Annotated in this window: 114 protein-coding genes and 12 pseudogenes (2 of these 126 cut by a window edge); 31 read left to right on the top strand and 95 right to left on the bottom strand. The window is 34.4% G+C overall.

What is annotated here, in order from left to right; translation table 11 throughout:
* A protein-coding gene (locus MKY90_RS11665) for a hypothetical protein (protein WP_002012747.1) crosses the window boundary here: on the bottom strand, positions 1–169 show its 5' portion. The gene continues 89 nt to the left of window position 1, outside the view; only the first 169 of its 258 coding nucleotides appear in the window; the start codon lies at positions 167–169; the stop codon falls past the left edge of the window.
* A gap of 350 nt (positions 170–519) precedes the next feature.
* On the opposite strand from MKY90_RS11665, the gene MKY90_RS11660 reads away from it, so the two are divergent.
* Positions 520–1,572, top strand: a complete 1,053-nt coding sequence (locus tag MKY90_RS11660; protein ID WP_002065275.1) for an enoyl-CoA hydratase/isomerase family protein — start codon at positions 520–522, stop codon at positions 1,570–1,572.
* A gap of 159 nt (positions 1,573–1,731) precedes the next feature.
* A complete protein-coding gene (locus MKY90_RS11655) occupies positions 1,732–2,364 on the top strand; it encodes a LysE family translocator (RefSeq protein ID WP_085960726.1) in 633 nt (210 codons plus the stop codon).
* A 106-nt stretch (positions 2,365–2,470) separates the two neighbouring features.
* Here the strand turns inward: MKY90_RS11655 and MKY90_RS11650 are convergent, their stop codons facing one another.
* The 8 genes and pseudogenes from MKY90_RS11650 to MKY90_RS11615 all read right to left on the bottom strand — a co-directional run bounded on the left by MKY90_RS11650 (position 2,471) and on the right by MKY90_RS11615 (position 12,174).
* On the bottom strand, positions 2,471–3,931 hold the full coding sequence (locus MKY90_RS11650) for a CoA-acylating methylmalonate-semialdehyde dehydrogenase (protein ID WP_078185943.1): 1,461 nt from the start codon (positions 3,929–3,931) through the stop codon (positions 2,471–2,473).
* 39 nt (positions 3,932–3,970) lie between these two features.
* Entirely contained in the window at positions 3,971–4,861 is an 891-nt protein-coding gene (locus MKY90_RS11645; protein WP_002031851.1) for an NAD(P)-dependent oxidoreductase, read from the bottom strand.
* A gap of 16 nt (positions 4,862–4,877) precedes the next feature.
* Positions 4,878–6,587, bottom strand: coding sequence for an acyl-CoA dehydrogenase family protein (locus tag MKY90_RS11640; RefSeq protein ID WP_098167744.1), 1,710 nt, complete (start codon positions 6,585–6,587; stop codon positions 4,878–4,880).
* A 155-nt stretch (positions 6,588–6,742) separates the two neighbouring features.
* Positions 6,743–7,651, bottom strand: a complete 909-nt coding sequence (prpB, locus tag MKY90_RS11635; protein WP_098167745.1) for a methylisocitrate lyase — start codon at positions 7,649–7,651, stop codon at positions 6,743–6,745.
* Between the two features lie 18 nt (positions 7,652–7,669).
* Positions 7,670–9,106: a 2-methylcitrate dehydratase gene (gene prpD, locus MKY90_RS11630; RefSeq protein ID WP_341091389.1), complete on the bottom strand. Its 1,437-nt coding sequence runs from the start codon at positions 9,104–9,106 to the stop codon at positions 7,670–7,672.
* 98 nt (positions 9,107–9,204) lie between these two features.
* Positions 9,205–10,326, bottom strand: coding sequence for a citrate synthase (gene mmgD, locus MKY90_RS11625; RefSeq protein ID WP_141506918.1), 1,122 nt, complete (start codon positions 10,324–10,326; stop codon positions 9,205–9,207).
* A gap of 415 nt (positions 10,327–10,741) precedes the next feature.
* Positions 10,742–11,013, bottom strand: a pseudogene (locus MKY90_RS11620) (HesB/YadR/YfhF family protein).
* A gap of 15 nt (positions 11,014–11,028) precedes the next feature.
* Positions 11,029–12,174 (bottom strand): MFS transporter, encoded by a 1,146-nt coding sequence (locus MKY90_RS11615; protein WP_078186008.1) that lies wholly within the window; start codon positions 12,172–12,174, stop codon positions 11,029–11,031.
* A gap of 238 nt (positions 12,175–12,412) precedes the next feature.
* Between MKY90_RS11615 and MKY90_RS11610 the strand changes: the two genes are divergently transcribed.
* Positions 12,413–12,691, top strand: a complete 279-nt coding sequence (locus tag MKY90_RS11610; RefSeq protein WP_085310934.1) for a hypothetical protein — start codon at positions 12,413–12,415, stop codon at positions 12,689–12,691.
* 80 nt (positions 12,692–12,771) lie between these two features.
* Here MKY90_RS11610 and MKY90_RS11605 read toward each other — a convergent pair whose 3' ends face one another.
* Entirely contained in the window at positions 12,772–15,315 is a 2,544-nt protein-coding gene (locus tag MKY90_RS11605) for a transglycosylase domain-containing protein (protein WP_215598764.1), read from the bottom strand.
* A 466-nt stretch (positions 15,316–15,781) separates the two neighbouring features.
* Between MKY90_RS11605 and MKY90_RS11600 the strand changes: the two genes are divergently transcribed.
* The gene (locus tag MKY90_RS11600) at positions 15,782–15,991 is read left to right on the top strand and encodes a KTSC domain-containing protein (protein WP_002085762.1); all 210 of its coding nucleotides are present in this window, start codon (positions 15,782–15,784) and stop codon (positions 15,989–15,991) included.
* 67 nt (positions 15,992–16,058) lie between these two features.
* Here the strand turns inward: MKY90_RS11600 and MKY90_RS11595 are convergent, their stop codons facing one another.
* The 4 genes from MKY90_RS11595 to MKY90_RS11580 all read right to left on the bottom strand — a co-directional run bounded on the left by MKY90_RS11595 (position 16,059) and on the right by MKY90_RS11580 (position 18,763).
* Complete coding sequence (locus MKY90_RS11595; protein ID WP_002085763.1) at positions 16,059–16,271, bottom strand: YqaE/Pmp3 family membrane protein; 213 nt, start codon at positions 16,269–16,271, stop codon at positions 16,059–16,061.
* A gap of 300 nt (positions 16,272–16,571) precedes the next feature.
* On the bottom strand, positions 16,572–17,231 hold the full coding sequence (locus MKY90_RS11590; RefSeq protein ID WP_002035373.1) for a DUF6944 family repetitive protein: 660 nt from the start codon (positions 17,229–17,231) through the stop codon (positions 16,572–16,574).
* A 158-nt stretch (positions 17,232–17,389) separates the two neighbouring features.
* The gene (locus MKY90_RS11585) at positions 17,390–18,100 is read right to left on the bottom strand and encodes an SDR family oxidoreductase (protein ID WP_002085764.1); all 711 of its coding nucleotides are present in this window, start codon (positions 18,098–18,100) and stop codon (positions 17,390–17,392) included.
* Positions 18,101–18,424: 324 nt separating this feature from the next.
* A complete protein-coding gene (locus tag MKY90_RS11580; protein ID WP_002012726.1) occupies positions 18,425–18,763 on the bottom strand; it encodes a hypothetical protein in 339 nt (112 codons plus the stop codon).
* Between the two features lie 212 nt (positions 18,764–18,975).
* Between MKY90_RS11580 and gerPF the strand changes: the two genes are divergently transcribed.
* On the top strand, positions 18,976–19,191 hold the full coding sequence (gerPF, locus tag MKY90_RS11575; RefSeq protein ID WP_001141569.1) for a spore germination protein GerPF: 216 nt from the start codon (positions 18,976–18,978) through the stop codon (positions 19,189–19,191).
* Between the two features lie 285 nt (positions 19,192–19,476).
* Here gerPF and MKY90_RS11570 read toward each other — a convergent pair whose 3' ends face one another.
* The 4 genes from MKY90_RS11570 to MKY90_RS11555 all read right to left on the bottom strand — a co-directional run bounded on the left by MKY90_RS11570 (position 19,477) and on the right by MKY90_RS11555 (position 23,265).
* The gene (locus tag MKY90_RS11570; RefSeq protein ID WP_063219583.1) at positions 19,477–19,812 is read right to left on the bottom strand and encodes a YolD-like family protein; all 336 of its coding nucleotides are present in this window, start codon (positions 19,810–19,812) and stop codon (positions 19,477–19,479) included.
* Between the two features lie 707 nt (positions 19,813–20,519).
* Positions 20,520–20,741 (bottom strand): hypothetical protein, encoded by a 222-nt coding sequence (locus MKY90_RS11565; RefSeq protein WP_002012623.1) that lies wholly within the window; start codon positions 20,739–20,741, stop codon positions 20,520–20,522.
* A 532-nt stretch (positions 20,742–21,273) separates the two neighbouring features.
* Positions 21,274–22,125 (bottom strand): peptidylprolyl isomerase PrsA, encoded by an 852-nt coding sequence (locus MKY90_RS11560; RefSeq protein ID WP_002031835.1) that lies wholly within the window; start codon positions 22,123–22,125, stop codon positions 21,274–21,276.
* Positions 22,126–22,269: 144 nt separating this feature from the next.
* On the bottom strand, positions 22,270–23,265 hold the full coding sequence (locus tag MKY90_RS11555; protein ID WP_088292728.1) for a glycoside hydrolase family 25 protein: 996 nt from the start codon (positions 23,263–23,265) through the stop codon (positions 22,270–22,272).
* 578 nt (positions 23,266–23,843) lie between these two features.
* Here MKY90_RS11555 and MKY90_RS11550 point away from each other — a divergent pair.
* Entirely contained in the window at positions 23,844–24,038 is a 195-nt protein-coding gene (locus tag MKY90_RS11550; RefSeq protein WP_002141671.1) for a hypothetical protein, read from the top strand.
* A 352-nt stretch (positions 24,039–24,390) separates the two neighbouring features.
* Here the strand turns inward: MKY90_RS11550 and MKY90_RS11545 are convergent, their stop codons facing one another.
* On the bottom strand, positions 24,391–24,894 hold the full coding sequence (locus MKY90_RS11545; protein ID WP_063219590.1) for a MepB family protein: 504 nt from the start codon (positions 24,892–24,894) through the stop codon (positions 24,391–24,393).
* 220 nt (positions 24,895–25,114) lie between these two features.
* Between MKY90_RS11545 and MKY90_RS11540 the strand changes: the two genes are divergently transcribed.
* Positions 25,115–25,327 (top strand): hypothetical protein, encoded by a 213-nt coding sequence (locus MKY90_RS11540; RefSeq protein WP_063219591.1) that lies wholly within the window; start codon positions 25,115–25,117, stop codon positions 25,325–25,327.
* A 92-nt stretch (positions 25,328–25,419) separates the two neighbouring features.
* On the opposite strand, the gene MKY90_RS11535 is transcribed toward MKY90_RS11540, so the two are convergent.
* The 4 genes and pseudogenes from MKY90_RS11535 to MKY90_RS11520 all read right to left on the bottom strand — a co-directional run bounded on the left by MKY90_RS11535 (position 25,420) and on the right by MKY90_RS11520 (position 28,434).
* Positions 25,420–25,977 (bottom strand): hypothetical protein, encoded by a 558-nt coding sequence (locus MKY90_RS11535; protein WP_002065254.1) that lies wholly within the window; start codon positions 25,975–25,977, stop codon positions 25,420–25,422.
* A 137-nt stretch (positions 25,978–26,114) separates the two neighbouring features.
* Positions 26,115–26,690 (bottom strand): C1q-like domain-containing protein, encoded by a 576-nt coding sequence (locus MKY90_RS11530; protein WP_002012631.1) that lies wholly within the window; start codon positions 26,688–26,690, stop codon positions 26,115–26,117.
* A gap of 820 nt (positions 26,691–27,510) precedes the next feature.
* A pseudogene (locus MKY90_RS11525) lies at positions 27,511–27,696 on the bottom strand (hypothetical protein); the annotation flags it as partial.
* Between the two features lie 516 nt (positions 27,697–28,212).
* Positions 28,213–28,434, bottom strand: a complete 222-nt coding sequence (locus MKY90_RS11520; protein ID WP_040963065.1) for a hypothetical protein — start codon at positions 28,432–28,434, stop codon at positions 28,213–28,215.
* A 76-nt stretch (positions 28,435–28,510) separates the two neighbouring features.
* On the opposite strand from MKY90_RS11520, the gene MKY90_RS11515 reads away from it, so the two are divergent.
* The 5 genes and pseudogenes from MKY90_RS11515 (at position 28,511) to MKY90_RS11500 (ending at position 31,361) form a co-directional block, all read left to right on the top strand.
* Positions 28,511–29,119 (top strand): hypothetical protein, encoded by a 609-nt coding sequence (locus tag MKY90_RS11515; RefSeq protein ID WP_098167750.1) that lies wholly within the window; start codon positions 28,511–28,513, stop codon positions 29,117–29,119.
* Positions 29,120–29,293: 174 nt separating this feature from the next.
* A pseudogene (locus MKY90_RS30415) lies at positions 29,294–29,398 on the top strand (sunset domain-containing protein); the annotation flags it as partial.
* Between the two features lie 134 nt (positions 29,399–29,532).
* Entirely contained in the window at positions 29,533–30,531 is a 999-nt protein-coding gene (locus tag MKY90_RS11510; RefSeq protein WP_341091380.1) for a WXG100 family type VII secretion target, read from the top strand.
* On the top strand, positions 30,531–30,962 hold the full coding sequence (locus MKY90_RS11505) for an SMI1/KNR4 family protein (RefSeq protein WP_033709048.1): 432 nt from the start codon (positions 30,531–30,533) through the stop codon (positions 30,960–30,962). The genes MKY90_RS11510 and MKY90_RS11505 overlap by 1 nt, the downstream gene beginning before the upstream one ends.
* 204 nt (positions 30,963–31,166) lie before the next feature.
* The gene (locus MKY90_RS11500; RefSeq protein ID WP_012260894.1) at positions 31,167–31,361 is read left to right on the top strand and encodes a hypothetical protein; all 195 of its coding nucleotides are present in this window, start codon (positions 31,167–31,169) and stop codon (positions 31,359–31,361) included.
* A gap of 39 nt (positions 31,362–31,400) precedes the next feature.
* Here the strand turns inward: MKY90_RS11500 and MKY90_RS11495 are convergent.
* Together MKY90_RS11495 and MKY90_RS11490 are read right to left on the bottom strand one after the other, a co-directional pair.
* Positions 31,401–32,006 (bottom strand): annotated as a pseudogene (locus MKY90_RS11495) (N-acetylmuramoyl-L-alanine amidase); the annotation flags it as partial.
* 5 nt (positions 32,007–32,011) lie between these two features.
* Positions 32,012–32,107 (bottom strand): annotated as a pseudogene (locus MKY90_RS11490) (DNA (cytosine-5-)-methyltransferase); the annotation flags it as partial.
* 131 nt (positions 32,108–32,238) lie between these two features.
* Here MKY90_RS11490 and MKY90_RS30410 point away from each other — a divergent pair.
* Positions 32,239–32,295 (top strand): annotated as a pseudogene (locus MKY90_RS30410) (exosporium leader peptide-containing protein); the annotation flags it as partial.
* Positions 32,296–32,427: 132 nt separating this feature from the next.
* On the opposite strand, the gene MKY90_RS11485 reads toward MKY90_RS30410, so the two are convergent.
* Entirely contained in the window at positions 32,428–32,865 is a 438-nt protein-coding gene (locus tag MKY90_RS11485; protein WP_235711965.1) for a hypothetical protein, read from the bottom strand.
* Positions 32,866–33,591: 726 nt separating this feature from the next.
* On the opposite strand from MKY90_RS11485, the pseudogene MKY90_RS11480 reads away from it, so the two are divergent.
* From MKY90_RS11480 to MKY90_RS11470, 3 genes and pseudogenes are all read left to right on the top strand, one after another.
* A pseudogene (locus MKY90_RS11480) lies at positions 33,592–33,914 on the top strand (site-specific integrase).
* 43 nt (positions 33,915–33,957) lie between these two features.
* Positions 33,958–34,272, top strand: coding sequence for a thioredoxin family protein (locus tag MKY90_RS11475; RefSeq protein WP_000658777.1), 315 nt, complete (start codon positions 33,958–33,960; stop codon positions 34,270–34,272).
* A gap of 576 nt (positions 34,273–34,848) precedes the next feature.
* On the top strand, positions 34,849–35,730 hold the full coding sequence (locus tag MKY90_RS11470; RefSeq protein ID WP_002085782.1) for a cation diffusion facilitator family transporter: 882 nt from the start codon (positions 34,849–34,851) through the stop codon (positions 35,728–35,730).
* Here the strand turns inward: MKY90_RS11470 and MKY90_RS11465 are convergent.
* From MKY90_RS11465 to MKY90_RS11445, 5 genes are all read right to left on the bottom strand, one after another.
* On the bottom strand, positions 35,720–36,355 hold the full coding sequence (locus tag MKY90_RS11465) for a phosphatase PAP2 family protein (RefSeq protein ID WP_002127255.1): 636 nt from the start codon (positions 36,353–36,355) through the stop codon (positions 35,720–35,722). The two genes, MKY90_RS11470 and MKY90_RS11465, sit on opposite strands and share 11 nt — an antisense overlap.
* A gap of 77 nt (positions 36,356–36,432) precedes the next feature.
* Positions 36,433–37,188, bottom strand: a complete 756-nt coding sequence (locus tag MKY90_RS11460; RefSeq protein ID WP_002202111.1) for a sporulation protein — start codon at positions 37,186–37,188, stop codon at positions 36,433–36,435.
* Entirely contained in the window at positions 37,170–37,991 is an 822-nt protein-coding gene (locus MKY90_RS11455; protein WP_098167753.1) for a serine/threonine protein kinase, read from the bottom strand. The genes MKY90_RS11460 and MKY90_RS11455 overlap by 19 nt, the downstream gene beginning before the upstream one ends.
* Entirely contained in the window at positions 37,991–38,173 is a 183-nt protein-coding gene (locus tag MKY90_RS11450) for a hypothetical protein (RefSeq protein ID WP_063219597.1), read from the bottom strand. The genes MKY90_RS11455 and MKY90_RS11450 overlap by 1 nt, the downstream gene beginning before the upstream one ends.
* Before the next feature lie 110 nt (positions 38,174–38,283).
* Positions 38,284–38,463 carry a YozD family protein gene (locus tag MKY90_RS11445; protein ID WP_002012644.1) on the bottom strand — a complete coding sequence of 60 codons (180 nt, stop codon included), beginning with the start codon at positions 38,461–38,463 and terminating at the stop codon, positions 38,284–38,286.
* A gap of 148 nt (positions 38,464–38,611) precedes the next feature.
* Here MKY90_RS11445 and MKY90_RS11440 point away from each other — a divergent pair, with 148 nt between their 5' ends.
* The gene (locus tag MKY90_RS11440) at positions 38,612–38,779 is read left to right on the top strand and encodes a DUF3930 family protein (protein WP_000456534.1); all 168 of its coding nucleotides are present in this window, start codon (positions 38,612–38,614) and stop codon (positions 38,777–38,779) included.
* Positions 38,780–38,783: 4 nt separating this feature from the next.
* Here the strand turns inward: MKY90_RS11440 and MKY90_RS11435 are convergent, their stop codons facing one another.
* The 10 genes from MKY90_RS11435 to MKY90_RS11390 all read right to left on the bottom strand — a co-directional run bounded on the left by MKY90_RS11435 (position 38,784) and on the right by MKY90_RS11390 (position 48,302).
* On the bottom strand, positions 38,784–39,446 hold the full coding sequence (locus MKY90_RS11435) for a hypothetical protein (RefSeq protein WP_002012647.1): 663 nt from the start codon (positions 39,444–39,446) through the stop codon (positions 38,784–38,786).
* Positions 39,447–39,719: 273 nt separating this feature from the next.
* The gene (locus MKY90_RS11430) at positions 39,720–39,935 is read right to left on the bottom strand and encodes a YozE family protein (RefSeq protein ID WP_002085796.1); all 216 of its coding nucleotides are present in this window, start codon (positions 39,933–39,935) and stop codon (positions 39,720–39,722) included.
* Between the two features lie 72 nt (positions 39,936–40,007).
* The gene (locus MKY90_RS11425) at positions 40,008–40,280 is read right to left on the bottom strand and encodes a YokU family protein (RefSeq protein ID WP_002085797.1); all 273 of its coding nucleotides are present in this window, start codon (positions 40,278–40,280) and stop codon (positions 40,008–40,010) included.
* Positions 40,277–41,695, bottom strand: a complete 1,419-nt coding sequence (gene ablA, locus MKY90_RS11420) for a lysine 2,3-aminomutase (RefSeq protein WP_002012651.1) — start codon at positions 41,693–41,695, stop codon at positions 40,277–40,279. Before ablA ends, MKY90_RS11425 begins: the two co-directional genes overlap by 4 nt.
* Before the next feature lie 210 nt (positions 41,696–41,905).
* Positions 41,906–43,291 (bottom strand): arginine utilization transcriptional regulator RocR, encoded by a 1,386-nt coding sequence (gene rocR, locus MKY90_RS11415; RefSeq protein ID WP_003189045.1) that lies wholly within the window; start codon positions 43,289–43,291, stop codon positions 41,906–41,908.
* Between the two features lie 178 nt (positions 43,292–43,469).
* A complete protein-coding gene (gene ablB / locus MKY90_RS11410; RefSeq protein ID WP_002127248.1) occupies positions 43,470–44,369 on the bottom strand; it encodes a putative beta-lysine N-acetyltransferase in 900 nt (299 codons plus the stop codon).
* Entirely contained in the window at positions 44,366–45,634 is a 1,269-nt protein-coding gene (locus tag MKY90_RS11405) for a peptidase (RefSeq protein WP_341091375.1), read from the bottom strand. The genes ablB and MKY90_RS11405 overlap by 4 nt, the downstream gene beginning before the upstream one ends.
* 15 nt (positions 45,635–45,649) lie before the next feature.
* A complete protein-coding gene (locus tag MKY90_RS11400; protein ID WP_002127246.1) occupies positions 45,650–46,312 on the bottom strand; it encodes a CoA transferase subunit B in 663 nt (220 codons plus the stop codon).
* Positions 46,297–46,995: an acetate CoA-transferase subunit alpha gene (gene atoD, locus MKY90_RS11395; protein ID WP_002085805.1), complete on the bottom strand. Its 699-nt coding sequence runs from the start codon at positions 46,993–46,995 to the stop codon at positions 46,297–46,299. The genes MKY90_RS11400 and atoD overlap by 16 nt, the downstream gene beginning before the upstream one ends.
* Positions 46,992–48,302 (bottom strand): aspartate aminotransferase family protein, encoded by a 1,311-nt coding sequence (locus MKY90_RS11390; protein WP_002185938.1) that lies wholly within the window; start codon positions 48,300–48,302, stop codon positions 46,992–46,994. The genes atoD and MKY90_RS11390 overlap by 4 nt, the downstream gene beginning before the upstream one ends.
* A gap of 801 nt (positions 48,303–49,103) precedes the next feature.
* Between MKY90_RS11390 and MKY90_RS11385 the strand changes: the two genes are divergently transcribed.
* A complete protein-coding gene (locus tag MKY90_RS11385; protein ID WP_002012659.1) occupies positions 49,104–49,853 on the top strand; it encodes a DUF4397 domain-containing protein in 750 nt (249 codons plus the stop codon).
* A 33-nt stretch (positions 49,854–49,886) separates the two neighbouring features.
* Here the strand turns inward: MKY90_RS11385 and MKY90_RS11380 are convergent, their stop codons facing one another.
* Positions 49,887–51,005 (bottom strand): BA2291 family sporulation histidine kinase, encoded by a 1,119-nt coding sequence (locus MKY90_RS11380; RefSeq protein WP_002127244.1) that lies wholly within the window; start codon positions 51,003–51,005, stop codon positions 49,887–49,889.
* A gap of 255 nt (positions 51,006–51,260) precedes the next feature.
* On the opposite strand from MKY90_RS11380, the gene MKY90_RS11375 reads away from it, so the two are divergent.
* A complete protein-coding gene (locus MKY90_RS11375) occupies positions 51,261–51,653 on the top strand; it encodes a YueI family protein (protein ID WP_002085811.1) in 393 nt (130 codons plus the stop codon).
* A 120-nt stretch (positions 51,654–51,773) separates the two neighbouring features.
* Here the strand turns inward: MKY90_RS11375 and MKY90_RS11370 are convergent, their stop codons facing one another.
* Positions 51,774–53,198, bottom strand: a complete 1,425-nt coding sequence (locus tag MKY90_RS11370; protein WP_002085816.1) for an aldehyde dehydrogenase family protein — start codon at positions 53,196–53,198, stop codon at positions 51,774–51,776.
* Positions 53,199–53,341: 143 nt separating this feature from the next.
* On the bottom strand, positions 53,342–54,697 hold the full coding sequence (locus tag MKY90_RS11365; RefSeq protein ID WP_002127238.1) for a hemolysin family protein: 1,356 nt from the start codon (positions 54,695–54,697) through the stop codon (positions 53,342–53,344).
* 363 nt (positions 54,698–55,060) lie between these two features.
* Between MKY90_RS11365 and racA the strand changes: the two genes are divergently transcribed.
* Positions 55,061–55,603 (top strand): chromosome-anchoring protein RacA, encoded by a 543-nt coding sequence (gene racA / locus MKY90_RS11360; RefSeq protein ID WP_002012665.1) that lies wholly within the window; start codon positions 55,061–55,063, stop codon positions 55,601–55,603.
* A 101-nt stretch (positions 55,604–55,704) separates the two neighbouring features.
* Here racA and MKY90_RS11355 read toward each other — a convergent pair whose 3' ends face one another.
* The 13 genes from MKY90_RS11355 to gntK form a co-directional block, all read right to left on the bottom strand.
* On the bottom strand, positions 55,705–56,301 hold the full coding sequence (locus tag MKY90_RS11355; RefSeq protein ID WP_002085820.1) for a hypothetical protein: 597 nt from the start codon (positions 56,299–56,301) through the stop codon (positions 55,705–55,707).
* Between the two features lie 317 nt (positions 56,302–56,618).
* On the bottom strand, positions 56,619–58,469 hold the full coding sequence (locus tag MKY90_RS11350; protein ID WP_078185383.1) for a hypothetical protein: 1,851 nt from the start codon (positions 58,467–58,469) through the stop codon (positions 56,619–56,621).
* Positions 58,459–60,276: an AAA family ATPase gene (locus tag MKY90_RS11345; RefSeq protein ID WP_002012669.1), complete on the bottom strand. Its 1,818-nt coding sequence runs from the start codon at positions 60,274–60,276 to the stop codon at positions 58,459–58,461. The genes MKY90_RS11350 and MKY90_RS11345 overlap by 11 nt, the downstream gene beginning before the upstream one ends.
* Before the next feature lie 107 nt (positions 60,277–60,383).
* On the bottom strand, positions 60,384–60,644 hold the full coding sequence (locus MKY90_RS11340) for a hypothetical protein (RefSeq protein ID WP_002085825.1): 261 nt from the start codon (positions 60,642–60,644) through the stop codon (positions 60,384–60,386).
* Between the two features lie 76 nt (positions 60,645–60,720).
* Positions 60,721–62,148, bottom strand: coding sequence for a basic amino acid/polyamine antiporter (locus MKY90_RS11335; protein WP_002189509.1), 1,428 nt, complete (start codon positions 62,146–62,148; stop codon positions 60,721–60,723).
* A 213-nt stretch (positions 62,149–62,361) separates the two neighbouring features.
* Positions 62,362–63,873, bottom strand: a complete 1,512-nt coding sequence (locus MKY90_RS11330) for an ABC transporter permease/substrate-binding protein (RefSeq protein WP_002085827.1) — start codon at positions 63,871–63,873, stop codon at positions 62,362–62,364.
* 3 nt (positions 63,874–63,876) lie between these two features.
* Positions 63,877–64,824 (bottom strand): ABC transporter ATP-binding protein, encoded by a 948-nt coding sequence (locus MKY90_RS11325; protein ID WP_098167757.1) that lies wholly within the window; start codon positions 64,822–64,824, stop codon positions 63,877–63,879.
* A gap of 102 nt (positions 64,825–64,926) precedes the next feature.
* Positions 64,927–65,484 carry a YdcF family protein gene (locus tag MKY90_RS11320; protein ID WP_098167758.1) on the bottom strand — a complete coding sequence of 186 codons (558 nt, stop codon included), beginning with the start codon at positions 65,482–65,484 and terminating at the stop codon, positions 64,927–64,929.
* Positions 65,485–65,547: 63 nt separating this feature from the next.
* Positions 65,548–66,777, bottom strand: a complete 1,230-nt coding sequence (locus MKY90_RS11315) for an MFS transporter (RefSeq protein WP_215598769.1) — start codon at positions 66,775–66,777, stop codon at positions 65,548–65,550.
* 1 nt (position 66,778) lies between these two features.
* A complete protein-coding gene (locus MKY90_RS11310) occupies positions 66,779–67,315 on the bottom strand; it encodes an NADPH-dependent FMN reductase (RefSeq protein ID WP_002031805.1) in 537 nt (178 codons plus the stop codon).
* A 153-nt stretch (positions 67,316–67,468) separates the two neighbouring features.
* Complete coding sequence (gene gnd, locus MKY90_RS11305) at positions 67,469–68,365, bottom strand: phosphogluconate dehydrogenase (NAD(+)-dependent, decarboxylating) (RefSeq protein WP_098167760.1); 897 nt, start codon at positions 68,363–68,365, stop codon at positions 67,469–67,471.
* A gap of 18 nt (positions 68,366–68,383) precedes the next feature.
* Positions 68,384–69,733 (bottom strand): GntP family permease, encoded by a 1,350-nt coding sequence (locus tag MKY90_RS11300; protein WP_002141651.1) that lies wholly within the window; start codon positions 69,731–69,733, stop codon positions 68,384–68,386.
* 14 nt (positions 69,734–69,747) lie between these two features.
* On the bottom strand, positions 69,748–71,286 hold the full coding sequence (gene gntK, locus MKY90_RS11295) for a gluconokinase (RefSeq protein ID WP_098167761.1): 1,539 nt from the start codon (positions 71,284–71,286) through the stop codon (positions 69,748–69,750).
* Between the two features lie 394 nt (positions 71,287–71,680).
* Between gntK and MKY90_RS11290 the strand changes: the two genes are divergently transcribed.
* Both MKY90_RS11290 and MKY90_RS11285 read left to right on the top strand, forming a co-directional pair.
* Positions 71,681–72,583, top strand: coding sequence for an ABC transporter permease subunit (locus MKY90_RS11290; RefSeq protein WP_002031814.1), 903 nt, complete (start codon positions 71,681–71,683; stop codon positions 72,581–72,583).
* On the top strand, positions 72,580–73,599 hold the full coding sequence (locus MKY90_RS11285; protein ID WP_002141644.1) for an ABC transporter permease: 1,020 nt from the start codon (positions 72,580–72,582) through the stop codon (positions 73,597–73,599). Before MKY90_RS11290 ends, MKY90_RS11285 begins: the two co-directional genes overlap by 4 nt.
* Positions 73,600–73,751: 152 nt before the next feature.
* Here the strand turns inward: MKY90_RS11285 and adhP are convergent, their stop codons facing one another.
* From adhP to MKY90_RS11260, 5 genes are all read right to left on the bottom strand, one after another.
* Positions 73,752–74,789: an alcohol dehydrogenase AdhP gene (gene adhP / locus MKY90_RS11280; RefSeq protein ID WP_088292709.1), complete on the bottom strand. Its 1,038-nt coding sequence runs from the start codon at positions 74,787–74,789 to the stop codon at positions 73,752–73,754.
* A 383-nt stretch (positions 74,790–75,172) separates the two neighbouring features.
* The gene (locus tag MKY90_RS11275; RefSeq protein ID WP_098167762.1) at positions 75,173–76,027 is read right to left on the bottom strand and encodes a MurR/RpiR family transcriptional regulator; all 855 of its coding nucleotides are present in this window, start codon (positions 76,025–76,027) and stop codon (positions 75,173–75,175) included.
* 274 nt (positions 76,028–76,301) lie between these two features.
* Complete coding sequence (locus MKY90_RS11270) at positions 76,302–76,937, bottom strand: response regulator (RefSeq protein ID WP_002031722.1); 636 nt, start codon at positions 76,935–76,937, stop codon at positions 76,302–76,304.
* 14 nt (positions 76,938–76,951) lie between these two features.
* A complete protein-coding gene (locus tag MKY90_RS11265) occupies positions 76,952–78,049 on the bottom strand; it encodes a GAF domain-containing sensor histidine kinase (RefSeq protein WP_220089392.1) in 1,098 nt (365 codons plus the stop codon).
* Between the two features lie 188 nt (positions 78,050–78,237).
* The gene (locus tag MKY90_RS11260) at positions 78,238–79,131 is read right to left on the bottom strand and encodes a mechanosensitive ion channel family protein (protein ID WP_098167763.1); all 894 of its coding nucleotides are present in this window, start codon (positions 79,129–79,131) and stop codon (positions 78,238–78,240) included.
* 352 nt (positions 79,132–79,483) lie between these two features.
* On the opposite strand from MKY90_RS11260, the gene MKY90_RS11255 reads away from it, so the two are divergent.
* On the top strand, positions 79,484–79,933 hold the full coding sequence (locus tag MKY90_RS11255; protein ID WP_098167764.1) for an NUDIX hydrolase: 450 nt from the start codon (positions 79,484–79,486) through the stop codon (positions 79,931–79,933).
* A gap of 31 nt (positions 79,934–79,964) precedes the next feature.
* On the opposite strand, the gene MKY90_RS11250 is transcribed toward MKY90_RS11255, so the two are convergent.
* A complete protein-coding gene (locus MKY90_RS11250) occupies positions 79,965–80,513 on the bottom strand; it encodes a cysteine hydrolase family protein (RefSeq protein ID WP_341091363.1) in 549 nt (182 codons plus the stop codon).
* A 564-nt stretch (positions 80,514–81,077) separates the two neighbouring features.
* Entirely contained in the window at positions 81,078–81,566 is a 489-nt protein-coding gene (locus tag MKY90_RS11240) for a hypothetical protein (protein ID WP_002065200.1), read from the bottom strand.
* A 473-nt stretch (positions 81,567–82,039) separates the two neighbouring features.
* On the opposite strand from MKY90_RS11240, the pseudogene MKY90_RS11235 reads away from it, so the two are divergent.
* Together MKY90_RS11235 and MKY90_RS11230 are read left to right on the top strand one after the other, a co-directional pair.
* A pseudogene (locus tag MKY90_RS11235) lies at positions 82,040–82,177 on the top strand (GNAT family N-acetyltransferase); the annotation flags it as partial.
* Positions 82,178–82,316: 139 nt separating this feature from the next.
* Positions 82,317–82,658, top strand: coding sequence for a hypothetical protein (locus MKY90_RS11230; protein ID WP_215598772.1), 342 nt, complete (start codon positions 82,317–82,319; stop codon positions 82,656–82,658).
* A gap of 58 nt (positions 82,659–82,716) precedes the next feature.
* Here MKY90_RS11230 and MKY90_RS30405 read toward each other — a convergent pair.
* The 9 genes and pseudogenes from MKY90_RS30405 to asnB form a co-directional block, all read right to left on the bottom strand.
* Positions 82,717–82,869 (bottom strand): annotated as a pseudogene (locus MKY90_RS30405) (N-acetylmuramoyl-L-alanine amidase); the annotation flags it as partial.
* Positions 82,858–83,250 (bottom strand): annotated as a pseudogene (locus tag MKY90_RS11225) (N-acetylmuramoyl-L-alanine amidase); the annotation flags it as partial. The pseudogenes MKY90_RS11225 and MKY90_RS30405, both read right to left, overlap by 12 nt.
* Positions 83,251–83,878: 628 nt before the next feature.
* Positions 83,879–84,526 carry a nitroreductase family protein gene (locus MKY90_RS11220; RefSeq protein WP_002012699.1) on the bottom strand — a complete coding sequence of 216 codons (648 nt, stop codon included), beginning with the start codon at positions 84,524–84,526 and terminating at the stop codon, positions 83,879–83,881.
* A gap of 98 nt (positions 84,527–84,624) precedes the next feature.
* On the bottom strand, positions 84,625–85,500 hold the full coding sequence (gene dat, locus MKY90_RS11215; protein WP_002119018.1) for a D-amino-acid transaminase: 876 nt from the start codon (positions 85,498–85,500) through the stop codon (positions 84,625–84,627).
* A gap of 132 nt (positions 85,501–85,632) precedes the next feature.
* On the bottom strand, positions 85,633–86,595 hold the full coding sequence (locus MKY90_RS11210) for an ABC transporter substrate-binding protein (RefSeq protein ID WP_098167768.1): 963 nt from the start codon (positions 86,593–86,595) through the stop codon (positions 85,633–85,635).
* Positions 86,596–86,829: 234 nt separating this feature from the next.
* On the bottom strand, positions 86,830–87,831 hold the full coding sequence (locus tag MKY90_RS11205) for an N-acetylmuramoyl-L-alanine amidase (protein WP_002031713.1): 1,002 nt from the start codon (positions 87,829–87,831) through the stop codon (positions 86,830–86,832).
* Between the two features lie 106 nt (positions 87,832–87,937).
* Positions 87,938–88,273: a hypothetical protein gene (locus MKY90_RS11200; protein WP_341091358.1), complete on the bottom strand. Its 336-nt coding sequence runs from the start codon at positions 88,271–88,273 to the stop codon at positions 87,938–87,940.
* 45 nt (positions 88,274–88,318) lie between these two features.
* Positions 88,319–88,678 carry a GNAT family N-acetyltransferase gene (locus tag MKY90_RS11195; protein WP_063219614.1) on the bottom strand — a complete coding sequence of 120 codons (360 nt, stop codon included), beginning with the start codon at positions 88,676–88,678 and terminating at the stop codon, positions 88,319–88,321.
* Positions 88,679–88,769: 91 nt separating this feature from the next.
* The gene (gene asnB, locus MKY90_RS11190; protein WP_002012706.1) at positions 88,770–90,671 is read right to left on the bottom strand and encodes an asparagine synthase (glutamine-hydrolyzing); all 1,902 of its coding nucleotides are present in this window, start codon (positions 90,669–90,671) and stop codon (positions 88,770–88,772) included.
* A 217-nt stretch (positions 90,672–90,888) separates the two neighbouring features.
* Between asnB and MKY90_RS11185 the strand changes: the two genes are divergently transcribed.
* Positions 90,889–91,356, top strand: a complete 468-nt coding sequence (locus MKY90_RS11185; protein ID WP_002012708.1) for an Hsp20/alpha crystallin family protein — start codon at positions 90,889–90,891, stop codon at positions 91,354–91,356.
* Between the two features lie 36 nt (positions 91,357–91,392).
* Here MKY90_RS11185 and MKY90_RS11180 read toward each other — a convergent pair whose 3' ends face one another.
* Entirely contained in the window at positions 91,393–91,980 is a 588-nt protein-coding gene (locus MKY90_RS11180) for an SCO family protein (RefSeq protein WP_063219615.1), read from the bottom strand.
* Positions 91,981–92,315: 335 nt separating this feature from the next.
* Between MKY90_RS11180 and MKY90_RS11175 the strand changes: the two genes are divergently transcribed.
* Positions 92,316–93,290, top strand: coding sequence for an MBL fold metallo-hydrolase (locus MKY90_RS11175; RefSeq protein WP_063219616.1), 975 nt, complete (start codon positions 92,316–92,318; stop codon positions 93,288–93,290).
* A 188-nt stretch (positions 93,291–93,478) separates the two neighbouring features.
* Here MKY90_RS11175 and MKY90_RS11170 read toward each other — a convergent pair whose 3' ends face one another.
* The 4 genes from MKY90_RS11170 to MKY90_RS11155 all read right to left on the bottom strand — a co-directional run bounded on the left by MKY90_RS11170 (position 93,479) and on the right by MKY90_RS11155 (position 96,031).
* The gene (locus tag MKY90_RS11170) at positions 93,479–94,321 is read right to left on the bottom strand and encodes a DegV family protein (protein ID WP_033707617.1); all 843 of its coding nucleotides are present in this window, start codon (positions 94,319–94,321) and stop codon (positions 93,479–93,481) included.
* 153 nt (positions 94,322–94,474) lie between these two features.
* On the bottom strand, positions 94,475–94,726 hold the full coding sequence (locus tag MKY90_RS11165) for a DUF2535 family protein (protein ID WP_002012715.1): 252 nt from the start codon (positions 94,724–94,726) through the stop codon (positions 94,475–94,477).
* Between the two features lie 328 nt (positions 94,727–95,054).
* Positions 95,055–95,798: a twin-arginine translocase subunit TatC gene (gene tatC / locus MKY90_RS11160; RefSeq protein ID WP_063219617.1), complete on the bottom strand. Its 744-nt coding sequence runs from the start codon at positions 95,796–95,798 to the stop codon at positions 95,055–95,057.
* A gap of 53 nt (positions 95,799–95,851) precedes the next feature.
* Entirely contained in the window at positions 95,852–96,031 is a 180-nt protein-coding gene (locus tag MKY90_RS11155) for a twin-arginine translocase TatA/TatE family subunit (protein WP_002012719.1), read from the bottom strand.
* A 209-nt stretch (positions 96,032–96,240) separates the two neighbouring features.
* Here MKY90_RS11155 and trhA point away from each other — a divergent pair, with 209 nt between their 5' ends.
* On the top strand, positions 96,241–96,897 hold the full coding sequence (gene trhA, locus MKY90_RS11150; RefSeq protein ID WP_002085872.1) for a PAQR family membrane homeostasis protein TrhA: 657 nt from the start codon (positions 96,241–96,243) through the stop codon (positions 96,895–96,897).
* A 37-nt stretch (positions 96,898–96,934) separates the two neighbouring features.
* On the opposite strand, the gene MKY90_RS11145 is transcribed toward trhA, so the two are convergent.
* The 5 genes from MKY90_RS11145 to MKY90_RS11125 form a co-directional block, all read right to left on the bottom strand.
* Positions 96,935–97,654: a lysophospholipid acyltransferase family protein gene (locus tag MKY90_RS11145; RefSeq protein WP_098167771.1), complete on the bottom strand. Its 720-nt coding sequence runs from the start codon at positions 97,652–97,654 to the stop codon at positions 96,935–96,937.
* A gap of 111 nt (positions 97,655–97,765) precedes the next feature.
* Positions 97,766–98,401, bottom strand: a complete 636-nt coding sequence (locus MKY90_RS11140; RefSeq protein WP_002141626.1) for an FMN-dependent NADH-azoreductase — start codon at positions 98,399–98,401, stop codon at positions 97,766–97,768.
* A gap of 241 nt (positions 98,402–98,642) precedes the next feature.
* Positions 98,643–100,628 carry a penicillin-binding protein 3 gene (gene pbpC, locus MKY90_RS11135; RefSeq protein ID WP_063219618.1) on the bottom strand — a complete coding sequence of 662 codons (1,986 nt, stop codon included), beginning with the start codon at positions 100,626–100,628 and terminating at the stop codon, positions 98,643–98,645.
* A gap of 154 nt (positions 100,629–100,782) precedes the next feature.
* Complete coding sequence (locus tag MKY90_RS11130) at positions 100,783–101,271, bottom strand: dihydrofolate reductase (RefSeq protein WP_016102088.1); 489 nt, start codon at positions 101,269–101,271, stop codon at positions 100,783–100,785.
* Positions 101,272–101,290: 19 nt separating this feature from the next.
* Entirely contained in the window at positions 101,291–102,247 is a 957-nt protein-coding gene (locus MKY90_RS11125) for a thymidylate synthase (RefSeq protein ID WP_002031692.1), read from the bottom strand.
* A 198-nt stretch (positions 102,248–102,445) separates the two neighbouring features.
* Between MKY90_RS11125 and MKY90_RS11120 the strand changes: the two genes are divergently transcribed.
* Together MKY90_RS11120 and MKY90_RS11115 are read left to right on the top strand one after the other, a co-directional pair.
* Complete coding sequence (locus MKY90_RS11120; RefSeq protein ID WP_078185391.1) at positions 102,446–103,903, top strand: serine hydrolase; 1,458 nt, start codon at positions 102,446–102,448, stop codon at positions 103,901–103,903.
* Between the two features lie 212 nt (positions 103,904–104,115).
* Positions 104,116–104,337 (top strand): annotated as a pseudogene (locus MKY90_RS11115) (S41 family peptidase); the annotation flags it as partial.
* A gap of 38 nt (positions 104,338–104,375) precedes the next feature.
* Here the strand turns inward: MKY90_RS11115 and MKY90_RS11110 are convergent.
* From MKY90_RS11110 to MKY90_RS11085, 6 genes and pseudogenes are all read right to left on the bottom strand, one after another.
* Entirely contained in the window at positions 104,376–105,308 is a 933-nt protein-coding gene (locus MKY90_RS11110) for an aminoglycoside phosphotransferase family protein (protein WP_063219620.1), read from the bottom strand.
* Between the two features lie 29 nt (positions 105,309–105,337).
* Positions 105,338–105,427 (bottom strand): annotated as a pseudogene (locus MKY90_RS11105) (aminoglycoside phosphotransferase); the annotation flags it as partial.
* A gap of 22 nt (positions 105,428–105,449) precedes the next feature.
* Positions 105,450–106,085, bottom strand: coding sequence for an HAD family hydrolase (locus tag MKY90_RS11100; RefSeq protein ID WP_176127008.1), 636 nt, complete (start codon positions 106,083–106,085; stop codon positions 105,450–105,452).
* Between the two features lie 105 nt (positions 106,086–106,190).
* Entirely contained in the window at positions 106,191–106,778 is a 588-nt protein-coding gene (locus MKY90_RS11095) for a YpjP family protein (RefSeq protein ID WP_002031682.1), read from the bottom strand.
* A 282-nt stretch (positions 106,779–107,060) separates the two neighbouring features.
* The gene (locus tag MKY90_RS11090; protein WP_341091351.1) at positions 107,061–108,260 is read right to left on the bottom strand and encodes an ABC transporter permease; all 1,200 of its coding nucleotides are present in this window, start codon (positions 108,258–108,260) and stop codon (positions 107,061–107,063) included.
* Positions 108,253–108,963 carry an ABC transporter ATP-binding protein gene (locus MKY90_RS11085; protein ID WP_341091349.1) on the bottom strand — a complete coding sequence of 237 codons (711 nt, stop codon included), beginning with the start codon at positions 108,961–108,963 and terminating at the stop codon, positions 108,253–108,255. Before MKY90_RS11085 ends, MKY90_RS11090 begins: the two co-directional genes overlap by 8 nt.
* 172 nt (positions 108,964–109,135) lie before the next feature.
* On the opposite strand from MKY90_RS11085, the gene MKY90_RS11080 reads away from it, so the two are divergent.
* Positions 109,136–109,663: an HAD-IIIA family hydrolase gene (locus MKY90_RS11080; RefSeq protein WP_098167774.1), complete on the top strand. Its 528-nt coding sequence runs from the start codon at positions 109,136–109,138 to the stop codon at positions 109,661–109,663.
* 55 nt (positions 109,664–109,718) lie between these two features.
* Here MKY90_RS11080 and MKY90_RS11075 read toward each other — a convergent pair whose 3' ends face one another.
* From MKY90_RS11075 to MKY90_RS11050, 6 genes are all read right to left on the bottom strand, one after another.
* A complete protein-coding gene (locus tag MKY90_RS11075) occupies positions 109,719–110,159 on the bottom strand; it encodes a GNAT family N-acetyltransferase (RefSeq protein ID WP_002085894.1) in 441 nt (146 codons plus the stop codon).
* A complete protein-coding gene (locus MKY90_RS11070; protein WP_002085895.1) occupies positions 110,156–110,629 on the bottom strand; it encodes an SAM-dependent methyltransferase in 474 nt (157 codons plus the stop codon). The genes MKY90_RS11075 and MKY90_RS11070 overlap by 4 nt, the downstream gene beginning before the upstream one ends.
* An 88-nt stretch (positions 110,630–110,717) precedes the next feature.
* On the bottom strand, positions 110,718–111,416 hold the full coding sequence (locus tag MKY90_RS11065) for an aspartate/glutamate racemase family protein (RefSeq protein WP_002012596.1): 699 nt from the start codon (positions 111,414–111,416) through the stop codon (positions 110,718–110,720).
* Between the two features lie 147 nt (positions 111,417–111,563).
* Complete coding sequence (locus tag MKY90_RS11060; RefSeq protein ID WP_341091347.1) at positions 111,564–112,766, bottom strand: iron-containing alcohol dehydrogenase; 1,203 nt, start codon at positions 112,764–112,766, stop codon at positions 111,564–111,566.
* Between the two features lie 303 nt (positions 112,767–113,069).
* Positions 113,070–114,509 (bottom strand): GntP family permease, encoded by a 1,440-nt coding sequence (locus MKY90_RS11055; protein ID WP_033709030.1) that lies wholly within the window; start codon positions 114,507–114,509, stop codon positions 113,070–113,072.
* A gap of 356 nt (positions 114,510–114,865) precedes the next feature.
* A protein-coding gene (locus MKY90_RS11050) for an HAD family hydrolase (protein WP_098167777.1) crosses the window boundary here: on the bottom strand, positions 114,866–115,343 show its 3' portion. Its footprint extends 200 nt past the window's final position; the window shows 478 of its 678 coding nt (coding positions 201–678); the start codon falls outside the window, past its right edge; its stop codon occupies positions 114,866–114,868.

The raw sequence follows: 115,343 nt of genomic DNA, 5'->3' as shown, positions 1-115,343 counted from the left end.
CATCTTTATTTAATAAAAAGCATATGGAAATAGATATTATAAAAATCGGAAACACGAGACGTACCTTAGCCTTCACTTCTTCTGTCGTATCTGTATGATGAAAATACTGTGTAATTCCTACCATAAGAGATGACAAAATAATAACCGACAATAGTAAAGGTCCTGGCATTCCGATCTCTCCTTTCTCTATTTCTAATTATATACAAACCCCGCGCTCTTTAAAAGTTAGATAATTCAGCCTTTTAACTTTTTCTACATCCACTCTTTAATTTACGCCACGTATACTAACTCAATATAAGTTATACATATAATAGCGCCTTCAACACGACATTTTCAAATAATAGCACTTACAGTAATGTTGTAATATTCCTCTTCATTCTCTGAAATCCTGCAAATATAACTCGTCAAAATATGCGATAAATACTAACACTAAGCACCTAATTTAGACAAAAATTATAGAGGACATTTCAGCATGTATCAAGAAATAAGAATAGAAAGATAAGTAAGGGAGGATTTATAATGACTGAACACGTTTTATTTTCTGTTAGCGAAAACGGCGTTGCATCGATTACTTTAAACCGTCCAAAAGCACTTAATTCTTTATCCTATGACATGTTACAACCAATTGGGCAAAAACTTAAAGAATGGGAGCAAGATGAGCGTATTGAACTCATCGTTTTAAAAGGAGCTGGGACGAAAGGTTTTTGTGCAGGTGGTGATATTAAAACGCTATACGAAGCACGTTCTAACGAAGTTGCATTACAACATGCAGAGCAGTTTTTTGAAGAAGAATATGAAATTGATACATTTATTTATCAATACAAAAAACCAATTATCGCTTGTTTAGATGGAATTGTAATGGGCGGTGGTGTCGGTCTGACAAATGGAGCGACGTATCGAATTGTAACAGAGCGTACGAAGTGGGCAATGCCTGAAATGAACATCGGTTTCTTCCCGGATGTCGGTGCTGCTTATTTCTTAAATAAAGCGCCTGGATATACTGGTCGATATGTTGCTTTAACGGCATCTATTTTAAAAGCTCCTGATGTATTATATATTAACGCTGCTGATTACTTTATGACATCAGATTCATTACCAAATTTCCTTACCGCACTTGAAAATGTAAATTGGAAAAAAGAAGATGTACATACTCATTTAAAAGAAGTTATTCGTACATTTGCAACTGCTCCAAACTTAGATGGCAATCTTTCTTCTTCAGTAGAAGAAATTAATTCGCATTTTGCATTCGATACAATTGAGGGAATCATTCAATCGTTAGAGAAAGATCAAAGTCCATTTGCCCAAACAACGAAAGAAAAGCTATTATCCAAATCCCCTGTTTCATTAAAGGTAACATTAAAACAGTTTATTGATGGCCAAGAAAAGTCAGTTGAAGAATGTTTCGCGACAGATCTTATACTCGCTAAAAACTTCATGCGACATGAAGATTTCTTTGAAGGAGTACGCTCCGTTGTAGTTGATAAAGACCAAAATCCAAATTATAAATATAAACAATTAAGTGATGTTTCAGAAGAAGATGTAAATCGATTCTTTAACTTACTTAACGCTTAAATAAAGAGGCCATATATTGTAGCACACTCTCAGCTACTCTATATGGCCTCTTCTTTTTAGTTAAATAATTTTAAATATAATTTAATTTTATTTAACTAAAATGTATGTTAAACTAACGTTAATCGAATTTTCTAAAAACAAAAAAGGAAGGCGGATAACATTATGGAAAATTTTTTTCTGTTTATTATTATGTCTATATGTCTTATTATTCTACCCGGTCCTGATACAGCAATGGCTACGAAAAACACATTGATTGCCGGCAAAATCGGCGGCGTAAAAACTGTTTTTGGTACTTGTGTTGCGCTTTTAATTCACACTTTAGCTGCTGTAATTGGTCTTTCAGCACTTATTGTAAAGTCTGCACTTTTATTTTCTATTTTTAAATATGTTGGTGCTGTATATTTAGTCTATATTGGTATTAAAGCCCTTTTAGCAGTAAGAAACACAGAAGACTTAAATACAAATGACGTTCCAATAAATAATGACAATAAACATACTTCTTGCTTTCGCCAAGGGTTTCTTACAAATTTACTAAACCCTAAGATTGCAGTCTTCTTTTTAACTTTTTTACCACAGTTTTTAAATCCAAATCATAATACATTTATACAACTTCTCGTTATGGGACTTACTTATCTCATTTTAACCGTCATTTGGTTTGCTTTTTATATATTTTTAATTGATAAAATTAGTGCTTTTATGAAAAAACCGAAGACACAGCGTTATATTCAAGGGATTACAGGAATCGTCTTAATTGGGTTTGGTATTAAATTAGCCTTTGAAAGAAATAGTTAACACAATACAAACGAAAATACACTACTCCATTATGAGTAGTGTATTTTCGTTTGTATTATTTTTATAATGAGTGGGAATGCACCCCACTCATTATCATTTCACTTTATTAAAACCAGCGCTCAGTTACAACTTTTTTACGTGTATAAAATTGAACGCCATCCGTACCATTTGTACCAAGATCTCCAAAGAATGAAGCTTTGTTTCCTGCAAATGCGAAGAATGCCATTGGTGCTGGAACATTAACGTTTACACCAATCATACCAGCATCAATATTGTCTCGGAATGTTTGTGCATGTTTTCCATTTGATGTATAAATAACAGCACCATTCGCAAATTTCGATTGATTTGTCAGCTTAATACCTTCTTCTAAATCTTTTACTCTTACAATACTTAATACCGGAGCGAAAATTTCATCTTGCCAAATTTTCATTTCTTGATTTACACCATCAAAGATCGTTGCACCAACAAAGTAACCTTCTCCAACTTCTTCATTGATTTTACGGCCATCTACTAGTAAAGTTGCTCCATCTGTTACACCACTATTAATATAGCCTAAAACACGTTCTTTATGAGATTCACGGATTAATGGTCCAACATAATTATCTTCGTTGAAACCGTCACCTACTTTTAACTTCTTCGTTTCCGCTACTAATACATCAATGAATTCATCAGCAATTTCATCAACTACTGCTACTACTGAACATGCCATGCAGCGCTCTCCACTACTTGCAAACGCAGATCCAATTACACCTTGTACTGTTTTCTCAAGGTTGCAATCTGGCATTACAATCGCATGGTTTTTCGCACCTGCTAACGCTTGTACACGTTTACCATTTTTTGTACCAGTTTCATATACGTAGCGTGCCACTGGCTCAGAGCCAACAAACGAAACTGCTTGAATATCTTTATTTTCTAAAATACTATTTACAACATCTTTTCCGCCTTGTACTAAATTTAATACCCCTTTTGGAAAACCAGCTTCATAGAATAACTCTACAAGTCGCTCAGCTAAAAGTGGCGTTCTTTCAGATGTTTTTAATACGAATGTATTACCGCAAGCAATTGCAAGTGGGAACATCCATAATGGAATCATCATCGGGAAGTTAAACGGTGTAATACCCGCAACAACTCCGATTGGGTAGCGCCAAATCGATCCATCAATTCCACTAGCAATATTCGGAAGAGCTTGTCCCATCATTAAATTTGGTGCTGATGTTGCAAGTTCTACCGCTTCAATACCACGCTGTACTTCACCAGTTGCATCCGTTAGCGTTTTACCGTTTTCTAGCGTAATGATTTTTGCAAGCTCATCTTTATTTTCTTGTAACAATTGTAGATATTTGTATAGTTGTCTTGAACGATTTGGAACTGGCACTTTAGACCATGTTTTGTATGCCGTTTTTGCCGCTTCAACAGCTTTTTCAACATCTTCTTTTGGAGAAAGTGGAACGTAAGCGATGATTTTTCCAGTTGCCGGATTCGGAACCGCTTCTACTTCCGTACCAGTAGATTCTACCCATTCGCCATTAATATGATTTTTCACTCGTTTAATTTCAGTTGTAATCATTATATTCTCTCCTTTTTTATCATGGTTTTTATAAGTGCACTATTTTTGATTAGAAATTAATTGTTCGCTAACTTTCTTATATAAAGCAGCCATATCGTTTTCACCATATCCTGCCTCACTCGCTTCTTCATATACGTTTAATAGCATCTCACTTACTGGTAAGTGAAGTTCGCTTTCTTTCGCTAAATCTACTGCAAATCCTAAGTCTTTCTTTAATAAATTCACAGTAAAGCCTGGCTCATAATTTTCTGATGCAATGAAACTTTTATAATTACGCTCATAAATTCTACTTTGACCGTAACTTACATTTAAAATATCAAACATTTTATCTAAATCCATATTGTTCTTTTTCGCTAATGTTAAAGCTTCACTCACACCAGCTGTATAAAAACCAATTAATAGATTATTAATTAATTTAACAGTTGTACCACTATCAATCTGCTCACTAACATGGAAAACATTCGCTCCAAGTACTTCCATGACAGATTCAGTTTTCTCATACACTTCTTTCGATCCACCAACCATAAACGTTAATGTACGGTTTTCTGCACCAATTACCCCACCGCTAACAGGTGCTGCTAAAAAGTCTACTTTCTTTTCCTTCGCCGATTCCTCTAATTGTTTGTTTAATTGTGGAGATACTGTACTTGTATCAATTAAAGCTACATTCGAGTGGCTATTTTCAAATAATCCTTCTTCCCCAAAATATACCGCTTCAACAGCACGAGGTGATGGTAAGCTTGTAAAAATCACATCGCATGTCTCTGCTAGTTTTGAGATTGATAGGCCGATAATTCCTCCTTCTTTTTCAAAGGAAGCTTCCGCCTCTTTATTCAAGTCCACTCCATATACTGTGTAGCTAGATTTAACTAAATTTTTAGACATTGGAAGACCCATGTTACCTAAACCGATAAAACCAATCTTTTTCATATCGCTTTCCTCCTATTTACACAATATATTTCCCGCGATTTATAATAACTTTCGCAATATCTCTCTTTTTCGTAAATAAGTTTGAGTATAAAGGCACTAATAATTGACGGATTTCAGCTAATATTTCTTGTTTATTTTGTTCTTCTGTGACAGCTGCTGAAAGAATGGAAATCGCAGCTTCTTCTACTTTACGATATCCTTCTTCACAAATAACACCTGTTATCATTTGCTTCGTACGCTCTTTTTCCTCACCATTTTTATTAACTGCTTTCCTCGTACGTAAAAATGCTGATTCCATGACGTACACGTCCGTCAACATATTTGATAATACGCGTGAATATTCTTGCTCTTGCTCAATTTTTATTCCTGGAGTTTTAGAGAGCGTTTTCAAAGATTGTTTCAACAATTTTTTCGCTAATAAAATGTAACGATGGTTTCTTTCTACATTTGCTACATCAATTTCTACTTCAGCATCTTCTATTTGCTCGATTTGCTTCATTAACATTTTTGCAACTGTTAATCTATTAATTTCATTCGTTCCTTCAAAAATACGACTAATTCTAGCATCACGATATAATCGTTCTACTTCGTATTCTTGCATATAACCGTAACCACCATGGATTTGTACAGCTTCATCTACGATATAAGCAAGTGTTTCAGAAGCGTTTACTTTATTCAGTGCACATTCAATTGCAAATTGGGACATTTTTTTCATAAGATCTTCATCACTCTCATGAATTGCTTTATCAATTACACCCGCTGTACGGTAAGCTGCACTTTCTGCTCCATATGTAGAAATAATCATATTGGCAATTTTCTCTTGAATCATCGTAAAATCTACTAATTCCGTTTGGAACTGTTTTCGCTCTTTTCCATATTGAACTGACAAACCGATTGCTTGTTTTGCTGTTCCAATATTTCCAAAAGCAAGTTTTAGTCTAGCGAAGTTAAGAATATTAAGAGCTACGTGATGCCCTTTCCCAACTTCCCCTAAAATATTTTCAGCGGGGATGACAACATCTTCTAAAATAAGCGTCGCTGTTGAAGATCCTTTAATCCCCATCTTCTTTTCTTCTAATCCTATTGATACACCTTCACATGTTCTTTCGACAATAAACGCTGTCATTCCTTTATTTGTCTTCGCAAAAACAACGTATACATCTGCCATATGAGCATTTGTAATCCACTGCTTCTCACCATTCAACTTCCAAGCAGTACCATCTTCATTCAATACTGCACTCGTTTTTGCACTTAATGCATCAGAACCAGCATTTGGCTCAGTTAAAGCATAAGCCCCAATCCATTCTCCCGATGCGATTTTCGGTAAATATTTTTCTTTCTGTTCTTTCGTTCCATAATATATGTAAGGCAACGTACCTACACCGGCGTGTATATTAAAAGAAACGCTAAATGCACCAGCGTAACCCATTTTCTCTGCTACAAGACCTGAGACAGCCTTTCCTAACTCGAATCCGCCATAATCTTCTGGTACCTCAATGCCTAATAATCCAAGTTCCCCAGCTTTCTCAAATAATTGGCGAGAAACTTTATAGTTATGTTGTTCAATATTCTCAATTTGCGGGACAATTTCTTGTTTAACGAATTGTTCTGTCATTTTTGCAATTAAATCTTCATCCCCTGAAAAATCTTCTGGTGTAAAGAAAGTATTATTCACATCTTTATTGAGTGAAAAAAATTCATCCCATGGTAACTTCGTTTTCTCCATCTGAATCCCCCTATCATTTCGGCCTTCGTTGATCTTTGCATATGCTCGTCTACGATGAGTGGAATATCTTATTATTGAAAACAGAAGGCGATGATTTTTCACATCAAGCAGTTCGTTTTGCCAAAGATGTATTTTCATCGCCTAAATCCTTCTACCTATTGATCTTCAGATAATACTGTTTTTGCAATTCCAGTATCTAACTCTTCAAAGTCATGATATGAAATTGTTTCATATAATTCACTTCTCGTTTGCATATTAGAAAGTGCATCTTTTTGAGAACCTGTTTCCTTAATTAGCGTAAACACATTCTCATATGCTTTTGCAGCAACACGAAGTGAAGTTACAGGATAAATTACCATTTGGAAGCCCATATTCGCAAATTCCTCTGCACTATAATATGGTGTTTTTCCGAACTCAGTCATATTTGCTAGTAAAGGTGCATTCACTTTGCTAGTAAATAAACGAAATTCTTCTTCCGATTGAAGCGCTTCTGGGAATATTGCATCTGCCCCTGCTTTTACATATGCATTCGCTCTTTCAATCGCTGCATCTAATCCTTCCACGCCGCGAGCATCTGTGCGTGCTACAATATATAAACTTGGCGCAACTTCTTTAATCGCTTTAATTTTTTGAACTAATTCTTCTGTAGTAACAAGTTTCTTACCATTTAAATGTCCACATTTCTTTGTTAATTGTTGATCTTCAATCTGAACAGCCGCAACTTTCGCTTCCACCATTTCTACAGCTGTTCTCGCTACGTTTAGTACTCCACCAAATCCTGTATCAATATCAACAAGAACTGGTAAATCTGTAGCTCTAACTAGATCCCTTGCTCTCTCTGCTACTTCAGTAGACGTCACGATTCCTAAATCTGGTAGTCCTTTACTTGCAGTGTAAGCAGCTCCCGATAAATATAGAGCTGAAAAACCTGTATTTTTCGCAACAAGAGCCGCCATTGCATCATGAGCACCTGGAATTTGCAAAATTTCATTTGCTTCTACTAAAGCTCGGAAGCGATTCGTAAGCTCCTCTTGTGTCGACTGTTTATTCACAACCCAAGCCATTCTAAATTCCCCCTATTATTAAATTAAGAATAGATCTACAAATTCGTTTACATTCATATTTTCTAGTTTTTCTTCATTTAGACAAGCTTCATGGATTTTTTCTTGTTGCTTACTAGAATAATGACCTGCCATATTTGCAGTGAATTTTCGAACAACTTTTGGAATTGCTTCGTCTCTACGGAAACGGTGGCCAAGTGGGTATTCACATTCCACATTTTCTGTTACAGTACCATCTTTAAAATGAACTTGAACAGCGTTGGCGATTGAGCGCTTGTTCGGGTCAAGGTAATCTAAACTGTACTGTTTGTTTTCAACAACAACCATCTTATTACGTAATTCATCTACACGTGGATCATTCGCTACTACATCCTCATAATCATCCGCAACGATATCTCCTTTTAATAAACCTATTGCCGTAATGTATTGTAGGCAGTGATCGCGATCAGCTGGGTTATTTAATGGACCTTCTTTATCGATAATACGAATTGCTGACTCATGAGTTGTAATTGTAATACGATCAATTTCATCTAATCTTTCTTTAAGTTCCGGATGTAATTTCACTGCACATTCTGCAGCTGTTTGTGCATGGAATTCTGCTGGGAATGACACTTTGAATAATACATTTTCCATTACATAAGATTCTAGCGGTCTTGCTAATTTTAATTCTTGCTTGTTAAATAACACATCTTGGAATCCCCATCCTGGTGCAGATAATGCCGTTGGGTAACCCATTTCACCTTTTAATGCAGTCATTGCAAGATGAACACCGCGGCTCGTCGCATCACCTGCTGCCCATGATTTACGTGAACCTGTATTTGGAGCATGACGATATGTACGAAGACTAGAATTATCAATCCACGCATGTGATAATGCATTAAAGATTTCCTCACGCGTTCCGCCAAGCATTTTTGCAACTACTGCAGTTGTTGCTACTTTTACGTATAATACGTGATCAAGACCAACACGGTTTAAGCTGTTTTCTAAAGCAAGTACACCTTGGATTTCATGTGCTTTAATCATCATTTCTAGTACTTCACGTACTTTTAATGGTTCTTTTCCTTCTGAAATACGAACGCGGCTAATATAATCTGCAACTGCTAAAATTCCGCCTAAGTTATCAGATGGATGTCCCCACTCTGCTGCAAGCCAAGTATCGTTATAGTCTAACCAACGGATCATACATCCGATATTAAATGCGCCTTTTACTGGATCTAGCACATAAGATGTTCCTGGTACACGTGTACCATTTGGCACGATTGTTCCTGGTACAACTGGTCCTAATAATTTCGTACACTCTGGGTATTGTAGTGCTAAAATTCCACATCCAAGTGTATCAAGTAATACGTAGCGAGCCGTACTGAATGCCTCTGCACTTGTAACCTCTTTATTTAATACATAGTCCGAAATTTCTTCTAATAATGCATCTTTTTGTTTAATTTCATTTGTTTTAATCATGCTATTCTTCCCTTTCTGTCGAAAATTCGTTATTATTAATGATGGGTGTCGGTCAAACACCCATCTGGCGGGCGGCGCTAACAACTCCCCAGTTGTTTTTATTTACTAAATGCATGTCGCTCGCCAATATAATTTACACGTGGACGGAACAAACGGTTGTTCGCATGTTGCTCAATTACGTGTGCACATAGCCCTACTGTTCTAGAACTAAAGAAGATTGGTGTGTAAAGTTGAATTGGAATACCAAGCATCCAATATACTGGAGCAGCATAATAATCAAGATTCGGATAAATTCCTTTTTCCTTCTCCATAATTTTTTCTCCAGCTTCACACATTTCATATAGTGTATAATCGCCTTTCACATCACATAACTGCTTTAATGCTTCCTTCATCATAAGTGCTCTTGGATCCATCTTTTTCATATAAACACGGTGTCCAAAGCCCATAATTTTTTCTTTGTTATATAGTTTCTTCTGTAATAACTCTTCAAATTTCTCAACATTACCAGCTTCTAAAAGCATGTACATAACCGCTTCATTCGCACCGCCATGAAGACTTCCTTTTAAGGATGCAACTGCTCCTGTTAAAGCACCGTATAAGTCGGATTGCGTTGATGCAATAACGCGTGCTGTAAATGTAGAGTTTGGCATTTCATGTTCACTATATAAAACAAGGGAACGATCAAAGATTTTCTCTTCAAGTTCAGTTGGTTTCTTTCCAGTTAACATATAGAAGAAATTCGCACTATATGACAATTCTTGAAGAGGCTGAATTGGTTCCTCATTATTTAAAATATGGTAGCTATTCGCTACAATATTTGGCACTTTACTTAAAAGCTTGTATCCTCGACTTTTATTCACTTCTAACGAGCGGTTTTCGATATCACTATCGTAACCAGCTAATGCGGACACACCTGTACGTAGCCCATCCATAGGATGCGTTTCCTTAGGCAATGCCTTTAGAACATTGAATACACCTTCTGGCACTGCATATTCTTCTTTTAATTTCTTTTCAATTGTTGCTTTCTCATCCTCATTCGGTAAACGTTCTTCTAATAAAAGGTGCACAATGTCTAAATACTCTTTTGTTTTTGAGAGTTCGATTAAATCATACCCTTGAATTACAATTTCACCTTTTACTGTGTCAAGAAACGAAATTTTCGTTTCCGCTGCTACTACACCATCTAATCCCGGGGAAAATTTTTCTTCAGCTTTCATCATTATTTCCTCCAATCCTAATAGATCTTCGTGCACATAACTGTAAGCCTTTACAATAATATGAAACTACATTTCCATTTCAATGTATCAGAGTTTTTAGAAGATTTCAATTTATTTTATAACGATAAGTTCCCTATACTTTTACCGATGTAATAATACAATTTTTCAAAAATAACTTTCATCTTTTATAAAGAAAGGACAGACATCCTTTTACAATTTTTTAAACCGAAATATAACAATTATCCATATAACCCCACTAAATATACCTTTAATCCTTTTTTCTTCAACAAACATAAAAAACCGAGCTGCACTCATGCACAGCTCGGTTTTTTATAATATTTATTTCATATTCCCATAAATATAATTCTTATATAAAATTTATTTATTTTTAATAAAATTATTATTTTACATAATTAAATTAAATTTCTTCCGTTTCTTTACGATAGCTTACAACTAATTCATAGTTTTGAAAGTACGAAAGATCATCAAAATCTATAAAAATAAACTACCGTCTTTCTCAACTGACACTATTTCCCGAACTGATTTCTCAGAAACAATCCCTAAAGAATATCCGGGCTGAATTGAGCTATTTCCTCCGTACCTTACAATACATCAAATAGATTCATCATGCTTTATACGCAATTCTTCCTTAAAGCACCGTCGAGCATCATGTTCAATTGAAATTTTCATCTTCGCTCTTCCTGTTTACGCAAAATCCTTTTTGCCTAATCTTTGTTTTACAAAAATGACAAATATAATTAAAGCTATTAATCCTGAAATTGCACTACCTGTGAATAAAATACGGTAACCAAACATTTGTGAAACAACTCCAAGTAAAATCGCACCTAATCCAATACCTAAATCAAATGCAGTAAAGAATGAAGCGTTAGCAACTCCTCTTTTACTCGGAGCAACAATTGTAAGCATCGCTGCTTGCAAAGCGGGCTGTGCTGAACCGAATCCAACACCATATAATGCCGCTGCAATCATTACACCTATCAAACCATTTGAAATCGTTAGTACAACTATCGCTAAAATAGTAATACATAGTGCCGGAAGTATGATAAAAACTTCTCCATACTTATCTAATAGTTTTCCTGAAATAGGTCGTACAATTGTTAAAGCAATTGCATATACAAGAAAGAATGTCCCAGGATTTACATCAATTGATGACGCAAATAACGGTAAAAATGTTGTTATTCCTCCATATGCAAATGATAAAAAGAAAACAACAACCGTTATTGATAAAACGGATTTTTCAAACAGCTGAATTTTCCCTTTTTCTTTTTGTGGCGTGAATGGCATTTTCGTTATTAACGATAATACGACTGCCATAAAGGATAAAAGAGTTGCTAACAAGAATAGACCATGAAATGAATAATTTTGTACAACCCATAATCCAATCATCGGGCCAATTGCCATCGCGATTGTCATCGCCATGCCATACCAGCCCATCCCTTCACCACGACGTGAATCTGGAATAATATCAGTTATCGCTGTTCCAACTGCTGTTGTAGAAACAGCCCACGTCACTCCGTGAATAACGCGTAAAACAGCTAAAAGGACAATAGTCGATGCTAAATTATACGAATACATCGTTATCCCAAAAAATATGAGTCCGAAAATAATAAAAGATCTTCTACCATATTGATCTAACATACCTCCAATAATCGGTCGTATTACAACTGCCGCTATTGTAAACATTCCCATCATCAGTCCAACTTGCGATTCATTTCCACCAATCTCTTTAATAAAGAGCGGGAGCGTTGGAACAAGTAAATAAAACCCCGTAAATAAAAATAACATCGCGATAGTCATTTGTATAAATGATTTCGTCCATAATCGTTCCATTAAAATCCCTCCATAAACACGTAAAATATTACGATTAACACATCCATTGTATATGTTTCATATTCCTTTTCCCTCCGCTAATAGGCGTATCTTTTCGTAATAAATGGTCCACCATCAATTCACATTGGTCTTACGACTTTGTACGTATGTTTTAACCGAAAATCCTATCTATATGTACCTTTATAAGCATTAAAAGAATATACTACTTTATCATTGAAACTTAGGAGTGATCATTTTCATGTGGGTATCACCAAGAATAACCGCCGTTGTCCCAGCAGCTCCCTCAATACATGTTCCTGCCGTTCATACAGCTAGTTCTGATGTTGGCATCGAACTTCCTGCCACTTGGCAACAATATCAATCGACTGACCAAGTCACCCCTTCATTTTGGCATCATGGTACACACCCGAGTAGTACTACTTTTTATGGCCCTAGTTATCCAATACCACCAACTCAAATTTTTTATCATTTCCCATCAATTTACTTTCAAAATTTCTATGGTACTTTTAACATTTGAAAATAATATTAACCTTTATAATATAAAAAGCACCAAAGGAACCGTTTTATCGGTACCTTTGGTGCTTTTATATACATTACTTATTGTCCATTATTGGCAGGGACTTCTCCTGTGTTCCCGCCAGTAGTTGGTGGCGTTGTTGCTGGTGGCGTTGGAGTTGTATTCCCTTGGCCTCCTCCACCGTTAGTCGGTGGGGTAGTATTTCCTTGATCCCCACCGTTGTTCGGTGGCGTTGTATTCCCTTGACCTCCACCATTGTTTGGTGGTGTTGTATTTCCTTGGCCTCCACCATTGTTCGGTGGTGTTGTATTTCCTTGGCCTCCACCATTGTTCGGTGGTGTTGTATTTCCTTGGCCTCCACCATTGTTCGGTGGTGTTGTATTTCCTTGGCCTCCACCATTATTTTGTTCATTTTGCTTATTTAATTCATCTTGCTTCTTTTGCTCTTCTTGCTTCTTAAGCTCTTCTTGCTTCTTAAGTTCATCTTGTTTCTTTTGCTCTTCTTGTTTCTTAAGTTCTTCCTGTTTCTTTAATTCCTCTTGATTTTTCTCTTCTTCAGTTTTTTGCTGTTGATCTTGTTTTGGTTGTTCCGTTGTATCCGGTACGCTCGTATTTGGAGATGAATCACGTTTTTCACCTTTTATACGCAATTCACTACCTTCTTGAATAACACTACTTGGCATTTTAAAGCGTGATTTATCTGTAGCCATCTCGCTCATCATTTCTTTAAAGATCAACTGTGCAATTTTCGTATTTTTACTACTAATATACTCGTCTTTACCATCTTTCGTATATCCAGTCCATACTGCCATCGTATATTGCGGTGTATATCCTGCAAACCAACTATCACGAGTTGCACTTTCTGGAATTCCATATTGTGCTAGTTGTTTTGAAGAATAGTTAGTTGTACCTGTTTTACCAGCTACATCTAAAGAGGCCACATTTGCCGATGTACCAGTACCTGATGTAACTACAGAACGAAGCATATCAGTAATCATATATGCTGTAGAATCCGCCATAACTGATTTTGGTTTTTGTCCAAAACTTTGTGACTTGCCGTCTGGATAAACTACTTTCTTAACAAAATGCGGCTTCGTATACTTACCGTCATTCCCAAATGCCGCATAAGCACCTGCAATTTCAGTTGGTGACGCTTCATTTGTACCGATCGCTGTTGATTCTGTCGGTGCTACATTAAATGTAATACCTAATTTCTCAGAGAACTCTTTCGATTTACTAATACCTACCTCTTTAGCTGTTTTAACTGCTGGAACGTTACGTGACATTTTTAACGCTTCACGCATAGTAATTGGGCCTAAATGACTTCTGTCCGCATTTCGAAGTTCTTGTCCAGTTGAATATTTAAATGGAGAGTCATCGATTTGATGATACGTAGCCCATTTTAAATATTCAATAGCCGGTGCATAATCAAAGATTGGCTTCATAGTTGAACCAGCTGCACGATCTAATTCAATCGCCATATTATGCCCTTTAAATACTGCTTTATTTTCACCGCGCCCACTACCTATAGCGCGAACTTCTCCAGTTTTCGTATCCATAAATGTGAAAGCACCTTGGAATTTATCATTTGGATAATTTATAATATTTGTATTCAAAATATTATCAGCTAATTTCTGTGCTTTTGGATCCAATGTTGTATAAATTTCTAAACCATCAGATCCAATATTAACATCTGGTATTTCTTTTTCTACTTCTTTAACTACTGCATCCATAAATGCAGTATATGGCATCGCTTGTAGTTCAGCTGCACTCTTAATATTTTTATCCACTGGTACTTTCGATGCTTCTTCCATTTCTGCCTTTGTAATATAACCATGTCTATTCATTAAGTTTAGTACAGTATTTCTTCTTTCTGTTGCCCTTTGAACATTTTCTTTTTTCGTTGGGTCATAGTTATTCGGTGCTTTTGGTAAGCCAGCTAGCATCGCAACTTCTGGTAATGTTAAATCTTTCAATTCTTTACCGTAGTAGTTTTGTGCTGCTGTTGCAATTCCATATGAACGGTTTCCTAAATTAATTTTATTTAAATACATCTCTAATATTTCATGTTTTGAATATTGTTGTTCTAGCTTATACGCTAAATATATTTCCTGAACCTTACGTTTTGACGTTTTTTCCATCGATAAGAAGTAGTTTTTAATAACTTGCTGCGTTATCGTACTACCACCTTGAGAGCCATAATCTCCCTTAAGACTAACTAAAACTGCACGTGCAGTACCCTTAAAGTCTACTCCGCTATGCTCATAAAAACGCGAATCTTCTGTTGCTAAAAATGCATTTTCTACTAATTTTGGGATTTGATCATACGTAACATTCGTCCGCTTTTCTTTCCCATATTCATATACCAAATTCCCGTCTTTATCATAAATTTTTGAGGATAACGGATTAACAAGTTTTGCTTTCTCAAGTTTTGGTGCATCCTTAATCATTACGAAAAAGGTAGCAACCCCTGCCACTAAACCTACAATACCAAGTAGTAAACAACTGATTAAAAATTTACGAAAAAACGATGTTTTACCTTTTGGTTTTGTTTTTTTAGAAGCTGGCTGTTTTTTCTTTTGAACTTGTCGTCGCTCCTCTCGAGAACGATAATTTTCTGACATGTTACTTTCTCCTGCCTTTCAATTCTCCCGTTGATTTACTTGAAAATATTGAGGTCACTTTCCCAAATACATTTAATCAAGAAAGTATATTGACCTGGAGCATTCAATATTTTCCCAATTCACAGATTATACATTTTAGAATACTTCTTATACAAACTATTTTCACTTCTATTTTTTCTAATAATACTGCCCCTTAAAGCATAGAATGTAAGAAGTGAATTTTTAATACCTCGTATAAATAATATACCTTTTTTTCAAATGGTCAATATTTTCTTATTTATAAATCAAAGGTGAAATAAAAATAGCACAACGATATGTACTTCGTGTGAACTTCCTTATAATTACGTATAACAAACATTTAATATATTGCATATAAGTATAATACTCCTTTAATTATTAGGATTTCAACACGACAATCCCCTTCTCTACAAGAAACCATCTAAAATGAAAAATAAGGAGTTGCGTAATGATGAAGCTATCTCCCGTTATTTCAAAAAAATTAGTTGCTGTTGGCTATAATCCTTTTTCTATGATTTTACGTATTCAACTAAAGAATGGTATGTATGATTTCTTTAATGTGCCAGAAAGCATTTACACCGGTTTATTAAACGCACACTCTAAAAGTTATTATCATAATACTTATATTAAAAATTCTTACCGCTATACTAAAATTTAAACTTGATTGGCATACAAAAAAGAAAGGCGAATCAAATCCCCTTTCTTTTTTGTATGTCAATCGCAATTTACCTTCTATTTCTTTTATTAATTTCATCATACGCTTGAACTTGTTTTTTAAGTCGCCTGTCGGCTTTTTTATCATGTACGACAAGAACTGCGTGTATCGCTCCTGGAACCCAAAAAATTAAGGTTAAAATGAAATTAATAATCGCTTGAAACGGCTTTCCGCAAAATAAAACAGCTACCGGCGGAAGTAAAATTGCTAATAAGTACATCATGTCTGAAAAACTCCTTAATGTTTATTTTTCGCTTCTTCCCTATCCATCTCCTACACTATCAAACCTATGAAATCATGTTATTTCTAAAAGCGTATATAAGAACTCATCATTACAAAAATCACATATAATAGTATAACTAAATGAGAAGCCTCTCACTAACGTTAACAAGTTATTTTCACCTGTTCGTTTATATGTATATTCTACGCCTATATGAAAAAGCCTACAAAAACAATTAACACATCCATCTTGTCCTACTTCTAAAATTGAAATACTCCAAACTTCATTGAAATGAGTATTTCATCACCTTTTCTTAGATTCCAATCGTTGTTCCTCTACTATTTCGGTTAATCCAATTGCTGAAATTACAGTACCTATTGCCTGTATCCAAATACCTATTAGCCCTATTATACGTTGATCTTCTTTATCTATATTACTGTCTTCTTTTCCCTTTTCTTCTTTTGGTATATTTTTAATACCTTCATATGCTTGTAATCCCGCACCTAAACTTTGCATTGAATTCCCTAATACGATAATCCACTGTATTCCATTTATCTCATTCAATGCTACTTCTACTCCTAAAAAAGCGCCAATTGATTGCAAACTATTTCCAGTAATTATAAGGAAATCATTTTCTTTCATTTGTTCATTGAGATTAAAATACGTTCCTATTACATTTGAAATATTACCTAAAGCTAATAACTCAATCCCCGTTTTCGCTAGCGCTTTATTTTTATTATCTATAGTTACCTCTTGCTTCTCACATTTATCTTCATCTTTCGCATCATTAGTTGCTATAATTTGTAATATATATCCGAGAGCTTGTAATGAACTCCCTACAATAACGAGATCCGACTCAATCTTTTCTTCCCCTGCAAACCCTCTAGTTGTTCCAATTGCTGCTATAAGATTTCCTCCTACTTGAAACCAGGCACCTGTCAATTCTAAATCGCGTAGGTTCATTTCCCATCACCTATATTTAAATTTTCTAGTACATTCAAAACAAACAAATATCACCTTTAATTCATTATTCTATTTTTCATATGTAATTTTGTGCATCACATAATGCACTAATAATACAAAAGAGCACCTTTCAGGCGCTCTTTTTGACAAGGAGTTTCTCAATGAATGTATGCCGGACATGTCAATGACTCACCGTTTTTATCTATTGATATATTTAATATATAATGAATTGCTTTATGTGACCACATTTCAGGTGTAGGAGATTCTTTTACATATTGAGGTGCACATAAGTGAAGCATTGGAGTGCTAATACTGCCACCTGGATCTAAAGCAACTACTGCCATACCATTTGGTAGTTCCATTGCCATTGACTGCGTGATACCTTCAACAGCAAACTTCGAGGCACAATATGGTGCAAGTTCAGCCTCGCCTTCTCTTCCCCAACTAGAGCTCATGTTAATAATAATTCCTTCTTTCCTAGCTATCATCGCCGGGACGAACGCCCTAATGACATTTACTACCCCGTTCACATTTACACTCATTACACTTTCAAATTCTTGTGCAGTAACTTTCCATAGAGGTGCATTTTGATTAACAATCGATGCATTATTTATTAACATATCGGGAGCCCTATACTTATTAAGAATACGACTTGCCCATTTACTAACTTGGTGATGATTTGAAACATCAATTATTTGAAAATCATGTGAAGCACCGTAATATTTATTAAGCTCTTCAATTTTATTTTTTGAGCGTCCACACCCTGCTATGTTCCACCCCAATTCATGAAACCTATCAACCATTGCACGTCCTAACCCTTGCGTTACTCCAGTAATAATTACAAGTTTCCCAATGTCGTTTCGCTCCAACTTCATCTCCTCCTTTCCATTAATATTACTCTTTTTATTCTTATTCAACTTCTCACTTAAGTATCAATTCATTTCATACTTTAGAAGTATTTTGATATTACATATTACAAACAAAAAGAGTAACCATCATAGTTACTCTTTTTGTTTGTATCGTTATTATTTTTAAATTGTATCTTCTATTCCCTACATTTCTCACATCGATAAATATAGGTTACACCTTAATGAAAGTATATTTATGTTTACGGTTCGATTTATCCAAATACTTTTCAATCCACTTTTTCAACTTAACAGAGCCCACCTCTATCAATAAATTTCCACCTAGTCTTATAACATACTTTTATTTAGATTCTCAATCTCATTTTGCAACTTTTTAAATTGCTCAAAATGCATTGTTATAGATTGAATACTATTCCTTTCAACATTTTGCTTTACTAATAAAACGCCTGTATCGTGAAAAATCGCTTCAAGTTCTTTCCTTATAGATACTTTCGTAATATATGCGGTTTTAATTGCCGATAAAATTGCTATTTCATTAAACTTTAATTTTATTTCATTAGGACAAAATGCTTTTTCGATCAATGTGACATCATTACTATAAATAAAAGCAACAAGTTTACTTGATTCTGCATCTGTTAAATCCACTGTTTTTATAACATTATCCATTACATTTTGCCTCCTTTAATTCCATATATATTAATTATTCAAATTTGTTCTTTTTAAAATTCAGCTCTTCATTAATTTTAACATACTTTTTGCTCGATTGATTAAACAAAGCTTCAAACATTTTTCTATTCCGGAATATTTGTCAAATGAACCAATTAGACTGTACCTTCATATAGTAATGCAAACAATTACTTATAAAGTAGGTGAAAATTATGCCCTCAGTTGTTGGGAATTTAGTTGTACAAAATAGTAACGGATCTTTCAACTTAGGTGATTTCTACAATGTTTCTCCAAAAGAGAATACGAAAGCTTATAACGGCTCTGGCGCATCTAACGTTGGCTTCGTAGTGAACACTTTTAGTGGGGTTAGCGCGACTAATACATTTGATTCTGATCTAGCAGATCAAAACCAAGTTGGTACGGCCTAAACAGCTCTGTAATCATTTTTGTATAACATTTTTAAATTTGTCTATACTATACTTAGGCTGATACACAGCTATCGTCGATTTTTTGAGTACCAATCTTTTTCTCCCTTTCCCTGGGACTAAGCAGCTAGCTTCCATCTAGCTGCTTTTTCATTTAGTTCTTCACCTCTTCAAAAAATTAGGTTTTTACAGGTATCCTGACTCACAGCCGAATTTTGAGGTGTAAATCTAATTGCCCGCAAATAGCTAGATAAATTAAAGAAGCTAAACTTCAAAATTCAGCTTCTTTTAAGTTACATCAATTATGTCCCTTGCAGCAAATATATATGTTTTATAAAATGCATCTGTACATTTTACAATTTGTTGAATTGGATTTATATGAACCACTGTCATATAACTCGTAAGTATGTATCCTTCTTCAAAATAGGTCACTAACATCTCTTTTTCAGACAATAATGAAGTTAATAATTTGTCTGAAATGCTTTCTTTCGCTTCATTCGTTATTAGTGGCCTTTGGACTTTTAATTTCTCTCCAATAATTTTTCTCATACTTAATAATTGTTCCGACATTACTGTAAATGGAACCCACTCTCTTCCTTTTTCCTGTATCTTTACATAATTCATTTTCTTTACTCCTCAATTTTCTATATCTATCCATTCTTGAACTACCCCACTTTCACTTCGTTTAGAAGTGGGGGATTCCTAAGTAAAGAGTTCTATCGAACTCTAATTTATTAGGCTATCTCCGCAGCCCTTGCGGTTAGAAGCCTTATCGCTTCATTCTTTATCCATCTCTTATTTATACGTAGCGTAGCTTTCCAATTCAAAACTATTTATGAATTTGTAGACATCTCCACTTCGAAAGAACATTCGTTCTAATTATACACGAACTAACGTTCTTACGGAAGTGCAACATGTAAATTTTTCAAACAAAATGCAACTTTAATATATGAAGTTTATTCATACTCATTTATTACTCCCTTTTATTAATCAAATTTCTTTGCACTTCCTATCGCATCATAGAATACGTGTAGCAACAATAAAAGCGACTCCACCTAATGTGAAGTCACTTTTATTGAACTAATTATATTTCTAATTTTACTTTTCTATCCTAACTAACGTTCTTTCTGTAATACAAATTTCAGCTACATCTCATTAACCATCCTTCAACAAAAGCATACACTTTTATTATGAACGAACTCACAAAGCTTTAGAAACTTATGATGTAAAACAATTCATTCCTCATAAGTTTCATACATATCGACAATTACTACCATTTATCCTGCTATTTGCAGGCAGTAAGATTCACACTCATCAATTTTTCACTTTCTTTATTGAATATGCTTGGGTTGCATTATAATATGTAATTCTCTCTCTGTTTCTGTTTTTTTCGGATTCCGATAATATTCCAGTTTATATTCTAATACTTCATACTCAACCATCCCAATCTTTATCCCTTTTGTTTCTTTTAATACAGCTAATAGAACGCTTATATTTTCATTAGATGATTCAAAAATTTTCCCTCCGCCTTCTCTCTTAAAAATCACTTTCATATATTCTCCCCCAAATTAATTTAATAATCTAGTAAATATAAAAATATTCATCCTATTTTAATAAAGTGAAGGCTAATAATCAGTGGGGGTTTTACGAGCAGTAAGACTCCCACAAATAGCGGGATAAATAATTCTTATCATCATTAAGAACATCTTTTTGTACTAAATGTTCAACATGTCACTTCCTATAAAGTTAATTTATACTCCAATAAATATGATATGTACCATTCTTTAAATTATGTCCTCAATTCACTCTCCAAGAAAATATATTTAGTTTATATTTAACAAAATTAATTAACTAAAACATTATCATTTCAACATTTTGCGAATTTAATTGCTTATTCCTTTTATCTACATCCAAATTTTCCTATTGTAATTCTTAATATTTAAATGTAATATTGTATTGTCTTACTATCTATTTATAACTCACACACTAACGCGAAAAGGGAACTCTATATGAGTTCCCTTTTCTATTGAAAACAAAAAAACAGAAATATAGCATTATGCTAAATCTCTGTTTTTCTTCTAAACCTTATTTCTCATCTAAGAATTTAAATGTATCTTTAAATTCTTTATCTGTTACTTTAATATCTGCTTCTTTCAATAGATCATTGATTACTTGTTGTTTCCATTTACCTGTCGCATCTTGCAGTCTTTGTTGTTCTAAATCTTTTCGAATCGTATCTTTTACTTCATCAAATGGTTTCAATTCTTTTTTATCCGTCACTTTTATTATATGATAACCATAAGATGTTTTTATTGGCTCACTTACTTGTCCTGCATCTAATTTATACGCAGCTTCCTCAAACTCTTTCACAGTTTGACCAGGAGCAAAACCAGCTATTTCTCCGCCCTGTTCCTTTGAACCAGTATCTTCCGAATACTGTTTCGCTAAAGCAGTAAAATCTTCACCATTATTTATTTTCTCTTTTACTTCTTTCGCAGTTTTTTCATCTTTCACTAAAATGTGACTTACCTTCATTTCAGGTTTATGGTTATCTTTCACATCTTTATCTGTGACAGTCGCTCTAATCGCTTTCTCAAGTGCAATTTCTGGCTTCATTCTCTCTTTTAATTCATCTTCATTCTTTAATCCTACTTGCTCTAAAGCCACTTTAAACTTGTCACCCATTTGTTCCTTCGCTGCTTCTACTTGTTTTTTAGCTTCTTCATCTGAAACTTTATATTTATCTAGCAATGCCTTATTTAACATCATTTGAGATAAAGTACTTTTTCCATATGTTTGCCTTAATTCTTTACTTAACTCTTTCTCTGTCACGTTTCCTACTTTTGATGTTGCAACATTTTCTGAGGAACCACACGCAGACAATGTTAGCGCCACACATGCAATAATAGTTCCCATAAATAGCTTTTTCTTTTTCAATTCTAATACCTCACTTTGATAAATGTATATTAGGAACTATACAGCGCTATTGTGAAATCAATGTGTTTTCTGCAAGTATTTCTCTTCATGCCAGAGACAAGCTTTATTAAATAAAAAATCCGGCATAAAGCCGACTTTTTAACATCATTTAATCTGCACATGTTCTTCTTTGATCCATTTGTTCCCACCTATATCTATATATCCATCTTGACGATTCCAAATACGATAAGGGACCTTCCCATCGACCGCACCTGTATCATTCCCGTTTGGCCCATCGTACGTTCTAATTTCATATCCAGGTGTGTACTTTGAATATGCATAAAACCATTGTACATTAAAATGTTCTAACTTAGCCCACTGTTGTTCACCACCTAAACAAATCATATCTTTTTCGCCACCTCCCCAATAACCTTTGTAGATTAAATATGGGATTTTTTTCGTAAGTCTTCCTATAAATTGCGGATTCGCAGGATTTTCATATAAATTAATTCCGTATCCATCATCATATTTTGAAACTGCAATACCAATTCCATTTGGTCGCTTACTGTCTCCAATACTAGATTGATTTGTTTGATTTGAACCTATAAACCAAGAAAGATTTTTATTCCCAATCAATTGATTCAAATCACATTTTCCAATACCAGGAACATTTCCTGAATCAGTATATTGCCAAATATCACAAGGATATGCTGGTTTATTCCCTCCATAACGAGGAATCCAAATAAAATCAGCATCAATATTGCGAGCTCCAAATGATACATACGTGTGATGTCCTACATATAAACCAATTTTTTTTGCACCTAATCGGCGTAATTCATCAATAAATGCTTGAGTCCCGCCTTGCATATCTACCATTGTTTGAACTTCTACATCTGCCACCCAAAATTTAGCGTTTTTATCGCCACGATTCCAAAAATCTTGCGCTTCTTTTTTTGCATCTGAAATAGATATAAAACGGCAAAATGCATAATTCCCAAATGGGATACTACGTTTCTTCATTTCTTTCACATAACCTTGATACATAAAATCGACCGTATTCGAACCATCTTGAACTCTAGCAATAACTAAATCTAGCTGAGACGCTGCAATATCCCAATTAATATTTCCATTCCATTTCGAAATATCTACAATATAACCCATTACTAATCAACTCCTTTTTATTATCTTATTCAAAGCTTGTTTTATTGCTAGACCCATACGCCTAATAGCAAGCTTCTATAAGACAAATAAATATATTTTCATCATTTTTTAAAACTAAATAATTTCTTTTTATCCATAATAAATAAGTCCTTCTTTTTTTGCATTTGTAAACGATAAACTTGCGTTTATTTCATACTAAATATTGGAATAAAACTATAAATAATGTACATACTACATATAAGCAATTTTTGCTTATACTCATGAATGACCTCCAAGATTTTTCAATCTCCCTGTAAAAAGGCAGCTAAAAAAAGCTGCCTTTTTACAATTTATTATATAGAGACAAGTTAATTAACGCTTATCCCCTCATATTAGTCTGTTTTTAAGCTGTTTTTAAGCTTTTTATAAACATGATATATATTTTTTCACAACACTATTTTGATACGTAATAGAAATTACATCAACTCATACAGTATATGTAATAATCAACTACAATAAAAATTACATATTATATTAATATGTCTTCCTAATTAAAAGGAAATAAACATATAACCTCTGTTATGTAAGGAGTTTATTTAATGAAAAAAATCCCTATCGTATTCAAAGTTCCCCCGAATTCAAAGCTAAAAGTTACATTCTATGGCCCTTGTAACGAAGTAATTACAAATGTATCTTTAATTAATCAACTACTCACCACTACCTGCCAAACTGTATCTCAATATCCAGACTTCAAGAAATATATAACTGAAGTCCAATCATTATCAAATTGTTAATCGTATAATTTTATGATTTATCATTTCGAACAGTACGATAACAAAATAATAAAAAGAGCCGCATCTTTCAAAAGAAACGGCTCTTTTTCATTTCACAAAACATGACTTCATTAAAAAACTAAAATAACTCATTAATTGATATTCTGTTGATATTTTATTGATATTTTACACATATTAATGAAATGCGCATATATTATCGTATGGAGATTCTCCACTCATAAAACCTATCTTTTTTTGAGCATACTTTATTTGTATGCTCCTTTTTTATTCTTTACTTAACGGCTTACCCTGTTAATATTTCCAAATATCATTTGAACGAACATTGAATATTTCAATTTTTTCTTATTATGTGCTATGAATATAAGTTTAATAATTTATCTGTAGCTACATTTTCAGTATCACTTAAATCGACAAAATAATGAAGTTGCCACAATTGACTCTTCTTAGCTTGATTACTAATAGGTTTATCCCAAATAGGGTAAACCCTCATAGCCATTTTCCCTTTTTGATTTTGAGTTTTTAATATTTTTTCTTTTAGAAGAATCTCTTTTGGAAAAATAAATTGTCCTAGGTTATTATCCGCTATACAAGTGATAACTAAAAGGTTAGGAGCTGAATCATAAGAAAATGCCTGATTGCTCATGGAGGCATTCTTCTCCCAAAAAGAAACAAATTGTCCAATCTTATTAGGCGTAATTTTTGATACCCTAAATCGGATGCTTCTATTATTTAGCTGGAATACCCCTCCTGCATATTCTGAATTTTGCTTTTCTTCTTTTCGTTTAGTAATTAATAGATTATTAGGTTTGTAAATCATTTCATCTAGTTTTTCAATTATATTACTAAAATGTGTCATGTAAACGCACCTTTTTTATTTTCCAGTATACCAAGAACGTTCGTTCTTGTATATTAAACTTAAACAAATGTTGGCTTTGAATAGTCTTTCAAAGATTATTTTATCTACTCCATCCATAACTTCAAATTTACTTTTATAGTATTTATTACATTACTCTTCCAATTCCTTATATTCTTCATTATTTCATTAATATATTAATAAAAAACGAGGTACATATTACATGAATCCATCCAAAATTGAATTCGGCTCCATAGAGCAACCTTTATTCCTATTAATTTTATATCTTATCGCAATTCTTTTAACACTCGGCATTACATTTAGTATATGTCATTCCCTTTTACTAAATTTAAATGCACCTAGATGGGTAGCAAAACTGTTAGCTATCATATTAACTCTAGGTGTTGCTTATCAAGTGTTTATGAACTTATTTTAATATATTACCAATTTAACACCTTTAACTAAAAGGCCCTACCATAAGGTAGGGCCTTTTTTAAAAAAATAGTCCATAAATCACAAACATGTCTTTTATTTTATTGGAGATGGGAATCTTGCAGCTTCAAAATGCGTACTAATAAATCCTGGATCATTTTGTATAATCAGTCCATCTACATCACTCTCAGCAAAAATTTCAACTACATCTCCTGCATGTAATTGAAGTATTGTTGAAACAGCTACGACATTTGCAAAATTGGGTGGACCAAAAAAGTCATTATCTATCGCTATAGCTGGATTATCATTTACCCGAATTTCTACACGCGCTCTATAATTCGTATTACTATCATTAGGTGCAAAGCTGATTGTACCAATAATAGAATAAACCCCTCTAGTCTTCGGAATAAAATCTGATGTTACTGGATTATATTCATTCGCTAAATCAAACTGTTCATTTTGGAATAATACTTTAACAAAAGTATTTGCAGTGACATTTTGATCTACTGTACTAACCGCTCTAAAAGCAGATGCCCTTACAAGTTTATCTTTCTCATTATCACAACACTTATCGTAATAATCTGTACTCTTCTTACAACAAGTATGCTTTGTCTTTTTATAGCCATTGCAATGCTTACAATAATAATAAGACATATTTATATCCCCTTTCTAAATCTATTGTTGTATACTATGCAAAATAAATTTAAAAAGTTTGGACGAGCTATTGCTATTATGAAATTAAAAAACTCCACCGAAAAGCAGAGTTAATAAATTTTTTTCCTTTTTAATATTTATACAATTGGAGATGGGAATCTTGCAGCCTCAAAATGAGAACCGTCTTCTGTACTACTAATAACCCCATCTATACTACTTTGTGCAAAAATCTCGACAATATCACCTGCATGTAATTGAAGTATTGTTGAAACACTTACGACATTACCGAAATTTATCGGCCCAAAAAAGTCGTTATCTATAGCAATTGCCGCATTTCCATTCACTCGAACTTCTACACGCGCTCTATAATTTAAATTTGTATCGTTCGGAAAGAAACCAATCGTCCCAATTACGGAATAAACTCCTCTAGTCTTCGGAGTAAAATCTGATGTTGCTGGGTTATATTCGTTCGCTAAATCAAATTGTTCATTTTGAAATAATACTTTAACAAAAGTATTAGCTGGAAGGTTTTGATTAACTGTATTTACAGCTCTAAAAGCAGATGCTCTTACAAGGTTATTCTCCTTATGATCGCAAGAACAGTCATCACATCTTTTACCGCACTTATTATAATAATCACTTCTTTTTTTACAGCAATCATGATTTTTCTTTTGGTAACTCTCACAATTCTTACAGTAGTAATAACAAGACATATATAGTGCTCCTTTCTAATCTACTACTGCATAATATGTATGCTAGACTTGAAAAGTTTGGACAGGTTATTGCGATTACAAAAATAAAAATGCTCCACCATAAGGCAGAGCGAAGAGAAAGTATAACTTTTAAAAACAAAGCACTCATGTAATATTCTGGTTAAATCAGTAATACAAATTATCTAGTTTCATCAACTCGGATTTTCAGAAAAAACTCATCTGTACGATTTTATTATTATTGAATAGATTATATTGTTAAGTGAGATATGCAATATTTCGTATTTTATTATTTCAATATTCCTTTATTATCGTTGAGTTGTAAACATTCTCTTTAAAACACTTTAAAATCAACACTTAATCTATAACAAATACTTTTCCATCCTTTATAATTACCTATAAGCATTATATTCAAATATTATTATTGTAAATTATTGACCCGTACAAACGTATAATTTTTGTGTATTCTATGGACAAGGAGTAAGGTAAGAGTTACTCTTTTCCATTTTAGGAAAGGCCCTGTTGGAGACAACAGGGCCTTTTTTCATAAACTAAATCGGTAAGATCCCCTAACTAGTAAGCTTTCTTTACCTAAACATCATGCATTTCTTTTTGCATACACCGCTACTCTTCTTCGACTGTTTCGTTTACAAACATCAGACACTATTTAACAGTACATAGTTCATTTATCCAGCACTTTCAAAACAGCTTGTACACCGTTAAAATACTTCATGCACTACAAATAAATTATCCGTTCTTGTTCAGGATGAGTATAAATTTTGGAATGTCCTGATATTAAATTACTTACAAGGTTTCATACCACTTATACTTTTGGAGACGGGAATCTTGCAGCTTCAAAATGCGTACTATCTTCTACATTACTAATAACTCCAGCTACGCTACTTTGTGCAAAAATCTCGACTAAATCCCCTGCACTCAATTGAATTATGGATGAAACAGCTACAACATTAGCAAAGTTTATTGGACCAAAAAAATCATTATCTATTTCATAGACACCATTTATCAAACACTCCATGTTTCTTCACCTCTTGAATATTTTTTAAATAAAAATACATACTATTTTCAAGTCGTCGTATCCACGGCTAGTACTTCTTTCTTTTGTTACAGTAGTAAGCAGGCAGGTTCTTCACCTATCTGCTTTCTCTGTATATTTTTTTAGATATCGAAAACACTACCTACAAGCTGTTTGAACTAGCAGCTTCACTCTTCTTGTAATGGGAAAGCAATTTATCACAATTAGCTAACTCATTCAACTCACAGGCAGACAACCAAAATTGTTGTCTGCTTTTTGTATGGAATTTTTCATTTTGCATATACTACTTTTGAGCCTGTTTACCAACGCAAGCCATTTTGGTGTTTTGAATTCCGACTAAGCTTTTATGTTGCACAGATTATTACATCTTTGACAACACTGGTTAAAAGCGCGTTTTCTGGTTATTCGTAGTTCTAGTCCAGAATAATTTTCCTCCTATAAAGGACAGCAGGTACGACTGCTCGTCCTTTTTTATTGCCCCAAATACTTTTGTAACAATTCCAACGCTTCATTAATGCTCCCATTTAAATCATCAAGTTCAGCATCTTCTGGACACTCCTGCAAAATCACTACCGCTCGACTTATGACATCTTGTAACTTTTCGATATCGATAGAAGTTGTAATAATTCCCTCTTGTTCTTGCGAATCAGCTTTACCATAGCCATTGTGCATGGACATCGGGTTTTCTAGCATCTAGCTTACCGCCTTAAAAAATGCAGGATTTTCCTTTCCATTATCGAATTAGTAATGTTTGAAAAGGGGGTGTAATATGGCAGAAATTAAAGTAGGACTTACACAATTTTTAGATTTCACACTGAAAAGTAGTGCAGCTAAAACAAACTTTGTGAAAAATCTAAAATCTCAACCGGAATACCAACCAGCTTTTGATTACTGGAAACAATTACGAGACACTGTTATTAAATTTCATCAAAACGAACTACCTTTTGAATGTTTCGAAACATTAGTGCAAACGGTTGATCAGAAGAAAAAGCAAAACTACATTGATGTCATAAAACAGTACAAAAAATTTATTAAAAACAAAGACGTCTCTTGGTTCGATCCAGGTAAATCACATTGGATATCAGATGATTTAATCGTCCGCTCATCACCTGAACTCGGTTTGCTCATTAATGATGAGCCGCATCTTATCAAACTGTTTTTCAAAGGAAAAAAAGAGCGAATTGATAAATACAACATCAACTCAACGCTGACATTATTAAACGAATCGACATTTTCAAATGAACATAACGATGTGAATTATACGGTTCTTAACATCCAAAAGAACAGAATGTATACGAATAACTCTATTAATAATGATCATTTAATAGCGCTTAAATCAGAAGCTAACCAGCTTTGTTATATATGGAATAAGATGTAAAGAGTACTATTCATCTCTTTCAATACCTTTTCCATGCATAATTTGGCACAATTTTCACAGATCCTATCAGTTTAGCCCACCCTGCATTGTTCCTCACGAACAATGTAGGGTGGGCGTTTTTTCGAAAATAGTTTCTTTCATCATTTCCGCATCCTAACTCACCTCCTCCAAAATTATCATATGCCTGGTCAACAGTTCTATGATAAAACAAATGCTGAAGAAACGTTTTGTTCAGCAGCTGAAGCACAAGCTGCTGGATATAGAGCGTCAAAAAGATAAAACAAAAAACCGACTCTTATGAGCCGGTTTCTTTTGTTATTTCACATATACATAGGTTACGTTTATCTTTAAATTAGATATTTACATTTTTTTCTTCTTACCCCATAATTTTAATTGGGAATGGGAGGAAGAAAATGGTTCAAATCAAAGTAACACCTGAAATGCTAGAAGAAGTTGCTAATCGTGCAAGTAATACCAGAATCGCATTAGAATCTATACATAATAATTTATGTAATGAAATAGATCGTTTGTGTTTTCAATGGATTGGTGCCTCTAATCAACAGTTCATTCACATGTTCAATGATGCGAAACCAAAAGCTTTTACATCTATCAATTCAATTATACAAGTAGAAGAAGATTTGAGACGAATTGCCGAAAAATTCCGCAATACAGATAATCAAGATGTTACAATGGAAGAAGGTGCAATGTGTGGTAAACCTTCTTCGGAGGAACAAGGATTTGATGGTAAAAAACTTGCTAGGGATATAGCGGGTGAAATAAGTGGTGAATATGATGTTCGTCGTGTTTGGGATGGTATTGATCCATCTACTGGCGAAAAACTTTCGGGGTGGGATCGTGCTGGGGCAGGTGTCATGGCTGTAGCCGGCCTTACACCCTTTGGAAAGATAGCTAAAGTAGGAAAAGGAGTTAAAATGACTGCTAAGGCTACTGAGGCTGCAAATACAGCTAAAAAAGTCACTGCTGGGACAAACAGTACGGGTGAAATTAATTATGTTCATTTTAATAAAACACATAAAGATTCCTTACCTAAGCCAAAAGGAGATGGGCCAAATGGTGGGCGATTACAATCTCATCATGGATTACAACAAGAATGGGCAAAAAATAATTTCAGTCAGTATGGGTATGATTCGAAACTTGCTCCAACAATAACTGTCGAGACTGGAAAAGGACTACCACATACAATCATTACTAATGCTCAAACTGCGAGACGAAATGAACGGGTGGCTTCAGGGGTAGGGAAATGGAGTACTACTTTACAAGAAGAAATGCAATTCATGGTGGGTGATTTAACTAAAGCTGGTTTTTCACGTGATACTACTAGCCAAGTTCTTGAACAACAATACAAGATGCTAGATAAACTAGGAGTTAAATATGAAAGGATTGATTATTAATGAACAGATTAGATAATATCAGTAGTGTGTATAGAATTGATGCCAAAAAATCTCCTTCGAAAGAAGAAGAAATTAAAGCGCTTCAGGATTTTTCAACAATAGATGTACCTACAGAATATATAGAAATAATTCAGCTAGCTTCAGACATTGAAATTAATGTTAACGACCAAATTTATATTCGAATTTGGGGAGCTTCGGGGTGCATTGAAATGAATGAAGCTTATGAAGTGCAGAAATATCTCCCGAATTCACTCGCAATTGGTGATGATGAAGGAGGCGGTGCATTAATCTATCTACAGGGTAAAGATGGTTTTGGAATATACTATAACAGATTCGCAGATTTGGATATTGAGGAGGCAGTGAAAATTGCACCATCGCTAACCGAATTATTAGAAAATAATGTAGGTGTGAATACTTTATTAGACATTTAAAAAAATTTAGAGACCTTGATTGGCTTGCCTTTCAAGGTTTTTTATTGGTAACGATATAGGTTTTGTAACAACTATGCTATTTTTTACAAATGTTTTAGATTCCAGTGTATGGGGGTAGTGACAGAGTTGTTGTCATAGACCGCAAAGTATGATTCGATAAAATTATAAAAAGTGCACCGTACACTTTTTGAAAAAGGTTTACCGATGAAATATGATGAAATAAATGAGTACTATAGAAAACAGGCGGAACAAAACGCCATAGAGAAAACTAAGGAGACTCCAGAAGATGGAGAACGTAAGAAGCAAGAAGATCATCAAAAGCTAATGGAAAATATCTATGGAGAAGAAATGATAAAAAACGGTGAATTAAATATGAATAAAGAAACATTTGGAGAATAAATAAGAAAAAAGCCGCCCAACAGGACGGCTCTTTTTACATTACTTAATCGTTACATGCTCCGCTTTAATCCATCGATTACCACCTATATCAATAGCATCTAAGTGTTTACCCCAAACACGATAAGGAACCGTACCATCGATGTTATCAATATGATTCGTACACTCAGGTTCGCTATGAACTGCAATTCCGTATCCTGGAGGATATTTAGAGTAGGCGCAGAACCATTGCACATCAAAATGCTCTAATTTCGCCCACTGCTTCTCGCTACCTAAACAAATCATATCCTTATCACCGCCACCCCAATATCCTTTAAAAATAAGATACGGGATTTTTTTCGTGATATTTCCTGTGTATTGCGAATCAGCAGGATTCTCATATAAATTCACGCCATAACCATCTGCGTATTTTGAAGTTGCGATTCCTTCAACTTTCTCATTATCTTGTTGCGGTTGTTCTTTTACCTTTTCAGTAGTTTGTGATTGGTTCTTAAACCAAGCTAATGACTTGCTACCCACAAGATAATTCAAATCACATTTACCGATACCGGGTACATTTCCTGTTTCCGTGTACTGCCAAATATCACAAGGATATGCTGGCTTATTACCGCCATAACGTGGAATCCATACAAAGTCATATTTCACGTTTGCCATTCTACATAATCAATTGCTTTATGATCTATCCCTAAATTAACAAGTGCCTTTCTTGGCGCTCCGATTCCTCCGAATAATTCAAGTATTTTAATCAAAGCCACCCCTCCCTTCTTGCTATTAAAATAGCGTTTTTATTAAATTTCCTAAATACAACCGCTTGTCCATTACACTTTGCTCTATCATTGCATTTACTATTAGTAATACGAACTTTTAGAGGTGAATTATATTGGACGAGTTTTTATCTTCTACTGCATTAAATCCGTGTTCGATTTGGCCGACACTTTCACCTATGCAACCCTTTCAATTCCCTACAGGTCCCACTGTTCAACAGGTGCTACTGGACCGACCGGATCAATCGGGCCAACTGGGAATACGGGATTGACAGGGAACACCGGACCTACTGGTATTACTGGACCTACTGGCGACACCGGTTGATTTCCCGCATTATTGTTGGTCCTCTCCATATACCAGCTTGCTTCCATTCCTTTTTCATTTTCCCGACATAAGAAGGACTACGATCATACATAATGCTAATATCTTTATCTGGAATGCCTTGTTGATTCAATTCGCGCACACGCTCCGGAGTAAGTCCGATGGGTTTGTCTTTTCGTTTTCCACCGTGCTCTTTCGGTTGTGTATCAAAATATCTATCCAACTGACGTAATTCTTGACCAGTCGGGCAGTTTTTACAAACACTAATACTAAAACAAGCATTATCTGAACGATTGTTATAACAACGTCTGCATTTCTGCTCTATGATATCGCCAATTTCGTATGTGATTTGGATGCGTTCTACTTTCGTTTCACTCATTAACCGAATTATTTCACATACACTATTCACTATCGATGCCATTCTTCTCTTCCCCCTTGAATAATTTTTCCAAATCAATACATACTATTTTCAAGCCGTCATATTCACGGCTAATACTTCTTTCTTTTGTTACAACAGAAGTAGGTAGATTCGTCACTTATCTGCTTTCTCTGTATATTTTTTTAAATATCTAAAAGACTACCTACAAGCTGTTTGAACTAGCAGCTTCACTCTTCTTGTAATGGGAAAGCAATTTATCACAATTGACTAGCTCATTCGACTCGCTGGCAGACAACCAAAATTGTTGTCTGCTTTTTGTATGAGATTTTTCATTATACATATACTACTCTTAGGCCTCTTTACCAATGCAAGCCATTTTGGTATTTTGAATTCCGACTAAGCTTTTTTATTGCATAGATTATTACATCTTTGACAACACTGGTTAAAAGCGCGTTTTCTGGTTATTCGTAGTTTTAATCCAGAATAATTTTTCTCCTATACAGGACAGCAGGTACGACTGCTTGTCCTTTTTTACTTATACTGCGTACTTTCCTTTTGGGTAGCCTCGAACAACATTGCTCACGCTGCTCCCCTTTTCCCATTCTGCAAACCTTTGTAACCAAGCTCCCCAACGTTCTTGTATGGAAGGATATTGATTTTGACAGACGTACCTTATCTGTTAATCATTCCCTCTCGCATATTACCAAAGAGTTTCATGAGCCTAAAACATCTTCAGGAAAGAGATTAATTGTTTTACCTGAAATTACTCTGCTGGCTCTTCAAGGACATCTTCAAAAAATCAATGAAGAAAAAGAACGGTATGGCGATGGAAATAATAATTATGATTTAGTTTGCCCAACCTATAATGTAACCCGTGCAATTTCAGAAGTTTGACACAGCTCCTGAAAAAGCTTATAAAGAAAAGTGAGGTTCCTAATATTCGTTTGCAGGATATAAGGCGTAAATCCGAAAATCGTAAGTAAACGATTAGGACATAAAAGAGTAGGGATCACATTAGACACCTACTCATATGTATACCAGACCTACAAGAAAAAGCAGTCGAAGATTTTGCAGTTACGGATTTTGCATAAAAAATACTAGCTTATCCGTGTGACATTGAGAGGAGTCAAAAACATGAAAGAAATCAAATCTGAACAAGAATTCAAAGACATCATCGCAAGCGAGGAGCCAGTAGTTGTTAAGTTCTTTACAACATGGTGCCCGGATTGCGTGCGTATGGACAACTTTATCGGAGATGTAATGGAAGAATTCAATAAGTTTGAATGGTATTCTATTAATAAAGATGAATTCCCAAGTATCGCGGAAGAGTATCAAGTAATGGGTATTCCAAGCCTGCTTGTTTATCAAAATGGCGAAAAGTTAGGTCACTTACATAGTGCAAATGCAAAAACGGAAGAGCAAGTTACTGAGTTTTTAGAAGCATACTAAGAAACGAAAAACCTCTGAAAAATCATCAGAGGTTTTTTTCGTTTTCAAATTATTCTTTGCCTTTGTCTCTTTCTGGAAAGTGAATATTATAATGCTTTCTCCCCTTCTTATTGAAGAATTTTGTTAGCATTTCTTATATATTACTCACATGAGGAATTACAAAGAGTCATTTTGCGAAAAATATATATGAAAAAAATTTTGAGAATCATTATTCTCGCCCTCTTTCCATTTGCCATAATCATCATTAATTGTTTAATAAAGTGAAACCTTAATCAGTGGGGTTTTTGTTCATCCCCCACTGATTATTAGCCTTCACCAATCGGGCGTTTACGGGCAGCCCGACTCCCGCCTAACTTCTTTGCTCCAACTGAATTTTGAGGTGGGGGTCTTACTGCCCTCAAATAGCGGGATAAATTTCTACTTTGTACTTTTCAACATATTTTTCCTTAACGAAACTTTGTTATCCCCTTCTTAAAAAGCTATAAAACGTCAACAATGTTTGTATAGACCCACACGAGTTTCGTTTGATACTCTATGTATAGAAAGAAATTCCTTGTAGAAAGGCGAGTGATTAAAATGGATTCTCTTTCTCATAAAGAAGCTGATAAAGGTGCTATTGTCAGCATTATAGCCTACATATTTTTATCCTCTATGAAAATCATCATCAGTTATATTACCCTCTCTAGCGCATTACGTGCTGACGGTTTGAATAACTTAACGGATATTGGTGCTTCTTTAGCAATATTAATTGGCCTGAAAATTTCTCGTAAGCCTCGTGACCCAGATCATCCATATGGGCATTCGCGTGCAGAACAAATCGCATCACTTGTTGCTTCCTTTATTATGGCAACGGTCGGATTAGAAGTTGTTATTAGTGCAATTCAATCGTTTTTCAATCCGAAACAAGCAGCACCTAATGTACTTGCAGCATGGGTGGCTTTATTTTCTGCTGTCGTTATGTACGGTGTATACAAGTATACGAAAAAGATTGCAATGCGAACAAAAAGTAAATCATTAGAGGCTGCTGCAAAAGATAATTTATCAGATGCTCTTGTAAGTATTGGTACAGTAGTAGGTATAGTCGGAGCACAGTTCCAAATGCCTATTTTGGACCCTATTGCTGCTTTACTTGTCGGTCTTATTATTTGTAAGACCGCGTGGGAAATTTTCGTAGAAGCTTCTCATATGCTAACGGATGGAATTGATCCTGAAAAAATGGATGAATACGCTGATGCTATAGGGCATATTTCAGGTGTAGAACATATTGTAGATATTCGTGCTCGTATGTATGGGAACCAAACGTATGTGGATATTACAATTGAAGTAGATGCTCGAATGGATGTTAGCGAAAGCCATTGTATTACTGACAATATTGAAGATATGCTTCGAAAAAAATTCGGAATTTACCATGCTCATATTCATGTGGAGCCCATGCAAAAAGAACCTATTATGACATAGGTTCTTTTTTAATGAACGCCTTATGAAATATAATACATAAAACGAGCCAGCTACCGCCCGCTGCCCATCCGGCTAATATGTCAGATGGATAGTGCACGCCAAGATAAATTCGGCTAACTGAAATAGATAATACAACGAAGCTTGCTATAAAAATAATCAGCAACTTTTTATGCAATGAAATACGATCTTCTGTAATTGTGACGTATGCAATAAATCCTAAAAAAGCAGTAGCATTCATCGTATGACCGCTCGGAAAGCTATATCCAGTTGCTGTAACAAGCTGCGTCACATCAGGTCGTGCTCGTTCATACCATAGTTTGAGCATGCTGTTCAAATAACGTGATCCGTAATAATTAATTGTTAGAAGTAATGCACTTAATATTTTTTTTCTAAGAAGAAAATACATTACAAGTATAATGAGTAACGGGAAATATATTCTTTTTGAACCGATAAAGGACACCCAAGTAAAATAGGTTGTCAAATACTCGTTTCGGAAACTTTGAATAAAGTGTGCGACTACATTATCAAATTTTTCAATACAAGCGGTATGATACGAAAGTGATAGTGCGACAAAACAAATGAGTAGTGTACAACTTAACAAGTATAAATGTCGGTATCGTTTCACATACATAACCTCACTATGCAAAAAAATGGAGCGGTTGTTTTAGTTTTCCTCTCCATTTCTTTTTTATGCATAGTTTATTAAAAAATATTATTGTTAATTTTTTGCTGCATCGTTGGAATATCTTCGTTTGTTACTGTAAAGCGAATAACCTTCTCATCAAGATCAAGTGCTTCTGCGAATAAACCAGCCAATCCACGTGATTTTCTATCTACTTCCATAATAATTTCTAATCGATCGTGGGCGCTTGGCAAAATTAATAATTCTAATTCATCTAATTTCCCATAATACTCTCCGGAAACTGGAATAAACTCAAATTCTTGTGCGAATGGAACTTGCTTACGTAATCGATACGGTAATTCTTCGCATTCTATATGACGCGCTTTAAAACCTAATTGATTTACACTATTTAATACACTGTTCAATAGCGCATTCGGCAATACTTGAATATAATCACGGTCACTTGGATCAATACTACGTTTAATATCAAGACCTGTATGAACCCAAACCGTTTTCATTCCAAGTGTTAGTGGTGCTTCAATTGGCATTAAAAACGAAAATGGAATTTCCACTTTTTCATTTGGCTCTACAGAAAATGGATCTGTTAAACGAACTCGCTCTAAATCATACGATGCAGTTACTTTTTTATCATCCACTTCCCTTACATATGACGTCGACAACGTTAAGTAAATGCTTTCAATTTCTTGGCTAACTGAACCTCCAGTTATATGAACCTTCCCTACTATCTCTTCTCCAACTGTATACTCATCTCTTTCAAGAACAGTATCTACTTTTGCACTTCCAATTCCAACGCTTGCTAAAAACTTTTGAAACATGGGGTCTCCATCCTTTCTAAAGCGTAAGCTACATCTTTTTTCAAATCTTGTACATTTTCATAGTATGGCGCTTTCATTTGTAACATTCGCATCAGCATGTCGCGATTATATTCTTCCAGCACTAACTCTTCATACCAAGGTTTTTCCTTTTTTTCAGTCGATTGATAACTAGCATACAATAAAAATAATACGAAATGACCGAGAGCATAAAAATCGCTACGAAAGTGAACTTCTCGCATCAAAGCTTGTTCACCTTCATAAGTTATAGCTCGCTCATCACCCTCACCTTTCAATTTAGCCAATCCAAAATCAATAATACTAATCTGATTTTCTTTCATTAATATGTTTGGAATACGTAAATCTCGGTGAATGATACCTTTACTATGAAAATACGAAACAATTCCTAGTACTTCATATAAAATTTCAAAAACTTCACGTTCATCATATACTTGCCCATCTAAGAAAATATGATCTTCGAAATTTCCCCCCGGCATATACTCCATCACAAAAAAGTTCTTTTTCTCCCATATGAAATGATCATGTAGATTAGGAATTGACGCATGATTTAATGTTTGTAACATCACTTTCTCTTGCTCAAATGATTTTCTACCAGACTCATATCTTTGTTTACTTTGCCTTAATTGTTTTAAGACTTTATATTTATTTATTTGTAAATCATTAACGACATATGTAACCCCATAACTGCCCATTCCAATTACTGATTCAATCTTATAACGCTCTGCAACGATTGTATTTTTTCGCAGTGGTCTATCAAATAAAGCTAGTATACGACGCCATTTCATCAGCTACTTGAAAAGAAGCTACGGCTTTTACGTTTTCTTTTATAATGCTGATGCCCATAACCAGATGAACGTCGTTTATAGTCGCTACTTGAATAAGAGCGCCCTCTATGACGATGATCACTACTTGAATACGAACGATGTTTTTTCTTTCCTAATAAAGAATCAATAATTTTTTTGAACATCCCTTCACCTCTTGTATAAAATTTTCTTTTAATTATACCAACAATTCTTGTCTATATTTGTGACAAGTTTGTAAAGAGTAAAAAACGACGAGTTAAGCCCGCCGTTACTTTCAATCTTCCTCTTCATCAAAAACTTCATCAATCATGCATTTCTCTAATAAATACTCAAATGTAATATCTGCCAGGTCCTCAATTTCTTCTCTTTTTGGAACGTACCCTCTTTCAATTAGTCGCTCATAAAAAAACTCCGCAATCTCTTCCGTGTCAATTACGACTTCAATTTCCTTCATGAGCATCACTCCTTTATTTCTGTTTTATGAAAAAATCTCAAAATTATGTATATGAGATTAGAAAAATAGTTTTTCTTTTTTATAAGTCATATCATGTAGGTAAAGGGCATACGATGTTAGTACAAGCTATCCAAAGGGGGAAATAATAATGGAATACCAATATGAAGTAGATCAAGAAGTAGGGCAAACAAAAGAAGAGTTCATGCATGAAGATCAATGGGCAGACTCTCTTATTAAATGGCTTTTTATTTTTTTAATAATTGTAGGCATACCTTATACTGCATATGTTGTTGTTCAATTTATTCTCTCTTTCTAGTTAACTATTTTTTCTCTGTCAATTTAACTAAATAATTTTGAACAACATCCATAACAATTTTATATTCTTCATCTTTAAATGTATCGAATAATAAATGATAATCATTATAAATATCTAATAACCCATCAATAATTTCTTGGCGATTCGTCTTTACACTTACTTTTTTCGAATTGTTAATCGACTTCAATTTTCCTAAATCCAATTTATTCATACCAGCTTTATCTTGTTTCATTTTCTTCAAAATTGCATTTGCCGTTTGTGCATTGGCAAGTAATGTTAAATCTGATTCATCAGCTTCTAACCATTCACCATCAGTAATTCGTGACAATTCATATATAGTATCTTCCCATGCATCATTTTTATATCTCCATACTTCTGTACGAAAACCAACAATACGAAAAACATCTTTATCATATCCAGTTACTTGCACGAGATCACCAAAAGTAAAGTTATAATTTAATTCAATCCACTCTGTGTCGCCCTTTTTCATTTCTTGCTCTGTTACATGCTGTAAAGTTTGCTCAACGTAAAACCCATCGTGATTATTTACTTCGTATACGTAAACTCCATCTAAAACTTTCATATTTGTAACTTTCCCAACGGTTCCATATAGCGTAATCACGACTATGTCCCCTACGTTATATTTAGGTTGTTTTTTCCTTGCCATCAATATCTCTCCTTTTTTAAACGTCGTGATTTTGATAACAGTATATGCAACCTACATAAAAACGCTTATCACAGAAGCTTATATTCATAAATTTTTTCAATAAAAAAGTAGAATTTGTATATAACTTAAAAAAGCTAGTATTTAAACTAGCTTTCACTTTTCATTTATGTTCTAACAACAAGACGTATTGTAAATAAAAAAGCATAATGAATACTTCACTTCTTTCAAAGTAATGTATTCATTATGCTTTCATTTTCCTAAAACTTCATATCGTTATCTCTCTTGTATATATAAATCCCATGCATCATCAAATATAGACATACTTTCTAGCATTCCACTTAACTCTAAGTATGAACTAATTACATCATAGTCTTCAGATTGCTTCGGAAAACTTAAATCATCATACATCGCCTCTGCTAAATCTGATATTTCATTTTTAAATAAAGCTGCACGGTGCTTCATCATATAATGGTAAAATGTCTTTTTCAAAAATATTCCCTACCTTTCTAACTTGGGTACATTATACAAGGCAAAAAAGAAAAAAACCAGCATAAAAGCTGGTTAAAAGTCGAAATAATTCCTTTTTAATAAACGTGGTCTTCCCATCAACTCTTCGTATGTTAGTTGTTTTGGCAAATCTTTCGTATAAATTAAAAACAACTGATCTTCAATTTCTTTTACAGTATGGTCTGCTTGATAGTCCATTCCACATGAGGAACAAGTAATACATGGTGTCTCTTGGATTTCAATGGCTTTCGTACCATCTGGTAATTCCCAATATACAGTATTCAAGCTTTCTTTCGCTTCTGTACTGTCACACCACATACAATTCATACTACGTCACCCTCATTTTTTTTGTCATCATCTAACTTTGCTATTTGTGCTTGATATTTTTTATCTTTTAATTGATCACGCTTATCACGTTTATCTTTTAAAGAAGCATGCGTTTCATTGACTTCATAATCTTTGCGGCGATTCATACGTTGTAAATCATCTGGAACAAGATTAAATTTCTTATCACTCATCAATCCTGCAACGCCGATATCAGAACGTTTCTCTTCATAAGTCGGATAAATTTCTTTAAAGTAGCCTTCTGCTCTTCCTGGGATATAGTTTTCTGGTTCTGGATACGTTGTAATAACCCCTTCAAAGTTACGAAGAACAACTTTATCCGCACTTTGTGAAATTAAATAGTTTGGCTGAAGCGCAATTTTTCCGCCTCCACCCGGTGCATCGACAACGAAAGTTGGTACTGCATAACCAGACGTATGTCCACGTAAGCCTTCAATAATTTCAAGACCTTTCGAAACTGGTGCACGGAAATGACCGATACCTTCTGATAAATCACATTGATAAATGTAATATGGACGAACACGAATTTTCACTAAATCATGCATAAGTTTTTTCATAATTGGAACGCTGTCATTAATTCCAGCTAAAATTACAGCTTGGTTTCCAATTGGAACACCTGCATTTGCAAGCATTTCACATGCTAGTTTCGATTCTTCTGTAATCTCAATAGAAGTGTTAAAATGAGTATTTAACCATACTGGATGGTATTTTTTAATTATGTTACACAGGTTTTCTGTAATACGCTGTGGGAATACAACTGGTGCTCTCGTTCCGATACGAATAATCTCAACATGCGGGATTGCTCGTAAATTCTTTAATACATATTCTAAAATTTTATCATTAATTAGAAGTCCATCACCGCCAGAAATTAAAACGTCACGTACTTGTGGTGTTTCACTAATATAAGCAATCGCATCATCTAATTGCTTTTTCGGTACGCCCATTCCAATTTGTCCACTAAAACGACGACGTGTACAGTAACGACAATACATAGAACATTGATTCGTTACTAAAAATAGTACACGGTCTGGATAACGATGAGTTAATCCTGGAACTGGTGAATCTTCATCTTCATGAAGAGGATCTTCTAAATCATATTTTGTTTTATATAACTCTTCCGAAATCGGTACTGATTGCATCCGAATCGGACAGCGTGGGTCATCAGGATTCATTAGCCAAGCATAGTACGGTGTAATGTTTAACGGGATCGTTTTCGTTGAAATTTTAACGCCTTCTTCTTCGTCAGGTGTTAAGTTAATTACTTTCTTTAAATCATCTAAAGTTTTGATCGTATTCGTTAATTGCCAAACCCAATCATTCCATTGTTCTTCTGTAACATCTTTCCATAATTCAATATCCTTCCAGTGACGATTTGGTTTGTATACATCATGTAACATTGCTATTCCCCCTTTTTATACGCTCATCCTTTATATAAGCAATAATTATGCCAACTTCATATTCTTGATAAGTAAATGCGAGAAATACCCTATTATATAAGAGAATAAATATTTTTAAGTGCTGTACTAAAACGATATTTACTATCATATTCATTACTTGTTATATATGTAAACGCTCTTTTATTGGTGCAAACACACAAAAACCGCCGATTATTCGGCGGTTTTGTCGTACTTGCTCAGTTTATATTGAAGCGTTTGACGAGGAATACCTAACATTTTTGCTGCTTGCAAAATATTCCCTTCCGTTTCAATTAACGCTTGATCTATTAATTCCTTTTCCGTTTGATGAAGAGCTTCCCTAAGCGGTAATATACTTTTCTTCTTCGGAAGTTTCTCTTTCCGAAATGTTCGTGGCAAGCAATTTGCTGTTAACGAATTCCCTTCTGTAATAATGACAGCATGTTCAATCGTATGCTTTAACTCACGAACATTTCCAGGCCATTGATAAGCTTGTAATCTTTCTTTCGCTTCCTTATCAATTTGAAGTACACCTTTTTTATAACTTTTATTATATTCTTTCAAAAAGTAAGACGCTAATAACAGTACATCCTCAGTTCTTTCGCGAAGCGGCGGGATATATAATGAAAATACATTTAATCGATAGTATAAATCAGTGCGAATTTTATTTTCTCTTAAACATACTTCTGGAGGCTGATTCATTGCAGTAATAACGCGAACATCTACTTTTCTCGTCTTATTATCACCAATGCGACGAATAACTCCATCTTCTAATACACGTAGCATTTTTGCTTGTAAATCAAGCGGCATTGAATTCAGTTCATCTAAAAATAATGTCCCTCCATCTACAAGTTCAAATAATCCTGCTCGTTCGATTGCCCCTGTATAACTACCTTTTGTCGTGCCAAACAGCAAACTTTCTAATAGCGACTCTGGCAAAGCTGCACAGTTTTGTGCAATAAACGGCTTATTTTTTCGTTTAGAAGCTTCATGAATCGCTTGCACAAATAGCTCTTTCCCCGTTCCAGTTTCACCATATATTAAAACATTCGCATCGGTTGGCGCTACTTTTTGTGCTAACTCTTTCGTCTGTTTAAAGCGGGAATCATCAGTTACAATTGTCTCGAATGCAACATGCTTTTTCACCGTTTTTTTGCTAGTCGATCGTTTTATTTTCGATTGTAGATCTACAATCGTATCAGTAAGCTTTTGAATAGTAGAATAATCTTTCGCAATTTCTACAGCACCAGCAATATTTCCATCTATTAAAATAGGTAACGTTGTATTGACCGTACAAACGTCTTCCCCATTTAAATTTTGGTAATGTTGAACTTGGTGTACGATTGGTTTTTTTGTATCTAATACTTTCATCAACGTACTTGTTTCTCTGGATAATGACGGGAATGCTTCTAATAAATGCTTTCCTAGCACATTTTCAATTTTAGATCCATCATGTTTTGCAGCAACTGTATTATAAAATATTGTAATCCCATTTTCATCTACTGCATGTATGGCCTCATCTATACTGCCCAAAATCGCTTCAATGACTTCCTGTGTCGAAACTGCTAGCAATGTCATCCCCCCTTTTGCCGAAAATCCAGCAAATTCAACGCCGAATTTTCGGCACCCTCTGTGCGATTATAAGCATGACGATTCCGTTCTATTATTTTGATGAAATGTGTATATATTTTTATTGCTTATTTATGGTTAAGTGAAACTTTAATCAGTGGGGCTTTATTATTAACCCGACTCCCACCTAACTTCTTTGCTTTACAGCCGAATTTTGAGGCGGGAGTCTTACTGCTTTCGAATAGCTGGATAAATCTTTCACCCATATATTCATATCTTCCAACTTATCAAAAATGTAGCAATTATTCGCAAGCCTTCCCGTATATGTATAGCCTAATTGATGAAAGGCTGCATTCATACCGAAAGATAGCGAGCGAGCAATTGTATAAGAACAAAAAATAGATTTTTCTTGGAGTTCTTCCTCCAATTTAATTAACAGACTTTTCATGAAACCATGTTTTCGATATTCAGGTAATGTAGCACAATTCGTTAATTCTGCATTACCTTCTTTCACGTTCATTTCAGCAGATGCTGTACTAATAATTTTCCCCTCGAATTCATAAACATAGTAAATTGTATCGTCTTCCTTCATCGTCTGCTTTACATAATTCCCATCATTTAAAGGTGTCGGATAAACTTCAAATACTTTTCCAAAGACAATTGCTAATTCTTCCGCATCCTCTTCTGTCGCTTTTCTTAACACAAATTCCTCTGGGACTATTTTTTCTTTCACTTCTTTTTCTTTTACACCACTTAAAATAGTATCTTCCTCAGTCCAATGAATACTATTTCGTCTTTCATCATTATGATATTTCACGAAGAAGTGCGCATCGTGCCCTTGAAAATAATGAGGTATTGTTGCTTCCAGTAAGAAACCGAAAGAGAGCCATGTTGAAACATGCTCTCCCTTTCCTTTAATAATACATTTAGTGAAAGAATGTTTCTTTGCTAATTCATCGATTGTTTGTATGATGCTTTCAACATTTCCTGTATAGTGATCAATTCTAATACGTTTATTAAAATAATCTAAAACCCCTTCTACTGTATAATGCTTTGTCTGTTCACTAAAAGATTCATAGTATTTCATTTTTTCACCTCACACCAATCTAGTAATGTACATGCAATTATTTTTGCGGCAGCAATCATTTTATCAACTTCTATATATTCGTTTGGATAGTGTGCTACTTTCGTCTCTCCTGGACCAAATACTATCGTGGGTACATTAGCTATTTGTGTGAACAAACCTCCATCTGTTCCCCATGGCGAAGCTTCTATAATCGGCTCGTTCCCTTCGATTTCAACAAAATTATGTTGAAGCGTTGTAATAAGTGGATGATTTTCTTCTAGTTCACCAGGAACCCATCTAGCCCCAAACCATTCTACTTCTACAGGATTTTTTACAAACCAACTATCCACATCTTTTAATTCACCAATCCAGCCCTCAAACTCTTCTTTTGCTGCCTCTATAGTCTCATTCGGCGCAATACCACATCTTCCTTCTAAAATTAATGAATCGGGAACAGAACTTGGCCAGCTTCCCCCTTCAATTTTCCCAACGTTAATTGGAATTGGAATCGGAATCCCCTTAAATAACGGATCTGTAATTCTACCATTTCTCTTCTCTTCTAATTTTCTCAAATGCTCTACAACAAACATACTTTTTTCAATTGCACTTACTCCTTCATAACGTGTACCACCGTGTGCTGCTTTTCCTTTTATATGTAGACGAAACCACATTGATCCTTGTTGTTTCGGAAAAAACTTCATATTCGTCGGCTCAGGAATAATAACGCCATCTGCCTTATATCCTCGTAAAATAGCGGCTAATGTTCCTGCCCCACCGCTCTCTTCTTCTATTACACTTTGAAAATGTATATCACCTTTTAGTTTAATACCAGATTCAATAATCGCTTCCATCGCAAGCATAAGTGAGACATTGCCGCCTTTCATATCTGTTGTTCCACGTCCATATATGCGGTTTCCTATTTTCTCTCCACTATATGGATGATGGTCCCACTGATTTACATCCCCTTCTGGCACGACATCAATATGCCCGTTTAAAATCATAGATTTCCCTTCGCCACTTCCTTTTAAAGTCGCTACAATGTTCGGGCTATCTGTAAAACTTATACGAGGTGATACGAAATAAGGGTGATCTTTCATTTCCTTAAAAGCAGGCTCCCAAATATCAAGATCTAGACCTAACTCACGCAACTTTTCAATAACAATTGCCTGTGCACCACTTTCATCACCAGATACGCTCTTTTCTTGAATTAATCGTGTTAAAAATTTTACACTCTCTTCTTCATGACCCTCAATATAATCACAAACTTGTTTTTTTAATTGCTCCATATATTACAACTCCCCTCATTCAATTACTAGTAAATTTGAGCTTATATGAAAATCAGCTGTCGTATGTCGTTTTACATCTTCTACAGTATATGGACTCATTAATTCTTGTAAGACAAGTCCTCTTTGGGTTACTTCCATGACAGCCATGTCTGTAATAATTAAATCTACACATTTTTTCGAAGTTAATGGCAATGTACATTCCGAAACAATCTTTGCATTTCCGTATTTATCAACATGATTCATCACAACAACGACCCGCTTCGCTTTTTGCGCTAAATCCATCGCTCCTCCAATACCTGGAACGCGTTTTCCTGGTACAATCCAGTTCGCTAAATCACCATTTTCACTTACTTGTAACGAACCAAGTATCGTAACATCAAGTAATCCTTTTCGAATCATGCCAAACGCCATGCAGCTATCAAAATAACTTGCTCCTGTAATAAGAGATGTTGGTAAACCAGCTGCGTTACATAAATTCTCATCTTCATTCCCTTTACTTGGCGTTGGTCCCATACCAACAATACCGTTTTCCGCATGAAACATAACATTCATATCTTCTGGCAAATGATTCGGTACAAGCGATGGAATTCCAATACCTAAATTTACAAGCATACCATTCTGAATTTCTTTCGCTGCACGTCTTGCAATCTTATCTCTTACTTCTACGCCCATACCCATTTCCAATTCACTCCTTCCGATGGCACGATATAATTTACAAATACACCTGGGACGACAATTTCTTCTGGATCTAAACTTCCAAGTGGAACAATTTCTTCTGCTTCTACAATCGTTATGTCACCAGCCATAGCTACGTGTGGATTCATATTACGAGCGCTTTTATCAAATACAAGATTGCCAAACGGATCCGCTTTTTTCGCATATACAATTGCGACTTCAGCCGTTAAAGCTGTTTCAACTAAATATGTCTTTCCATTCATTTCAACTGTACGCTTTCCTTCTTCTACAATCGTATCAACACCAACATCAACTAAAATACCACCAAGCCCTACACCACCAGCGCGAATACGCTCTGCGAGTGTTCCTTGCGGAGAGAATTCAATTTGCAATCTTCCTTCATTTAATTGTCTTCCCGCATTTGGATTTGACCCAATATGAGAAGTAACTAAAGATTTAACCCTTTCATTCGTAACAAGACGACCGATTCCTACATCAGGAAATCCAGTATCATTTCCTATTAAATTTAAATTTGTAATGCCTTTATCTAAAACAGCTTGAATTAAAGATGGAGGTGATCCGATTCCTCCAAATCCCCCAAACATTAATGTCATATCATCATGGAACAAAGAAATTACTTCCTCTATTTCTTTTAATTTACCGAATGTATTTGTAATAGTTGTCATGCGATACTATGCCCTCCTTTTTGCATCATCTCTTCCACGCTCTTTACAAAAATTGAAAGTAATTCATCTAACTCGGAATATGTAGTTGTCATTGGTGGTGCAACAAGCAGTGCACTATCCTCTTTTCCTGCTTGCCCTGAAACAGCTTGGTATAAGAGCAGTCCATTTTTAGCAGCAACTGAAATAAGCTCCGACGCTTTTGTAAACGGTTGCAATTCTATTCCAATTAGCAATCCTTTTCCACGCACATCGGCAATGATTGTCGATTGTTGCTGAACTTTCTGCAAACCTTTTAATAAATACTCTCCCTTTTCTGCTGTTTTTTCAGGTAAATTATGTTTCTCCATATATTCAATAACTGCTAAAGCCGTTGCTGCAGACAATGGATTTGCACTAAGCGTATGCCCGCTCATTACAGAACGTGATCCACGTAAAATCGGCTCCATAACACGGTCACTTACTATTGTCGCTGCCATTGGTGTATAACCCGCTCCTAGCCCCTTACCAAGGGTCATAATATCCGGTTCTACACCCCAGTGCTCCATAGCAAACCATGCACCAGTACGACCAAGTCCAGTCATTACTTCATCCGCAATAAATAATATATCGTAATGACTACAAATATCTTTAATTACTTTATAGTATTCTTTCGGCGGGACAACCGCGCCTCCAGCAGCTCCGATAATCGGTTCAGCAATAAAAGCTGCAATATGTTCTGCACCAATTCGATCAATCGCTCTTTCTAGTTCAGTCGCACAAGAAAGTTGACATGTTGGATATACCTTTTGTACAGGACATCTAAAACAGTATGGAGCTGGAATAGTTGGATAATCTTCCAAAATAGAAACGAAACGTTGTCTGCGCAGTGGATGCCCAGACATAGATAAAGCTCCCATTGTAATCCCGTGATAGCTCATCCACCGTGACAAAATTTTATGTTTCCCTTGAATGCCACGCTCCTGAAAATGCTGAATTGCGATTTTCATAGCTGTTTCATTTGCTTCCGTACCACTATTCACAAAAAAGCTCCAGTTCAAATCTCCTACAGATAAATCACTTAACTTCTTCGCTAATTTTTCAGCTGGTTCACTCGTAAACTGTGATCTATAAACGAAAGCGATCTCCTCTGCCTGTTTTTTAATAACTTCTGCTATCTCTGCTACGCCATGTCCAATACCTGCCGTAATCGCTCCAGACGAACCATCAAAATATTTATTTCCGTTTTGATCATACAAATACACACCTTTTCCATGTGAAATCATCGGATACGGCTGACCAACAAGTGGTTTAATTAAGTAATCGCGCATAGCGCTCCCCCATTTCTCCAATTTGTATATGTATATGAAGAAAATTGACGTTTCTTTCATAAAAAAGAATCCTCTGCAAAAGCAGTGAATTTATCAAAAAACTATTATAAAATATACAAATGACTGCTAAATATTATTTTAAAAACAGAAAATTCAGAACTTGAAATGAAGACCAATCTTACCTATACGCTTAAATACCCCTTCCTGATTTAAGATAACAGCAAATTGAATATTTTTTTAATATAATATCAGCTTCCCTCAATTGCTGACATTGTGTAAACTTCGACGGAACTCCCGTTATTCTCCTTCCTATTATCCTACTTTATATTGCATATTTTCAAACAAAATTCGACATTTTACTTCGCCTCATTTATCATAACTATTTCTTAACAAATAGTACCACCTGTTTAGAACAATAAAAAAAGAACCGATTAACCACATTAATCAGTTCGGCACGACGCTCTTTTATCGGTATTACCTTATCCAACGCATCACTAAAATTAATAGAAATACTCATAATACAAATCCATAATTCGTCCCACAGCCTATAGCACAAAATCCTCCATAACTTCATTCCCAATAACTATGGGGATATCCCCATCCCAATGGTTCCACTCCTTCCATCAAAGTCAAACTGCCTTTCCTTTATAATTTATGTAGGACAATTATCGATTTGTATGTGTGTTTGCCTATAAATAAAAAAATCCCCATTTTAACTTTTCCTTCTAGAAAGGCAAGTTTTTTGCATAACCTCTTTCTAGCTTCGCATATATTTGTAATGATGATAAAGGAGGAATGTTCATGACTCAATCCGAAATTGAAAAATACGGCCAAGAAGCTGCACGTTACGAACAGCTCGCTCGTTACTATCAATATAGCAATCCTAAAAGATATGTAGAACTCTATATGAAATACTATGATGCAATTACAAAACTTGTACAAGCATATGAAAAGAGAGATTCACAAGAAGCGACTTTACCGTCACATATGAGAATCTTCCACACAGCTCCCCATACACCAGCAGTTGATATTATAATAAACGGACAAAAGGTTATTAAAAATATTTCTTTTAAACAATTCAGTCCGTATTTATCATTAGTGCAAGGTAAATACCGTATTGATATTGTCCCTGTCGGAAACGAAACTCCAATATTTTCAGCATTAGTACCAATAATGGGGAATCACACTTATACCCTTGCAGCGGTCAATAGCGATAATCATCTCCAATTACAACCCATTCTTGATAATACTCATTTACCATCTGGTCAAGCAAAAATACGGTTTGCACATTTTTCACCAGACACTCCAGTTGTAAATGTAAATTTAAAAGATGGGGATCATTTATTTGAAAATGTACTCTTTAAGCAAATAACAGATTTTTTACAAGTTAGCCCTGGTACAGCAGATATTGAAGTTTCACTTGCTGATACAAAAAAAGTACTATTAACCATTCCAAAATTCAACGTTGAACCAAATACAATTTACACAATTTCAATAGTTGGTTATTCAACTGAGGATCCAAAATTAGAGACCGTTATACTTACAAATTAAAACAGTCTACACCATTCGCATGGTGTAGACTGTTTACTTTTGAAACGTAATTTGAAATTCTGTCCAATCGTTATCCGAACGACACAATATGGATCCTTTATGTTTTTCTACAATTTGTTTACATACAAATAGTCCAATACCAGTTCCTAGCTTTTTAGTAGTTACAAATGGCTCAAAAATAGTCTCTACATTGTCTGCTGGAATCATAGGTCCATTATTTTTTATAACAATGCGAACAGCCTGATCCTCTTCAAATACATCAATGATAATTTTTCGCTCTTCTTTCACCGATTCAAGAGCATCAATCGAATTCATTAAAATATTTAAAACTACTTGCTTCACTTCACTCCGGTAACCAACGAGTGGAATAGGATACGGCAAATTCTTTTCAATCAAAACATTTGCATTAACTAAACTTGGATATAAGAATTGTATAATATCTTGAAATAAGTCATTTACCAAAAAACGTTCAGATTCATTCCACATTTCTTTTTTCGATACAAGTAAAAATTGCGAAATCCTAAAATTTAATTGATCTAATTCATGTGAAATAATATCTAAATACGATAGATTAGGGTGATCTGTCTTCAATAACTTTACAAATCCCATAATCGAAGTTAGCGGATTACGAAATTCATGCACAAAACTAGCCGACATTTGCCCTAGAATCGTAAGCCTTTCTTTATGTGTTTCATTTATATATTGCTGTTTTTCTTCTAAATTTCTCGATATAATTTCTGAGTATTTTAAAACGGTATAATAAATTAATTTGTCAAAACAAGTATGTATTTTGGCCATAATCGGTTTCAGTTCACGAGCACTTACATCCAATTCGCACATCGCTTCAAAAAGTTCATTTCTTCCCACATTTGCATTGTAAACAAAATCTCCAATATTCGCATCTGCCCCTGCACGCTCAATGGCAATTTTCTCACATAATGGCTGAAGATAATTAATGTCTTTATCTTCCATAATAAGTTCGATAATTAAATCTAATAAATTCGCTCCATTTTGAACTACCTCTTGTTTAAATGGATCTTTTTCGGAAATTATCATTTTGTTTTTCCAGTTCTCTACGAATTGGTGCCTGTTGTTTTTCAAGTGCGAACAAAATACTTCTTTAATATCCTTATCGATTGGAAAAACCTCCATTCCTCCATTTCCATACGACGAATACCCTTTATATTTTGAATATTAACACAAAAAATACATTTCGTTAATAGATTTTTGTCACATTTTGTTAATTTCTGTTGATAAAATTTATTTTTCCTTTCTTATTTAAATAAGTTTTATTCATATATCCCTTTTCTCTTCTCATTTTTTAAATTATTTTCCTGTTCAAAACTACTTTTTTTTTGCATCCTTTTTAATTCTTGCGTACAATAAGAAGTGAAAGGTGTGAAAAATATGGTAAATAAAAATGTGGAAGACTATCTCCAAGAAGGCATATATGGCCAAAAGCAAAACAAACCAGAAGAACGTAATATGTACTTAACTACATTACGTGAGCGTGTAGAAATCGCTTTAACAATCGGTCAAGTAATGCAAAGTAATGTGTATACAGAAGTAACGGGTAACATACGTTCTTCTCAATCATTACAACTATTCCTAAATGGAAGCATTGCTTACCCACATTTATCAAAATACATTAAATTAGCAACTGAAAAAAATATTCCTTTTACAATTGTTCAAAATAAAGGTACTGAAACACCAATCGGTTTAGTACTCTCTCATAGCACTGCTGTAGATAAAGAACATATTTATGTCGAAGATGATATTTTCAAACAAGAAATGAAGTAAAAGGTACACTTGATTAAATGAAATCGTTCCGAGAAACGTAAAACAAACAATAAAAAACGAGTATGGAATCGTAAACATTTCCTGCTCGTTTTTTATTGCGGTGTTTAAGCTCGATCTACTTTATTTTTTAATACACACTAATTTCATTTCTGTCATTTCTTCTATTGCATATTTAATCCCTTCACGGCCTGTGCCACTCTCTTTCACACCGCCATAAGGCATATGATCTACTCTGAACGTTGGAATATCATTAATCATGACACCACCGACTTCTAATTCATCAATTGCACGCATTGCCTTACATAGATTGTTTGTAAATACACCTGCTTGTAATCCATAACGTGAATTATTTACTTGTTCTAAAGCCTCATCAAATTCTTTAAATGTATTTACAGTCATAAGTGGACCAAATACTTCTTGGCACTGAACAGATACATAATCTGGAACATTTGTTAATACAGTTGGTTCAAAAATCCTTGCATCACGTTTGTTACCACCGTATACAACATTAGCTCCTTCCTTAACTGCCTCTTCCACCCATGAATTTATACGTTCTACATCTTTTTTTGAAATAAGTGCTGATACATCTGTTTCTTCATGAAGCGGGTCTCCTACTACAACGTTTTCCATTGCTTTCGTTAATTTTGTAATAAACTCTTCCATTTTGCGTTCATGCACAAAAACACGTTGTACTGAAATACAAACTTGTCCATTATTCACAAACGCGCCCCATTTTACACGTTCAATTATTTCGTCTGTCAATTCAACATCTTCATCAATAATTACTGCAGCGTTCGATCCTAATTCTAACGTCACTCGTTTCAACCCGGCTTTTTCCTTAATTCCAATACCTACTTTCGGACTTCCTGTAAAAGTAATACTAGCAACGTTCTCATCTTTTACTAATGCCTCACCTACAACAGATCCAGGTCCAGAAATTATATTGAAAGCTCCCTTTGGTAAACCAGCTTCTTCAAATAATTCTACCAATGCATACGAAGAAAGTGGCGTTTGGTCGGCAGGCTTTAGCACAATAGTATTTCCAGCCGCAATTGCTGGGCCTACCTTATGTGCTACTAAATTAAGTGGAAAATTAAACGGTGTAATAGCACCAATAACCCCGATTGGTTGTCGAATTGTATACGCTATACGGCCACCCGCTCCTGGTGCAGCATCTAATGGTAACGTCTCACCATATATTCGCTTCGCTTCTTCAGCTGCAAACTTATATGTTTGAACAGTGCGATCTACTTCTCCCCGTGCAGCACGAATTGGTTTTGCAGCTTCTTTTGCGATAATCTCTGCAAACTCTTCTCTTCTCTCATCCATTTTTTGTGCAACCTTTTCTAAAATAGTTGCACGGTCGTATGCGGATAATTTTTTCATTTCTTTCATTGCATTTTTGGCCGAAACTATTGCTTCCTTAACGTCATCTTCTGTACCTTGCGCAATCTCCGCTAATGTTTCTTCAGAATATGGTGCATACAATGGTTTATACGTCTCTACTGATTTCCATACCCCATTTATATATAAATGTTTTTTCATAGTGGTTCTCCTTCCGAATATATGTATACAATAATACACTTCATTTATTTCACCTAGTGAAAGGTCTGACTTGTGTAATTGTATCATAGCCCTAATACATCAAAAAACATTTTGCTCAAAAAAACTCTGCTACAAAGCAGAGTTTACGAACTAATTTGTTCTTGCAGCGAAATCTTTTTTTCATCTCCTACAATAACAATCGATTCTGAAGGTTTCGTTACTTCTAATCTCTTAATATAGTGTCCATCTAATTTTTTCACGCAAAATTTATAATTTTCAATCTCAATGGTATCACCCTCGGAAATCTCAATATTTTTTGTTAGGATCCAACCGCCAATCGTATCGACATCATCGTCGTCAATAGTCAAACCTAATAATGCGTTCACTTCACTAACAAGTACTTTTCCCTCTAAAATCGTTTTCGTCTCACTAACTTGTTGGATTTCCGGTTGTTCATCAGTATCGAACTCATCTTGAATATCCCCTACAATTTCTTCTAAAATATCTTCAACGGTTACAAGACCTGATGTACCACCATATTCATCAATTAATATAGCGATATGTGTTCTTTCTCTTTGCATTTTTAAAAATAGATCATGAATCGGGATAGATTCAATAACTAAAATAATTGGCCTAATATATTGCTCCACTGTCTTTTCACTAACAACTCGGTGCTTCACAAAATCTGTAAATATATCTTTAAAATTCACAAAGCCTATTACATGGTCCTTATCACCATCAACAACCGGATACCTCGTATATTTTTCATGAGACATTTTTTGTAAAGCCTCTTCAGCAGGCATTTCTTTATTTAAAATATTCATCTCTGTTCGTGGTACCATTATTTCTTTCGCAATACGATCATCAAATTCAAATATTTTATTCACATACTTATATTCAGATTGATTAATCTCACCATTTTTATAACTTTCTGAAACTAACAACCGCAATTCTTCTTCTGAATGCACTTCATCATGCCCTTTTGGTGGTTTCAACCCAAGAAACTTTGTAATTAACCGAGCTGATCCATTTAAAATCCAAATGAATGGGAATGCAATACGATAAAACAAAATGAGTGGCTTAGCAACAAAGAAACTCACTTGTTCTGCTTTTTGAATCGCAAATGTTTTTGGAGCTAACTCTCCTACTACCACATGGAAAAATGTGATAAACAAAAATACTAAAATTATAGCTAAAATGTCTGCGAGTTGAGTAGGGACGTTCCAATTTGCAAACAACACATCAAACATGTGCTTTAGCGCAGGTTTACCAGACCACCCAATCCCAAGAGCTGTAACAGTTATTCCTAATTGACAAGCTGATAAATATTCGTCTAAGTTTGTAATGATTGTTTTGACAGATATTGCACGATTATTTCCTTTTGCAATTAAATAGTCAATTCGTGAACTCCTCACTTTAACAATTGCAAATTCTGCTGCAACGAAAAATGCCGTTAAGGCAATTAAAACAATCACTATACTTATACTATATATGTCCAAATACTTTTCCTTACTTACAGTGTAAGCAAGGAAGCCACCTCCTACTTAAATTTATTCAAGTGAAGTAAGCATTCTTATACTCTAATAAAATTCTACATTAGTAACCACCTTTTTATATATTATATGCATACATAAAAAAGATATTTATAATTATGATAATCTAATTAGCTTATTATCGTCAAACTATAATAAGCCCAATTTTCCGATAACTAAAAATGATTTATATAAATAGTATGTGCTAAACAGCTGAACTTCGTGAAAAAACACTTTCTTTGCCGATTCCACACTTCTTTTGTCACACCTGAAGGGAACTTGCTACATAACTAGAAATCATTCAACAGGATATATATAGGAGGGATTATTTTGGAATATAAAACACCATTTATCGCAAAGAAATTAGGTGTTAGCCCAAAGGCTGTTGTCCGGATTGCACAACAATTAAATCTTACGATTAAAAAAAATAAATATGGTCATTTTATTTTCACACAAGGTGATTTAGATCTAATGTTAGAATACCATCGCTCTCAAATGGACCAGCCTCAAAACTCTCAAACTACTCAAAAACCATCTTCAAATGATGTAGAAAAATTAAAAACTCAAGTAAACACAATTGTTCAAAACACATCATCGAATGATTTTGAGCAATTAACAGCTCAATTTACCACAATTACGAGAAGACTAGATCGAATGGAAGAACAAATGCAAGATAAAGCAAATGATGTCGTTACATACCAACTTTTACAACATCGCCGCGAAATAGAGGAAATGTTAGAACGAATTCAAAAACTAGAAGCTGCCCTAAAAAAAGAAGAACCAATATACATTACTCCTGATGCAAAACCAACATATGAAAGAGAAAAGAAACCGAAGCGTCGTAAAATGATTTTTAGTATATTTGGACTATAATATTTTAGACCCTTATTCTGAGAATAAGGGTCTACTTTTTGTATGAAAACAGATGCCCGTAATAAGTAACTCTTCTTCATACTATACATATTCATATATTTTCATTTTGTTAACATAATATTTTTACTGTATTCTGCAATAAGTGCCTGCGCATGAGCATTCCCTTGAATAATATCACGGAATTCTTTCAAAGAATACAGATGTGTAGCCCCTTTTCGAGCATGAATTCGCACTGGTACACCTTGTAAAGTATCATGAAACTGGAATGGACTATCTATCGGTTCGATTGGAAAACCGAGTGTAAGTAAATACATATACATTCTTTTTGTAACTGCTGCAATATACCATTCCGCTTTCGTCTCTAACGCATGCATAAATAAAATAGCTGCCAGCCTTTTGAAATGTCCTCTCCCCCGAGACGTTTTCGCAATACTTAACTTTCCTATTTCATACACATTTTTCAAATCTTTCACTAAATCATTTTTAGAAAACGGATAGAAAAACTCAGAATTTGATTGTTCAGGTACTGTAAACTTAATACATTCTACTGTACCAATATGATGTTCATCTTCTATTAATAAAAATCGTGATGGATTTAAATTACGTTCTACAAACATTAAGTTTCTTTCTTCACAAAAATCTCCCCACAGTTGCTCGAACCAAAAATGCTCTTCCTTTGTTTGAACACGCTGGAACATATTTAACCGCCTTTCCCATCGCCGCTCTGTTTTTGATAACGCTTTCACTTACTATCATATAAGAACAAATCTTCGTATGCAACTAAAAATATTTATGTCTTATTATATTCTGCAAAATGAATTAAATTCCTACTTATTAGTCATTCATGCACATGTAAAAACCCTTAATTCCCCATACTATTACAAACATAAAAAGATTCAATTACTCTAATAAAAAAATGATAATCACTATCAAGTTCGAACCGTATAATGTGTCTTTCCGTACTGCATATAATTCTTCTTAACCTAAAGAAATCCTTCATTAAAAAGGATTTCTTTTACATTTTATTACTTTTTAACCATTTCTCAAAAATTTGAATCATCCCATGCTTCCCAGCCAACTTCTCTTCTCCTTGTTTCGTTTTATATGGATATAGTTGTAAAAACACTCCACATCCAGATTCAATTTTTTTACTATGCATATGGCTACCTGGATATACACAAATCACTTCATAAATCGCTCTTCGCTTAAAAATTCTTTTGCCATTCTGTTCTTCTACATACTTAATAGACCAGTATTTATACATTTGCTCCGTTGCTTTCGTATTACCTACAGGCTGAAAAATATTGTACATAGGACTATATTTCACTTCGATAATAATAGAAGATTTATATACATACTTCTCTTCTTCCTTTACATAACAATCTAAACGAATATCCGGCTTCTTTGTGTCCTCTCCGTTATAAAAATTACTTCCTTTGCTTAGTGCAATAAGAGGGTGTGTTTCAATTAAATCATTAAACGCGACGTGCACTTTTATATCATCTCGATGTAAAATCACTGTCGTTCCATCTTGTAATCCGTCTAAATAAAAATGTTCTTGTATTTGTTCACGGATAGGATTCTTATCTTCAAATCCGACTTGTTCTAATATAGAAATAACGATAAAAAAAGCGTAATACTCATACACTAAAAACGTTGGTTTATATACGAATAATAAAGATGGAGGTTGCTCGGTATGTTGCGGTAACAATTCTAAATGGTGGATTAACTGTTGATGCGGTATAGATAAAGTGTTTGAATTAATGGTAGCTGTTTCAGAAACTTCCCTCCAAAATGGAGAATACAATAAATTTCGAAAGTATTGTACGCTTTCATATACGATATGAGCTAATATTTTATATTCTTGCATTTTCACAGAACTTTTCCGTAAATCTGCTTCTTTCAGTAAATGTAGATTTCTATATTTTTGTTTTTCCCTATCCGTCACGGATCCATTTCGTTCAATCGTTTTCATAATTGTTTTAACAGCTTGAAATTCATCTGACTTTTTCTTCTTTTCTCCTTCTAGTATTTCAATAGTTTTACGTACAAAACTTTCTGCTTCAAGTAAATAATAATAGAATTGCATCGTTTTAAATTTAAGAAATGCATTTTCAATACTATTTTTTTGCTCCTTAAATTTACGGTTGTAATATTTCGCATAAAGCTTTCTTTCTGTCATAATGGCAGTTTTTCTCGTTGCCTTCCGCGCTTTCGTTTCCCATTCATATTCGTGTACAAATTCCGCATTCGATTCTATTTTCTTAAAAATTTGTTTTATTCTTTTCATTTTTTGTGGCAACTTTCTTAACAATACCAAATAAGAAGAATCTTCAATATCGCTAAGTGCTGAGAAAGTTTTCTTGTAATAACCTCTATCTAAAATTAACTCGTTTAAAATTGACTTCACATAATCTTGAATCATTTCAAATTGGTCATCAAAAAAGTTTTTAGGAACAACTTGAAACGCACCATAATAAGTTTTATCTTCTATACGCACTTCAAAATGGTATAAGCCACAGCGCCACGGATAAAAAAATTCAGTTTTTCCATGTTCATACACTAATACTCTTTGTTTTTTTTCATTTAATTCATATTGTGACTCTTTTATATTCTTTTGTCCCTCATATACTTTATTCCATATGAATGTAATATCCATTGGATTTTGATAATGGAAATGTAATTTCAGTGGTTTTAATTCCTGTACTTTATAAATACATTGAACTAATGCTGTAGTAGACGTACAAAGCCGGTTTAAAAGGATAAAATCGCCTTTCCCCTCAGTACCAATAATTAGCTTCAATACAAACGGGAGCGTTTCTTTCGTATCGACGATTGCTGTTTCATAACGCTCCTCATTTTGCATAGCCATACAGCTCCAGTTCTCTACGCTTTTGTCTTATATAAGCTAAAGAATGTTCAAATGTAGATACACGATTTGCAAGCGGAGACTGTAAAAGTGGTATCAATGTCGCTCCCCTTTTTGCTTCTTCAGAAAGTAGAGGGCCCACTGTCATTTCTGTCCCCCTTAATTTCGTTAATACACGCTGCTTTATTTGCAAATCAAAACCTTCTTCCCTGCTAATCATATAGGACTGATTATTTTGGAACGGTATATTTTGCAAATACGTAGCGATTGCGCTTGCACATCGGAAAGAAATTCCTTTTGATATATCGTGTGATGATAATACATCATGTAACTTATCCAATAACTCTAATTCCTCTTCAGTATACACTTCGATCATCTCTTTATTCCTAAACCAATTGAGTCGAAATTCTCCCGTTGTTACTTTCAGCGGGGGTTGCTGAACAACTTTCTCATGTTCTATACTCATCTCGCAAAACGGAATTTTTTGTAATGTAATCAAATTTGTTCGATCTAATAATCGATCGGAAAGCTCTTTCGTCGTTTCATCAAAATTTACAGTGCCTACGAAAATAATATTCTCACCAATTTCCACTGAAGGTGGAATTTGATTTTCTATTTCTTGTACTTTCTCATACAAACTCAAAATACGATTTTTCTTTTCAAGTTGAAGAACGGATAGAAACGGAGTAAACCAATGCTCAATATGTGACATGTTCATTTCATCGAACACAATTATATACAATTGATTTGGATTTTCTTTAGCCTTTAACAATGTCCGAACTAACTTCGTTTCACTTTCAATAAAATTACCATTCGGATGAAGGTAACCGAGAATATCATGTGGTTCTTGATACGATGGTGAAATCGGAATCCAAATTAATTCTTCCCCATAACGTAACCCAAGTGATTCTGCATAAGCTTGCACAAAGCGTGATTTCCCAACACCTGGTATACCACCAACAATTGTTAACATATTGGTTTTAATACTAATATGAAAATTATATATATCTGTATCATCCAAATATAACCCTTTATTACGAACCATACTTTGTACATACTGCAAAAAAGAGGATTCACGCTCATCCCATTCCCAGTCATCCTTTTGCATTTTAATATCTTCTACTTCAACTAACTTACCTTCTTCAGCAATTCGTTTATTTAGTTGGTCATACACATTTTCACTTACAAAATATAAATGATCATCTACTGCTATTTCTACATGTTTCATCCAATCGTTTATTTCAATATATTTGCATTCTTTTCTTTGCTCAAAATATGAAATTGAACTTATTGATGATTTTAACGATAAATTTCCATATAGCCTTCCTTCATGCCACAATAATTCTGGAGGCTCAAAGTCTTTTGGTAATTTAGGCATAAGAAATGATAAATAACCGTTGCTTAACTTCCGTTCCAATGACGCTCTCTTTTTATAATTTGAGACCTTTGGTGAAGGAATCACTTTATATGAAGATGCTATTTCCCGAGGCTCTTCTGTGCATATTAATTCCAGAAATAAATTTCCACGATCATAATAAAGACGAAACATAACCAGTTGCTTTTCTAATTTATGCTTCTTTAAATCAGTAAAGATTTTTTCATTCTTTTTATTACTGCATAATCCTTCAAACAAATATTTTCCAGTCGGAAATAACTCTTGTAAAGTTAAAGGTATTGAAGAAAGACATTGTACAAAGAAATTTTCTCCATTCTTCTCTCCCTCAGCTTTTGCAAACTTCCCAATAAACCTCATATAATACATTCGCTTTATAAAACTTGGATGAAGAGCTTTATGTAATTTCAACGTAGTCACCTTCTTTTTTTCATACTATCCTTATTGTATGAACTACAATCTAAAACTAGAAATAAAAAACCTGACGTCATCCGTCAGGTTCAAAATTAAAACGTATATTAATGAGAAGGAAATGCTTTTTTTTCTTGTAAAATGGCATTATGAGCGATTTTCATTTTAGCAAGTACGTACCGTAATCGATCTTCGGCATTTTCATCTTTATTTTGCTGCAAACTCGCCAAATTCTCTACAGAACTCGCTAAATTTTCAATCACGCCTCGAAGTTCAGGATGATGATTAAAAAAAGATTCTTGTACTAATACTTTCCTTAAATCACTAGCTAAATCCATAATTCTAGACAACTGTTCTTTTTCTTCCATTTTCATCCCTCCTGAATATCTTATGTATTAAATATTCTCTAGACAAGGAAAAAAGCCCTTTAAATTAAAAGGACTTTTACATTTTTATAGTTCCTGTCAGTAACATATAAAGTGATGTAATAGCTGCAATAACAATTGCCAACATCACATATCGCTCTTTGCCTGCAAAACAACGATTCCCTTTTTCTTTTCTTGCAAACATATACACGAGAATCCCAATACCATATACGATTGAAACAAGCAATAAATTCTTTAAACCAGCTGCATAAATTAACCATACAGAGTATAGGGAAGCAATTAATGCTAACAATCCATTTTTTACTCTCGCAACTTTCAGCTCTTTCGTGATGACTAATTTCAATTGAAATAGCGCTGATAATAAGTACGGCAGTAATATAGATGTTGACGCAATAAAATACATAATTTGATATGTCGATTGTGAAAACAAAACGATTATAAATATAGTTTGGGCAACGATATTTGAAATCCACAATGCCATATGCGGCGTTTGTTTCTTATTTGTTTTCGTAAAGACTTTCGGAAACACGCCGTCTTTTCCTGCTACGTGAGAAATTTCAGAAACGAGTAAAAACCAGCCAATTAATGTACCTACAAGTGACGCAACTAATCCAATATTAATTGCCATTGCACCCCATGGCCCAACAACATGTTCTAATACATGTCCCATTGAAGGAGTCTCTAATACTGAAAGTTCTTTTCTTGTCATGGCTCCCATTGACAGAACAGAAATTAAAATATAAATAGACATTACTAAAATAAGTCCAAGTACTGTCGCTTTTCCAACGTCTCTACTATTTTTAGCTCTTCCTGATAATACAACTGCTCCTTCAACCCCAATGAACACCCAAAGGGTTACGAGCATTGTATTTTTCACTTGACCTAGTACAGAGGAAACTGAGATAGTTCCTTCGCCCCAAAAGTCATGTGTAAATGTATCCCAGCGAAACGCTGTTACCATCACGACAATAAATAATAAGATCGGAACTAATTTCCCAATCGTTGCGATAACATTCATAATGGAGGCTTCACGAATTCCAAATAAAATTAGAAAATGCAATGTCCATAATAAAAGTGATGCACCTACGATTGACGCAACATTATTTCCGCCTTTAAAAATTGGGAAGAAGTAACCTAATGTACTAAACAGTAACATAATTGTTGCAACATTTCCTAAAATCCCTGCTAGCCAGTATCCCCAAGCACTGTTAAAACCAATATATTCACCGAATCCAGCTCGTGCATAACTATAGATTCCGCCCTCAAGCTCCGGTTTTTGTCTTGCTAACGTTTGATATACGAGCGCAAGTGGAATCATTCCCATTGCTGTAATACACCAACCAATTATCGTTGCACCACTATTTGCTCCTACTGCTAAATCATGCGGTAAACTAAAAACACCGCCACCAACCATCGTTCCAACTACTAATGCGATTAACGGAAAAAACCCTAACTTCTTTTCTATTTGTACCACCCCATCTGTCATTCTAGGTGTTATGTTCGTTCAACTATTAAAGTCACCTTTTTCTCTAATAGACGTTTCTCTTATATTTTTTCAGGAAAACATTACTTATTCTAAAAGAAAATGAAGAAAAATGGAATACTTTTTTGAAAAAATGTATAAGTATGCACAAAAAAACCGTTCATTTTGTAATGAACGGTCATTTCATACATATAAAATTGTATATTTATTGTAAAATTAACGAAGTAACTTCTCTTTTTGTAAAAATTGTTTTGCGACTTCTTCGCTACTTTTCCCATTCACATTTACTTCATAATTCATTTTTCTCATTTCTTCATCTGTAATCTTTCCAGATAATTTATTTAATACTTTTTCGAGTTCAGGATATTTCTGTAACGTCTCTTTTCTTAATAATGGTGCTCCTTGATAAGGCGGGAATAGTCCTTTATCATCTTTTAGCACTTTAAGCCCATATTGCTCCAATTCACTATCTGTTGAATATGCATCGATTACGTTAACATCTCCCGATTGTATTGCACTATAGCGCAGTTTCGGTTCCATCGTTTTAACATTTGAAAACTTATAGTTATATAATTTTTGCATTCCTTTATAACCATCTTCACGATCAGCAAATTCTAATGTAAATCCTACTTTAGCTTCCTGTGCAATTTTTCCTAAATCAGAAATTGTATTTATGTTATTTTGATCTGCTATTTTTTTCGGCATGGCTAGTGCGTATGTATTGTTATACTCCATTGGCTTTAACATAACCATATTATATTTCTTTTCCATTCCAATACGAGCTTGTTCATATACTTCATCACGATTTGTACTTTTCGGTTCTTCTTTCACGAAAGTAGATAAAGCTGTACCTGAAAATTCTGGGTATATATCTACTTCACCTGATTTTAACGCTTCGAATACAAATGCTGTTTTTCCAAGGCCTGGCTTTAATTCCACTTGTAAATCTGTATCCTGTTCAATAAGTTGCTTGTACATTTGAATTAATATTTCTGGTTCAGATCCAAGTTTACCAGCAATAACTATGTCTTTCTTTTCGGTATTCCAAAGAAATGGAGCAGCTATCATTACTACAACTATACATATCGTCAATATAACGCGCTTAGAAGAGCGTTTCGGGCTCTCAAGTATGCGAAGTACTATATCAAAGAATAAAGCGAGTAACGCAGCTGGTACGGCCCCTAAAATGATAAGCGCATGGTCATTTCGATCTATGCCTAATAATATGAGCTTACCGAGCCCACCAGCGCCTATTAAAGCAGCTAATGTAGCCGTTCCAACAATTAATACCATCGCTGTACGAATACCAGCCATAATAATTGGCAATGCGAGTGGAAGCTCTACCTTCCATAATCTTTTCCAGCTATTCATCCCCATAGCTCTCGCCGCTTCTATAAGTGATTCATCTAATTCCCGTATTCCTGTATATGTATTTCGTAAAATAGGTAATAGTGCATACACAACTAATGCGATTATAGCTGGCAGTTTTCCAATTCCTACTAACGGAATTAATAGTCCAAGTAAAGCAAGTGAGGGCACTGTCTGCATAACAGCAGAAGTCCCTATAATAAATTCAGCCATTCGTTCTTTTCTCGTTAATATAATGCCGAGCGGCACTGCAATAATTACTGCAAAAAATAGTGAAATAAGCGATATTTGTAAATGCTCACTTAATGCACTTAGCAATTCTACTTTTCGTTCTTGGAACGTTTGAATAAAATCAGTCACTGTTTAGCCTCTTTCCTTCATTTGTTCAACAATGTAATTGACAATTTGACGACTTGTTAACGCTCCAACATATTGACCATGCTCTTCAACCGGCACTGACTCTTCAGTTTGTAAGCGGACTAGTGCTTCTTGTAATGACGAATGTAAAGATAAAGCATTCCCTTCAACTCGTATACCCTCGTCTAGCGGCAATACCTCTTCTATACTCTTCCCCTCATACCAAGGTCGTCCACGATTTCCAATGAACTCCTCTACAAACTCATTTTTCGGGTTATGTATAATTCCTTCTGGTGTATCTAATTGAACAACTTTTCCTTCTTTCATTACACAAATACGATCACCAAGTGATAAAGCCTCTTGCATATCGTGCGTTACGAACACGATTGTTTTTTGAATCTTTTTTTGCAGTTGTACGATATCCTTCTGGAGCTGCTCCCTACTTAACGGATCTAACGCACTAAATGGTTCGTCCATAAGTACAATTTTCGGGTTTGCGGCTAATGCCCGTACGACACCAACACGTTGTTTCTGCCCTCCCGACAATTCATCTGGCATACGATCACGATATACATCTGGATCGAGCCCAACCATCTGTAGCAAGTCATCGACACGTGCTTTTATTTCCTTTTTGGTCCATTTTCTCATTTCAGGGACAACTGCAATATTTTCAGCAATTGTCATATGTGGAAACAGCGCAATCTGCTGCAACACGTACCCTATATTCCAACGTAGTTCGTTTATGTTATATTGTTGAATATCTTTTCCATCGATTAAAATTGATCCTTCCGTCGTTTCAATTAAACGGTTAATCATCTTCATTGTCGTTGTTTTCCCGCAACCACTCGGACCAATGAGAACAAAAAATTCTCCTTTTTTAATTTCTAAATGTAATGAATCCACTGCTTTTGTGCCATCTTCATACGCTTTTGACACATGATTAAATTGAATCACAGACACAACTCCTTTCATGTTGTTTCCTTTATTTTGATGGAATATAGCATTCATTTCAAATGATACGCTTTATTATACAAAAAAAGAGCTCTCATTTGAGCTCTAACGGTCGAACAATATTGTTTTCATAATTGCAGCATATTCACGCACATACGCTTTTTTCTTAGAGCGTCTCGGTGTTTCAGCAGCCAAAGCTTCCATCTTTATCCCTAAACGCTTTGCAATTATTTTCGTTCGATATAAATGATACGTATTACTTACAACTACCGCATGCTTTACATCATATAAATCCATACTAAACTTTAAATTTTCATACGTATTTGTAGAGCGGTCTTCAATTAAAATACGATTCTCATCTATACCATGTACCATTAAATAGTTTCTCATACTGTGAGCTTCCGGTATATCTTCATCTTCCCCTTGACCACCTGAAACAATTACTTTCGCCTCAGGGTGAGCATGTAAATATTCCAACGCTATATCCAAACGATTTTGAAGAGCTAAAGACGGTCTATCTCCAAATAACTTTGCACCTAATATAAGAACGTATGGAGAGTGATTACTCAATGTTTCGCGAGCAACTTTATTCATTCGAAACGTCATATAAATGATGTATAGCGGAGGTAGTAATAAGATTATAAGCAATATCCATTTGTTCATAAATAAGTTAACACTCCCTTTCTTTTTATTATATAGAAAAAGAAAAGGAGGCAGAAGTATTTTTTAAACAATTGATTTATTAGACACATTCGCTTCCGTTTTACGTTTTGAAATTACATAATAAAAAGCAATCCCTAATGATAGGATCAATATACAGCTCAGTACGTAAAACGGGATCATTACCCCTGCTTTAGATACGCCTGCCGTAAACAACATTAATAATACAATTCGAATTCCTGTGCCAATTAATCGAAATAAGCTGTCCACACGTCCCATTACTTCGTTTGGGATTTCTTCCATCATCAATACATTTCTCGCCACTCGTGTTCCAGCATTTCCAATCGCATGGAAAATCGCTAGTCCATATAATAACATAATGGAAGGCTCAATAATCATTACGGTAATTGAAATTACATAAATAACCATCGTCATAACGATTGAAATTTCTATTTTGACATATTTCATCATGATTGGAATACTTATTCCTGCAAGAACCGCTCCGACACCGTACATCATACCTTCAATTGCGTATACAGAGGCACTAGCTTTGAGTATATCTGAAATATATACTGGGATTAAATAATTTGCCATCATGACACCGATAAACGGCATATAAGTCGCTAGTAAAAACCAAAATAACTTAGGGCGCTTTTTCATAAAGTGAATTCCTTCGAACAATTGCTTCTTAAATGTTGCTTTCCGTTTTACTTCTTTTTTCTTTACATACGGTATACATAAGAAAAGAAAAAATGCTCCTGCAAAAGTTAACATATCCACTAACAAGATCCATTTCAAAGAAATAATCTCAATTAAAAAGCTAGCAGCTGCGCCTGAAATAACTTGCGTTAATTGTCCTTGTATTTCCATTGTGCCACTTAAACTTTTATAATGCTCTGATTGAAATATTTCTTGGTTAAATGCAAATATTGTGGGATAGAATAATAGATAATAGAAAGAACCTGCTATATAAATAATAATGTAATGAATAGAATTGTATGATTGCCCAGCAAATCCCCAAATGGCCATCATTCCTATAATGGCTATCCCGATACCTTCGTTACATAACAATAAAGATTTTCTTGAAAAACGATCTATGCTTTGCCCAATGAATGGTGTTAGTAAAAACATGATGAGAGTTGCAACGATAGAAACATAACCAAATGTTGTCTCTCCTCCACTTTCCTTAATTAACAACCACGGAATCGTTATCATAACAATCCCGGAACCAATAGCTGATAAACTATTGGCTCCTAGAATGTAATACAAGCGAGAATCATGATAAAGAGAGGACATATCACTCAACTCCTAATTGTTTTTTCACCTCTTTATATACGCTCATATATGCTTTTAATTCTTTAACTAAATCATGAATTAATGGTTTTGCATCTTCTCCAAGTTCACTATCTTGCACATGTAATCCATCAAGCACGACTTGTTTTGGAATTGCATTTGCGTAAACGCCTCTAGCGACAGTCCGCATACTATTTAATGCGTTTATTCCCCCTTTACCTCCTCCAGCAACTGCTAGTAATGCGACAGGCTTATGGATGAATTCACTGCTACTTAAGTAATCTAACGAATTTTTCAACGCTCCGCTCATCGCATTATGATATTCTGGTGTACATAGTACTACTCCATCCGCAGCTTTCACTAAAGCTTTTAATTTTTTTACTGCCTCTAATTCACGTTGTGATTCTTCTCCATTATATAAAGGCAATTCCGCTACTGCTAAATCGTATAACTCCCCTTCAAATTGCTCTGCAATATATTTTGCCACAACGCGAGTTCTACCGAATTTTCTTGGTGTACCGTTAATAACGACTAGTTTCATAATTATTTCTCCCCTTTGTTTTCAAGTTATATTTATATATTATCAGAAATTTCTATACAAAACACAGTAAAAAGAGGGAAAAACTTTCATTAAATAGTATGAGAAATAAAAAAAACTCATACTTTCGTATGAGTTTCACAAAACTAATATTTCCTATTTTTTCACAACCTCATGTCCACCGAATTGATTACGAAGTGCAGAAACCACTTTTCCGTGGAATGTATCATCTTCTTGTGAACGGTAGCGCATAAATAATGACATAGCGATAACTGGTGCCGCTGCTTGTAATTCAAGCGCAGTTTCAACAGTCCATTTCCCTTCTCCTGAAGAGTTCATAACACCTTTAATGCCATCAAGTTTCGGATCTTCTGCAAATGCTTTTTCAGTTAAGTCCATTAACCAACCACGGATAACCGATCCGTTTGCCCATACTTTTGCAACATCTTCATAATTGAAATCAAAATCACTTTTATCTAGTACTTCAAATCCTTCAGCGATTGCTTGCATCATTCCGTATTCAATACCGTTGTGAACCATTTTTAAGAAATGCCCACTACCGACGCGGCCTGCATATGAATAACCATTTTCTACTGCTAAATCTTTAAATAAAGGTTCTAGTTGATCATAAATTTCTTTTTCTCCACCAACCATTAAGCAAGCGCCGTATCTAGCTCCTTCTACACCTCCTGATGTACCGATATCTACATAATGTAAGCCAAAGCTTTTCGCTTCTTCAGCACGGCGTAACGTATCCTTATAGAATGAATTTCCACCTTCAATAACGATATCGCCTTCCTCTAATAATGGATATACATCTTTTAGTACTGACTCAACAACTTCTCCTGCAGGTACCATTACCCAAATTGTGCGAGGTGCTTCGAGTTCAGCAATCATTTCTTTTAACGTATGACGAGCAGTAATCCCTAATTCCCCTGCCTTTTCAACAAGCTCATTATTTACATCGTATACAACTACTTCATACTTGTCTTCATGTAAGTGTTCAGCTAATGGGAATCCCATTTTTCCTAATCCAATTAAACCTAGTTTCATATTAATCAATCTCCCATTCTATACAAATATATTTAATAACGAAATTAATCCAAGTGCTACAACAGATAATATTGTCTCCATTGCGGTCCATGTTAATAATGTTTCTTTCACAGTCATTCCGAAATACTCTTTAATCATCCAAAATCCAGAATCATTTACATGCGATAATATTAATGACCCTGCTCCTGTTGCAAGTGCCAGTAACTCTACATTTACTCCTGGTGTACTTGCTGCAATCGGTGCTACAATTCCAGCTGCTGTCATCATAGAAACAGTAGCCGATCCCGTTGCAACTCGGATAAGTGCAGCAATTCCCCAACCTAATAATATCGGTGAAATATGTGATTCTTTAGCCATCTCCGCAATTGTAGTTCCGATCCCAGAATCTAATAACACTTTATTAAATGCACCACCTGCACCGATAACTAACAGTATGTTTGCAATTGGGCCTAAACAATCATTTGTAACTTGTAAGACTTTGTCTTTAGAAAACCCTTTTGCATAGCCAAGACTAAAGAAAGAATATATCGTTGCAATTAATAATGCGACTATTGGATCTCCAATAAAATGCAATACTTGTGCAAGTTGGCTTGTTTTATTTAATGCTACTTCCGCTATCGATGCACCTAGCATAAGAAATACTGGAAGTAAAATAGTAAACAATGTATTTCCGAAGCTAGGAAGTTCCTTCTTCTTATCTCTTTCAATAAATTGCTCCGCTATATCTAACGGTACTTCTTTATGTATACGAGCACCAATCCATTTCCCGTAAAGCGGACCTGCAATTATTGCAGTTGGAAGTCCGACAATTAATGCATATAAAATTGTCTTCCCTACATCTGCTTTAAATATACCTACCGCTGCCATTGCTGCTGGATGCGGTGGAACAAGTCCGTGTACAACCGAAAGACCCGCTACTAGCGGAATACCGATTGTAATAAGTGATACCCCTGTTTCTAACGCAATTGTAAATACTAACGGAATTAATAGTACAAATCCAACTTGGAAAAATACCGGAATCCCTACTATAAATGCAACGAACATCATTGCCCAGTGAACACGCTTTTTCCCAAAACGTCCAATTAATGTGTTAGCAATTCGTTCAGCACCGCCAGACTCAGCCATCATTTTTCCAAGCATTGTTCCTAAAGCTAAAACAATCGCTAAAAACCCTAACGTATTACCGAGACCTAATTTAATAGAATCGATAATCCCCGGATGTTGTGGTGAAGTTCCAATTAAGGGCATCCCCATTGCTAGCCCAACTCCGATTGCTGTTAAAATTAACGCGACAAATGGATGCCATTTTACTACCGTAATTAGTAAAAGTAATATAACAACAGCCGCTAGTACGATCCCAACTACCATTTCTCCCAATCCCCCTATTGTTTACGTTGGAAAGCAGCTATACAATCAAATTCTTCTTTCAAACGATTGTAAAGTCGTTCATACATATAAAACATCTCTAAATATAAAGCCGTATTTTCTTTATTCGGTACATGGTGATGGACAATATCAATCCAATCCTTCACCTCTTCAAGAGAATCAATTTTCCCAATTGCATACAAAGCAAGTGCTGCTGCCCCAAGCGCAGATGCTTCATGACTTTCTGGAACAAGCAATTCTTTCCCCATCATGTCAGATAACATTTGTCTCCAAAATGCAGATTTCGCAAAGCCTCCTGAAACACGTATTTCAGTAAGTGGCCCTGTACAATCTCGAATGGCAAGTGCTACTGAATACACACTCATACAAACACCTTCCATAACTGCTCGTATGAAATGTTCACGTTTATGCTGAAGGTTTATCCCGAAGAATGTACCTCGAGCATTTGCATTCCAGTAGGGTGCACGTTCTCCAGATAGAAACGGTAAAAATAGTAATCCATCTGCTCCAGCTGGTACACTTTCTGCATACTTAATTAATAAATCATAAGGATCAATTCCAAGCTTTCTTGCTACCTCTTGCTCTGGGCTACCAAATTCATCACGTAACCATCTAAGTAATATTCCACCGTTATTCGTTGGTCCGCCGATCACCCAGTGCTCATCTGTTAATGCGTAACAAAAAGTTCTTCCTTTTTCATCTGTATTAACACTCGATGAAATTGTTCGAACCGCACCACTTGTCCCGATCGTAATTGCAGCTGAGCCAGGTGTTATTGCACCGACACCTACATTTGCAAGAACACCATCACTTGCACCAATAACAACCGGAGTATCCTCACTAATACCCATCTTTTGTGCTAATTCCGGCTTCATTCCCGATAAAAGATATGTAGTTGGTACAGGTGTTGATAATTGTTCTGGTGACATATTTAACATAGTTAAAACATCTTCATCCCAGTTTAATGTTTTTAAATTAAATAACCCTGTAGCAGATGCGATAGAATAATCAACTACATAGCGTGAAAATAATTGATAAATGACATACTCTTTAATGGAAATAAATTTATGAGCAGTTCTGAATAACTCCGTTTCTTCTTCTTTCATCCACAATAATTTAGAAAGTGGTGACATCGGATGAATCGGTGTACCAGTTCTTCTATAAATGTCATGACCATTCATTTGTTGTAATAGTTTTTCTGATTGCTTTGTGCTTCTATTATCTGCCCAAATAATAGAGCGCGTTAACGGCGCACCGTTTTCATCTACAGCAATTAAGGCATGCATCGCTGTACTAATCCCGATAGAAGAAATATCTTCCGGTGACACATTACCCTTTTCAATGGCAACGCTTACAGTTTTATATACAGCAGCACATATTACATCAGGATCTTGCTCAGCCCATCCGACGTTCGGTTGAATAATTGGATAATCAATTGCATGTGAAGCAATGACTTTTCCTTTCTCAGTGAATACAACCGTTTTCGTACTTGTGGTACCGATGTCAACCCCGATTACTCTCCCCCTTGTTTCCATGCGAACCTTCCCTTCGTTTCTAGCAAAATACGATCTAGTAAACCGTTTACATGAATTAGTATATAAAATATTTTTTCATAAATCAAGTTATGAAAAGAAAATTTTTTTCAAACCAAAATATACCTCTCATCTTCTAAATCATTCTCTTTATCTTTTTTAAATAACCTTTTTAATTTATCAAACATTCTTTCCCCTCCACCTAAAGATAATAATATATAAGTTCTCGTTTTCTTAGTTTGATGGACATAGGGCGTGGCTGCCTACTATCACTTTTTTACCTTGTAAATATATGTTCCATACTATAAAATCTAATAGTATTTATATTTTTCTGAAAAATCAAAACAAAATATGAACTTTATTGTATAATGTTGTAAAAAGATGTCGGAGGGATTTAATGTTATATAAAATATCTCAATTCACAATAAAACTTTCATCAATTCTTTTATCACTCTTACTATTACTAAATTTACCTTATTTATTTATCACTCAACAGGGATTCACTTTTCAACCAATTCATTTTTTTAATCAGATCGTTACTATGTTAAAACAGGTCTTCTCTCCTGAATCATTAGTAGTTATGGGATCAGACCCGAAATTTGGTCATTTCAAAAAGACACCATTATTTCCAACTGTTTTAGAACCTTACCTATATTCATTTACTGTATTATTTATAGCCTTTTTGCTTGCACTCTTTCTATCATCTAGTATGGCATTTTTTTATTTTTTAGCAAAAGATTATATAAAAAAATGGATAAACCGAATTGTGTTCATATTAGAAGCTGTCCCTGATATGATGATGATGATTTGTTTGCAAATATTTTTCATATGGGTACTTCAGAAATTAGGGGAATCTCCTGTCACCATTATTTCTTTTAATGAAAATCGAGCTTATTTACTCCCTATTTTATCTTTAGCAGTCTTACCTACATTACAAATGTTTCGGATGATGGTGTTATACATAAAAGAAGAACATGAAAAACATTACGTAGAGGTTGCATATGGAAAAGGACTTTCATCAAGTTATATACTATGCATTCATTTATTCAAAAATATATCTATCCACTTCTTTCATCATTTAAAAACGATTTTTGTTTTCTTACTTTCTAACTTATTCATTTTAGAATTTGTTTTTAATATGGAAGGCATTATTCAATTTTTATTTAAGAAGGCGTTTATTTCACCTCCAGCTGCATTTATCATACTTGTTATGATTATTTTACCGTTTTATGCCATTTTTCAAATAATCTCATTCATGATGAATAGATGGAAAAAGCAATTGAAAGGAGCAGCATTATGAAATCTATTTGGAAATCAAAACGATTTTTAATCGGCTTTACTTATCTATTCATACTTGTTTCAGCTAGTTTTATTTATAGTTGGTTCTTTAAAGATAACATCCCAAAACCTCCTCAGTTACTTTACAATGACAATAACGAATTACTTGGAAAGGCCCCCTTTTCGCCATTGTTAATGCCGCCTTTTGGATCTGATCGTTTTGGAGAGTCTGTTTTCTTACAAATTGTAGAAGGAGCAAAATTCACCATTTTATTAGCCGTGGCAATTAGCTTCTTTCGAATTTTATTCGGAACATGTATAGGAATCCTCTTAAGTTTATACGCTCCAAGATTCAAGAGATTTTTCCAGGCATGCTCAGAAGTTTTTTACTATATTCCTACTTTATTTATCGCATTTATACTCATCACGCCCGTTAATATTGTAATCATATCAAATGCTGATAGATTAGATCCAAATATTTCATTTGCGTTTTATCAAGTTCTCGTACTTATTTTCGTCGCTCTACCTACACTTTCTTTATATATCTCCTCAGAGGTTGATGAATTTATGAAACGAGATTACATTTTAAGTTCACAATTACTGGGTGCTAGCCGTTTTCATATTATCAAAAAACATTTACGAGTCTTATTACTTGATCGCTTATTTGTGTTATTTATGGAACATATCGTCCAAACACTCATACTCGTTATCCATTTAGCGTTGCTTGATATTGTAATTGGTGGGATACAAATGCGTGAACTCTATGACGGAGTACTCAAACCTGTTTCTCTATCGAATGATTGGGCAGGCCTTATTGGATTAAATCGTTATGAAATGAATATTTCATGGTGGATTATTTTGTATACTCTCGTTTCATTCTTTATTACGATTCTATTTATTAAGCTTATGACAATCGGGATTCAAGATGCACTGAAAGCAAGAGATTCGCAAGTTGTAGCAATTCAAACCGTTCCAAATCATAAAAAATTTGTTAAAAGTAAAGATTCTTTTTCGTTTGTAGATAAAGTGAACCTTTAATCATGTCTCATCAATCAAGTATTAATTGGCATTGATATTAGTAGAATATAAAAAAGATGATCCCTATTGAATACGAGGGATCATCTTTTTTATGCCGTCTAACTTTTTTAAATGTCCTTTGCTAGACTCATGCTTTTTATATTTAAAATGAATTATTTACAATCACAATTATGCTGTTTAAAATCGATTACCATACGCCCTTGAATTCTACCTTGTTCCATTTCTTCGAATACATTTTGTACTTTATCTAGAGAACACGTTTGAACAACTGGCACTACTTTTCCTTCTGCGCCGAACATAAATGCCTCCTCCAGATCCTTACGAGTACCAACTAGAGAACCAACTACTTCAATTCCGTCTAATACAAGTCGTGGAATGTTTAAATCCATAGTTTCTACTGGTAAACCTACCGCAACTACTTTACCGCAAGCACGTACTGCATCAACTGCTGAGTTGAAGGCTACTTTAGAAACTGCTGTTACTACAGCAGCATAAGCACCATCAAACTCCTCTTGAACAATTTTATCAGCAGGACCTTGAGAAATCGGATTGATAGTCATATCAGCACCAACTTCTTTTGCTAAGGCTAATTTGTCGTCATTGATATCTACTGCAATTACCTTTGCACCAAATACGTTTTTAGCATATTGAATAGCTAGGTTACCTAATCCACCACAACCATAGATTACGATAGGTTGACCAGGTTTAATGTCTGATACTTTTATAGCTTTATATGTAGTTACGCCCGCACATGTAATTGATGATGCTTGAGCAGGATCTAATCCTTCTGGTACCTTCACCGCATAATCAGCTGTAACAATACATTGTTCAGCCATACCACCATCTACTGAATAACCAGCATTTTTTACTTCACGGCAGAATGTTTCTCTCCCCGTTACGCAATATTCACAACGTCCACAAGATTGGAACATCCATGCAATACTTACACGGTCACCTATCTTTAGTGAAGTAACATCATCAGCAATTTTAGTAACAATACCTACACCCTCATGACCAAGGATGCGGCCATCGGTGTTTCCAAAATCATGATTCGCAACGTGTAAATCAGTGTGGCAAACTCCACAATACTCTACATCTACTAGCGCTTCACCCGAGTGTAACGGACGTAATTCTTTTTCAATAACTTCAATATTTGCTTTGCTGTTTTTATTAACTACTACTGCTTTCATATGTGATCTCCCCTTTAGTGTTTTAGAGTTTTAATGAGTTTATCTCACAACTACTGTCCTCACTATTTTGGCTAATTATTGTACCAAATTTAAGTGTTCAATCATCATTACAGGTTCATCATAACATGGAATTTCATAAGCTTATTGTAAAATATTGAACAATATTCGAATTATTACCCAATGCGTATTTTGATGTATCAAGCTACTTGTTAAATTTCATATGCAAAATATCGAGGTTTAAAAAATGAATGGTCTAAAAGATGAGAGATTATTATTATTATAGGTAATTGGCATATTTCTATAGACACTTAGAACAAGTAGATCTAGAGGGTATATCAACAGACTACTCGCCAATATAAAAAGCTCTTCATTTGAAGAGCTTTTTATATTCGCTTCATCGAAATAGTTTCACGTATACTTTGTAAATTTTGTAGTGTTTCCTCTTGTCGCTGCAATGACAATCCCACATACAAAGTATCTAATAAACTAAGCTGCGCTAATCGTGACGAACTTGCTTCTGTACGAAATTCCGTCTCACGCGTCGAAGTATATAATGTTATATGAGCAAGTTGGCTTAATGCCGATTTTTGATAGCTCGTAATCGCAATAATTTTGGCCCCTCTTGCTTTCGCTACTTCTAACGCTTCAAGTAAACCTTTATTACTGCCCGAATGAGAAATTGCAATGACCACTGCTTTTTTTGTCAGCAAGCCAGCTCCCATAATTTGAAAATGTGAATCCGTATGAGCAATACAAGAAATACCCGTTCTCATAAACTTATGATAAGCATCCATCGCAATAATACCTGAACCACCATTTCCATAAAACTCAATTCGTTTCGCTTCATTCAGCGCACTTACTGCCTGTTCCAACGCGTTATCGTTTAACAAATGTAATGTATCTTGCAGTCCTGTAATATGTGAATGAAAAACTTTTTTAGCAACAGTGACAATATTATCTTCTACCGATACTTCCTCATGAATATTTTGCATCGGGGTATGTACAATCTCACGAGCTAATGTAATTTTCAAGTCTTGGAACCCTTGAAAACCTAAGTGTTTGCATAAGCGGAATATCGTTGCTTCGGAACTATTCGTAACTTCCGCTAATTCCGTAATCGATTTATGTACAACATCTTGTGGATGTTTCAAAATATGTTCGGCAATACTTCGTAATTTCGGTGATAAACCATTTAACGAAGCCTGAATCTTTCCAATCCCACTTTTTATACCAGGCATAGCGTATCTTCCCCTTCCATAGTAGCTTTATCCCGTATTAACGGGCAGTAAGACTCCCACCTCAAAATTCGATGAATGCGTGGGAGATCAACTGCCCGTAAAAACCCGATTGGTTCAACTAATAATCAGTGAGGATGGCCCCCCACTAATTAAAGTTTCACTTTATTGTACCTAATTATTGAAAGAAGAAAAACCTTTATTCGGCATCTCTATACATTTTAATTTCTCATATGTATTCTTCCGTAGCATATGACACAATTATTCATACTTATTTCTAGTTTTCCCCATGCTTTACTGCGTATAAGGCAGCTTGTGTACGATCATCTACTTCCAATTTAGCCAATACGTTAGAAACGTGTGTTTTCACAGTTTGTTCTGTAATATGAAGTTCTGCTGCAATCTCCTTATTGCTTCTTCCTTTCGCAATTTCACGAAGTACTTCTTGCTCCCTTTTTGTTAACATAGAAAAAGGATTCTCTTTTTCTTTCTTGACTGCTGATCGTCCTAATAGTGCTGGTGTTACTTTCGGGTGAAAATTTGCGTTTCCTTGATATACCGCAACGATTGACGCAACGAGTTGATCTGGCTGCACTTCTTTTAATTGATAACCATCTGCCCCAGCTTCTAATGCTGGTAAAACGTAATCTTGTTCTGAAAAACTACTGAGCATAAGAATTTTTATTGTCTCATCGTATTGTTTTATACGTTTTGTCGCTTCAATACCATCCATTTTCGGCATTGATAAATCCATTAATACTACATCTGGCCTTTCTGTTTGGACGAATGTTAATGCTTCTTCACCATTTGCTGCTTCCCCAATAATTTCAAATTCTTCTCTCGTCTTCAAAAAGAATACGAGTCCCCTTCGAACGATATGATGATCTTCTACAAGTAATAATTTAATTTTCACTGACGTTCTCCCTCTCAAACCGGTAATTGAATTTCTATCTTTGTCCCCTTTTCCGGTTCTGCTTTTATTCGAAAAATTCCCCTCATTAATTCAATTCGTTCTTTCATACTTTTCAAACCAAGTGCTGACTCTCTTACTTGATCCTGTATAAATCCTATTCCGTTATCTTCTATGTAAAAATGCAACTTATTATTTTCTATCCTTAAATGAACACATACTTTTTCACATGAGGCATGTTTTTTACAATTATGTAATGCCTCTTGGCTTATACGCCATAAAACTTCTTCTATTTCATCTTCAATTAAAACCATTCCATCAATTCGAACTTCCACTTGAATCCCTAACAGTTTTCCGTAATTTTGAATCGCTTCTGCTAAACCTTTCTCTAATCCTTCAGGCCTTAATTGCCAAATCAAAAGTGTCATCTCTTGTAATGCTTCCTGTGATAATTCTCCAATATAACTTAACATCTCTTGCAAGTCTCTATCCTTCGTCATATTTAGAGTCCCTTTCGCTGTTAGCATAATTGAAAATAACAATTGTTTAACAGAATCATGTAAATCACGAGCCAATCGATTTCTTTCAGCTACAACTACATATTTTCGTTCTTTCTCAACTAATTGAATACGTTGTATTGTCGTTCCAATTTGAAATGCAATCGCTTCTAATAACGCTAACTCCTCCTCAGAAAAATGTGTTTTATGAGGCGAAGCTACATTTAATAGACCAAATTTCTCTGATCCAGATCTTAGCGGGATTGTCGCATGATGTGTAACATCTTCTGTCTCGCCCCAATTACATTCAATCGCATCCTCTATTCGTTTACATTCAATAATATTTGTCGCTTTTTCCAATCTTCCATTCACAAAACGTTCTACACACCAACAATCGCCTTCACACATCGGCTTCTTTTCCTGCCACGTAAGAGCTGGGGGTAAGTTTTGGTCTACAAGCATACGATGCTTTCCACTTTCATCAATAAAGAATATCCACCCTGTTTGTAAATTCATAACTTGTAATAATGTATGTAACACTTTTCCTAACATTTCCTGTAAGTTTGTTGCTTCATTTAGTAACTCAGCAATTTCTTTTAATGCCTCTAAACGATGCATCTCTTTTTCATCTATGTTCATTCTCATCACCAACTACCATTATAACATTAAGAAATTTCAAAATACTACAAACAAAAAAGAACCGAATTTCTTCAGCTCTTTTTTCGGAGATATCCCATACAGTTCATTCAAATCTACTGATTCACAAATCTAAATTCTAAACCAAAACAGAAATTAGCTAATTTTCATTAACTGTCTGATAAAGATTGTCCCACATGGATATTCTGTAAACTTTCAGTGTTAACGAACATATTCGCTGCTGGCATTTGCACTTGATTTTTATGGAACATAGACATTAATTCAAATCTTACTTGTCTAGAAGTTTCAAAATAATCTTCTGGCTTAATCAAACCTGTAATACAAAATTCATATCCAACATATTTAAGATTAGGATTTAAGTCTGTAACTCCAACATATTTAAATGGTTCAACCGCTTCATCATCTACTCTATAAAAACTTTGATCCAATTTTTCATTACAAATAACACATACTTCTTCTAACAATTCCTTAACTCTTGTAGGATCTTCCTGATAACTTACCGTGATGCGTTCAATAACTCGCATCCATCCTTTATTAAAATTTTGTATCGTTCTAATCTCTCCGTGTGGTATGGTAAGGAGTTTCCCTGACCATTCACGAATTTGCATAAAACGAATACTAATTTCCTCAATAGTTCCTGAATTTGTTCCGTTAAAAGTAACAAAATCGCCAACACGAAACTCTTTGTCCGCTAATCTTGCAAAGCCTAATATTACATCTTTTAGCATCTGTTGTGCAGCAAAACCGATGACAACTCCCGCTATCCCTGCACCTGCAATAATACTTTTTATATCTACAAATTGACTAATTAAATATATGATAAGACTGATGATAATGATATACCTAAAAATAGATCGAATTACACTTTGAATTGTCTGCTCTACCTCTTCATCAAAAAAGCTTGATTTTCTAAAAAACCAATCAATAATGCGATTTATAACAAAAGAAATAATGATAAGAACTAAAGCAAATAGTAAAAACCTTAAAAGTAAAAATTCCCTTACATAATTAAAAAACTCTTCAGTATACGTTAATAAACTCATCCATCCACTTCCTTTCTAATGAAAATTTCATACAGAGCTACTTTATTGTAAATACGTATTTATCATCTCAACACTTGTTTTCGAAACATCTTTTATCCTGATCTTAAATCGTACTTTCTTAACTATGTATTTGTATTCATTGTTCATCTTCAACAATATAACCCTTTAATCAATCTTTCAACTTCTGATGCCCTTTTCTATTTACTATAAATATACCCTTTTTAATAATATAAAGGGAGATTACAATAGAAATTTTTATAAACAACTTTGTAATACTCACCTCGTTCAAAGGAATACATTCACATAACACCGAATAATTCATTTGATACTTTTTTCACGGAGGTTACAATTAATGGGATATATAGAGGAACTAAGAGAAATTGTTGGATCAAGACCACTCAATTTAACAGGAGTTGCTGTAGCTGTTTTAAATGACCAAGGACAAATATTACTACAACAAAGACGAAATGGCATGTGGGGTGTTCCTGGAGGATTTGTGGAGCTTGGTGAATCCACCGAAGAAGCTGGAAGACGGGAAGTTCTTGAAGAAACAGGCATTGAAATTGGTACACTTCAGTTAGTAAGTGTATTTTCAGGTAAAGAGTTTTTTGTGAAATTAGCGAACGGACATGAATTTTATCCTATAACAATCGCTTACCTTTGCAAAGACATTAAAGGTGGCTTGCTAAAAGCTGATGGAGTTGAATCATTACATGTACAATTTTTTGATTTAAATGGGCTACCAGAAAACATTAGCCCGTTCATAAAAAAACTAATTGAGCAAAATGTCGTCTCAATTTAAACGTAAAAGAGGCCTTTTTAAAGGCCTCTTTTTACTTCACTTCTGCATGTAAACAAGATTTAAAATGTCCAAGTGCATACTCATGCCCTTGCGCATTAAAAGATGCTACTGCTTTTTCATAAACGACAATTTGAAACCCTTTGTTATAAGCATCTACTGCTGTATGAAGGACGCAAATATCTGTACATACACCTACAAGATGCACTTCCTCTATTCCTCTTTCTCTTAGCTTCATTTCTAGATCCGTTCCTGCAAAAGCACTGTAACGTGTTTTGTCCATATAGTATACATTCTCTGCATTTTTATATTTCTCGCATACATCTTGTAATTCACCAAATAAGTCTCTTCCATTTGTACCTGCTATATTATGAGGTGGAAACAATTTCGCTTCTGGATGATATACATCATTGTCTTCATGTTTATCGATCGCAAATACTACGTAATCACCTTGTTCAATAAATTGTTTCGTTACACTTACAAGTTCCTTCTCAATTTCTTGACCTGGTTTCCCGCATGTTAAAGCACCTTTTTCAGCTACAAAATCATATGTATAATCAATGTTTATAAGAGCTCTTTTCATAACTACAATCTCTCCTTCTTCTGTTTCACAGTAAACAATAGAAAATTTGTTATTACGACATCGTATGTACTATTCGACATTTCAAATGAAATCCCTACATTTCCAACTCAATACTTACCTTAATCCGAGTTTATCATAAAGCGTAACTTTAATCATAGGGGGTATTAGCCTTCACCAATCGGGCTTTTACGGGCAAGTTGATCTCCCACCTAACTTCCTCGCATGTGCCGAATTTTCAGGTGGGGTTCTTATTGTCCGTTAAGGCTTGATAAAACCGATACACAATGACAAAACATACAGCTCCAATTAACAAGTCATGAATGTGATAATTGAGCGTAACTTCAACCGCCTCTTGTAAAGTAAACCAAATGACCGAAAACATTATAATAAATAAGAAAATACGAATAACTCGTTTCAAACTTTCAATCCCTTTCTCTTACATGATAGTAAAGAATAATTTCTTCCTATTCATTCGTACTAAAAAGTGACACAAATTATTCTCAATGACATAATTCAATCCAAACTAAAAAGTACACTACTTTTGAGTAATGTACTTTTTCCATATTAAGACGCAGGCTTCGTTTCAAACGTCGCTTGATTCAAGCTAATGACTTTTCCTTTTGGGTCATTGTTTTCAAACTGAGCTGCGGTAATCGTATGACTACCTGTCTCAAGCGTCTTTTCTTTTAATTGTACTGTTGTCTGTGTTGTACTAGTTACTTGATGTTTATCTGCAAATATTTGATCTACAAATACAAATGTTTCTTTATCGTTTTGAAAATTGGAAAGTTCTAATTCGACTTGCTGAATTAAAGTATCCTTTTTTATGAATACAGTTGGTATATTGCCATTTTCAGAAGTACCATCTGGAGTAGTTACTTTTACTTTCCCTTCTCCGATTGGCACTGCTCCTTCAGGAAATACGACCATATTCTCATCACTTGCATTTACAACTTGTTCTTCCTGGTTTGACTGTGCATCCTCTTTTTCCTTTGGAGTACCACAGCCTACTAATAACAATACAGACAATCCAGCGATTATGAATTTCTTCAAAATTCATTCCCCCTGTTATTTCATTATAATTTATTATACAAAAATAACTTCTTGATTTTAAAACTAGTTTTTAACACTTTCATGAACAAATATTAGCTTGCTCACGATTACTGTACCATACTTTCATTTTAAGAACATTAATTTTTTTAAAGAAATAAATAGTAATTCCACTCTATTCATCATTTTAGCCCAATTCACTAAAAAAATATCCATTCAAAATAAAAAGACATCGTTTAAATTATATTTAGGTAATGTACCTCAAAGACAATAAAACCAAAGGTGTGGACATATTAGACATGTACAATATGTCCACACCTTTTTTATTGGGATAGCACCAACATAACGCGGATTCTGTACGTTAAGATAAATATTGTAAATATTAAATGTGATATAATCGGAGAAAAAAATGTGGGGGATCCTTAGTGAAGATAAGAAAATATAATTCTGATGACATCAAACAATTTACAGATTTAATGCCAGATTTAGGTTACCCTAGTTCATTAGATGAAATGAAAGTAAGAATGAAACGTATCGAATCCAATCCAAATTATTACACCTTTGTTGCAATAAATGATAATAACTTAGTAGGGATGAACAGCAATAAAATTCACATGGGTGGTAATACTAATATCTATGATGGAGTAGGGATAGACGGCCTACCCATTCGTTTGTTTTTAGATGGTAATGGTAAAATTATTTCTGCATTTCCAAGACAAGGTCGATAACTTAATTTTTAAGGGAGAAAATAATATGGATTACAAATTTGAGTTACTTAGTACAGGAAGTTTAGTTATTAGACTGCCAAAGGAATTCGATATTTTAGAAGCTTTTTTAAATGTAGAGGTATCTGAATTCAGTGATTGGATAGCAGAAACTGTAGATAAAGTTTTAAATGAAAAAAGTGATTATGAAAAAATAAGTGCGAATATTTTTGGGGCAGATGTTCGAAGAGATAAAACTGTTATATTTAATAAGTATGATGAGGATGAAATCGAAATCCCTCTTGAAATAGAAACTATTACATTAAGAAATCTAATAGATATTTGGTTAAATGAACACACAAAATTGAAAACCGAAAAATATAACAATTAAATGATGTTACATACAGCACGAAAAAGGCCGCCTATAATAGGTGGCCCTTTTCGTTAAATTAACGCACATTCACATACGTATCAATAGCCGTAATATAGAAAACTTGCCCATGACTATTATGCACTTTATATTGATACGAATCATTTACACTTATCTTCGCATCAATTATAAATCCTAATCCTGCATCTACAGAACCAGCAACATATTTATCATAGCTGTGTTTGAATTTTGTGTAATCTGCAGTTTCACATAATTCAACATGAACAAATCGTTTATTAGCAGTAGTGCCACCGCCCGTAAGCAATATACTTTGCATCCTCAATCTGAATCGTCCCATTCCAATCCACTGCAAAGTGAACGAATGTGCTTCGCTATGTACGAGTTTCATATTTTTGAATATTAATGACCAGAGCTTCAGGAGTCGCAGTACTATGTGCCACAACGCCCTCATATGCTCCTACGCCATAACAGTATGGCACCTTAGGTAAATCATTAATAATAAGGTTCTATCAGCAAAAGCTCCTGTTGTAAAGCTTAGCAGAAGTAATAGAGTCATAAATACAGAGGAAGCCATTTTAAAAGTTTTTTTCATTTTTGCAATGGGGTAGCACCACATCGCTATCAAGCTAAGAAAAGTAAATACCCCCAGAACGAAATTTTGTGCTAACTTGTAGCAAAAAAGCTCATTTTTTTATTTTGGGGTAATTCGGAATTCTTAAGTTGATGGACATGTGGCGGTACCCCATACCCCTCAACCTAACAAGAACGAGTTACCCCAAAACGATAAAAATAAACTTGGTTACCATAAAAAACATCACGTTTTCATTCTGAAAGCATTATAGAAGTTTAACCTAATGATTATATAGCTGATACTGATTATCAAAAAAATATAATCAGATTAATCGCTACATCAATAAAGATAATTTAAATAAAAAAACACTCCGCCTATACCATTTATAGTAAGACCCTTCATGGTAATTGCTTCTCCAGAAAGTAAATATGTTAATAAAGTAAATACAATGAAGAAAATAAATCCCGAGAATATCGAATTACGAACTAACATTTTATGATTTGATGTATAACGTATATATTTTTTTGATTCTCATCATTACAACGCTATAAACGGAAATACAAAAGGATAATCAGCCTACATAATAGACTAACTATCCTATAACTCATTACCTAATTTTAATCATTTCAATGTCTTTTCTACATAACATTTAGAAAATAAATGTTGTAATCTCATCTACTTCTTTTCGAGAAAGTTTCTTCGGCTTATCTTTCGGAAACCCGAGTGAAATTACCATATTAATTTGTTTTTGAGGCTCAATTTGTAAATATTGTCGCAGTTCATCTTGAGCTAATAATACAGGTCCTGTCATTGGACAAGTACCCAGTCCTCTCGCATGTGCAGCCAACATTAAGTTTTGTGCTGCTAAACAGCTACTCTTAATTCCTTCCTCTTCCCATACTGAATCAGGAACGAAGGCAATTGGATCAAATATCTTTTCACGAAACTTTGATTCATATGGTGTTGCCAAACATACGATTAATACTGGCGCCTCAGAGAAAGCTGTCGCATATGGACCGAAAGAACGTGTAAGTAATTTCCCTGCTTTCTCTTCTCCATTTTCTGCTGCTTTTGCCGCAAGTTTATGTAATGCATCCCATGTCATTTGTTCAATTTCTTTAATTTTCTCTCTGTTCATAATGACCAAGAACTCCCACGTTTGTGAGTTCGTATCACTCGGTGCATAACGAGCACAATCAATAATTTCTTTTATATCACTAGTGGATACTTCTTGTTCTGTAAATTTTCTAACACTTCGTCTACCGTGAATTACTTCTTTAAAATCTTCATAATTCATATATTAAATCCCCTTTTTACAGCGTTTTCAAAACTTGTCCTATGGTTGAATTATATCATGAAAAAAAGCTGGGGGAATACCAGCTTTTTCCGCCATTATTAATTTGTCACTTTAAACAAACTAATACTTTCTTCATATGCAGCTTGTAGTTTTTTCGTAATTGGTCCTCTTTCGCCGCTTCCAAACTTCTCATCACCAATTTGAACAACAGGGAATATTTCAAGTGGTGTCGCTGTAAAGAAACATTCGTCAGCCTCGTATACTTCTTGCAATGAGAATTCACGCTCTTCTACTTCAATATGTAAAGCTTTCGCTAATGTAATAACGTAGTGACGAGTAATGCCGTGTAGAATGAAATTATCGGCCGGATGTGTAATTAATTTATTATTTTTCACCATAAAGAAATTCGAATGACACCCTTCTGTTACAACTCCATCTCGTACTAATATCGCTTCTTGATACCCTTGCTCGTTTATTTTATTTTTAATCATGATATTAGGTAGAAGGTTTAAAGATTTTATATGACAGAACTTCCAGCGTATATCCTCTTCTACAGTAACCTTTATTCCTTGTTCCATAGTAGCGGTAGGTCTTGGAAACGAAACAATATTCGCAAAATATGTTGGCTGTAAATCTTTTTCATACACATGATTTCGAGCTTGGGCTCCACGTGATATTTGAAGATACACATTCCCATCCTCTTGAAATTGATTTCTTTCAATCATTTGATGAAGTTCTTCAACTAACTCTTCCTTTGTAAACGGCGGAACAATATTTATTTCCCTCATAGATTTAAAAAAGCGTTCCAAATGTAAGTCTAATAAATGAGGCTTCCCATCGTATAGCCTAAATACTTCATATATGCCATCACCAAATTGGAGTCCTCGCTCTTCCAAAGCAACCATCGGCTGTTCTTCTTTCGTATTTACAATTCTTCCGTTAAACAAAATCCAATCTTTATGAGTAGCTTTCATTCCTTTCCACTCCTTTATTCCATGATTGGTTTTATTGTACAACTTATCCACGCTTAAAAGAAGGAATTTTCTGTATTTAAATAAACAAAAAAAGTACATCACCTATTTAAAGTGATGCACTCAACCATTCATTTATTTCAAAAAATATTTTTCAATATCATCTAGCATTAAGTTTGCAGCTTTAATACCGCCTGCTGTATTCCAAATTACTTCATCCACTTGGAATACTTTATTGTCTTTAGAAGCCTGCAGCTGCTTAAAGAGTGGGTCTTCTGTCCATTCTTTTGCTAACGTGGTTCCTTCGTTATTCTTATCTGCATCTTTATCAGATGTGAAGTAGAATATGTAGTCCCCATCCATATTCGGAATTTGCTCTTTTGTAATTCCTTTTATCGCAAACTCATCTTTATCTTGTAGTGGTGGTCGCTTAAATCCAATATCATTTAAAACAGCACCTGAGAATGAGTTTTTCTGATAAATACGAACGTCACCTGGTACGAAGCGAATAATAGAAACTTTAGAATTCAATTTATCTCCTAACTTCTCTTTCATTCCTTCAATACGTTTTTTATAATCTTCAAGAGCCTTTTGCCCTTCTTTTTCTTTATTTACAGCTTTTGTATAGAGTGTAAAGTTTTCTTTCCAATCCCCGCGCAATGTTTCAGCGTATACAGTTGGTGCTATTTCGTTCAATTGCTCATATATTTTTTCATGACGCATTTTATTCCCGATAATTAAATCTGGCTTAAGCTTCATAACTGCCTCTAAATTAATATCACGCTCAGTACCTACAACTTTCGTATCTTTTAAATCTTTCGCTAAATGAGGATACCATTCATCACCAGCACGTGGTTTTGTAGTTCCAACTGGTGTTATTCCGACAGCTAGCAAAGCCTCCGCACCTTCATTTGTTAAAACAACAACTTTTTTCGGTGTCCCATTTACTGTCGTTTCACCCATTGCATGCTTTACAGTATACGAATCTTTTGCTTTAGCTGATGTATCATTTTCTTTTTTCTCTTCTTTGCTACACCCTGCGATTATTACCATAAGTATCATAATGCAGAACATAAATATTTTTTTACTATGTACCATATGTCCTCCCTAGATGAAATCGATTATCATTAACAATTAAAGATTAATGTATATTACATACATTGTCAATGTATATCAGAAAACTTTTTCAATATATACATTTTAGATTCTATCCGCTATTCAAATGTTTATTTTTAAAATAAAGTGTATAAGTATGAAAATAATAAACGTTCTTAAAATGCGTATCTACGTTATACATAAATACGCATTCATATTACATTATAAACTCATTTCCTAATATTGATTATATTTAATATATGATGGATCATTATACACCCATTGATTTCCACCAAGGTTCAACCAACCGTTTTGATTAATATATACTAAATAAGACTCTGGATTATTTAATTTACGAATAACTGAAGAAGATGTTGATGGACCACTTCTTAAATTCACATTCGTTCCTTGTATATATGCGACACCAATTGCACTTCCATCGCTATTGCTCGTCTTTACAAAATTAATGTACGAAGGATCATTATACACCCATTGTCCATTTCCTAAGTCTAACCATCCGTTACTTTCCTGATATACGACATACGATTCTGGGGAGTTTAGTTGACGAATAACCGAAGAAGACGTTGATGGACCACTTCTTAAATTCACATTTTTCCCAAGGATATAAGCAATCCCCTTCGTTTGTGGTGTTGGCTGAGGATTTGGAGGTTGTGGATTTGGAGGATTCGGATTTGGAGCTACTCCAAAAATAGCTGCTATTCCGTTTGCATATGCTTGACTTAAATCTTCAATAAATTGTGGGTTTTTCAATAAATTAGCATCAAATGTTGTATCAATAAAAGCAGTCTCAGTTAAAATTGCATCCATTGCAGTCTCTCTTAGGACCGCATAATTTGCTTTTTTGGCCCCTCGGTCACGAAGACCGTATTTTGTTAATACAGGATTGACTGCTGCATGCATTTTTTGTTGCTTTTCATATGCGGAACTACTATTAGATAGCGCATTGTAAATATAACTTTCAAATCCAGTGCCACCGCCACTATTAATGTGAAATGAGATAAAATAATCTGCACCAAATGAATTAGCAATATTAGCACGTTCTGATAAAGAGATAAACACATCACTATCACGTGTCATTTTAATATTGATTGGGTAATTTGCAGATAAAATATCTCGCACACGTCTAGCAATTTGAAGTGTTAACTCTTTTTCCACTAACCCATTACCAACAGCACCAGAGTCATATCCACCATGCCCTGCGTCTATAACAAGTTTCATATATCTTTTTCATTCCTTTCTTTATTGTAATAAGCTTTCATTTCTACTCGTCCTATTTTATGTTAATTGTACAAGTTCCGTTACAAGTACAAATAAAAAAACCCCCTTATGTAAGGCGGTTTCTATCGCTTTGCTTTAGCCAATTTAAAATGAATATATACGATTGATAATGGATGTAACGTATGCAAAATAAAAGAAATAAAAGAAATATCCCACCGCCGCTATATAGCAACCCAAACTTCAAAAAGATGTTCAAAAGAGGTGGGAAATACGTTATGTTTTGCAATACAAATAGCATACAAAACAAAATTACAAACATGGGTATATATTGTAATTCATATGGTCTTCTCTTCTTATACATTCTTTTCCGAATAAAAGTCTGGCATAGTTCTGCTACTATAAAACAACTTCCAACTAATACAAGACCAGAAGTTATCGTCATACGTCCACCTCCCTTATATTCATATCATCACCTAATCAATATTCACTATATTTTCTTTACATATAACCCATTTTCCTCAATAAAACCAGATCCCTCTATGAAAGATTTAGCTTGTTCCGTAAACATCTCTTGCAATACTTTTATTTCTTTCACATTTCTCTGTTTCATCATTTCTTCAAATGTAAAATACGTATTTGTCCCGTATCCATAACCTTGATAATCAAAATGAATAATTAACTGTGACAGAATAGCACTCTCTTCTTGAACGCTATAATCTATTACACCAATATATGTATCATCAACCTTTACACAATACTGAACCTTTTTCTCATCTAAGCTGTGTGAATGAAACATTTCTTTTACAGCGTTTTCATTTTCTGTATTTACTTTCTCAAACGTAATCATATGTTGTCCATCCTTTTACTATTATTGTATCAATAATAAATGCAATTTATGAAAAAAACCTTAAGATCGAATGCGACCTTAAGGTTTTTTATTAAACTAAGCTATACGCACGCTTTGTTTCTTCGTGGAACTTATTCGTATCGTATTTATGCTCAACATAAATTTGATGCCATACCATAAACGCAAGTACAGTCCAAATTTTACGGCTATAATCGCCTTTATCTGCACAATGTGCTTCCAATAAGTTTAATACATATTGTTTTTCGATTAAATGCTCAGTTTTGCTTTCTTTAATAATATTTACAGCCCAATCGTGCATTTCATCTTTTAACCAGTGACGAATTGGTACTGGGAATCCAAGCTTTTTACGATCTAACACGTGATCCGGAACAATTCCACGAGCAGCTTCACGTAATATAGCTTTCGTTGTTCCGTTTGCAATTTTAAATTCTGTCGGAATTTTAGATGCAACGTCAAATACTTCTTTATCTAAGAACGGTACACGAAGTTCTAATGAATTTGCCATCGTCATTTTATCAGCTTTTAATAAAATATCGCCGCGTAACCATGTGAACATATCAATGTACTGCATTTTACTTACATCATCATAATCTTTAATTTCGTTATACAATGGTTTCGTGATATCCATATAGTTAACACTTTCATCGTAATACTTCATTAATTCAGCTTTCTCTTCTTCACGGAAGATTTTCGCATTTCCATAGTAACGCTCTTCGATTGGCGTACATCCACGCTCTAAGAAGCTTTTTCCTTTAAACCCTTCTTTAAGAGCACCACTTAATGCCTTTAGAACACTCTTTCCTGGGCTAGGAATGTAAGAGAACATTTTTAACGAGTTTGGCTCACGATAAATGTTATATCCACCAAATAGCTCGTCTGCACCTTCACCAGAAAGAACAACCGTTACATGTTTACGCGCTTCTTTCGCAACGAAATACAATGGTACAGCTGCTGGATCCGCTAAAGGATCATCCATATGCCAAATGATTTTTGGGAACTCATCCATAAATTCTTGCGCTGTAATGAATACGTTATGGTTTTTAACTCCTAATTTCTCAGCAGTTTCTTTCGCAACATCAACTTCACTGAAACCGCGTTGTTCGAAACCAATAGAGAATGTTAATAGATTTGGATTCATTTCTCTTGCGATAGAAGCAATAATAGATGAATCGATACCACCAGATAAGAAAGAACCTACTGGTACATCACTACGCATATGTACTTTTACAGAATCGTATAATACATCACGAATTGCTTGGATATGCTCCTCTTTCGTTGCGCTTGAAGCGTTGAAATAAGGATTCCAGTAGCGATGGATTTCCATCTCTTTACCGATTTCTTTTACGAAGTAATGACCAGGCTCAATTTTGTTAACATCAATTGTTAATGTTTCTGGCTCTGGACCATATTGGTACGTAAAGTAGTGTTGTAGTGACTTTGGGTTTACCCCTTTGTCTTCCATTACATGCATAATACTTTTCTTCTCAGATGCGAAGAATGTAGTATCGCCTTGTTGTGCGATGTATAAAGGCTTAATACCGAAGTGGTCACGTGCACCGAAAAGTGTCTTTTCTTCACGATCCCAAATCATAAATGCGAACATACCACGAAGGTAGTCTACACATTTTTCTTTCATATGTGCATACAATGCAATGATAACTTCTGTATCAGATTGTGTAGCAAACGTTGCACCTTTTTCAAGTAACATTTCACGTAGTTCTACATAATTGTAAATTTCACCATTAAAAATAATTACATATCGATCATTTTCATAAGTTAACGGCTGATGTCCTGCCTCTAAGTCAATGATACTTAAACGGCGGAAGCCAAATTGTACATGTTCATCACGAAAATATCCTTCGTCATCTGGACCGCGGTGGAAAATCATCGTGTTCATATTTTCAAATTGATGTTTTTCTGTTTCTGAAAACTCTCTAGGGTTTTCACATAAACATCCTACAAAACCACACATACTTCTTACCCTCTTTCAGTTTTCATTCTGTCTCAATACTACTATATCAACCCTATTTATACTAGCATAATCAACTGAATATGGCGACCAAAAACTATAAAAAACTCACTCCATTTCACATTTTTAACATTTTTTTATGAAAACATGAAAACTAGGCACTCACCTTTCTCCGCTTTTGTCATATGATATTGCAAATTGATTTCTAGGAGGTAATACCATGAGTGAAGAAAAAAAAGATTCTTCTCGCCCACCAGTTCGTAATTATTTAAAACAAATTGATGATTTTTTCGAACAAACGCCTCTTCGTGGCGTAATTGCTGATTTAAATCATTTTTTCCAAAAAGGAAACCGTTTATTAACATTCCCAGTAGATTTATACGAAGTTGGTGACGAACTCGTCGTTACAGCCGAACTACCAGGTATACAAAAAGAACAAATTCAAATTGAAATACAAAGCGAATACTTAAAAGTCTCTGTAAAAGAAGATATACTTGAAGAGACGGAAGAAGAACAAACATCTCATAACTATTATCGCCGAGAACGTTCCATTTCAGAAGCGTCAAGAATTATTAAGTTACCATATTTAATTAATAAAAAAGCAACGAAAGCTTCTTATCAAAACGGTGTATTAGAAATTCGCGCACCGAAATTACCACAACAGCATGACATATTATCCATAGACTGAATACTAATAAAAGAAGGGTGCTTAGCACCCTTCTTTTTAATCAGCTAATCGCTTCATATCACGTATAATATCTTCGTATGGCGTATTGCTAATGCCACTATATTTTTTCATTACTTTTCCATTTTGATCGACTAAGAAAAATGATGTACCGTGTATTACTTGCCCATTCTCTGGTTTATCTACAAGCGACTGGAAGTTATCTTTTGAAAACTTTGTAATATCCTCCAGTGAATAACCAGTTAACAAGTTCCAGTTACTTGTATCCTCTGTAAACTTTTGAATGAATGCTTTCAAATTTTCTGGTTTATCAAGTTCAGGGTCTACACTAAACGAAACAAACTGAACGTCTAATTTCTCTTCCTTAGCCATTTTCTGTAATTTCGCCATATTAGCAGTCATTGGCGGACAAACTGTTTGACAGTTTGTAAACATGAAATCAGCTACCCAAACTTTCCCTTTTAAATCTTTTGTACCAAACGGCTTTCCTTCTTGATTTGTAAATTGGAAAGTTTCCAAATCCCAGTTTAACGGTTTACGGAGTTTTGCCCCTGAACTGCTACAACCTGAAAGTACAAAGAGACAAAATACAACCATAAGACCAATTAACTTTTGATAACGCTTCATTATTAAACCTCTTTTCTCTATCCTTAATTTATGTAAGTTATGTATATCATAACAAAAGTAAACACTATGAGAAAATTGTTTACATCATTTGTTCACGAAATCGTACGAATTTACGTATGTTACTTCTTTATTTCAAGCGAATTACTAGACAAAATATATTTTACTACTATTATTTCTCTAACCATTATTTGCGAAACGAAGTTCATTGTTAAATTTGTAAATAAATCCCCCTATTTTTTTACAATTACTTAAACATTAATCCATGTTAAACACTGTATTCCTTAACAACATTTCGGTACAATACAACTACAACGATTTTAAATGAGGTGATGTTCATGGCAAAGCGCTATGAAAATATGGATAATGCAAGTACAAAAAAATCAATTCGCTCCTTCTTACGTTGGCGTAAAGAGAGAAAGCAAAACAAAAAAGACTTTTCTTTTCTAGTAGAACAATCACCTGTTAAACAAAGTAAATTTCTACTAAATAACTTTGAAAAAACGACTGTCACATGGATTGGTCATTCAACTTTTCTCATTCAAACGAACGGCTTAAATATTTTAACAGATCCAGTATGGGCAAATAAATTAAAGTTAGTTCCACGACTTACTGAGCCAGGGCTCACTATAAAAGAACTACCTAAAATCGATATCGTTCTTATTTCACACGGTCATTACGATCATTTAGACTTTTCATCTCTTCGTCAACTAAATGATGATACCTTATACCTTGTTCCTATTGGGCTAAAAAAATTATTTACTCGTAAAAAATTCACCAATGTAGAAGAATACAACTGGTGGGAAAGTACAACAATTGATGAAGTCTCTTTTCACTTCGTACCTGCCCAGCACTGGACGAGAAGAACATTATTTGATATGAACACCTCTCACTGGGGAGGATGGATCATTGATAATATGACTTCTTCAGAAACCATTTATTTTTGTGGTGATAGTGGTTATTTCCAAGGATTTAAAGAGATCGGCAAACGTTTTTCAATCGATATTGCACTTATGCCAATTGGTGCCTATGAACCAGAATGGTTTATGAAAGTGTCTCACGTTTCACCAGAAGAAGCTGTGCAAGCGTATCTAGATATAAAAGCTACACATTTCATTCCCATGCACTACGGTACTTTTGCTTTAGCAGATGAAACACCAAGGGAAGCAGTAACACGACTACGAAATAACTGGAATTTACGAATGCTACCGTGGGAACAACTACATGTTCTCTTTTTAGGTCAAACTTTCACTTATAGCCCTATTGTCCCAGTTAAAGAACCAGTAAAAATCACAGAAACTTCTCATGTATAATTGTACTAATTTTTGCGAGTAATTTATCATATACTTAAAAAAATTGAAAAGGGTGTTTTCCATGAAAGATTATTTACAGACTCGCTATATAATTAGCGGTAGCGCCTGTATTGCCCTTCTCATTTCTTATTTTCTGTCCTGAAATAATAAAAAAGCTACTTGAAAATTCATTTCAAGTAGCTTTTTTATTACTCTGCTAAATACATAAAACCAATTGCTCCTGGTCCTGTATGAGTACTGATAACTGGTGTTGTATAGAAAATCTCTGATTGAGTGAATCCATTCACTTTTTCAACAGCAGCTTTTACACTTTCTGCTAAAGGAATTGCTTTAGCATGTGGAATCGCAACAGCTTTCACCACTTTTCCAGCAGTATCTTCCTCGAATAGTTTAGCCAACGTTTTTACAATCTGCCCTTGGCTACGTACTTTCGTTACCGGGTTATATACGCCGCCTTCTAAACTTGCAATTGGTTTAATATTAAGTAAAGAACCAATAAGTGCCTTACCTTTACCGATGCGTCCACCTTTTACTAAGTTTTCTAATGTATCTACGACAACATATAAACGAGTATTCTTTCTTACTTCATCAATACGTTTTAAAATATCTTCTAGTGAGCATTCTTCTTTTGCCATTTTTGCCGCTTCAATTACTTGATATGCTAAAGCATGTGTAATAAATTGAGAATCAACAACTGTTACTTTTGTATCTGTCATTGATGCAGCGCTATTCGCTGTTGCGACAGTACCGCTCATTCCACCTGTCATATGAATGGAAAGTACTTCACTTCCATCTTCGCCTAGCTTGTCATACATTTCTACAAATGTACCCATAGCCGGTTGTGATGTTTTTGGTAATTCTTCTGATTTAATCATTTCTTCAATAAATTCATCCGGTTGCAAATCTACACGATCTAAGTATGTTTGTCCATTTACAGAAATAGATAATGGTAAAACATGAATATCATACTTCTCAATTATATCTTTTGATAAATCTGCCGTTGAATCTGTTACAATTTTAATTTTTTGCATATTATATTCTTCCCTTTCCAATACGCTCTCCCTGTTATTATACTAGCATTCCCGATGCTTTCAACAATTTCGAATGAATTTCACCAAATTAATTATATTTTTATACCTAAAATAAAAAAGACAGAGCCTATCTAACTCTGTCCCTGCTGTGTATTATGCATTCTTTTCAAGAGTATTTGTCTTATATACATTTGAATAATCATTCCACTTCAAACAACTTTGTAAATATTCACGGAAAGAGTACGAGAATCTTGGGTTTTTATGTTTTTGAATTTTCGCAATAAATAATTGAAGACGAGACTGAATTAGAAACGCTAATGGATGCTGTGTTTGTAGGACAGGGATTTCAAATATTTTAATACAATTCCCTGTTGCATGAGTGAAATAAAAACTTTTCGTAATCACAATATCAATCCTCTTTTTCGTTGGATTTTTGAACTTCCTCCACTTTATTCTTTAACACGTTTTTTAGTGTAGGTTTCCTATGAATACTAAAATATCCTTAAGCTGCCCCATTTAGAAGTTAATACTTCATTTATATCCACCTAATTCGAACCCTGTCCTATATATCCTTTGAGACAGGAGTCTTATTACCCATATATAGCTTGATAACTTCAGTATAAACTTATAAAAATGAAAAGTTTGTCTAAATTTTGGAGATTCTATAATTTTTTCCTTCTATATATTGTATACAATTATAGCTAGAGTATAACAAATAAATTAAAAAGTGCCTTTATAACGAGGCACTTTTCGACTGTATTTCTTCTTCTCTTTTCTGTTTTCGTTTACTAACTATCTTTGATAAAGCGATACTAATTTCATAAATACAAATAAGCGGTACCGCTACTAAACTATGTGATAAAAAATCTGGCGGCGATATACATGATGCAATTATAATCAACACGACATAAGCATATCTTCTTATTTTCTGAAGAAACTCTGCCGTTAGAAGACCTATACTCGTTAAAAACATAACAACTACAGGTAATTCAAATATAACAGCAAACGGAACTGTTAAATTTAATACGAAATGAAAATATTTTTCCGTTGTAAACATCGTATTAAACATCTCATTACCAATTGTAGTTAGGAAATGAAATAAAAATGGCATGACGATAAAATAACCGAAAGATAGGCCTGCTATAAATAATATAGACAATACCGGTATATACATTAATGTCATTTTTTGTTCATTGGGATGTAAACCTGGTTTTACAAATAACCAAATTTGTATCGCAGCAAAAGGAATTGTACAAACGATAGCAAATACTGTAGCAATCGAGAAAAAAATCCACAACACATCACTTGGACCGAGAACAGTTAATTTCATTGGTAAATCTTTTACAAGCCAAAAATAAATATCCTTCGTAAAAGTAAATCCAATAATTAAAAATAATACAAAGGATAATACTGTATATATTACTCGTTTGCGAAGCTCAACAATATGTTCTACTACGCTCATTTCCCGATTTTCCATCTCGTTCACCACACTTTATTTATCCATTCCGAGAAAAACTTCAGCATATTCTTTTATTTATTTTTTTCTTTCTCTTGAAATGCCTCATCAGTCAATTCTTTTGTTGATTTTTTAAATTCTTTTAACGTTTCCCCTAAAGCTTTCCCAATTTCCGGTAACTTTTTTGGACCAAATAAAATTAACACTGCTACTAAAATTAAAATTAACCCTGGAAAGCCAATATTTGAAAACATTTCCCCATCCCCTTCATAAGTAGATTCCTTGTCCTACTATTCCATAAGTTCATTTTGTCAAAAAATTTCGTAAACGTCAATGTATCCGTTGTCTTTTGTCAAAAAAATTCGAAAATATAATCAATTGAATGTCATTTTCTATTCCTTTTGTATATGATATGGTTAAGGAAAATATAACTTATCTCAATACAGTGAAAGGAATTAACATTATGACGCAAAAAATTAAAAGAATGACCCAATTTGTAAAAGAAGAAATTGCGAATGCAATTACCCATGGTATCGGTGCCATTTTAAGCATCCCTGCCTTAATCATATTAATTATTCATGCTTCCAAACATGGCACAGCATCTGCTGTTGTTGGTTTTACCGTTTATGGCGTAAGCATGTTCCTTCTATACTTATTTTCTACACTGCTACATAGTATCCATCATCCAAAAGTAGAAAAGTTATTTACCATTTTAGATCACTCCGCCATATATTTATTAATTGCCGGCACGTATACACCATTTCTACTCATTACACTGCGTGGCCCGCTCGGTTGGACTTTACTCGCAATTATTTGGACCCTTGCGATTGGTGGAATTATTTTCAAAATCTTCTTTGTTCGTCGCTTTATTAAAACATCAACATTATGTTATATCATTATGGGTTGGCTCATCATCGTTGCCATTAAACCCCTTTATGAAAATTTAACCGGTCACGGCTTCTCACTACTATTAATAGGCGGCATTTTGTATTCTGTCGGAGCTATATTCTTCCTTTGGGAAAAGCTTCCGTTCAATCATGCCATTTGGCATCTCTTCGTACTAGGCGGTAGTACAATGATGTTTTTCTGCGTACTATTTTATGTCTTACCCGCAGCATAAAAAAAGTTTCAGCTTGTTTAAGCTGAAACTTTTTTTATTACTTATGTAATTGAGATGCAATAATATCTTTTGTATGCTGGGTTAACTCTTTAGCATCCATACTTGCATATTCTTCAGGTGTAATTGGCTTAGAAATCGTTACTGTTGCATGAGCTGGTTTCATACGATTTCCATTCGCTTCAAACATTTTATATGTACCATCTAACGTTACAGGTAAGATTGCTACACCAGATTTTACTGCTAGGTGAAAACTACCCGCTTTAAACTCTCCAATTTCGCCACCCCTACTTCTCGTTCCTTCAGGGAAAATTACGATAGAATGTCCATTCTTTAATAGTTCAATTCCATCTTTAATTGCCTTAAGAGATTGACGGCGATCGCTGCGGTCCATGAACACACAATTCATTAGTTCCATCCATGTTGGTACAACCGGAAACTTTTTAATTTCCGCTTTTGAAACGAATCCAATTGGCTTATTTAAGTAACCTAGTAAAACAGGAATATCCATATTACTTTGATGATTACTTACAACTAGCACCGGCTTGTCTTTTGGAACATTTTCAAGTCCCTTTACTTCTACAGTCGATCCAGTTACACCCACCATTTTCTTACCAAACCAGTTTGTTGTTTTATACACAACACTATCTTTTTCTTGCGGTGACATCGCATTTGCTTTTCTTTTTATACGCCACAACCTTGGTGTAATCGCAATTACGATTAAAATTAAATAAAAGATTTTAAAAAACGTTTGAATCATACAGAACCCCCACCTATTATCATTCCGACCTTCATTATACTAGACAAACGAAGGAAAAAGAAGAAAAAATGTCCAAACAACAAGTGTTTGGACATTTTGAAGTTTTCTATATTAGAAACGTTTTGCTAATTCGCGTGCACTTGCAATTGCTGCTTCTTTAATGTCTTGTGCTTTTTCAGGATTTGCATTCATTCCTTCAACTGCAATATATTCAGTGTCTGATACACCCATGAATCCTAATACCGCATTTAAGTGATTGCGACCGAAGTCCATAGATGCGTATGCTCCTTCAGAGTAAACGCCGCCTGTAGCTTGAATATGAAGTGCTTTTTTGCCTTCTAGTAAGCCAACTGGACCATTTTCAGTATATTTGAATGTTTTACCTGCGATTGATAAGTTATCTAAGTATGCTTTCACTACTGCTGGGTAGCTGAAGTTCCACATTGGAGTCACGAATACATAACGATCTGCATGCATAAATGTTTCTAAGTTATTGTTCATTGCTGCAACTTTTTGTTGCTGATTTTCACTTAAAGTTTCGAATCCTTCGCCTGCTGCAAATTTCCCCCAAGCAGCGAATACGTCTGCATCGATTGCTGGTACAGTTGTATTGAATAAATCAATTGTTACAACTTCGTCTTGTGGATGTTCGTTTTTATATGCTTCGATGAAAGCTTCTCCTACTGCCATACCGAAAGAACCTTCTGCTGAATTTGGATTTGCTGTAATAAATAGTACTTTTGTCATTGTATTAGCTCCCTTTTACGCATTTTATCTTTAATTCGAGATTTATAATTGGAAAGTAAATAACTTACCTTATGTAAGTATAATACAAAAAGTTATGTTTGATGTCAATAAAAAATAGCTACTTTTTTTTCGTAAGTTAATGATTTATTTTGTCCCTTTAAAATTTAGTATATAGATATTTAGAATTCCTCATACAAAAAGGCTATCTCTATACATTATAGAGATAGCCTTTTATTACATATTATTTTTGAAAAACATGTTTCACTTTTTCAGCTGGAATGTTACTTCCGCCTCTACCTTTTACATCTTCAATCATCATTGTAATGACCATATCTGGTGAATTTAAATCAAATGCAGCGAACCAGCCTAGTTCTTTTCCTTCGGCCTCTTTGGATACTTTTAATTCCGCTGTACCTGTTTTGCCAGCAAGCGTCTTACCATCAATTTTAGCAATTTTCCCAGTACCATCTGGATCATTAATTACTTTCGTTAAAGCCGTTTTCAATATATCTTGATTTTCTTTAGAAATCACGTTCTCTTTCCAAACTTTTGGTTGTTTATCTGTTTTAATAAGATACGGTGACGGAATCTTTCCATCATTTACAATCGGTGCATACGTTAAAGCTAAATGAAGAGGAGTCATTAAGACTTGTCCTTGTCCATATCCTGTATCTGCCATTTGAATATCATTTTTTATGCCATCATTTGCGATTTTAGAAGCTGGGAATCCGTATTCAATTGGTAATTTCTCATCAAATCCGAATTTTTTCGCCTCAGCCATAAATTTATCTTTTCCGATTTTCAAAGCTTCTTGTGCGAAATAAATATTATCCGAGTATTTCATCGCTTTATCAAAATCAATCGGATTTGCATCTTTTACACGCGTTACGTAATAATTGCCCCAAGAAGAATCTTTCGTCCATTTCAATCCTTCAATTTTCAACTCTTCTTTCGGATCGATTGTTTTCGTTTCAAGACCGATTGCAGCTGTAATTGGCTTAAATACAGAACCTGGTACCGATAATTGTGTAAATCGATTCGTCATCGGTTTTTTCGGGTCATTATTCCAAGCCTCGCGCTGTGCTTTTGATGTTCCTCGTGCAATTAAATTAGGATTATAAGCTGGACTACTTACAAGAGCAATTGTTTCTCCACTTTTCGGATTAATTGCCGCACTTGAACCAGCTTCTCCTTTCATTTCATTATACGTTTTTTCTTGAACAACACTATCGATAGTTAAAGTTACATTTTCTCCATCAACAGCATCTGTTTTCGCTAAATTTTTAATTTCTTTTCCTTGTGCATCCTCCATGAAGACACGGCCACCTTTTTTCCCGCGTAGCTGTTCTTCCAATACTTGCTCTAATCCAGCTTTACCAACTGGATCATCGGCTTGATAGCCTTTCTTTTGAAGCGTTTTTAAATCTTCTGCATTTACTTTTCCGATATAACCAGTAAGATGCGCTGCTGCTTCCCCTAACGGATATGTACGAACATTTACAGGTTTTGCTGCAACACCAGGTAAATCGATGTACGTATTTTGCGTTGCTCCCTCAGGCAAAATTCCAATTGGTACGAGATACCCTGGTTTTACCCATTTCGCAGCTAGTTTTTGATCAATCTCTTCTACAGACATATTTAACAACTTCGCTACTGCTTCTTTCGTTTGCGGAGCAGTTTCATCTAATTTTTCTGGAATAATTCCAATCTCAGAAGCTTTCCCATTCGTCGCAAGACCTTTTCCATTACGATCGTAAACTTCACCACGTTTTGGTTGTGTTGCCTGCATACGCACTTTACTATCTTTTGTCATGCCAGGGAAAATGAAATCAGGAGTCCAATCTATTTTCCAAGATTCTTTATCTCCATCTTTTTCTTTCACCATTTTTGCTTCATGGCCAAAAGAGATATTACCACCAACTGTATCCATACTTACTTTAAAAGGAACAGGACCTTCATCTTTTTTATCTTCTTTTACTTCTCCTGCTTCTACTTTTAAGTTTTTCACTTCAATGCCAGAATAAATTTTTTCATATTTCTCAGTGAACTCTTTCTTTGAAATATCTTTTTTTGCCTTTTCTGATAATTGATCATACATTTCTGCAAATTTTTGTTTATTCCATGCTTTTGTATATGTATCAAACGCTTCTTGTGGTTTTTCTTCTTTACCGCATCCAACTAACATGAACGTTAAGCAAAGAAAAAGAATCCCCCATATCTTTTTCAATCGATTCTCCTCCTCTTTCTATATGAATACTTTTGAAAATTTCAGCATTTTTACATGCTAGATTTCATTATAGCACTATTTAATATCATCTATAAACTTATATTAATGAATACAAATAAAAAGATTGATGTGAATTTCACATCAATCCTTCTTATTATTGTTGCTTCTCATATACATGATAATAGTACGTATACGGATTCTTTTCATCCGTTAAACCTTTTTCAACAAAAACTTCTTTCCAATTTGTCATATCCATTTCTGGGAAGAATGTATCTCCTTCAAATGCATGATGGATTTTTGTTATATATAACTTGTCTACGTAAGGTAAAAAGAGATCATAAATTTGTGCTCCGCCGAAAATAAAGATTTCCTCTTCATTTTTGCATAGTTCAAACACTTCTTCTACAGAATGTGCTACTTCACAACCTTCAACACGATACCCTTCATTACGAGTTACAATAATATTACGTCTTCCAGGCAATGGTCTACCAATTGCTTCATAGTTCTTTCTCCCCATAATAAGTGGGTGACCCATCGTCGTTTTCTTTACATACTGTAATTCACTCGGTAAACGCCAAGGTAAGTTATTATCTTTACCAATTACTCTATTCTCGTCCATTGCGACCATAAATGAAACAATCATTTTTTCATCTCCTCTACAATTATACTGCAACCGGTGCTTTAATTGCTGGGTGTGGATCATATCCTTCAATCGTTAAATCTTCCATTTCAAAATCAAACACAGATTTCACATCTGGATTTAATGTAAGTTTCGGGAATGGACGTGGTTCACGTGCCAATTGCTTTTCTACTTGTTCAAAATGATTCGTATAAATGTGTGCATCTCCAATTGTATGAACAAATTCTCCCACTTCAAGACCACATTCATGTGCGATTAAATGTGTTAGTAATGAGTAACTTGCAATGTTAAATGGAATTCCAAGGAATATGTCACCACTTCTTTGATATAACTGACAAGAAAGTTTGCCATCCGCTACATAAAACTGGAATAGCGTATGACAAGGTGGTAATGCCATACTTGGTACATCTTCAGGATTCCAGGCAGAAACAATTAAGCGACGGGAGTCTGGCGTTTTTTTAATCATTTCAATTACATCTTTTAATTGATCAAGCGTCTCACCAGCTGTCGTTTTCCAGGCACGCCACTGCTTTCCGTATACATCTCCTAAATAACCATATTTATTCGAGAAATCATCATCTTCTAAAACGTTCTTTTTAAACAATTCCATTTGCTCATCGTATTGCTTCTTAAATTCCTCATCTTGTTGTGAGCGGAGACCGAAATCTGTCATATCAGGGCCAGTATACTCATCGCTTTCTACCCAGCTCTTAAATGCCCATTCATTCCAAATATTATTATTATGCTGCAATAAATAACGAATATTTGTATCACCTTTCATAAACCAAAGCAGTTCACTTGCTACAAGGCGAAACGGCACTCTCTTTGTCGTTAATAAAGGAAAACCATTACTTAGATCAAAACGCATTTGATATCCAAATACAGATACAGTGCCTGTCCCTGTACGATCTTCTTTCTTCGTACCATGCTCCATTACATGGCGGCATAAATTTAAGTATTCATATTCAGCATGTTTCATATGTAGGAAAACCTTCTTTCAATCTTATATGAAATTTATCATAACATGAAAAACAATAAATTTAATAATCTTGATAAATAAAAATTATTTCAGTAATTCTTACAAAATTATTAACTTTCCATAATTAAAAAGGTTTTCATTTTCTGTTACCGAAAGTATAGTGCGGAAGAACAAAATTTATATTTGGAGGTTAGAAGTATGTCTAAAATTGAAACTCCTGTTATGACTTCGTTACAAACAACGGTTGAAAAAATAATGAAGGATTTAAACGTTCCTGGTGCTGCTATAGCTGTTATAAAAGATGGTGAAGTTATTCTTTCAGAAGGTTTCGGATATCGAAATATAGAAACAAAAGAACCTGTTACACCGAGTACTCGGTTCGCAATCGGTTCCTCAACGAAAGCTTTTGGCACACTTTCATTAAGCTTGTTGGCACAGCAAAAAAAGTTTAATTGGGATACTCCTGTCCAGTCTTATATACCTAACTTCTCTTTATCTGAACTACTTGCTAGCTCACAAGTTACAGGACGAGATTTGGCTTCCCATCGTACTGGGGTAAGTCGTCATGAGGCTCTTTGGTACAGCTCTTCCTTATCTCGAAAAGATCTCGTTGAAAAAATAAAACATTTACAACTTGATGCACCGTTCCGCACAGCATTTCTTTATAACAACTTAATGTATGCAACAATTAGCTACATTGTTGAAAACATTACAAATCAAACGTGGGAGCAATACGCTACAGAACATATTTTAGAACCTTTAAATATGAGACATACAAATTTCTCTGTTACAGATTCACAAACTACAGATGATTATGCTTTACCTTACATTGAAAATGAAGGTGAAATAAAAGAAGTTCCATTCCGTAACATCGATACAGTCGGCGCTGCTGGATGTATTAATTCTACAATTGAAGATATGGCAAATTGGGTACTTCTTCACTTAAACGAAGGAAAATTTGGAGATCATGAATTAATCTCCTCTGAATTATTACAACAAATGTATACACCACACAAGTCAATTCCAGATCAACCGATTTTATCACTTCCCGAATCTCCATTAAATAGTTACGGACTTGGTTGGTTTATTAGCGCTTATCGTGGTAATAAGGTGGTTCATCATGGCGGTAATATTGATGGATTTTCAGCGCTCGTTTCATTCATACCAAATGAAAACATAGGCCTTGTCATTTTAACAAATGCTGGAGGCACATTACTTCCTACTTATCTCGCTAATCAAATTTATGATGAACTACTTGAATTAGAATCCATTGATTGGCATAAACGTGCTGTAGAAGATACTGAAAAAATGAAGGAAATGATGAAAGAAGCAACTGAATCACTTCCTGAACAAATTAAAGGAACTACACCTTCTCACAAGTTAGAGGATTATACTGGTACTTTTGAACATCCTGCATACGGAACATTACAAATATACAAGCGAGATGATTCGTTAAATGTACAATTTATGGAGATGGATATTCAATTAGGGCATCATCATTACGACATCTTCTCCGCAGAAGTTGAGTTATTCCAAATGAAAATGAGTTTATTATTCGCTTATGAAATGAGTGTGAGCGGTGAATTCCCATCCCTTCAGTTACATGTACCAGCTATGTTAAGTACTCAGCCGCTTGCATTTAAGAAAATTAAATAATTTTTTAAACAGAGGGATGACAACACTTCCCTCTATTTCCCTTTAAATTCTTCATCCAAAAAAAGGATAATACGTAAAGGATACAGAATTCTATTATTCAACTAATTAAATTATAAAGTGGAAAAGCTATGTACACAGAAATTTGAAAAGAAATTGTTTCGATTACTCATCACGATTATTCCGGTTGTATTGATAAAAAAGGATGGGACGATCCTACTGCTGGTTTAAATGATTATTCTAATTTAGCAGTAATGGAATGGGCTGATACATTTGCTCTTTACTACCCTACTTCACGGCTTTCTATTATAGATAAAGGCGAAGGAATGTCCGGAATTGGTATACAACCACATATACATATCCCGTGGACTTCGGAACATATACAAGAAGATGTAGATTTAAAGTTAGCATTACAACTGCTTCAAAACGAAGAATGATAAAAAATAAAGGTAGGTGTGAATCACACCCACCTTTTCTATTTCATATCAATCTTTTCTGGTTGAAACCAAATTGGCTTTAATAGCTCAAAGTTTTTATGATCCGCTAAAACTATAGTAAGACGTTCTAACGTATCATCTAACATATGCGGTGCTGCTCGTAAGGACCAGACAACTGATGAGAAAACTGTCATGCCAACGTACACCGCATATAATTTCCAAAACTCCTCTGGTATTCTACCATTAAAGTATCCTTCTATTTGTCCAATTGAATACGGAATACTAATGTCCCTTGCAAATAGTGCAATTTTCACGAAATCATGAAGTGGATCGCCCCAGTCGTATCCATTAAAATCAACAACACCTACATATTTCCCATCCCGCACAATTATATTTTCTAAATGAAAATCATCGTGTTGAAATCGATTTGGGCGGTTTTGTAAATACATTTCATTATCATCTATAAACTTTATGATTTTATCATCATTTTTTATTTTTATTCCACATGTTTTATATGCCTCTAAATATTTCCGGTGTTTTTTCATTGCTCTTTCATACCATGGAAGTATATCCTTAGGAGCTTCATATGTATGTATTTTTGCTAAATCTTTTCCTGCCTCTATACCAATATTATATTGTTCTTTTGGTGAATACGTAGGCAATAGCTTCTTCGCATCTTCCCCTTCTACATATGAAAAAATGCCATAGCATAAACCTTCTTCTGCCAATAAACCCATTTCAATTGGTTTTTGCGCTCGCACACTACGGTTTTGCATTTCATTTAAAATTTGAAACTCTATTTTCTTTCTTTCATACTCTTTTATATCGCCTGTCCGTAACAAATACTTTTCATCTTCAATAGTCGTAATGATATATTTTTTATCAGGAGAGAAACCTTTAGAGATTTCTTCAATATTTGCTGCATCTTTTACTATTTGTATATTGCTTTGCCGTGCTGTAATTGTCTTCATGTTTATTCCCCTTACATTTCTACATTTGGTGTATACGCTACTTCTATAATAAATCCATTCGGATTATAAAAAGTAATAGACTCATCTAAATTCGCTATCCCAAATTCAATATGATGAATACCTTATCGAAGTATATTCATATTAAGAATGTGCGCCCTGTACAACTTGTACAATTTCCATCGGTGTATTGACCATAAAATCTGGTTCATCTTTTTCTACTGTTTCAATGACATCATATCCCCAAGATACCCAAATTACATTCACACCAGCCTTTTTACACGCTGCTACGTCTCGCTGTTCATCACCAACGTATAACATATCTTGTTCTGTTAGCTTTTTCGACTTTAAAAATCTTTTAATCATTTTATCTTTACCAAACAAATTTTTAGAACAATACACTTCTTGAATATTTTCTATGCCATTACTATGTAAAAATGCCCTAATATGCTCTTCTGAGTTCGAAGATATAACCGCAATCCCGTAGCCTTTTTTATGTAATTCATCTAATACATCCTTCATCCCATGGAATAAAACGAGATCTTTTATGGCAGGTTGATATAATTTATAAAACTCTAACGCCAATATAGGAAGTTTATAAAGTGGTACATCGAGTTTTTTACATCTTTCAGAAATAGTCAATTTTCGTAAAGGCTCAATTTCTTCCTCACTAACTGTCTTATATCCATGCTTTTCAGCAAGTTGATTATAAATTGGTACAAATATATTTTGTGAATCTACTAATGTGCCATCAAAGTCAAAAACGATATATTTTTGCATCCCCATACTCCCTTTTTTCTTTTTTCATAAACATATGTTATTCAACAACATAAATGTCGTATCCTTTCATAAAGAAAAAAAGAACAAGATTTTCTCTCGTCCTTTTTAAGACAACCATTTCGGCGGTACATTCGTATTCCAATAAATATTTCCTAACTCATGGTGTCCTGAATATCCATCATCAAAACGATGATAGTGGAAATTAAAATAATATCCATCTTGCGGTGGATGATCTCTCCTCACATGAAATCGCAGTAAGTCATTTCCTGATTTCGTGTCATAAACATGAAAAATCTTTTCATTATTTCCGCCAGCCGGTCTTTGAGAAATCGCTAATGATTGTAACGATTCTTCTGGCACATCATTTGCAAGTTCCGCAATTGCCTCTTCAATTTTAGGTAATACAACATCTTTAAATTCATCTTCAATTACAGGCCCAATTTTAGAGCCGAATTTTTGCATAGATTGCTTCTCTGCTTCTTGCATCGCATAGTTAACAAAAGTATCGGTGGTTAACCTATCATTTGTTTCTTCATATGTATAGGACGTACTCTCCAAATTTTGTTGCCCAGCTGTGCTCGTAGGCTTGTCCGCAGCTTTGGCATTATCAAGTAATATGGAAGGAGGCGTCACTAAACCAAACGTAAATACGGTAATTAATGCGACTAAGGTTTTTCTAAACCAATTTGGCATTTATGTTCCCTCCCCTTTCACTCATTATATTTTATATAACGGTTGTTTCTTCTATTATACAAAATGATTGTAATTTTTGCACTTTACAATTTTGTTAACGTTCACATATTTTTCACTTGAATATGAAATTGTAAGATTTCATACACTATAAATACAACAACAATGAGGGGGCAATCAGATGACTTTAGATGTCGTGTACTCCGCCGCAAGCATACTCCTTTTAGTATATTTTATTTACCAGTGTGTTACAGACTAGAAAAAGAGCCGCTTCCGGCTCTTTTTCTATGGTAAAAATACAATCCAACCAATGAATACTATAAAAATAACTCCAATAATTACTGCTGGTAATAAATAAAACTGAGAAAGGCTGACCGTCCCGTATATGAATACGACTGGAAGGAGCAAATAACGATCCGCCTTCCACCTTAATAATAGTAATTCTCCTTCATCACAATATAAATGTAGAAACATTTTCTTCGTAAATTCATTCCAATAATCACGCGCATAGCGAGAAATAGCAACTATAGCAAATACAAGAATAATAGCTGTTATCCACTGCGGAGTCACGATAATACTTACAGTACTTATACATACAATTTGAACATAAAATATTAAAGCACTACTTGTACGCAAAAATTCTTTTAAAAAAGCTTCTACAATACGCGAATCAGAATTTTTTCCTAATATCTTTTTAGACCGAGGGAACATCCACGGTTTTTTATTCGAACTACTTGGTTTAGCTGCACGACCACCAACTTGCATAATCCCTACAGTCCAGCGCATACTTTCTTCTTTTTCTTTCTCAACTTCTTTAAAAAAGAAATTTTTATAATTCATCTTTTCTTTTACTAAGACTACAGTAAGTACAGCTACTAGGCCGGTAAATAATATGAAATACAATGGATTTTTAAAAATGAAAAATACACTGATTCCAAAATAGACTAAACTTAAAGAAAATATAACATCTTTTATAATCAATAAAACCCATCGTTTCCCCACACGTACATTTATGAATCTCGTCAACAACGATAGCATAAATCGAAAAACAGTAAAGAACATCCAGAACAGTACGATTTGTATAATTGTCGCTCCCATACTTTTCATCAATATAGGCAGCATAATGAATACTACAATTGCGTTCGTTATTGCAATCCGAATTAACGTATATATAATGCCAAGCTTCATTAATTTTCGCATATGATTTGGGTACGAAATTAAAAATAAACTATCTGCTTGTTCAAAAAATGAGCGAACTCCTCTTGAAAATGTGACAAAATAAAACGCGAGTAAACCTAACCCAAAATAAATGGTCTCTTCCATCGATAATTCTTTCATCCATAGTGAACGATAATAGATCCCGGCAAATATAAGTGCTGGAATAATAATATATAATGCTACTGTCCAATCTGTTACAGAACGAATCGCTTTCCATTTTCTTTGCAATTCATGACGTAACCTTTTATTAAACTGTTGTTTAATCATGTTGTTCCCGCCTTACAATTGCATCGAAACAATCTAACAGTGTACTTCCTGGCATTTCTGCTAACGATTGGATCGCCTCTAAATGCCCATCTGCTACTAATGTACCTTGCGAAATGAGTAAAAATCTTTCACAAATTCTTTCAGCTGTATCCAGCACGTGCGTACAAAGTAATATACCTGCTCCTCGCTCTTTTTCTTTATATAAATAATTCAAAAAGTCTTTCGTGGCTACTGGATCTAAACCGATAAAAGGCTCATCAATAATATAAAAATCTGGCTCTGTTAAAAATGCTAATATTAGCATCGATTTTTGTTTCATACCTTTTAAAAATTTTGATATGTATTCGTGTATATGTTTTTCCATTCGAAACGTATGTAATAATTCCCTTGCTTTGTCCTCCCAATTTCCCTCTTCATTTCCACGGGCAGCCATTAACAATTCAATATGCTCCCATAAAGTTAAATAATCATAATAAGTGGGATGCTCCGGTACATATGCATATGGATTTTTCTTTTCACCAAACGAGATTTCACCATCCATATTGACAAGCAAACCGAGTATCGACTTAATTGTCGTACTCTTTCCTGCGCCATTTGCACCAATAAGAGCCACTAACTCTCCTTTTTCAATTGCAAATGCAATATCATGAACTGTCTTTTCACCAATTTCATATCCGGCTGAGCGGATATTCACCTCTAACATAATACTTACCTTCTTTCCATTTACATTACAATCAAGGAAAATGATAACATATCCCTCTTAATATAGTATTTATATCACTTCTGATATATTTATTTCTGTAGCAGGAAAAAGCATATTTCAAGAGAATACTTAATGTTTGTGGATTTTAATTTAAATTGAAAGGACTATAACTATGACAAACATTGAAGCAATATTCATTGATCGTGACGGAACAATTGGCGGTGATACTACAATACATTATCCAGGTTCTTTCACGTTATTTCCTTTTACAAAGGAATCTTTAAAAAAGTTAAAAGCTCAAAATATTAAACTATTCTCTTTTACGAATCAACCAGGTATCGCGGATGGAAAAGCAACCACGAATGATTTTGTGCAAGAATTAAAAAGGTTTGGTTTTGATGATATTTATCTATGTCCCCATAAACATGGTGGCGGATGTGAATGCCGCAAACCGAGCACAGGTATGCTCCTGCAAGCAGCGGAAAAACATGGGCTTGATTTAACAAAATGCGCTGTAATCGGTGATCGCTGGACAGATATTGTTGCTGGGGCAAAAGTAAATGCAACGACTATATTAGTTCAAACTGGCGCTGGATATGATGCTTTACATACGTTCCGAGATAAATGGGCACATATTGAACCAAATTACATCGCAGAAAACTTTGAAGACGCTACAAACTGGATTTTAAATCATCAATAAAAAAATTAAATGAGACGTCTTCACATTGAAAACGTCTCATTTAACTATATATATTTCAAAAAGTTAATTCATAATGGAAATAACGATTATCTCTCAAGTATCCATTTTCAGCGTATAATCGCTGAGCTGATAAATTATCAATCTCTGTTTGTAATTTCACACCTTTTGCGCCATTTTCTAAGGCGAATTCTTTAGCAGCTTCTAACAATTTTTTACCTGTTCCGGCTCCGCGCTTCGCCTTTTGTACAAACAGATCATTTAAAATCCATAACTCTTTCATCGAAATAGAAGAAAATGATGGGTATAGTTGCGTGAATCCGATATATTCTCCATCTTCAACTGCCACGAAAATAATGGATTCTTTTCTCTCGATTCGATTTCGTAAAAATACTTTTGCTCCTTCAATATCGGAATCTTGTCGATAAAATACGCGATAGTTATTAAAAACAGATGCTAGTCCATCTAAATCTGCAATTGTTGCCTCATATATTCTCATTTTGTTTTATTCCCCTTCCAATATTGTTTCATAATATCCGTTACCCATTTAGGCTGTAGAATTTCTTCTTTCGGCATAAACTCTTTCATTATCGGCTTTATATCCAATATAGGGGTGCCATCAATAGCATCTAACCCCTCAACAATAATTGATTTACCTTCTCTTTTGATTACCTTTACAATTGTAGCTCCTATGCGATTCGGACGATTTTTCCCGCGCTGTGCAAAAATACCTACTTTAGGATAATCATTATTATTTCTAGGATGTCTAGCAAAATATTGAATTTGTTCATCAGTTACTTTATGAAAATAAAAGACAACTTCAATATGAGAAAAATCTTCAATCCCTTGTATACTTTCCTCTGTATACATATCAGTTAAAGTAATATAGGATCTTACTTCTCCCCACTCATCATCTTTTATTTCCTTTCTTTCATTATGTACAAATGCGATTGGCTGAACTGAAAACATCCGCATTCCCCCTTAAATGTAACCACTTACATTATAAAATATTTTCTGAATGTTTTCCAGACAAATGAGTTAAGTTTACATAATATAATTACAATCTATTATCTAAAGCGAAATTGACTGCTTCAATCGCATGTATATGCGTTGTATCAAATATCGGAACTGATATGTCTTCCTGCTTTATTAATAACCCTATTTCTGTACACCCTAATATTATTCCTTGCGCTCCTTTTTGCACTAACTCTTCTATAACTCTTTTATAATACTCTCTAGATTGAGATGTTATCTTTCCTAAACATAATTCTTTGTATATTACTTCATTTATTTTTTCTCTATCTTTTCCTAATGGTACTATTACTTTTATATCATTCTCTTCTATACGTGATTTATAGAAATCTTGCTCCATCGTATATTTTGTTCCAAGCAGACCAACCGATTGAATACCTTTTCTATTTATTTCTTTTGCAGTTGCATCCGCAATATGTAATACTGGAATGTTAATATTCTCCTTTATTTTCTCAACTACTTTATGCATTGTATTTGTGCAAATGATTATAAAGTCTGCTCCTCCTTTCTGCAATGAATACGCCGTATTCCCTAATACTTCTCCTGCTCCCTCCCAATCTCCGCTAGACTGGAATCGTTCAATCTCTTCAAAATTCACACTATTAATCAGACATTTTGCTGAATGTAGTCCACCTAATCTACTTTTTATTTCTTCATTTAAAATTCGATAGTATTCAGAAGTTGATTCCCAACTCATACCACCTATAAGACCTATCGTTTTCATAGTAAAACACCTACCTAAACTATTTTTATAAAACTAATAACAATATTTTATTATGTATATTATACACAATAAAACAAGACTTTAAATTTATAATATAAAGTCTTGTTTTAACTATTTCCAAGGAAATTTTATTATAATATTCTGAAATTAAAGCCCTGATATTTTTATAGAATCTTCATATTGATAATTAAAACAATCTCGATACAACTGTTTGATTTCATCATAAGAAGGAACTCGTGGATTATTTCCTGGGCTACCACTTGCAATTGCATCTTTCGCCATTTTAGAAATAGCATTTTCAAATTCAACTTCGTCAATTCCGTATTCTCTTAAATTAGGAATACGAAGATCAAAACAAAGTTTCTTAATTTCAGCAATCGTGTAGTTCGCTACTTCTTCATCAGAATGAGAATACAAATCTTTGTTTAAGCTACGTCCTACTTCTGCTAACCTTTTTATTGCACTCATTTTTGTAAACTCTAAAACTGTAGGTAATAGTATTGCATTCGATATTCCATGTGGTACATGGAATAATGCTCCCACTGGACGGGACATACCATGCACTAATGTAACAGATGCATTTGAAAAAGCAATCCCAGCTTGTAATGAAGCAATCATCATTGCTTCCCTTGCTTCCATATTATCTCCATCTTCATATGCGATACGTAAATATTTCATAATGCTTTCAATAGCTGAAAGAGCAAGAACATCTGTAAGAGGTTGTGAAACTTTAGAAATATAAGCTTCAATTGCATGGCATAATGCATCTACTCCCGTTGCTGCAGTAATATGAGGTGGTACCGAACTTGTAAAAATCGGGTCTATTATAGCAACATGAGGGATAAAGCTTGGATGTTTTATCATCATTTTCACATCTGTTTTTTTATTTGTAATTACTGCTACACTTGTTACTTCCGATCCAGTACCAGAAGTCGTAGGGATTGCGATTAGCGGTAGTGGATTGTATTCTATTTCTATATCCTTTTGGACGTAATCTTCAATTTCTCCACCATTTGTATATAACACTGCTACTGCTTTCGCAGCATCAATACAGCTTCCTCCTCCAATACCTATGATAAAATCGCATTTTCCTTCTTTACAAATAGATAACGCTTCCAATACGTGTAAATTTGTAGGCTCAGTGTTTACTTCATTGTACGTAATAACAGTAATCCCTTTCGCATTTAAGTGATCCACACATCTTTTAACATAACCGAAACTCTCCATAATTGTATCACTGACAATAAAAGCCCTTTTCCCTAACTTTCTTGATTGATCCCCTAGTTTTTCAAACGAATTTCTTCCATATAATACAGACTTCGGCATACGAAACTCAGCAACTTCTTGCAAGTACTCCACCCCTTCTATTTATAATAAATATTTGCAACTACTCAGCCATGCATTTCATTCAGAAGTTTGATAAAGTCTATTATTCCAGTTAAAATAAGCCCCCTTATTAATATACTTTGTTTTAAAACTTTGCGCGTGGCAGGAAAGGCCCTGACCGCTCCTATAAATAGCCAGGTCCTCTCTCGACCAACTTAAAAAACTTTTCTGCCGATTTTTCATAGAGTGACTGAGTAGTTACAATAAATATTTTATTATGTAAAATATCAATCTAATAAATATTTTCTTTTCGTATATTAACTAGTATTAATAGATCCCTGTTAAAGTATAGAATGCGATGACTGCAAATACAGCAATCGTTTTCAAAATTGTAATAGCAAATATATCTTTATATGACTGTTTATGTGTTAATCCTGTTACCGTTAGAATAGTAATAATTGCACCATTATGTGGTAATGTATCCATTCCGCCTGATGCCATTGATACAATGCGGTGCATAACTTCTAATGGAATATCATATTGATTGGCCGCTGCAATAAATTTATCCCCCATCGCACTTAACACAATTCCCATTCCGCCTGATGCTGAACCTGTAATTCCAGCTAAAATATTCGTCGTTACTGCCCCATTTACTAATGGATTCGTGAAAGTTGCAGAGATGCTATCTCTCATAATTGCAAAGCCTGGAAGTGCTGCAATAACACCACCAAATCCAAACTCCGCGCCTGTATTCATTGTTGCAAGTAGCGCTCCACCAATACTTGTATTCAATCCAGCTTGAAATCCAGTTACTACTCGTTTCCAATATAATAAAAGCGTTGATAAAATCCCTATAATAAGTGCCAATTCTACAGACCAAATCCCAACTACCGCACTTAATTCAACTTTTCCAAATGCTTTCATACCAATAGCTGAGAAATCAAAACCATCTGGATACCACTTTGGTATCATGATTGTGAAAACTTTATTCATTACACCTACTAAAATAAGTGGTACAAACGCAATTACTTGCTGTACTCTTGTAATTTCAATACCGCTTAATATCGGCATATCTTTTTGTTCTAATTGCAAAGATGCTGCCATTTCAGAATTTCCATCGTTAAAACCAAAATACCCTTCTCCTGCTGCTTTTGCCTTCTTACGCTTACTCTCTAAATAAAGTAAACCTAACGTTAAAACAAAAATTGCGCCTAAAATACCAAGTATCGGTGCTGCATAAATATCAGTTTTAAAAAAAGTTGTAGGTATTACATTTTGAATTTGTGGTGATCCAGGAAGCGCATCCATTGTAAATGTCGCTGCTCCAAGAACGATTGTGCCAGGGATTAAACGTTTTGGAATATCCGCTTGTCGAAACAACTTAGCCGCAAACGGAAATATAGCGAACACCACTACATACACACTAACACCGCTATACGTTAAAATAGCTCCCATTAAAACAATCGCTAAAATTGTACGTTTTTCTCCAACTAACTCTACAATCGTCTTTGCGATGGAATCAGCGATTCCTGACATTTCTACTACTTTCCCAAATATTGCTCCAAGTAAAAACACAGGGAAATATAATTTAATAAATCCTACCATTTTCTCCATAAAAATATTTGAAAAGAAAGGTAATACAAAACTAGGCTCTGTCAAAAATACCGCAAATAATGCAAAAATCGGTGCGAATAATATTACAGAAAATCCTTTATATGCTACAAACATGAGTAAACTAAGTGCTAATAAAATAATAACTAGCTCCAATTATAACCCTCCTTTTAAACTGAAAATTCAATCTTTTAACGACGAACTTTTACTCGTATTTCGAATCCTTTTATTTCATGACATTCCTCCTCTTTTTATCCCGCTATTTGCGGGCAGTAAGACTCCCACCTTAAAATTCAGCAAATGTGCAGAAGCTAGGCGGGATATCAACTGCTCGTAACAGCCCGATTGGTGGGGCTGATAATCAGTGCCGGATGGACAAAACTTCCACTAATTAAAGTTTTACTTTATTACAAATTTTTCATGCTAAAATTGTCTAATTATAGTATTCGATTACATATGTAAAATCCCTTTAAACAAAAACGATTTCATCGTCATATGTTATAAAGGGATTTCTAGGTTCTATTTCTATAGTTTATCGTACTATTCTCTATACAAAATCTTTGTAACTCTTCGACATCTTTCACTATATGAATCGCCCCAGCATCGCTCAATTCATTCTCATTACCATATCCATACAATACACCTATTGAAGCAATTCCGTTACTGTTCGCACCGATTACGTCATGCTTTCTATCACCAATCATCACCATTTCTTCTTTTTGAAGTTCTTCATTTGTTTGTAAAATATGAGCAATTATTTCTTCCTTTTTTATTCTTGTCCCATCTAAATTATTCCCAACAATCTCTTCAAAAAAAGATGTTAACTGAAAGTGCTCTATTACTTGTTTCGCAAATACGGTAGGCTTTGAAGTTGCTACAAACAAATGATTGCCAGCATCCTTTAATTCTTGCAATAGGGCTCCAATTCCATCGTATACTTTATTCTCTAATAAACCACTTTGCTTTAAATATTCCCGAAAGTAAAACACC

Source organism: Bacillus sp. FSL P2-0099 (genome assembly GCF_038007445.1).
GTDB classification, from domain to species: domain Bacteria; phylum Bacillota; class Bacilli; order Bacillales; family Bacillaceae_G; genus Bacillus_A; species Bacillus_A mycoides.
Note: the sequence above shows the minus strand (reverse complement) of the source record. Positions and strands in the feature narration are given on the sequence as shown.

What these genes read in the sequence shown, in the direction of transcription:
- MKY90_RS11660 (WP_002065275.1), top strand. Translation starts at nt 520, where the DNA reads ATGACTGAACACGTTTTATTTTCTGTTAGCGAAAACGGCGTTGCATCG.
- MKY90_RS11650 (WP_078185943.1), bottom strand. Translation starts at nt 3,931, where the DNA reads ATGATTACAACTGAAATTAAACGAGTGAAAAATCATATTAATGGCGAA.
- MKY90_RS11645 (WP_002031851.1), bottom strand. Translation starts at nt 4,861, where the DNA reads ATGAAAAAGATTGGTTTTATCGGTTTAGGTAACATGGGTCTTCCAATG.
- MKY90_RS11640 (WP_098167744.1), bottom strand. Translation starts at nt 6,587, where the DNA reads ATGGAGAAAACGAAGTTACCATGGGATGAATTTTTTTCACTCAATAAA.
- prpB (WP_098167745.1), bottom strand. Translation starts at nt 7,651, where the DNA reads ATGGCTTGGGTTGTGAATAAACAGTCGACACAAGAGGAGCTTACGAAT.
- prpD (WP_341091389.1), bottom strand. Translation starts at nt 9,106, where the DNA reads ATGATTAAAACAAATGAAATTAAACAAAAAGATGCATTATTAGAAGAA.
- mmgD (WP_141506918.1), bottom strand. Translation starts at nt 10,326, where the DNA reads ATGATGAAAGCTGAAGAAAAATTTTCCCCGGGATTAGATGGTGTAGTA.
- MKY90_RS11615 (WP_078186008.1), bottom strand. Translation starts at nt 12,174, where the DNA reads ATGGAACGATTATGGACGAAATCATTTATACAAATGACTATCGCGATG.
- MKY90_RS11610 (WP_085310934.1), top strand. Translation starts at nt 12,413, where the DNA reads ATGTGGGTATCACCAAGAATAACCGCCGTTGTCCCAGCAGCTCCCTCA.
- MKY90_RS11605 (WP_215598764.1), bottom strand. Translation starts at nt 15,315, where the DNA reads ATGTCAGAAAATTATCGTTCTCGAGAGGAGCGACGACAAGTTCAAAAG.
- MKY90_RS11600 (WP_002085762.1), top strand. Translation starts at nt 15,782, where the DNA reads ATGATGAAGCTATCTCCCGTTATTTCAAAAAAATTAGTTGCTGTTGGC.
- MKY90_RS11595 (WP_002085763.1), bottom strand. Translation starts at nt 16,271, where the DNA reads ATGATGTACTTATTAGCAATTTTACTTCCGCCGGTAGCTGTTTTATTT.
- MKY90_RS11590 (WP_002035373.1), bottom strand. Translation starts at nt 17,231, where the DNA reads ATGAACCTACGCGATTTAGAATTGACAGGTGCCTGGTTTCAAGTAGGA.
- MKY90_RS11580 (WP_002012726.1), bottom strand. Translation starts at nt 18,763, where the DNA reads ATGGATAATGTTATAAAAACAGTGGATTTAACAGATGCAGAATCAAGT.
- gerPF (WP_001141569.1), top strand. Translation starts at nt 18,976, where the DNA reads ATGCCCTCAGTTGTTGGGAATTTAGTTGTACAAAATAGTAACGGATCT.
- MKY90_RS11570 (WP_063219583.1), bottom strand. Translation starts at nt 19,812, where the DNA reads ATGAATTATGTAAAGATACAGGAAAAAGGAAGAGAGTGGGTTCCATTT.
- MKY90_RS11565 (WP_002012623.1), bottom strand. Translation starts at nt 20,741, where the DNA reads ATGAAAGTGATTTTTAAGAGAGAAGGCGGAGGGAAAATTTTTGAATCA.
- MKY90_RS11555 (WP_088292728.1), bottom strand. Translation starts at nt 23,265, where the DNA reads ATGGGTTATATTGTAGATATTTCGAAATGGAATGGAAATATTAATTGG.
- MKY90_RS11550 (WP_002141671.1), top strand. Translation starts at nt 23,844, where the DNA reads ATGAAAAAAATCCCTATCGTATTCAAAGTTCCCCCGAATTCAAAGCTA.
- MKY90_RS11545 (WP_063219590.1), bottom strand. Translation starts at nt 24,894, where the DNA reads ATGACACATTTTAGTAATATAATTGAAAAACTAGATGAAATGATTTAC.
- MKY90_RS11540 (WP_063219591.1), top strand. Translation starts at nt 25,115, where the DNA reads ATGAATCCATCCAAAATTGAATTCGGCTCCATAGAGCAACCTTTATTC.
- MKY90_RS11535 (WP_002065254.1), bottom strand. Translation starts at nt 25,977, where the DNA reads ATGTCTTATTATTATTGTAAGCATTGCAATGGCTATAAAAAGACAAAG.
- MKY90_RS11530 (WP_002012631.1), bottom strand. Translation starts at nt 26,690, where the DNA reads ATGTCTTGTTATTACTACTGTAAGAATTGTGAGAGTTACCAAAAGAAA.
- MKY90_RS11520 (WP_040963065.1), bottom strand. Translation starts at nt 28,434, where the DNA reads ATGCTAGAAAACCCGATGTCCATGCACAATGGCTATGGTAAAGCTGAT.
- MKY90_RS11515 (WP_098167750.1), top strand. Translation starts at nt 28,511, where the DNA reads ATGGCAGAAATTAAAGTAGGACTTACACAATTTTTAGATTTCACACTG.
- MKY90_RS11510 (WP_341091380.1), top strand. Translation starts at nt 29,533, where the DNA reads ATGGTTCAAATCAAAGTAACACCTGAAATGCTAGAAGAAGTTGCTAAT.
- MKY90_RS11505 (WP_033709048.1), top strand. Translation starts at nt 30,531, where the DNA reads ATGAACAGATTAGATAATATCAGTAGTGTGTATAGAATTGATGCCAAA.
- MKY90_RS11500 (WP_012260894.1), top strand. Translation starts at nt 31,167, where the DNA reads ATGAAATATGATGAAATAAATGAGTACTATAGAAAACAGGCGGAACAA.
- MKY90_RS11485 (WP_235711965.1), bottom strand. Translation starts at nt 32,865, where the DNA reads ATGGCATCGATAGTGAATAGTGTATGTGAAATAATTCGGTTAATGAGT.
- MKY90_RS11475 (WP_000658777.1), top strand. Translation starts at nt 33,958, where the DNA reads ATGAAAGAAATCAAATCTGAACAAGAATTCAAAGACATCATCGCAAGC.
- MKY90_RS11470 (WP_002085782.1), top strand. Translation starts at nt 34,849, where the DNA reads ATGGATTCTCTTTCTCATAAAGAAGCTGATAAAGGTGCTATTGTCAGC.
- MKY90_RS11460 (WP_002202111.1), bottom strand. Translation starts at nt 37,188, where the DNA reads ATGTTTCAAAAGTTTTTAGCAAGCGTTGGAATTGGAAGTGCAAAAGTA.
- MKY90_RS11455 (WP_098167753.1), bottom strand. Translation starts at nt 37,991, where the DNA reads ATGAAATGGCGTCGTATACTAGCTTTATTTGATAGACCACTGCGAAAA.
- MKY90_RS11450 (WP_063219597.1), bottom strand. Translation starts at nt 38,173, where the DNA reads ATGTTCAAAAAAATTATTGATTCTTTATTAGGAAAGAAAAAACATCGT.
- MKY90_RS11445 (WP_002012644.1), bottom strand. Translation starts at nt 38,463, where the DNA reads ATGAAGGAAATTGAAGTCGTAATTGACACGGAAGAGATTGCGGAGTTT.
- MKY90_RS11440 (WP_000456534.1), top strand. Translation starts at nt 38,612, where the DNA reads ATGGAATACCAATATGAAGTAGATCAAGAAGTAGGGCAAACAAAAGAA.
- MKY90_RS11435 (WP_002012647.1), bottom strand. Translation starts at nt 39,446, where the DNA reads ATGGCAAGGAAAAAACAACCTAAATATAACGTAGGGGACATAGTCGTG.
- MKY90_RS11425 (WP_002085797.1), bottom strand. Translation starts at nt 40,280, where the DNA reads ATGAATTGTATGTGGTGTGACAGTACAGAAGCGAAAGAAAGCTTGAAT.
- ablA (WP_002012651.1), bottom strand. Translation starts at nt 41,695, where the DNA reads ATGTTACATGATGTATACAAACCAAATCGTCACTGGAAGGATATTGAA.
- rocR (WP_003189045.1), bottom strand. Translation starts at nt 43,291, where the DNA reads ATGACATTGCTAGCAGTTTCGACACAGGAAGTCATTGAAGCGATTTTG.
- ablB (WP_002127248.1), bottom strand. Translation starts at nt 44,369, where the DNA reads ATGAAATACTATGAATCTTTTAGTGAACAGACAAAGCATTATACAGTA.
- MKY90_RS11405 (WP_341091375.1), bottom strand. Translation starts at nt 45,634, where the DNA reads ATGGAGCAATTAAAAAAACAAGTTTGTGATTATATTGAGGGTCATGAA.
- MKY90_RS11400 (WP_002127246.1), bottom strand. Translation starts at nt 46,312, where the DNA reads ATGGGTATGGGCGTAGAAGTAAGAGATAAGATTGCAAGACGTGCAGCG.
- atoD (WP_002085805.1), bottom strand. Translation starts at nt 46,995, where the DNA reads ATGACAACTATTACAAATACATTCGGTAAATTAAAAGAAATAGAGGAA.
- MKY90_RS11390 (WP_002185938.1), bottom strand. Translation starts at nt 48,302, where the DNA reads ATGCGCGATTACTTAATTAAACCACTTGTTGGTCAGCCGTATCCGATG.
- MKY90_RS11385 (WP_002012659.1), top strand. Translation starts at nt 49,104, where the DNA reads ATGACTCAATCCGAAATTGAAAAATACGGCCAAGAAGCTGCACGTTAC.
- MKY90_RS11380 (WP_002127244.1), bottom strand. Translation starts at nt 51,005, where the DNA reads ATGGAGGTTTTTCCAATCGATAAGGATATTAAAGAAGTATTTTGTTCG.
- MKY90_RS11375 (WP_002085811.1), top strand. Translation starts at nt 51,261, where the DNA reads ATGGTAAATAAAAATGTGGAAGACTATCTCCAAGAAGGCATATATGGC.
- MKY90_RS11370 (WP_002085816.1), bottom strand. Translation starts at nt 53,198, where the DNA reads ATGAAAAAACATTTATATATAAATGGGGTATGGAAATCAGTAGAGACG.
- MKY90_RS11355 (WP_002085820.1), bottom strand. Translation starts at nt 56,301, where the DNA reads ATGTTCCAGCGTGTTCAAACAAAGGAAGAGCATTTTTGGTTCGAGCAA.
- MKY90_RS11350 (WP_078185383.1), bottom strand. Translation starts at nt 58,469, where the DNA reads ATGCAAAATGAGGAGCGTTATGAAACAGCAATCGTCGATACGAAAGAA.
- MKY90_RS11340 (WP_002085825.1), bottom strand. Translation starts at nt 60,644, where the DNA reads ATGGAAGAAAAAGAACAGTTGTCTAGAATTATGGATTTAGCTAGTGAT.
- MKY90_RS11335 (WP_002189509.1), bottom strand. Translation starts at nt 62,148, where the DNA reads ATGACAGATGGGGTGGTACAAATAGAAAAGAAGTTAGGGTTTTTTCCG.
- MKY90_RS11320 (WP_098167758.1), bottom strand. Translation starts at nt 65,484, where the DNA reads ATGAACAAATGGATATTGCTTATAATCTTATTACTACCTCCGCTATAC.
- MKY90_RS11315 (WP_215598769.1), bottom strand. Translation starts at nt 66,777, where the DNA reads ATGTCCTCTCTTTATCATGATTCTCGCTTGTATTACATTCTAGGAGCC.
- MKY90_RS11310 (WP_002031805.1), bottom strand. Translation starts at nt 67,315, where the DNA reads ATGAAACTAGTCGTTATTAACGGTACACCAAGAAAATTCGGTAGAACT.
- gnd (WP_098167760.1), bottom strand. Translation starts at nt 68,365, where the DNA reads ATGAAACTAGGTTTAATTGGATTAGGAAAAATGGGATTCCCATTAGCT.
- MKY90_RS11300 (WP_002141651.1), bottom strand. Translation starts at nt 69,733, where the DNA reads ATGGTAGTTGGGATCGTACTAGCGGCTGTTGTTATATTACTTTTACTA.
- gntK (WP_098167761.1), bottom strand. Translation starts at nt 71,286, where the DNA reads ATGGAAACAAGGGGGAGAGTAATCGGGGTTGACATCGGTACCACAAGT.
- MKY90_RS11290 (WP_002031814.1), top strand. Translation starts at nt 71,681, where the DNA reads ATGTTATATAAAATATCTCAATTCACAATAAAACTTTCATCAATTCTT.
- MKY90_RS11285 (WP_002141644.1), top strand. Translation starts at nt 72,580, where the DNA reads ATGAAATCTATTTGGAAATCAAAACGATTTTTAATCGGCTTTACTTAT.
- adhP (WP_088292709.1), bottom strand. Translation starts at nt 74,789, where the DNA reads ATGAAAGCAGTAGTAGTTAATAAAAACAGCAAAGCAAATATTGAAGTT.
- MKY90_RS11275 (WP_098167762.1), bottom strand. Translation starts at nt 76,027, where the DNA reads ATGCCTGGTATAAAAAGTGGGATTGGAAAGATTCAGGCTTCGTTAAAT.
- MKY90_RS11265 (WP_220089392.1), bottom strand. Translation starts at nt 78,049, where the DNA reads ATGCATCGTTTAGAGGCATTAAAAGAAATTGCTGAGTTACTAAATGAA.
- MKY90_RS11260 (WP_098167763.1), bottom strand. Translation starts at nt 79,131, where the DNA reads ATGAGTTTATTAACGTATACTGAAGAGTTTTTTAATTATGTAAGGGAA.
- MKY90_RS11255 (WP_098167764.1), top strand. Translation starts at nt 79,484, where the DNA reads ATGGGATATATAGAGGAACTAAGAGAAATTGTTGGATCAAGACCACTC.
- MKY90_RS11250 (WP_341091363.1), bottom strand. Translation starts at nt 80,513, where the DNA reads ATGAAAAGAGCTCTTATAAACATTGATTATACATATGATTTTGTAGCT.
- MKY90_RS11230 (WP_215598772.1), top strand. Translation starts at nt 82,317, where the DNA reads ATGGATTACAAATTTGAGTTACTTAGTACAGGAAGTTTAGTTATTAGA.
- MKY90_RS11220 (WP_002012699.1), bottom strand. Translation starts at nt 84,526, where the DNA reads ATGAATTATGAAGATTTTAAAGAAGTAATTCACGGTAGACGAAGTGTT.
- dat (WP_002119018.1), bottom strand. Translation starts at nt 85,500, where the DNA reads ATGAAAGCTACTCATAAAGATTGGATTTTGTTTAACGGAAGAATTGTA.
- MKY90_RS11210 (WP_098167768.1), bottom strand. Translation starts at nt 86,595, where the DNA reads ATGGTACATAGTAAAAAAATATTTATGTTCTGCATTATGATACTTATG.
- MKY90_RS11205 (WP_002031713.1), bottom strand. Translation starts at nt 87,831, where the DNA reads ATGAAACTTGTTATAGACGCAGGGCATGGTGGATATGACTCTGGTGCT.
- MKY90_RS11200 (WP_341091358.1), bottom strand. Translation starts at nt 88,273, where the DNA reads ATGACGATAACTTCTGGTCTTGTATTAGTTGGAAGTTGTTTTATAGTA.
- MKY90_RS11195 (WP_063219614.1), bottom strand. Translation starts at nt 88,678, where the DNA reads ATGATTACGTTTGAGAAAGTAAATACAGAAAATGAAAACGCTGTAAAA.
- asnB (WP_002012706.1), bottom strand. Translation starts at nt 90,671, where the DNA reads ATGTGTGGTTTTGTAGGATGTTTATGTGAAAACCCTAGAGAGTTTTCA.
- MKY90_RS11185 (WP_002012708.1), top strand. Translation starts at nt 90,889, where the DNA reads ATGAGTGAAGAAAAAAAAGATTCTTCTCGCCCACCAGTTCGTAATTAT.
- MKY90_RS11180 (WP_063219615.1), bottom strand. Translation starts at nt 91,980, where the DNA reads ATGAAGCGTTATCAAAAGTTAATTGGTCTTATGGTTGTATTTTGTCTC.
- MKY90_RS11175 (WP_063219616.1), top strand. Translation starts at nt 92,316, where the DNA reads ATGGCAAAGCGCTATGAAAATATGGATAATGCAAGTACAAAAAAATCA.
- MKY90_RS11170 (WP_033707617.1), bottom strand. Translation starts at nt 94,321, where the DNA reads ATGCAAAAAATTAAAATTGTAACAGATTCAACGGCAGATTTATCAAAA.
- tatC (WP_063219617.1), bottom strand. Translation starts at nt 95,798, where the DNA reads ATGGAAAATCGGGAAATGAGCGTAGTAGAACATATTGTTGAGCTTCGC.
- MKY90_RS11155 (WP_002012719.1), bottom strand. Translation starts at nt 96,031, where the DNA reads ATGTTTTCAAATATTGGCTTTCCAGGGTTAATTTTAATTTTAGTAGCA.
- trhA (WP_002085872.1), top strand. Translation starts at nt 96,241, where the DNA reads ATGACGCAAAAAATTAAAAGAATGACCCAATTTGTAAAAGAAGAAATT.
- MKY90_RS11145 (WP_098167771.1), bottom strand. Translation starts at nt 97,654, where the DNA reads ATGATTCAAACGTTTTTTAAAATCTTTTATTTAATTTTAATCGTAATT.
- MKY90_RS11140 (WP_002141626.1), bottom strand. Translation starts at nt 98,401, where the DNA reads ATGACAAAAGTACTATTTATTACAGCAAATCCAAATTCAGCAGAAGGT.
- MKY90_RS11130 (WP_016102088.1), bottom strand. Translation starts at nt 101,271, where the DNA reads ATGATTGTTTCATTTATGGTCGCAATGGACGAGAATAGAGTAATTGGT.
- MKY90_RS11125 (WP_002031692.1), bottom strand. Translation starts at nt 102,247, where the DNA reads ATGAAACATGCTGAATATGAATACTTAAATTTATGCCGCCATGTAATG.
- MKY90_RS11120 (WP_078185391.1), top strand. Translation starts at nt 102,446, where the DNA reads ATGTCTAAAATTGAAACTCCTGTTATGACTTCGTTACAAACAACGGTT.
- MKY90_RS11110 (WP_063219620.1), bottom strand. Translation starts at nt 105,308, where the DNA reads ATGAAGACAATTACAGCACGGCAAAGCAATATACAAATAGTAAAAGAT.
- MKY90_RS11100 (WP_176127008.1), bottom strand. Translation starts at nt 106,085, where the DNA reads ATGCAAAAATATATCGTTTTTGACTTTGATGGCACATTAGTAGATTCA.
- MKY90_RS11095 (WP_002031682.1), bottom strand. Translation starts at nt 106,778, where the DNA reads ATGCCAAATTGGTTTAGAAAAACCTTAGTCGCATTAATTACCGTATTT.
- MKY90_RS11090 (WP_341091351.1), bottom strand. Translation starts at nt 108,260, where the DNA reads ATGATTAAACAACAGTTTAATAAAAGGTTACGTCATGAATTGCAAAGA.
- MKY90_RS11085 (WP_341091349.1), bottom strand. Translation starts at nt 108,963, where the DNA reads ATGTTAGAGGTGAATATCCGCTCAGCCGGATATGAAATTGGTGAAAAG.
- MKY90_RS11080 (WP_098167774.1), top strand. Translation starts at nt 109,136, where the DNA reads ATGACAAACATTGAAGCAATATTCATTGATCGTGACGGAACAATTGGC.
- MKY90_RS11075 (WP_002085894.1), bottom strand. Translation starts at nt 110,159, where the DNA reads ATGAGAATATATGAGGCAACAATTGCAGATTTAGATGGACTAGCATCT.
- MKY90_RS11070 (WP_002085895.1), bottom strand. Translation starts at nt 110,629, where the DNA reads ATGTTTTCAGTTCAGCCAATCGCATTTGTACATAATGAAAGAAAGGAA.
- MKY90_RS11065 (WP_002012596.1), bottom strand. Translation starts at nt 111,416, where the DNA reads ATGAAAACGATAGGTCTTATAGGTGGTATGAGTTGGGAATCAACTTCT.